At 50.0% G+C, this 115,343-nt stretch carries 110 protein-coding genes, 1 tRNA gene and 1 pseudogene (1 of these 112 running past the window's edge); 50 read left to right on the forward strand and 62 right to left on the reverse strand.

Going from position 1 to position 115,343, the window contains the following annotated elements:
• From GC128_RS06560 to fkpA, 9 genes are all read right to left on the reverse strand, one after another.
• Positions 1–128 (reverse strand): GTP-binding protein (locus GC128_RS06560; protein ID WP_016197641.1); only part of this gene is annotated, 128 nt, incomplete at its 3' end.
• Between the two features lie 73 nt (positions 129–201).
• Entirely contained in the window at positions 202–2,316 is a 2,115-nt protein-coding gene (fusA, locus tag GC128_RS06565; protein ID WP_034499038.1) for an elongation factor G, read from the reverse strand.
• Positions 2,317–2,409: 93 nt separating this feature from the next.
• Positions 2,410–2,880 carry a 30S ribosomal protein S7 gene (rpsG, locus tag GC128_RS06570; RefSeq protein WP_034499040.1) on the reverse strand — a complete coding sequence of 157 codons (471 nt, stop codon included), beginning with the start codon at positions 2,878–2,880 and terminating at the stop codon, positions 2,410–2,412.
• Between the two features lie 90 nt (positions 2,881–2,970).
• The gene (rpsL, locus tag GC128_RS06575) at positions 2,971–3,345 is read right to left on the reverse strand and encodes a 30S ribosomal protein S12 (RefSeq protein ID WP_003023654.1); all 375 of its coding nucleotides are present in this window, start codon (positions 3,343–3,345) and stop codon (positions 2,971–2,973) included.
• A gap of 126 nt (positions 3,346–3,471) precedes the next feature.
• Entirely contained in the window at positions 3,472–3,759 is a 288-nt protein-coding gene (tusB, locus tag GC128_RS06580) for a sulfurtransferase complex subunit TusB (RefSeq protein ID WP_151993636.1), read from the reverse strand.
• 6 nt (positions 3,760–3,765) lie between these two features.
• Entirely contained in the window at positions 3,766–4,125 is a 360-nt protein-coding gene (tusC, locus tag GC128_RS06585) for a sulfurtransferase complex subunit TusC (protein WP_151993637.1), read from the reverse strand.
• Positions 4,125–4,511: a sulfurtransferase complex subunit TusD gene (gene tusD, locus GC128_RS06590; RefSeq protein WP_064514263.1), complete on the reverse strand. Its 387-nt coding sequence runs from the start codon at positions 4,509–4,511 to the stop codon at positions 4,125–4,127. The genes tusC and tusD overlap by 1 nt, the downstream gene beginning before the upstream one ends.
• On the reverse strand, positions 4,511–5,233 hold the full coding sequence (locus GC128_RS06595; protein WP_034460202.1) for a helix-turn-helix transcriptional regulator: 723 nt from the start codon (positions 5,231–5,233) through the stop codon (positions 4,511–4,513). The genes tusD and GC128_RS06595 overlap by 1 nt, the downstream gene beginning before the upstream one ends.
• A 177-nt stretch (positions 5,234–5,410) precedes the next feature.
• Positions 5,411–6,226, reverse strand: a complete 816-nt coding sequence (gene fkpA, locus GC128_RS06600; protein WP_151993638.1) for an FKBP-type peptidyl-prolyl cis-trans isomerase — start codon at positions 6,224–6,226, stop codon at positions 5,411–5,413.
• 226 nt (positions 6,227–6,452) lie between these two features.
• Between fkpA and GC128_RS06605 the strand changes: the two genes are divergently transcribed.
• On the forward strand, positions 6,453–6,671 hold the full coding sequence (locus GC128_RS06605) for a protein SlyX (RefSeq protein ID WP_034460204.1): 219 nt from the start codon (positions 6,453–6,455) through the stop codon (positions 6,669–6,671).
• A 51-nt stretch (positions 6,672–6,722) separates the two neighbouring features.
• On the opposite strand, the gene slyD is transcribed toward GC128_RS06605, so the two are convergent.
• The 4 genes from slyD to kefG all read right to left on the reverse strand — a co-directional run bounded on the left by slyD (position 6,723) and on the right by kefG (position 9,981).
• Positions 6,723–7,307: a peptidylprolyl isomerase gene (gene slyD / locus GC128_RS06610; RefSeq protein WP_151993639.1), complete on the reverse strand. Its 585-nt coding sequence runs from the start codon at positions 7,305–7,307 to the stop codon at positions 6,723–6,725.
• A gap of 99 nt (positions 7,308–7,406) precedes the next feature.
• The gene (locus GC128_RS06615) at positions 7,407–7,607 is read right to left on the reverse strand and encodes a YheV family putative zinc ribbon protein (RefSeq protein WP_034460208.1); all 201 of its coding nucleotides are present in this window, start codon (positions 7,605–7,607) and stop codon (positions 7,407–7,409) included.
• Positions 7,608–7,621: 14 nt separating this feature from the next.
• Positions 7,622–9,430 (reverse strand): glutathione-regulated potassium-efflux system protein KefB, encoded by a 1,809-nt coding sequence (kefB, locus tag GC128_RS06620; protein ID WP_151993640.1) that lies wholly within the window; start codon positions 9,428–9,430, stop codon positions 7,622–7,624.
• A complete protein-coding gene (kefG, locus tag GC128_RS06625) occupies positions 9,430–9,981 on the reverse strand; it encodes a glutathione-regulated potassium-efflux system ancillary protein KefG (protein WP_193216231.1) in 552 nt (183 codons plus the stop codon). Before kefG ends, kefB begins: the two co-directional genes overlap by 1 nt.
• A 125-nt stretch (positions 9,982–10,106) precedes the next feature.
• Here kefG and GC128_RS06630 point away from each other — a divergent pair, with 125 nt between their 5' ends.
• Positions 10,107–12,011, forward strand: coding sequence for an ABC transporter ATP-binding protein (locus tag GC128_RS06630; RefSeq protein WP_151993642.1), 1,905 nt, complete (start codon positions 10,107–10,109; stop codon positions 12,009–12,011).
• A gap of 250 nt (positions 12,012–12,261) precedes the next feature.
• Positions 12,262–13,193: pseudogene (locus GC128_RS06635) on the forward strand (omptin family outer membrane protease).
• Positions 13,194–13,258: 65 nt separating this feature from the next.
• Here GC128_RS06635 and GC128_RS06640 read toward each other — a convergent pair.
• Positions 13,259–13,858, reverse strand: coding sequence for a LysE family translocator (locus GC128_RS06640; protein WP_151993643.1), 600 nt, complete (start codon positions 13,856–13,858; stop codon positions 13,259–13,261).
• A gap of 62 nt (positions 13,859–13,920) precedes the next feature.
• Here GC128_RS06640 and GC128_RS06645 point away from each other — a divergent pair, with 62 nt between their 5' ends.
• The 3 genes from GC128_RS06645 to GC128_RS06655 all read left to right on the forward strand — a co-directional run bounded on the left by GC128_RS06645 (position 13,921) and on the right by GC128_RS06655 (position 16,152).
• The gene (locus GC128_RS06645) at positions 13,921–14,937 is read left to right on the forward strand and encodes a hydrolase (protein WP_151993644.1); all 1,017 of its coding nucleotides are present in this window, start codon (positions 13,921–13,923) and stop codon (positions 14,935–14,937) included.
• 1 nt (position 14,938) lies between these two features.
• A complete protein-coding gene (locus GC128_RS06650; protein ID WP_034460225.1) occupies positions 14,939–15,157 on the forward strand; it encodes a YheU family protein in 219 nt (72 codons plus the stop codon).
• 113 nt (positions 15,158–15,270) lie between these two features.
• On the forward strand, positions 15,271–16,152 hold the full coding sequence (locus GC128_RS06655) for a phosphoribulokinase (protein WP_151993645.1): 882 nt from the start codon (positions 15,271–15,273) through the stop codon (positions 16,150–16,152).
• 19 nt (positions 16,153–16,171) lie between these two features.
• Here GC128_RS06655 and GC128_RS06660 read toward each other — a convergent pair whose 3' ends face one another.
• Entirely contained in the window at positions 16,172–16,576 is a 405-nt protein-coding gene (locus GC128_RS06660; protein ID WP_034460229.1) for an OsmC family protein, read from the reverse strand.
• 315 nt (positions 16,577–16,891) lie between these two features.
• Here GC128_RS06660 and crp point away from each other — a divergent pair, with 315 nt between their 5' ends.
• Positions 16,892–17,524, forward strand: coding sequence for a cAMP-activated global transcriptional regulator CRP (gene crp / locus GC128_RS06665; RefSeq protein WP_151993646.1), 633 nt, complete (start codon positions 16,892–16,894; stop codon positions 17,522–17,524).
• Positions 17,525–17,713: 189 nt separating this feature from the next.
• Complete coding sequence (locus GC128_RS06670; protein ID WP_151993647.1) at positions 17,714–19,798, forward strand: YccS/YhfK family putative transporter; 2,085 nt, start codon at positions 17,714–17,716, stop codon at positions 19,796–19,798.
• 3 nt (positions 19,799–19,801) lie between these two features.
• On the opposite strand, the gene argD is transcribed toward GC128_RS06670, so the two are convergent.
• The 4 genes from argD to ppiA form a co-directional block, all read right to left on the reverse strand.
• Positions 19,802–21,022 (reverse strand): bifunctional acetylornithine/succinyldiaminopimelate transaminase, encoded by a 1,221-nt coding sequence (gene argD / locus GC128_RS06675; RefSeq protein WP_151993648.1) that lies wholly within the window; start codon positions 21,020–21,022, stop codon positions 19,802–19,804.
• Between the two features lie 87 nt (positions 21,023–21,109).
• The gene (gene pabA / locus GC128_RS06680) at positions 21,110–21,673 is read right to left on the reverse strand and encodes an aminodeoxychorismate synthase component 2 (RefSeq protein ID WP_151993649.1); all 564 of its coding nucleotides are present in this window, start codon (positions 21,671–21,673) and stop codon (positions 21,110–21,112) included.
• Between the two features lie 33 nt (positions 21,674–21,706).
• Entirely contained in the window at positions 21,707–22,309 is a 603-nt protein-coding gene (locus tag GC128_RS06685; RefSeq protein WP_151993650.1) for a putative adenosine monophosphate-protein transferase Fic, read from the reverse strand.
• Positions 22,310–22,418: 109 nt separating this feature from the next.
• Positions 22,419–22,991, reverse strand: a complete 573-nt coding sequence (gene ppiA, locus GC128_RS06690) for a peptidylprolyl isomerase A (protein ID WP_064514292.1) — start codon at positions 22,989–22,991, stop codon at positions 22,419–22,421.
• A gap of 280 nt (positions 22,992–23,271) precedes the next feature.
• Here ppiA and tsgA point away from each other — a divergent pair, with 280 nt between their 5' ends.
• Complete coding sequence (gene tsgA, locus GC128_RS06695) at positions 23,272–24,453, forward strand: MFS transporter TsgA (protein ID WP_151993651.1); 1,182 nt, start codon at positions 23,272–23,274, stop codon at positions 24,451–24,453.
• Between the two features lie 78 nt (positions 24,454–24,531).
• Here the strand turns inward: tsgA and GC128_RS06700 are convergent, their stop codons facing one another.
• Positions 24,532–25,815, reverse strand: a complete 1,284-nt coding sequence (locus tag GC128_RS06700) for a cytosine deaminase (protein WP_151993652.1) — start codon at positions 25,813–25,815, stop codon at positions 24,532–24,534.
• A 227-nt stretch (positions 25,816–26,042) separates the two neighbouring features.
• Between GC128_RS06700 and nirB the strand changes: the two genes are divergently transcribed.
• From nirB to GC128_RS06730, 5 genes are all read left to right on the forward strand, one after another.
• Positions 26,043–28,595 carry a nitrite reductase large subunit NirB gene (nirB, locus tag GC128_RS06710; protein WP_151993653.1) on the forward strand — a complete coding sequence of 851 codons (2,553 nt, stop codon included), beginning with the start codon at positions 26,043–26,045 and terminating at the stop codon, positions 28,593–28,595.
• Positions 28,592–28,918, forward strand: a complete 327-nt coding sequence (gene nirD / locus GC128_RS06715; protein WP_151993654.1) for a nitrite reductase small subunit NirD — start codon at positions 28,592–28,594, stop codon at positions 28,916–28,918. Before nirB ends, nirD begins: the two co-directional genes overlap by 4 nt.
• 102 nt (positions 28,919–29,020) lie before the next feature.
• Complete coding sequence (gene nirC, locus GC128_RS06720; protein WP_151993655.1) at positions 29,021–29,827, forward strand: nitrite transporter NirC; 807 nt, start codon at positions 29,021–29,023, stop codon at positions 29,825–29,827.
• Between the two features lie 19 nt (positions 29,828–29,846).
• Positions 29,847–31,220: a siroheme synthase CysG gene (cysG, locus tag GC128_RS06725; RefSeq protein ID WP_151993656.1), complete on the forward strand. Its 1,374-nt coding sequence runs from the start codon at positions 29,847–29,849 to the stop codon at positions 31,218–31,220.
• Between the two features lie 338 nt (positions 31,221–31,558).
• A complete protein-coding gene (locus GC128_RS06730) occupies positions 31,559–31,729 on the forward strand; it encodes a DUF4223 family protein (protein WP_151993657.1) in 171 nt (56 codons plus the stop codon).
• Between the two features lie 110 nt (positions 31,730–31,839).
• Here the strand turns inward: GC128_RS06730 and trpS are convergent, their stop codons facing one another.
• From trpS to pilM, 12 genes are all read right to left on the reverse strand, one after another.
• Complete coding sequence (gene trpS, locus GC128_RS06735; RefSeq protein WP_151993658.1) at positions 31,840–32,844, reverse strand: tryptophan--tRNA ligase; 1,005 nt, start codon at positions 32,842–32,844, stop codon at positions 31,840–31,842.
• Between the two features lie 4 nt (positions 32,845–32,848).
• On the reverse strand, positions 32,849–33,550 hold the full coding sequence (locus tag GC128_RS06740) for a phosphoglycolate phosphatase (RefSeq protein WP_151993659.1): 702 nt from the start codon (positions 33,548–33,550) through the stop codon (positions 32,849–32,851).
• A complete protein-coding gene (gene rpe, locus GC128_RS06745) occupies positions 33,543–34,220 on the reverse strand; it encodes a ribulose-phosphate 3-epimerase (RefSeq protein WP_151993660.1) in 678 nt (225 codons plus the stop codon). The genes GC128_RS06740 and rpe overlap by 8 nt, the downstream gene beginning before the upstream one ends.
• 45 nt (positions 34,221–34,265) lie before the next feature.
• Positions 34,266–35,084 (reverse strand): adenine-specific DNA-methyltransferase, encoded by an 819-nt coding sequence (dam, locus tag GC128_RS06750; RefSeq protein WP_151993661.1) that lies wholly within the window; start codon positions 35,082–35,084, stop codon positions 34,266–34,268.
• A 64-nt stretch (positions 35,085–35,148) separates the two neighbouring features.
• The gene (gene damX / locus GC128_RS06755; RefSeq protein ID WP_151993662.1) at positions 35,149–36,447 is read right to left on the reverse strand and encodes a cell division protein DamX; all 1,299 of its coding nucleotides are present in this window, start codon (positions 36,445–36,447) and stop codon (positions 35,149–35,151) included.
• 97 nt (positions 36,448–36,544) lie between these two features.
• Entirely contained in the window at positions 36,545–37,633 is a 1,089-nt protein-coding gene (gene aroB / locus GC128_RS06760) for a 3-dehydroquinate synthase (protein WP_034460277.1), read from the reverse strand.
• Positions 37,634–37,693: 60 nt separating this feature from the next.
• Positions 37,694–38,215: a shikimate kinase AroK gene (gene aroK / locus GC128_RS06765; protein ID WP_034460280.1), complete on the reverse strand. Its 522-nt coding sequence runs from the start codon at positions 38,213–38,215 to the stop codon at positions 37,694–37,696.
• 319 nt (positions 38,216–38,534) lie between these two features.
• Positions 38,535–39,782 (reverse strand): DNA uptake porin HofQ, encoded by a 1,248-nt coding sequence (hofQ, locus tag GC128_RS06770; RefSeq protein WP_151993663.1) that lies wholly within the window; start codon positions 39,780–39,782, stop codon positions 38,535–38,537.
• Entirely contained in the window at positions 39,721–40,107 is a 387-nt protein-coding gene (locus GC128_RS06775; protein ID WP_151993664.1) for a hypothetical protein, read from the reverse strand. Before GC128_RS06775 ends, hofQ begins: the two co-directional genes overlap by 62 nt.
• Complete coding sequence (locus tag GC128_RS06780; RefSeq protein WP_151993665.1) at positions 40,097–40,510, reverse strand: HofO family protein; 414 nt, start codon at positions 40,508–40,510, stop codon at positions 40,097–40,099. Before GC128_RS06780 ends, GC128_RS06775 begins: the two co-directional genes overlap by 11 nt.
• Before the next feature lie 37 nt (positions 40,511–40,547).
• On the reverse strand, positions 40,548–41,099 hold the full coding sequence (locus GC128_RS06785; RefSeq protein ID WP_151993666.1) for a PilN domain-containing protein: 552 nt from the start codon (positions 41,097–41,099) through the stop codon (positions 40,548–40,550).
• Positions 41,099–41,962, reverse strand: coding sequence for a type IV pilus biogenesis protein PilM (gene pilM / locus GC128_RS06790; protein ID WP_226812013.1), 864 nt, complete (start codon positions 41,960–41,962; stop codon positions 41,099–41,101). Before pilM ends, GC128_RS06785 begins: the two co-directional genes overlap by 1 nt.
• A gap of 80 nt (positions 41,963–42,042) precedes the next feature.
• Between pilM and mrcA the strand changes: the two genes are divergently transcribed.
• Positions 42,043–44,595 carry a peptidoglycan glycosyltransferase/peptidoglycan DD-transpeptidase MrcA gene (mrcA, locus tag GC128_RS06795; protein WP_151993668.1) on the forward strand — a complete coding sequence of 851 codons (2,553 nt, stop codon included), beginning with the start codon at positions 42,043–42,045 and terminating at the stop codon, positions 44,593–44,595.
• Positions 44,596–44,642: 47 nt separating this feature from the next.
• On the opposite strand, the gene nudE is transcribed toward mrcA, so the two are convergent.
• Positions 44,643–45,203 carry an ADP compounds hydrolase NudE gene (gene nudE, locus GC128_RS06800; protein WP_134185664.1) on the reverse strand — a complete coding sequence of 187 codons (561 nt, stop codon included), beginning with the start codon at positions 45,201–45,203 and terminating at the stop codon, positions 44,643–44,645.
• Positions 45,204–45,532: 329 nt separating this feature from the next.
• Here nudE and GC128_RS06805 point away from each other — a divergent pair, with 329 nt between their 5' ends.
• The 5 genes from GC128_RS06805 to pckA all read left to right on the forward strand — a co-directional run bounded on the left by GC128_RS06805 (position 45,533) and on the right by pckA (position 51,751).
• On the forward strand, positions 45,533–47,674 hold the full coding sequence (locus GC128_RS06805; RefSeq protein ID WP_151993669.1) for an intracellular growth attenuator family protein: 2,142 nt from the start codon (positions 45,533–45,535) through the stop codon (positions 47,672–47,674).
• Positions 47,675–47,734: 60 nt separating this feature from the next.
• Positions 47,735–48,415 carry a GMP/IMP nucleotidase gene (gene yrfG / locus GC128_RS06810; RefSeq protein WP_151993670.1) on the forward strand — a complete coding sequence of 227 codons (681 nt, stop codon included), beginning with the start codon at positions 47,735–47,737 and terminating at the stop codon, positions 48,413–48,415.
• Positions 48,415–48,816 (forward strand): ribosome-associated heat shock protein Hsp15, encoded by a 402-nt coding sequence (gene hslR / locus GC128_RS06815; protein ID WP_151993671.1) that lies wholly within the window; start codon positions 48,415–48,417, stop codon positions 48,814–48,816. The genes yrfG and hslR overlap by 1 nt, the downstream gene beginning before the upstream one ends.
• 27 nt (positions 48,817–48,843) lie before the next feature.
• Entirely contained in the window at positions 48,844–49,722 is an 879-nt protein-coding gene (gene hslO / locus GC128_RS06820; RefSeq protein ID WP_151993672.1) for an Hsp33 family molecular chaperone HslO, read from the forward strand.
• Between the two features lie 409 nt (positions 49,723–50,131).
• Positions 50,132–51,751, forward strand: coding sequence for a phosphoenolpyruvate carboxykinase (ATP) (gene pckA / locus GC128_RS06825; protein WP_151993673.1), 1,620 nt, complete (start codon positions 50,132–50,134; stop codon positions 51,749–51,751).
• A 114-nt stretch (positions 51,752–51,865) separates the two neighbouring features.
• Here pckA and envZ read toward each other — a convergent pair whose 3' ends face one another.
• The gene (gene envZ, locus GC128_RS06830) at positions 51,866–53,218 is read right to left on the reverse strand and encodes a two-component system sensor histidine kinase EnvZ (protein WP_151993674.1); all 1,353 of its coding nucleotides are present in this window, start codon (positions 53,216–53,218) and stop codon (positions 51,866–51,868) included.
• Entirely contained in the window at positions 53,215–53,934 is a 720-nt protein-coding gene (gene ompR / locus GC128_RS06835; RefSeq protein WP_001157751.1) for an osmolarity response regulator transcription factor OmpR, read from the reverse strand. Before ompR ends, envZ begins: the two co-directional genes overlap by 4 nt.
• Positions 53,935–54,171: 237 nt before the next feature.
• Here ompR and greB point away from each other — a divergent pair, with 237 nt between their 5' ends.
• From greB to feoC, 5 genes are all read left to right on the forward strand, one after another.
• Positions 54,172–54,645, forward strand: coding sequence for a transcription elongation factor GreB (gene greB / locus GC128_RS06840; RefSeq protein ID WP_064514344.1), 474 nt, complete (start codon positions 54,172–54,174; stop codon positions 54,643–54,645).
• A 121-nt stretch (positions 54,646–54,766) separates the two neighbouring features.
• On the forward strand, positions 54,767–57,100 hold the full coding sequence (locus tag GC128_RS06845; RefSeq protein ID WP_151993675.1) for a Tex family protein: 2,334 nt from the start codon (positions 54,767–54,769) through the stop codon (positions 57,098–57,100).
• A 510-nt stretch (positions 57,101–57,610) separates the two neighbouring features.
• On the forward strand, positions 57,611–57,835 hold the full coding sequence (gene feoA, locus GC128_RS06850; RefSeq protein WP_064514348.1) for a ferrous iron transporter A: 225 nt from the start codon (positions 57,611–57,613) through the stop codon (positions 57,833–57,835).
• Positions 57,836–57,889: 54 nt separating this feature from the next.
• Positions 57,890–60,211: a Fe(2+) transporter permease subunit FeoB gene (gene feoB / locus GC128_RS06855; RefSeq protein ID WP_151993676.1), complete on the forward strand. Its 2,322-nt coding sequence runs from the start codon at positions 57,890–57,892 to the stop codon at positions 60,209–60,211.
• 9 nt (positions 60,212–60,220) lie between these two features.
• Positions 60,221–60,460 (forward strand): [Fe-S]-dependent transcriptional repressor FeoC, encoded by a 240-nt coding sequence (feoC, locus tag GC128_RS06860; protein WP_151993677.1) that lies wholly within the window; start codon positions 60,221–60,223, stop codon positions 60,458–60,460.
• 36 nt (positions 60,461–60,496) lie between these two features.
• Here the strand turns inward: feoC and bioH are convergent, their stop codons facing one another.
• Positions 60,497–61,267, reverse strand: a complete 771-nt coding sequence (gene bioH / locus GC128_RS06865; protein WP_151993678.1) for a pimeloyl-ACP methyl ester esterase BioH — start codon at positions 61,265–61,267, stop codon at positions 60,497–60,499.
• 38 nt (positions 61,268–61,305) lie between these two features.
• Here bioH and gntX point away from each other — a divergent pair, with 38 nt between their 5' ends.
• Both gntX and nfuA read left to right on the forward strand, forming a co-directional pair.
• Positions 61,306–61,977, forward strand: a complete 672-nt coding sequence (gene gntX / locus GC128_RS06870) for a DNA utilization protein GntX (RefSeq protein ID WP_151993679.1) — start codon at positions 61,306–61,308, stop codon at positions 61,975–61,977.
• Positions 61,978–62,035: 58 nt separating this feature from the next.
• Complete coding sequence (gene nfuA / locus GC128_RS06875; RefSeq protein WP_064542768.1) at positions 62,036–62,611, forward strand: Fe-S biogenesis protein NfuA; 576 nt, start codon at positions 62,036–62,038, stop codon at positions 62,609–62,611.
• 271 nt (positions 62,612–62,882) lie between these two features.
• On the opposite strand, the gene malQ is transcribed toward nfuA, so the two are convergent.
• Both malQ and malP read right to left on the reverse strand, forming a co-directional pair.
• A complete protein-coding gene (gene malQ / locus GC128_RS06880; RefSeq protein ID WP_151993680.1) occupies positions 62,883–64,964 on the reverse strand; it encodes a 4-alpha-glucanotransferase in 2,082 nt (693 codons plus the stop codon).
• A gap of 8 nt (positions 64,965–64,972) precedes the next feature.
• Positions 64,973–67,375, reverse strand: a complete 2,403-nt coding sequence (malP, locus tag GC128_RS06885) for a maltodextrin phosphorylase (protein ID WP_151993681.1) — start codon at positions 67,373–67,375, stop codon at positions 64,973–64,975.
• Between the two features lie 376 nt (positions 67,376–67,751).
• On the opposite strand from malP, the gene malT reads away from it, so the two are divergent.
• Positions 67,752–70,460: an HTH-type transcriptional regulator MalT gene (malT, locus tag GC128_RS06890; protein ID WP_151993682.1), complete on the forward strand. Its 2,709-nt coding sequence runs from the start codon at positions 67,752–67,754 to the stop codon at positions 70,458–70,460.
• 41 nt (positions 70,461–70,501) lie between these two features.
• Here the strand turns inward: malT and glpD are convergent, their stop codons facing one another.
• Positions 70,502–72,010 (reverse strand): glycerol-3-phosphate dehydrogenase, encoded by a 1,509-nt coding sequence (glpD, locus tag GC128_RS06895; RefSeq protein WP_151993683.1) that lies wholly within the window; start codon positions 72,008–72,010, stop codon positions 70,502–70,504.
• Positions 72,011–72,205: 195 nt separating this feature from the next.
• On the opposite strand from glpD, the gene glpE reads away from it, so the two are divergent.
• The 3 genes from glpE (at position 72,206) to GC128_RS06910 (ending at position 74,213) form a co-directional block, all read left to right on the forward strand.
• Positions 72,206–72,535 carry a thiosulfate sulfurtransferase GlpE gene (gene glpE, locus GC128_RS06900; protein WP_134186019.1) on the forward strand — a complete coding sequence of 110 codons (330 nt, stop codon included), beginning with the start codon at positions 72,206–72,208 and terminating at the stop codon, positions 72,533–72,535.
• 66 nt (positions 72,536–72,601) lie between these two features.
• The gene (glpG, locus tag GC128_RS06905; protein WP_151993684.1) at positions 72,602–73,432 is read left to right on the forward strand and encodes a rhomboid family intramembrane serine protease GlpG; all 831 of its coding nucleotides are present in this window, start codon (positions 72,602–72,604) and stop codon (positions 73,430–73,432) included.
• A 22-nt stretch (positions 73,433–73,454) separates the two neighbouring features.
• Entirely contained in the window at positions 73,455–74,213 is a 759-nt protein-coding gene (locus GC128_RS06910) for a DeoR/GlpR family transcriptional regulator (RefSeq protein WP_151993685.1), read from the forward strand.
• 65 nt (positions 74,214–74,278) lie between these two features.
• Here the strand turns inward: GC128_RS06910 and glgP are convergent, their stop codons facing one another.
• From glgP to asd, 6 genes are all read right to left on the reverse strand, one after another.
• Positions 74,279–76,726 (reverse strand): glycogen phosphorylase, encoded by a 2,448-nt coding sequence (glgP, locus tag GC128_RS06915; RefSeq protein WP_151993686.1) that lies wholly within the window; start codon positions 76,724–76,726, stop codon positions 74,279–74,281.
• Between the two features lie 22 nt (positions 76,727–76,748).
• Positions 76,749–78,182 (reverse strand): glycogen synthase GlgA, encoded by a 1,434-nt coding sequence (gene glgA / locus GC128_RS06920; protein ID WP_151993687.1) that lies wholly within the window; start codon positions 78,180–78,182, stop codon positions 76,749–76,751.
• Between the two features lie 112 nt (positions 78,183–78,294).
• Positions 78,295–79,578 (reverse strand): glucose-1-phosphate adenylyltransferase, encoded by a 1,284-nt coding sequence (gene glgC, locus GC128_RS06925; RefSeq protein ID WP_151993688.1) that lies wholly within the window; start codon positions 79,576–79,578, stop codon positions 78,295–78,297.
• Positions 79,579–79,592: 14 nt separating this feature from the next.
• Positions 79,593–81,575, reverse strand: coding sequence for a glycogen debranching protein GlgX (gene glgX, locus GC128_RS06930; RefSeq protein ID WP_151993689.1), 1,983 nt, complete (start codon positions 81,573–81,575; stop codon positions 79,593–79,595).
• Positions 81,572–83,758, reverse strand: a complete 2,187-nt coding sequence (gene glgB, locus GC128_RS06935) for a 1,4-alpha-glucan branching enzyme (protein ID WP_151993690.1) — start codon at positions 83,756–83,758, stop codon at positions 81,572–81,574. Before glgB ends, glgX begins: the two co-directional genes overlap by 4 nt.
• 348 nt (positions 83,759–84,106) lie before the next feature.
• Complete coding sequence (gene asd, locus GC128_RS06940) at positions 84,107–85,213, reverse strand: aspartate-semialdehyde dehydrogenase (protein WP_034460329.1); 1,107 nt, start codon at positions 85,211–85,213, stop codon at positions 84,107–84,109.
• Between the two features lie 143 nt (positions 85,214–85,356).
• Here asd and GC128_RS06945 point away from each other — a divergent pair, with 143 nt between their 5' ends.
• Complete coding sequence (locus GC128_RS06945) at positions 85,357–85,950, forward strand: YhgN family NAAT transporter (protein WP_034460330.1); 594 nt, start codon at positions 85,357–85,359, stop codon at positions 85,948–85,950.
• A gap of 96 nt (positions 85,951–86,046) precedes the next feature.
• On the opposite strand, the gene GC128_RS06950 is transcribed toward GC128_RS06945, so the two are convergent.
• Positions 86,047–87,486: an MFS transporter gene (locus GC128_RS06950; RefSeq protein WP_151993691.1), complete on the reverse strand. Its 1,440-nt coding sequence runs from the start codon at positions 87,484–87,486 to the stop codon at positions 86,047–86,049.
• A gap of 166 nt (positions 87,487–87,652) precedes the next feature.
• Here GC128_RS06950 and GC128_RS06955 point away from each other — a divergent pair, with 166 nt between their 5' ends.
• Complete coding sequence (locus GC128_RS06955) at positions 87,653–88,468, forward strand: helix-turn-helix transcriptional regulator (RefSeq protein WP_226812026.1); 816 nt, start codon at positions 87,653–87,655, stop codon at positions 88,466–88,468.
• A 239-nt stretch (positions 88,469–88,707) separates the two neighbouring features.
• Positions 88,708–88,802: transfer RNA gene (locus tag GC128_RS06960), tRNA-Sec, on the forward strand.
• Between the two features lie 51 nt (positions 88,803–88,853).
• On the opposite strand, the gene GC128_RS06965 is transcribed toward GC128_RS06960, so the two are convergent.
• Both GC128_RS06965 and GC128_RS06970 read right to left on the reverse strand, forming a co-directional pair.
• Positions 88,854–90,194, reverse strand: a complete 1,341-nt coding sequence (locus GC128_RS06965) for an ImmA/IrrE family metallo-endopeptidase (protein ID WP_151993693.1) — start codon at positions 90,192–90,194, stop codon at positions 88,854–88,856.
• Between the two features lie 73 nt (positions 90,195–90,267).
• Entirely contained in the window at positions 90,268–90,435 is a 168-nt protein-coding gene (locus tag GC128_RS06970; protein WP_151993694.1) for a YlcI/YnfO family protein, read from the reverse strand.
• A 133-nt stretch (positions 90,436–90,568) separates the two neighbouring features.
• Between GC128_RS06970 and GC128_RS06975 the strand changes: the two genes are divergently transcribed.
• The 8 genes from GC128_RS06975 (at position 90,569) to GC128_RS07010 (ending at position 94,593) form a co-directional block, all read left to right on the forward strand.
• The gene (locus GC128_RS06975; RefSeq protein WP_151993695.1) at positions 90,569–91,099 is read left to right on the forward strand and encodes a hypothetical protein; all 531 of its coding nucleotides are present in this window, start codon (positions 90,569–90,571) and stop codon (positions 91,097–91,099) included.
• Between the two features lie 89 nt (positions 91,100–91,188).
• Positions 91,189–91,533, forward strand: a complete 345-nt coding sequence (locus GC128_RS06980) for a type II toxin-antitoxin system HicB family antitoxin (protein WP_151993696.1) — start codon at positions 91,189–91,191, stop codon at positions 91,531–91,533.
• A gap of 274 nt (positions 91,534–91,807) precedes the next feature.
• The gene (locus tag GC128_RS06985; protein ID WP_151993697.1) at positions 91,808–92,167 is read left to right on the forward strand and encodes a hypothetical protein; all 360 of its coding nucleotides are present in this window, start codon (positions 91,808–91,810) and stop codon (positions 92,165–92,167) included.
• 172 nt (positions 92,168–92,339) lie between these two features.
• The gene (locus GC128_RS06990; RefSeq protein WP_064561179.1) at positions 92,340–92,561 is read left to right on the forward strand and encodes a YgdI/YgdR family lipoprotein; all 222 of its coding nucleotides are present in this window, start codon (positions 92,340–92,342) and stop codon (positions 92,559–92,561) included.
• Between the two features lie 219 nt (positions 92,562–92,780).
• On the forward strand, positions 92,781–93,023 hold the full coding sequence (locus tag GC128_RS06995) for a ribbon-helix-helix domain-containing protein (RefSeq protein ID WP_151993698.1): 243 nt from the start codon (positions 92,781–92,783) through the stop codon (positions 93,021–93,023).
• A 2-nt stretch (positions 93,024–93,025) separates the two neighbouring features.
• Positions 93,026–93,400, forward strand: a complete 375-nt coding sequence (locus GC128_RS07000) for a type II toxin-antitoxin system VapC family toxin (protein ID WP_407643463.1) — start codon at positions 93,026–93,028, stop codon at positions 93,398–93,400.
• Positions 93,401–93,550: 150 nt separating this feature from the next.
• Positions 93,551–94,027 (forward strand): hypothetical protein, encoded by a 477-nt coding sequence (locus GC128_RS07005; RefSeq protein WP_151993700.1) that lies wholly within the window; start codon positions 93,551–93,553, stop codon positions 94,025–94,027.
• Between the two features lie 5 nt (positions 94,028–94,032).
• Positions 94,033–94,593, forward strand: coding sequence for an RNA polymerase sigma factor (locus GC128_RS07010; protein ID WP_151993932.1), 561 nt, complete (start codon positions 94,033–94,035; stop codon positions 94,591–94,593).
• A 79-nt stretch (positions 94,594–94,672) separates the two neighbouring features.
• On the opposite strand, the gene GC128_RS07015 is transcribed toward GC128_RS07010, so the two are convergent.
• Entirely contained in the window at positions 94,673–95,581 is a 909-nt protein-coding gene (locus GC128_RS07015; protein WP_151993701.1) for an alpha/beta hydrolase, read from the reverse strand.
• 282 nt (positions 95,582–95,863) lie between these two features.
• Between GC128_RS07015 and GC128_RS07020 the strand changes: the two genes are divergently transcribed.
• Both GC128_RS07020 and GC128_RS07025 read left to right on the forward strand, forming a co-directional pair.
• Positions 95,864–96,118, forward strand: a complete 255-nt coding sequence (locus GC128_RS07020; protein WP_083963253.1) for an AbrB/MazE/SpoVT family DNA-binding domain-containing protein — start codon at positions 95,864–95,866, stop codon at positions 96,116–96,118.
• Positions 96,119–96,451: a type II toxin-antitoxin system PemK/MazF family toxin gene (locus GC128_RS07025; protein WP_226812014.1), complete on the forward strand. Its 333-nt coding sequence runs from the start codon at positions 96,119–96,121 to the stop codon at positions 96,449–96,451.
• Positions 96,452–96,483: 32 nt separating this feature from the next.
• Here GC128_RS07025 and fdhE read toward each other — a convergent pair whose 3' ends face one another.
• From fdhE to fdnG, 4 genes are read right to left on the reverse strand one after another with little or no spacing between them, the layout of a single operon-like run.
• Complete coding sequence (gene fdhE, locus GC128_RS07030; protein WP_151993702.1) at positions 96,484–97,413, reverse strand: formate dehydrogenase accessory protein FdhE; 930 nt, start codon at positions 97,411–97,413, stop codon at positions 96,484–96,486.
• Positions 97,410–98,045: a formate dehydrogenase cytochrome b556 subunit gene (gene fdoI, locus GC128_RS07035; RefSeq protein WP_151993703.1), complete on the reverse strand. Its 636-nt coding sequence runs from the start codon at positions 98,043–98,045 to the stop codon at positions 97,410–97,412. Before fdoI ends, fdhE begins: the two co-directional genes overlap by 4 nt.
• Positions 98,042–98,947: a formate dehydrogenase subunit beta gene (gene fdxH, locus GC128_RS07040; RefSeq protein WP_151993704.1), complete on the reverse strand. Its 906-nt coding sequence runs from the start codon at positions 98,945–98,947 to the stop codon at positions 98,042–98,044. The genes fdoI and fdxH overlap by 4 nt, the downstream gene beginning before the upstream one ends.
• 12 nt (positions 98,948–98,959) lie before the next feature.
• A complete protein-coding gene (fdnG, locus tag GC128_RS07045; protein ID WP_151993705.1) occupies positions 98,960–102,010 on the reverse strand; it encodes a formate dehydrogenase-N subunit alpha in 3,051 nt (1,016 codons plus the stop codon).
• 172 nt (positions 102,011–102,182) lie between these two features.
• On the opposite strand from fdnG, the gene fdhD reads away from it, so the two are divergent.
• The 3 genes from fdhD (at position 102,183) to ydgU (ending at position 103,579) form a co-directional block, all read left to right on the forward strand.
• Positions 102,183–103,007, forward strand: coding sequence for a formate dehydrogenase accessory sulfurtransferase FdhD (gene fdhD / locus GC128_RS07050; protein ID WP_151993706.1), 825 nt, complete (start codon positions 102,183–102,185; stop codon positions 103,005–103,007).
• Between the two features lie 119 nt (positions 103,008–103,126).
• Positions 103,127–103,429 (forward strand): acid resistance repetitive basic protein Asr, encoded by a 303-nt coding sequence (gene asr, locus GC128_RS07055; RefSeq protein WP_151993934.1) that lies wholly within the window; start codon positions 103,127–103,129, stop codon positions 103,427–103,429.
• Positions 103,430–103,435: 6 nt separating this feature from the next.
• Positions 103,436–103,579, forward strand: a complete 144-nt coding sequence (gene ydgU / locus GC128_RS23360) for a small membrane protein YdgU (protein ID WP_456061804.1) — start codon at positions 103,436–103,438, stop codon at positions 103,577–103,579.
• Positions 103,580–103,683: 104 nt separating this feature from the next.
• Here ydgU and GC128_RS07060 read toward each other — a convergent pair whose 3' ends face one another.
• Positions 103,684–104,220, reverse strand: coding sequence for a serine acetyltransferase (locus GC128_RS07060; RefSeq protein WP_151993707.1), 537 nt, complete (start codon positions 104,218–104,220; stop codon positions 103,684–103,686).
• A 128-nt stretch (positions 104,221–104,348) separates the two neighbouring features.
• Here GC128_RS07060 and GC128_RS07065 point away from each other — a divergent pair, with 128 nt between their 5' ends.
• Positions 104,349–104,930 (forward strand): maltose acetyltransferase domain-containing protein, encoded by a 582-nt coding sequence (locus GC128_RS07065; RefSeq protein WP_151993708.1) that lies wholly within the window; start codon positions 104,349–104,351, stop codon positions 104,928–104,930.
• A gap of 44 nt (positions 104,931–104,974) precedes the next feature.
• On the opposite strand, the gene GC128_RS07070 is transcribed toward GC128_RS07065, so the two are convergent.
• The 3 genes from GC128_RS07070 to GC128_RS07080 all read right to left on the reverse strand — a co-directional run bounded on the left by GC128_RS07070 (position 104,975) and on the right by GC128_RS07080 (position 108,705).
• Entirely contained in the window at positions 104,975–106,336 is a 1,362-nt protein-coding gene (locus GC128_RS07070; RefSeq protein ID WP_151993709.1) for a PTS transporter subunit EIIC, read from the reverse strand.
• 83 nt (positions 106,337–106,419) lie between these two features.
• The gene (locus GC128_RS07075) at positions 106,420–107,490 is read right to left on the reverse strand and encodes an SIS domain-containing protein (protein ID WP_151993710.1); all 1,071 of its coding nucleotides are present in this window, start codon (positions 107,488–107,490) and stop codon (positions 106,420–106,422) included.
• Positions 107,491–107,658: 168 nt separating this feature from the next.
• A complete protein-coding gene (locus GC128_RS07080) occupies positions 107,659–108,705 on the reverse strand; it encodes a LacI family DNA-binding transcriptional regulator (RefSeq protein WP_151993711.1) in 1,047 nt (348 codons plus the stop codon).
• A 165-nt stretch (positions 108,706–108,870) separates the two neighbouring features.
• On the opposite strand from GC128_RS07080, the gene GC128_RS07085 reads away from it, so the two are divergent.
• Both GC128_RS07085 and rhuM read left to right on the forward strand, forming a co-directional pair.
• A complete protein-coding gene (locus GC128_RS07085; RefSeq protein WP_151993712.1) occupies positions 108,871–109,836 on the forward strand; it encodes a chemotaxis protein in 966 nt (321 codons plus the stop codon).
• Positions 109,837–110,014: 178 nt separating this feature from the next.
• The gene (rhuM, locus tag GC128_RS07090) at positions 110,015–111,046 is read left to right on the forward strand and encodes a RhuM family protein (protein ID WP_151993713.1); all 1,032 of its coding nucleotides are present in this window, start codon (positions 110,015–110,017) and stop codon (positions 111,044–111,046) included.
• A gap of 47 nt (positions 111,047–111,093) precedes the next feature.
• On the opposite strand, the gene rhaM is transcribed toward rhuM, so the two are convergent.
• The 5 genes from rhaM to rhaB all read right to left on the reverse strand — a co-directional run.
• Positions 111,094–111,408 carry an L-rhamnose mutarotase gene (rhaM, locus tag GC128_RS07095; RefSeq protein ID WP_151993714.1) on the reverse strand — a complete coding sequence of 105 codons (315 nt, stop codon included), beginning with the start codon at positions 111,406–111,408 and terminating at the stop codon, positions 111,094–111,096.
• On the reverse strand, positions 111,405–112,553 hold the full coding sequence (gene fucO, locus GC128_RS07100) for a lactaldehyde reductase (protein ID WP_151993715.1): 1,149 nt from the start codon (positions 112,551–112,553) through the stop codon (positions 111,405–111,407). The genes rhaM and fucO overlap by 4 nt, the downstream gene beginning before the upstream one ends.
• A gap of 11 nt (positions 112,554–112,564) precedes the next feature.
• The gene (rhaD, locus tag GC128_RS07105; RefSeq protein ID WP_151993716.1) at positions 112,565–113,389 is read right to left on the reverse strand and encodes a rhamnulose-1-phosphate aldolase; all 825 of its coding nucleotides are present in this window, start codon (positions 113,387–113,389) and stop codon (positions 112,565–112,567) included.
• A gap of 99 nt (positions 113,390–113,488) precedes the next feature.
• Positions 113,489–114,748 (reverse strand): L-rhamnose isomerase, encoded by a 1,260-nt coding sequence (rhaA, locus tag GC128_RS07110; protein ID WP_151993717.1) that lies wholly within the window; start codon positions 114,746–114,748, stop codon positions 113,489–113,491.
• Positions 114,745–115,343, reverse strand: partial view of a rhamnulokinase gene (gene rhaB, locus GC128_RS07115; RefSeq protein WP_151993718.1) — the 3' portion only. It continues 874 nt past the right edge of the window; only the last 599 of its 1,473 coding nucleotides appear in the window; its start codon lies beyond the right edge, outside the window — the gene reads right to left on this strand; it ends in the stop codon at positions 114,745–114,747. The genes rhaA and rhaB overlap by 4 nt, the downstream gene beginning before the upstream one ends.

The raw sequence follows: 115,343 nt of genomic DNA on the forward strand, positions 1-115,343 counted from the left end.
GAACCACCGTAGGTTTTAGCCAGAACGGTAGTGATTGCTGCAGTCAGAGTGGTTTTACCATGGTCAACGTGGCCGATAGTACCGACGTTGACGTGCGGTTTTGTACGTTCAAATTTTTCTTTAGACACGGCTATATTCCTTACTGTTGCGCTCTCCCCTCAAGGAGAGAGCACGGGATCAATGTTTTTTAAAACTCTGGGCTTATTTGCCGCGAGCTTCGATTACGGCCTGAGCAACGTTGTTTGGTGCGTCATCATACTTCAGGAATTCCATGGAGTAAGATGCACGACCTTTGGTCAGTGAACGCAGTTGAGTTGCGTAACCGAACATTTCAGACAACGGAACTTCAGCGTGAATCTGAACGCCAGTAGCGTTAGATTCTTGACCTTTCAGCTGACCACGACGACGGCTAAGGTCACCGATAACGTCACCGGTGTTCTCTTCCGGAGTTTCAACTTCAACCTTCATGATAGGCTCAAGCAGAACTGGTTTCGCTTTCTTAAAGCCATCTTTGAAGGCAATAGAAGCGGCCAGTTTAAACGCCAGTTCAGAGGAGTCAACGTCGTGGTAAGAACCGAAGTGCAGACGCACGCCGAGATCCACTACTGGGTAACCCGCCAGAGGACCAGACTTCAGCTGCTCCTGGATGCCTTTATCAACAGCAGGGATGTATTCCGTTGGGATTACACCACCTTTGATGTCGTTGACGAACTCGTAACCTTTCGGATTCGAACCCGGCTCCAGTGGGTACATGTCGATAACAACATGACCGTACTGACCACGACCACCAGACTGCTTAGCGTGTTTACCTTCAACATCGGTAACTTTCGCGCGAATCGCTTCACGGTAAGCAACCTGAGGTTTACCAACGTTAGCTTCAACGTTGAATTCACGTTTCATACGGTCAACGATGATGTCGAGGTGAAGTTCACCCATACCAGCGATGATGGTCTGGTTGGTTTCTTCATCAGTCCATACGCGGAATGATGGATCTTCTTTAGCCAGACGACCCAGAGCCAGACCCATTTTTTCTTGGTCAGCTTTGGTTTTTGGTTCAACAGCGATAGAAATTACCGGTTCAGGGAATTCCATGCGCTCCAGAATGATCACATTGTCCTGATCACACAGGGTATCACCAGTAGTCACTTCTTTCAGACCAATAGCTGCAGCGATATCGCCCGCGCGAACTTCTTTGATCTCTTCACGTTTGTTAGCGTGCATCTGTACGATACGGCCCAGACGCTCACGTGCTGATTTCACCGGGTTGAACACGGTGTCACCAGAGTTAACCACGCCAGAGTAAACGCGGAAGAAGGTCAGGTTACCAACAAACGGGTCAGTTGCGATTTTGAACGCCAGAGCAGCAAACGGCTCGTTGTCGTCTGAGTGACGAACAGCCGGAGTGTCTTTACCGTCGTCCAGCATACCGTTAATCGCGGTAACGTCAGTTGGAGCTGGCAGGTATTCAACAACCGCATCCAGCATCGCCTGAACACCTTTGTTCTTAAATGCAGAACCACAGGTAACCAAGATAATTTCGTTGTTCAGTACGCGCTTACGCAGAGAAGTTTTGATCTCTTCTTCAGTCAGCTCTTCGCCACCAAAGAATTTCTCCATCAGTTCGTCAGAACCTTCAGCGGCGGCTTCAACCAGTTTCTGGCGCCATTCTTCGGCCAGTTCCTGCATATCAGCTGGGATCTCTTCGTATTCGAAGGTCACGCCCTGATCAGCTTCGTTCCAGTTGATGGCTTTCATTTTCACCAGGTCAACAACACCGGTGAATTTCTCTTCCGCGCCGATAGCCAGTTGCAGAGGCACCGGAGTTGCGCCCAGACGTTTTTCAATCTGGTCAACAACTTTCAGGAAGTTAGCACCCATACGGTCCATTTTGTTAACGAACGCGATACGTGGAACTTTATATTTGTTTGCCTGACGCCATACGGTTTCAGACTGTGGCTGAACACCACCAACAGCACAGTAAACCATTACCGCACCATCAAGAACACGCATGGAACGTTCAACTTCGATGGTGAAGTCAACGTGCCCTGGGGTGTCAATGATGTTGATGTGGTGTGGTTCGAACTGTTTAGCCATACCTGACCAGAAACAGGTGGTCGCAGCGGACGTGATGGTAATACCACGTTCCTGCTCCTGCTCCATCCAGTCCATAGTGGCTGCGCCATCATGAACTTCACCGATTTTGTGGTTTACACCGGTGTAGAACAGAACACGTTCGGTAGTAGTTGTCTTACCGGCGTCGATGTGAGCACTGATACCAATGTTACGGTAACGCTCAATGGGTGTTTTACGAGCCATTTGATTCCTCTATATCCTAGGACGTTCATTTAAGTAACCCAAAGCGGGCAGCTCACATGAAGCGCCCGCTTGGTGACTAACACTCCGAAGGGATTACCAACGGTAGTGAGCGAACGCCTTGTTGGCTTCAGCCATACGGTGAACGTCTTCACGTTTCTTAACTGCAGTACCTTTGTTCTCTGCAGCATCAGAAAGTTCGTTCGCCAGGCGAAGAGCCATGGATTTATCACCGCGTTTACGAGCAGCTTCTACGATCCAACGCATTGCCAGAGCATTACGACGAACCGGACGTACTTCTACTGGAACCTGATAAGTAGAACCACCAACACGGCGGGACTTAACTTCGACAGTCGGACGAACGTTGTCCAGAGCGACTTCGAAAGCTTCCAGTGCTTGTTTACCAGAACGCTGAGCCAGGGTCTCCAGCGCGGTATACACGATAGATTCAGCAGTAGATTTCTTACCATCTACCATCAGAATGTTTACAAATTTGGCCAGCAACTCTGATCCGAACTTAGGATCTGGAAGAATTTTACGTTGACCAATGACGCGACGACGTGGCATGGGAATACTCCGTTGTTAATTCAGGGTTGTCCAAAACTCTATTGAGTTTGACATTTATTTAAAACGTTTGGCCTTACTTAACGGAAACCATTAAGCCTTAGGACGTTTCACGCCATACTTGGAACGAGATTGCTTACGGTCTTTAACGCCGGAGCAGTCAAGTGCACCACGAACGGTGTGGTAACGAACACCTGGCAAGTCTTTTACACGACCGCCACGGATCAGGATCACGGAGTGTTCCTGCAGGTTGTGACCTTCACCGCCGATGTAGGAGGTAACTTCAAAACCGTTAGTCAAACGCACACGGCATACTTTACGCAGTGCGGAGTTTGGTTTCTTAGGAGTGGTAGTATATACACGAGTACATACGCCACGTTTCTGCGGGCAGGCTTCCAGCGCAGGCACGTTGCTTTTTGCAACTTTGCGAGCGCGTGGTTTGCGTACCAGCTGGTTAACTGTTGCCATTAAATAGCTCCTGGTTTTAGCTTTTGCTTCGTAAACACGTAATAAAACGGCCTCATATAATATGAGGACGCAGAATTTTAGGGCTGAGCCGAAAAGGTGTCAAGAAATATACAACAATCCTGGATTTTACCAGGAAATATGTTGTTCGTGTTTAACCGTCAATGCAACGAAGTCAGTATAGCTGACCTTGCCTACACCGGTTGAAATTTGAGCAGTTAAGCCGCGAGCCTCGATATCTTCCTGCAGAGCATACACAGAAATGGGGGCTGAGAGCAGTAAATCAAGGGCTTTGGTCCCTGAGATGGCTGCAATGACCGCATCTTGCCGTAATAAAAGTTCATCACCGCATTTCAAACAGCGCAGCAACGATTCAAAATCGGCCTGAAAAGGTGAGTGTTGTAAAATATGCAGCATGTTGCCTCAGAAGGTTAGCACCACATCAAATTGGTGCAGCATTTCGCACAATGCATCAGGCTCAAGCGGTTTAGCATCGAGAACCCAGGTTCTTTCTGGCGATAATCCTCGTTCACGAATCGACGCCGCGCAGAGATAACACTGCTCGATATCGTACAATGGCAGCACGCGGAATGTCGCGATGTAGTCTCTGGAGAGGATAAGGCCTGGTTGCTGATCTGGTATCAGTTGCAAAACCCCATCGCCAATGAAAAACACGCCGATATCTTCGGTTAGTGCTGATGTGGCAAGTAAGGCATCAAGCCCTTCACGCCCGCTGACGCTTCCATGAGGTGCTGATTTAAATACGAATGCTACACGCTTCATCAGAATTGTACCGTCCGATCACAGCTCAACGAAGCCTGAGCCAGTGCCCCTAACCCACTAAGGGTGAAGCCAGGCTGCATATTATGACAAGGTAAACCAAGCTGCTTAGCTTGCTCTGCGTCAGTAACACCGCGACGCAGAGCCGCTGCAACACAGATATGCAATTCAACGCCATGCTGTTCATTGAGCTGCTGCCATGCTCGAACAATATCAAATTCATCATTTGCAGGGGATGTAAGAAGGTTTGCGTTATAAACACCTTCGCGGTAGAAGAACACGCTTTCTAATGTGTGCCCTTGAGCAATAACGGCCTGAGAAAACTGCAATGCACTACTCGCCTGCTGCGTACCATAAGCCGGGCCTGTCACCAGGATGGCAAAACGCATTACTTATCCTGCCCCTGGAAATCACCGTTTTTGAATTGACGGATGTAGAGATAAACCGTGTGCTTAGAAATATTCAAACGATCGGCAACCTGGTTAATCGCATCTTTGATATCAAAGATACCTTTCTCGTAAAGGTTCAGCACAATCTGCCGATTCTTGGCATTGTTGGACACATTGCGATCGGCATTCACTTCTTCAATCGTGAATTCCAGAGCCTGCATAACCAAATCTTCGACTGAGGACGCAAAGTTGACCGATGAAGCCACTTCAGGCGTTTCTGGCGGAATGAACGTCGACATAATTTGCGAGAATGGAACATCAAGATTGATGTTGATACACAACAGGCCGATAACACGTTCATCACGGTTACGAATGGCGATAGTCTCTGACTTCATCAGGACACCGCTTTTTGCACGGGTGAAATAGCATTTGGAAACGCTACTATCCGCACCGGTCATATCATGCAGCATGCGTAAGGCAAGATCGGTAATCGGCGAGCCAATTTTTCGCCCAGTGTGTTCACCATTTGCGATGCGAATAGCGGAACACTTCAGATCTTGCAGCGAGTGCAACACAATTTCACAGTGAGAACCAATCAGCATCGCTAACCCGTCCACCACCGCTTCGTAGGATTTTAATATTTCAAAGTCGGTTTGTTCGAAAGGACGCTGGTCCAGTAAATCAAGCTCACTGGTTTCATTGGTTAAAAGCGAATTGGACATTTAAAGATACCACCCTCTACAGAGAGCCTGTCGCGCTTAAATGGTGTCAGGGCAGACTCATACTCGTTGTTGCGCAGCCTGCTAAGGTAATACAGCGTAAGAGGCGCTTTCCAGCTTTTATTATATCCTGCCTCAAATAAAAAACCGCCGCCCCTGAGGACGGCGGTTAATAATGCCTTATTTGCTCTTAGCTGCATCAGCTTCTGGAGCGGCTTCTGGTTTCGCGTCAGCTTTAGGTGCTGGCTTGATATCCAGCAACTCTACGTCAAATACCAGAGTTGAGTTAGCAGGGATCCCCGGAACGCCAGTTTTGCCATAAGCTAGTTCTGGTGGAATAACCAGTTGGATTTTACCGCCCTTCTTCAAGTTCTTCAGGCCTTCAGTCCAACCAGGGATTACACCATCAAGACGGAAAGAGAGTGGTTCGCCACGGGTGTAAGAGTTATCGAACTCTTTACCGTCGATCAGCGTACCTTTGTAGTTAACGACAACAGTATCGCTGTCAGTTGGTGCTTCACCTGTACCCGCTTTGTTGATTTTATACATCAGACCAGTTGGAGAAGTTTTAACACCTTTCTCTTTTGCGAAAGTATCACGGAAGGTTTTGCCTTTATCCGCGTTTTCTTTAGCATCTTTTTCCATTTTCGCTTGAGCGGAAGACTTCACGCGAGCTTCGAAAGCTTGCAGCGTCTGCTCAATTTCCTGATCGGATAATTTGCTCTTATCAGCAAATGCATCCTGAACACCAGCGATAAGCTGGTTCTTATCCAGCGTGATCCCCAGCTTTTCTTGTTCTTTCAGAGAGTTTTCCATATAACGGCCCAGCGAAGCACCCAATGCATACGCAGATTTCTGATCGTCATTTTTGAATGCCGCATTGCTTGCAGCTGGGGCATCTTTAGCGGCAGCAGTTGCCGGGGCAGCGAACGCCGGAGCGCTCAGGGCAACGGCCATCGTGGTCGCCAGTAGCGTTACTTTAAACAGTGATTTCATCCATTTCTCCAGGGCCGGGGCCTCTAACCCCAAGGTTATTATCAACTAAGAGACGTACTATAACGTCGTGGAAGAAATCTACACAATCTCTCCGCGCCTTATCGAGACAAATTCAGACTCTTTTTGTATAAAGAAGTTTCTTCCTAAGTAAAACAGCGCTGTAACGTGCTGGATTTTTCAGTAGAATCGCCCGAAATTGTCCATCCGCAGGCCAGGAGTATTAGCCATGCAACAGAAATCGACCGAACAACGGCTAGAAGAACTTGAGAGTCGTCTCGCTTTCCAGGAGATTACTATAGAAGAGTTAAATCAGACGGTAACGGCTCATGAATTGGAGATGGTCAAACTGCGCGAGCATTTCCGCTTGCTGGTTGAAAAACTAAAAGCAAGCCAGCCGTCGATGGTGGCATCAGAAGCCGAAGAGACTCCACCTCCGCATTACTAGTTCCCAAAAGAAAAGGCGTGTCACTGACACGCCTTTTTTATCTTTCGCAGATTAGTGGCAACCGCAACCGCCATTACCGCCACAACCGCCTTTACCATGTTCATGGTCGTCGCCGTGACCGTGATCACCACAGCAACCACCTTCATGGTCGTGATCGTGGTGATGATCGTGCTCACCGTGAACGTGGCCATGAGCCAGTTCTTCAGCAGTTGCTTCACGAATAGCGATAACTTCTACGTTGAAGCTAAGATTCTGGCCGGCCAGCATGTGGTTGCCATCAACAACAACGTGCTCATCTTCAACGCCAGTAATTTCAACTGGTACTGGACCTTGGTCGGTATCAGCCATAAAGCGCATACCAACTTCCAGCTCATCAACGCCCATAAACACGTCTTTAGGAACGCGTTGCACCAGGTTTTCGTCATACTGGCCGTAAGCGTCATTTGCGCCAACATTCACGTCGAAACGATCACCAACAACGTGACCTTCCAGCGCAGTTTCCAGACCTGAAATCAGGGAGCCGTGACCATGCAGATAGTCCAGCGGCGCACTCACCGGAGACTCATCAACCAACACACCGTCTTCTGTACGTACCTGGTAAGCCAGGCTGACCACCAGGTCTTTTGCTACTTTCATGATATCTCCTGAGCGAGCGTGAGAAAAAAAACTGGCGCCGATTGTAGCGGAATTTAGCGCCGGTGTACCCCTAAGCTTAAAAAAAGCTGGGGCATCTCGCTAGTCCGGATGAAAAATCCCAATGACTTGCTCTTGTTCGCGAACATGCTCACGAACTTGCTTATCGGCTTCACGCATTTGGTGGCCGCACTTAACACACTCAACAATATCGACATTATTCTCACGCCACATCGCGAGGGAATCTCGCGCCTGACATTCGGGGCAAACAGCCCCGGCAATAAAACGTTTACGCACCGGCATTCGCTTCACCTTATTTATTCAAATTCATCCCAACCATCGAACTGCCGACGCTCTTGCTGCATCTCGCGTTCGAAAATCTCTTCTAATTCACGACGCGCTTCACGCACCCTGGAAATTTGTGCGTTATCAGTATGAATTGGCATTAACTCACGCAGCATACTCATATCCAGACGGCGGAAATGGAGCTGTGCGCGGTGCGCCTGATGAGGATGCATCCCCAATGTCATCAGCGCCTTGCGCCCTAATTCCAGCGCACTGGAGAAGGTTTCACGTGAGAACTGTGTCACTCCAGCTTGCAACAATTCATGCGCTTCGACACGCCCTCTGGCTCGCGCCAGTATCGCCAGATGTGGAAAGTGTTGTTGACACAAATGGACGACTTTCATTGTGTCTTCCGGCTCATTACAGGTGATAACGATAGATTTTGCGGTCTCCGCTCCTGCCGAACGCAGCAACTCAAGCTCGGTGGCATCGCCGTAATAGACTTTGTAGCCATATTTGCGCATCAGACTAACGGAGCTAATGTCTCTCTCAAGAACTGTAATGCGCATTTTGTTCGCCATCAGCAAGCGGCCAATCACCTGCCCAAAACGCCCAAAGCCCACAATAATCACTTGCGGCTGATCGTCTTCCACATAAGGCTTTTCATCGTTTTCGTCATCACCGACATTAAATCGCCGCGCCAGAATGGCATCAACACCTTTCATCAATAGCGGCGTAGTCATCATTGAAAGTGTGACCGTCACCAGTAACAGTGGCATCTGGTCACCGCTGAACAGCTTTTGCGATGAAGCCGTCGAGAAAAGTACGAATGCGAACTCCCCGCCCTGGCTTAGTACACCTGAAAACTGTAGGCGCTCGGAGCTACGCAACCCGAAAAACCACGACAGGCCATACAGCACGCCGGCTTTAACTGCCACCAACACCACAACACCTAAAACAACCCAGAAGATATGGGTGTAAAGCACCCCGAGGTTTAATGCCATGCCAACGGAGATAAAGAACAAGCCGAGCAATAATCCTTTAAAAGGATCAATCGCGGTTTCCAGTTCGTGCCGGTATTCACTTTCCGCCAATAGCACGCCTGCGATAAATGTTCCAAGCGCCATTGAAAAGCCCAGCGCATCCATAAATAGCGCCGAACCCAAAACCAGCAACAATGCCGCCGCCGTAAACACTTCCCGCACCCCGGAACCCGCAATAAAGCGGAACACAGGTTTCAGCAGATAACGCCCGCCAACCAACATCCCCGCAAAAGCCAGCACTTTAAAGCCGATCTTGATCCAGTCGGTATGGCCGCCGTCATTGCCGGCTAACAACGGTACCAGCGCAATAGCCGGAATTACCGCCAAGTCCTGAAACAGCAGCACTGAAAAGCCCAGTTGTCCGGACTCATTGCGATTCATGCCCTTATCACGCATCAGCTGTAGCGCCATCGCCGTTGACGACATCGCCAGGCCAATCCCGCCAATCACCGCGGCTTGCCAGGAAAACTGCGTCAACATCAGTAATCCAGCCAGGATCGTGGCACTAAATAAAACTTGTGCCGCACCGACACCAAATATCGAACGCCGAAGCTGCCAAAGCTTGGAAGGGTTCAGTTCCAGCCCGATGATAAACATCAGGAATACAACGCCCAATTCCGAGAAGTGAAGGATTTCATCTACATCGCTGATAAATCCTAATCCCCACGGCCCAATTACAATACCTGCCAGCAAATAGCCCAGCACCGCGCCAATCCCTAAACGGGCGGCAATAGGTACGGCAACTACCGCAGCAAACAAAAACAGCACTCCCGCCAGTAATACATCTGAACCTTCCATCAACGGCCTCCCGGTAATGTAGGTGAAACCAACCATTCGCCATAAGCTTTCGCATGGCTGGCCAGCTCCTGGGGAGATTGCCGACGAGCCCAGTAAACAATCATCGGGTTCATCCAGTGCATACGGCACATGGCAGCAGTGAGTTCAAAAGGACGCAAAATATCGGTCAGCGGAAAACGGTTAAACCCATCGTGCCGATAAGCACCTTCCGGCTCGCCGGTGGTTATGACACTACGCCAGTACTTTCCCGCCAGAGCAGTACCTCCCACACCACTTGCGAAACCACGGCTCAACACGCGATCCAGCCACTCTTTGAGCAATGCGGGGCAGCTATAGGTATAAAGAGGGTGTTGAAAGACGATAACATCATGCTCTTGCAGCAATGCCTGCTCGCGATAGATATCAATAAAAAAGTCAGGATAGTGCGCATAAAGGTCATGCACAGTGACATTGGCAAGCTGCTGCGCCGGCTGGAGTAAGACGCGGTTTGCGACCGAGTCTTGTGACTCCGGATGGGCATATAGCAGCAAAACTTTCGGCGGCTGCGACATCATTACCCTCCAGGGCGTCGTCATAGTGATTTTTTTGGGCTACCATGCAGCCCGACGCGGTGCCGTTGGCATCACGTTACCTTTATATAATGACAATTTAACATACTCTGAACATACGGCGCTTTATGATTGTTTTCTCCTCGTTACAAATTCGTCGCGGTACCCGCGTTCTGCTGGATAACGCCACCGCTACCATCAATCCGGGCCAGAAAGTGGGTCTGGTGGGTAAAAACGGCTGCGGTAAATCCACGCTGCTGGCGCTGCTGAAGAACGAGATCAGCGCCGATGGCGGAAGTATGACCTATCCTGGTAACTGGGCGCTGGCCTGGGTAAACCAGGAAACCCCTGCACTGGCGATGCCAGCCATTGAATATGTTATTGATGGCGATCGTGAATTCCGCCAGCTTGAAGCGGAACTGGCAAAAGCCAATGAGCGCAACGATGGCCACGCGATTGCACTGGTGCACGGTAAGCTTGACGCGGTTGATGCCTGGACGATTCGCTCACGCGCGTCGAGCCTGCTGCACGGTTTAGGCTTCAGCAATGAACAACTTGAACGCCCGGTCAGTGATTTTTCCGGTGGCTGGCGTATGCGCCTGAACCTGGCACAAGCGCTGATCTGCCGCTCAGATTTACTTCTGCTTGATGAACCAACCAACCACCTGGATTTAGACGCCGTTATCTGGCTTGAGCGCTGGTTGAAAAGTTATCAGGGCACATTGATTCTGATTTCTCACGACCGTGACTTCCTTGACCCGGTGGTGGGCAAAATTATTCATATCGAACAAGAGTCGATGTTTGAATACACCGGCAACTACTCTTCGTTTGAAGGCCAGCGCGCGACGCGCCTTGCTCAGCAGCAGTCGATGTATGAAAGCCAGCAGGAGCGTGTTGCTCACTTGCAAAGCTTTATCGATCGTTTCAAAGCCAAAGCCAGCAAAGCAAAACAAGCGCAGAGCCGCGTGAAGATGCTCGAGCGCATGGAATTGATTGCCCCGGCACACGTCGACAACCCGTTCCAATTCAGTTTCCGCGAGCCAGAAAGCTTGCCGAATCCGCTATTGCGAATGGAAAAAGTCAGTGCTGGTTATGGCGAGCGCGTGATCCTTGATTCAATCAAACTGAATCTGGTGCCTGGCTCGCGCATTGGTTTACTCGGCCGCAACGGTGCTGGTAAATCAACGCTTATCAAACTGCTGGCGGAAGAAATCAAACCGTTGCAGGGCGATATCGGCCTGGCAAAAGGCATCAAGCTCGGCTACTTCGCTCAGCATCAGTTGGAATATTTACGCGCTGACGAATCCCCGCTTCAACATCTTGCACGTATCGCACCGAAAGAGTCTGAACAGCAACTGCGTGATTATCTCGGCGGTTTCGGCTTCCGGGGCGATAAAGTCACCGAGCAAACAGCTCGCTTCTCTGGTGGTGAAAAAGCTCGTCTGGTTCTGGCGTTGGTTGTTTGGCAGCGCCCTAACCTGCTGCTGCTCGACGAACCGACCAACCACCTTGATCTCGACATGCGTCAGGCGCTAACCGAAGCGTTAATTGATTTCGAAGGCGCGCTGGTTGTGGTATCGCACGACCGTCACCTGCTACGTTCAACCACAGACGATCTCTACCTGGTTCACGATGGCAAAGTGGAAGCGTTTGATGGCGATCTGGAAGATTATCAGCAATGGCTTATTGATCTGCAAAAGCAGGAAAACCAGCCTGATGATTCCGCGAAAGATAACACCAATAGCGCCCAGGCACGTAAAGACCAGAAACGCCGTGAAGCTGAATTACGCACACAAACTCAGCCGTTGCGTAAGCAAATCACCACGCTTGAAAAACAAATGGAAAAGTTAAATGCGCAGCTTGCTGAAGTCGAAGAAAAACTGGCTGACAGTGCCATTTACGACCAAAGTCGCAAAGCAGAAATGACCGAATGTCTACAAACTCAGGTGAAAGTGAAGTCAGCTCTGGAAGAATGCGAGATGGAATGGCTTGATGCGCATGATCAGTTAGAACAGATGATGCAAAGCGAATAAATAAACTCGCGAAAATTATCACTTACCCCGGGAGAACTCTATAAGATAACATCCCGGGAAACCTCCTATTCCTTCGCATATATGAATCTTATCGCAATGATTAATTTGACACATTGCTTATACGTTAATCAATAGAGTACAACTGTGCCAGCTAAAATGTTTATTCGTTATCGCGCACACTATATTTTTACAGCCATCAAAACAATGACGGTCATAAAATATAAAAACTCACTTCAATGGAATGAATATAATGAGACAACTAATTACATCCATCATTATGCTTTCTGCATTTGACCAACTGGCCTATGCAAATGACTTTAATAATTTTGCACCCTCACTAGAACCCGAAAGTTTATCTATAGGAACATCGCCAGGTATTCTGGGCGGAAAATCTACAGAACGAGTATATGATGACAAAAGCGGTAAAAAATAAGTCAACTTGAGTGGAAAATAAAAAACACTCCCGTTCTTAAAGGTGAAATAAACTGGGATGCCTGGCAAAGACTCACACTTAATGCCAGAGGGTGGACATCTCTGGCCTCGCGCGGCAACACGATGGACGACCATGACTGACTTGATGATAAAAAATCTTGCTGGAGTGACTGGTTACATCATCCCAATACCCCTCTCAATTACGCTAATGAATTTGATCTCAGTCTCAGGGGTTGGTTATTAAAAGCTGACAACTACAAATTAGCAGCAGTGGCTGGTTATCAACAAACTCGATTTAGCTGGAGTGCATATGGTGGTAACTACAATTACGATAATGGGACTGATATCGGTAACTAACCCGATGGCAAGCGCACTATTGATTACCAACAGAAATTTTCATTACCCTATATCGGCTTTGCCGGTCAATACCTATATCAATGTATAGAGGTTAATACATTATTGAAATTCAGCGATTGGGTTACCGCAAAAGATAATGATGAGCACTATTTACGAGATACCACATTTCGTGAAAAAACAACGAACTCTCGTTATTATTCGACCGCAATCGAAGTCGGATATTACATTACACCGAATGCGAAAGTCTCGACTGAGTTTGCTTATAATTATTATTCAGAAGGTAAGGACGGGAGTGAAATGATCAACCGCGCGACAGGCAAAACTGAATACTCAGGTGGTGATTCTGCAGGAATTAAAAACGAAAATTACATCATTTCCGCCGGAGTCCAATAACGCTTTTAATCAAACAAATTGGCCCACTTGTGGGCCAATTACTCGTCTGAACATTGACTTCATTCTTAGTGCCAAATCAGCAACACACACGCCGCTGTCAGTAATCCCATAAAGACGTTAAACAGAGTCCAGGCGCGGCGACTACGCAGAAGCGTACCTATCAAGCTACCAAACGCAATCCAAATCATCCCCGCAACAATGTTAACCAGTGCAATACCGATGCTGATTAACGCCACAGAATACAGGTACTGAGAACCCGCCAGACTAAAACTTGCGACAGCACCTAGCGCCATCAACCAAGCTTTTGGATTAATGACTTGCAGCAAACCGCCCTGCCAGAATGGAATTGGCTCGGGTGGTGGCGCATCTGTTTCCAGGCGTTCGTAGGTCGCTGTACCAATTTTCCATGCCAACCATAAAAGATAAGCACTACCGGCAACCTTCAGAATCAGGTGTAAAGCGGGGTACAATAGAATTAAGCTACCCACACCAAAAGCTACCAATAATAAAATGCACTGCATACCAAGCATGATACCTATCATCAATGGTATGGTGCGCAGGAATCCGTAATTCGCGCCGGATGAAGTGAGTAGCATGTTGTTTGGGCCTGGTGTGATAGCAGCAACCCAGAGAAAGCCCAGCATTGAGAAAAAAAGCGTTTCCATGAAATGGGTGTTCCACACCCCGTAAAGTTAATTAGCAAACTAAATGAAACTAACAGTGTGATATGGCTACGACAAGTCCCGCAGTATTGAATTTTAATCACGAAGAAGATGAACAATTCCATCCGTTGAAGGGTGTCAGTAATCCACACCTGCAAACCATGCTTCCGCGTTTGATTCGCCGTCGCCTCAATTTCAAACCTCACTGGCAGCGTCTTGACATGCCGGACGGGGATTTTGTCGATCTTGCCTGGAGCGAGGACCCGCGCCAGGCAATGCATAAACCACGGTTAGTCGTTTTTCATGGACTCGAAGGTAGCCTGCACAGCCCATACGCCCATGGTTTAATCGAGGCCGCCAGCAAGCAAGGCTGGTTAGGCGTGGTAATGCATTTCCGCGGATGTAGCGGTGTGCCAAACCGCATGAAGCGCATTTATCACTCGGGTGAAACTGAAGACGGAAGCTACTTCTTAAACTGGCTGTCTGAGCGTTATGGCAAAGTACCGACGGCGGCGGTCGGTTTTTCTCTCGGCGGCAACATGCTCGCCTGCCTGATGGCAAAACAGGGTGCCGATTGTACGCTTCAGGCTGGTGTAGTGGTTTCAGCCCCACTGATGCTTGAACATTGCAGCGCACATATCGAAAAAGGTTTCTCCCGCGTTTATCAGCACTATCTTTTGAATCTGCTGAAGAAGAATGCCGCACGTAAGCTAAGAAGCTATCCGGGCACACTCCCGGTAGATATGCGTCAGCTTAAAGGAATGCGTCGTCTACGCGAGTTTGACGATTTGATTACTTCAAAAATTCACGGCTTTGCTGACGCTATCGATTATTACCGCCAGTGCAGCGCGATGCCGCTGCTGCCACAAATCAAAACGCCGACGCTCATCATCCACGCAAAAGATGACCCGTTTATGGATCACCATGTGATCCCAGATAAAGCTATCTTACCTGCCAATATCGAGTATCAACTGACACGCTACGGCGGGCACGTTGGATTTGTTGGTGGTACGCTGCGTCGCCCGGAAATGTGGCTTGAGCAACGTATCCCACAGTGGCTGAATAAATTCCTGGACCAGTAATATGATGATTCCCTGGCAAGATCTTCCTCCCGAAACGCTTGATAATCTGATTGAATCCTTTGTATTACGCGAAGGCACCGATTATGGTGAACAAGAGCGTTCACTGGAGCAGAAAGTGGCCGATGTTAAGCGCCAGCTGCAAAGTGGTGAGGCTGTGCTGGTATGGTCGGAACTCCATGAAACGGTAAATATTATGGCTCGCGGGCAGTTTCGCGGCTAAGCGTTTAACTTCTATACTGCATAATAAAACCACCCTCACCCAGCTATCTCCCTGAGAGTGAGGGCCAGCCCTTACTTACACACACTTGCGATCACCCATGGAGTTGTTGCCTTATGTCAGCCAAACATCCGGTTATTGCCGTAACAGGTTCCAGCGGCGCGGGAACGACAACCACCAGCCTTGCCTTCCGTAAAATCTTCCAGCAACTCAATTTACGTGCAGCGGAAGTCGAAGGTGACAGTTTCCATCGTTTCACTCGTCCTGAAATGGATATGGCTATTCGTAAAGCACGCGACCTGGGGCGCCATATCAGCTATTTCGGCCCAGAAGCCAATGACTTTGGTTTGCTTGAACAGACGTTCATTGAATACGGTAGAACCGGGCAAGGTAAGTCACGCAAGTATCTACATACTTACGATGAAGCCGTACCCTGGAACCAAATCCCCGGAACCTTTACGCCATGGCAGCCATTGCCAGAACCCACTGATGTTTTGTTTTATGAAGGTTTGCACGGCGGGGTAGTTACGCCACAACACGATGTGGCTAAAGCCGTCGATTTGCTGGTTGGTGTGGTACCGATTGTGAACCTGGAGTGGATACAAAAGTTAGTGCGGGATACCAGTGAGCGCGGGCATTCCCGAGAAGCGGTAATGGACTCTGTGGTTCGTTCTATGGACGACTATATCAATTACATCACACCGCAATTCTCCCGCACCCACATCAACTTCCAGCGCGTCCCAACTGTTGATACGTCTAACCCATTTGCAGCTCGCGGCATCCCGTCTCTGGATGAAAGTTTTGTGGTGATTCATTTTCGCGGGCTGGATGACATCGATTTCCCGTATTTGCTCGCCATGCTACAAGGCTCATTTATTTCGCATATCAATACATTGGTGGTTCCGGGCGGCAAGATGGGGCTGGCGATGGAATTGATTATGACACCGCTGGTTAAGCGTCTGGCAGAAGGTCGGAATATCAATAATCAGGGCGGTTAAACCCGCCCGTTTTCACTCTTTAGCCTTCAATCACTTCATAGCTATGAGTAACGTTGACCGCTTTTTCAAGCATCAGTGCAACAGAGCAGTACTTCTCAGCAGAGAGGTCTACTGCGCGGGAAACTGCAGCATCTTTTAGCTCTTTGCCTGTCACGATGAAATGCAGATTGATATGCGTAAACAAACGCGGAGCCTCTTCACGGCGCTCAGAGGTCAGTTTCACTTCACAGTCGGTCACGGTGTAGCGGCCTTTTTGCAAAATAGAAACTACGTCAATTGCACTGCAACCGCCAACGGACATCAGCACCATTTCCATTGGGCTTGGTGCTTTATCACCAGAATTGCCATCCATAAGAATCTGATGCCCTGAAGCGGACTCGCCCAGGAAGGTAAACCCTTCAACCCATTTCACTCGTGCCTGCATGCTACTTACTCCTGTAGAAAAATTACCTTTCAGAGTACGCAGATTCAGCAAATCTGGCAACGGAAGGCGACATGCGTCAAGCTGAAACGAGACAACAGGAGACACTTGTCAAAAGCTATGCTAAAACAATCCAGATGCTACATCGATACATTGACGTAATGCATGTATGCAGAGGACATCACTAATTACAGGCAGCAAGAATGACTTGCATGCCATCTCCCCAAGGTGGGGAATATTCTAATTACTTGCAACGCCAGACAGGATGTTTAGCGTCCTGTCGTTGGTAGCCAGTTATAAAACAGAGGATAACCGCGCATGGTGCTTGGCAAACCGCAAACAGACCCGACTCTCGAATGGTTCTTGTCCCATTGCCACATTCATAAGTATCCATCGAAGAGCACACTCATTCACCAAGGTGAGAAAGCAGAGACGCTGTATTACATCGTCAAGGGCTCTGTGGCTGTTCTGATTAAAGATGAAGAGGGCAAGGAAATGATCCTCTCCTATCTAAATCAGGGCGATTTCATTGGTGAGTTAGGGCTGTTCGAAGAAGGTCAGGAACGTAGTGCCTGGGTTCGTGCTAAAAGTGCCTGTGAAGTGGCTGAAATTTCTTATAAAAAATTCCGCCAGCTGATCCAGGTCAACCCAGACATTCTGATGCGCCTGTCTTCACAGATGGCTAACCGTCTGCAAGTCACTTCTGAGAAAGTAGGCAACCTGGCATTCCTGGACGTTACCGGTCGTATCGCGCAGACGCTGCTGAACCTGGCTAAACAACCTGATGCAATGACCCACCCGGACGGTATGCAGATTAAAATTACCCGTCAGGAAATCGGTCAGATCGTGGGTTGCTCTCGCGAAACTGTTGGTCGTATCTTGAAAATGCTGGAAGATCAAAATCTGATCTCCGCTCACGGTAAAACGATCGTCGTATACGGCACTCGTTAATCTCCGTCTAAAAATGGCGTGTTGCTTCATAACACGCCTTTTTTGTCTCTAAAAAACTAAATCCGAAACCCGATTAATTGAAGTTGCAGCAAGGCAGCAAGTGAGTTCATCCCGATGAGCTTACTCAAGTAAGTGATTCGGGTGAATGAACGCAGCTAACGCCGCTGCAGCTTTAAGTAAGAAGGGTTTATGTGGCGAAGACTGATCTACCATCCCGAAGTTAACTACGCACTGCGGCAAACGCTGGTGCTGTGCCTTCCGGTGGCAGTAGGTTTGCTCGTCGGCGATCTCCAGTCTGGCCTGCTTTTCTCTTTAGTCCCTGCCTGTTGCAACATTGCCGGTCTTGATACTCCGCACAAACGCTTCTTCAAACGCCTGATCGTCGGTGGCTGTCTGTTTGCTGCCAGCAGTTTGATCATGCAGCTTTTGCTGCTTTACACCACTGTGCCGCTGCCCGTCATTCTTTTTGTGATGGCGCTCTTGCTGGGTGTCACGGCAGAAATCAGTTCCCTGCACGCTCGTCTGCTTCCCGCATCACTCATTGCTGCCATATTTACGCTCAGCATGGCCGGGAATATGCCGATCTGGAAACCGATGCTGCTGTATGTCTGCGGTACGATTTGGTACGGCGTATTTAACTGGTTTTGGTTCTGGATGTGGCGCGAGCAGCCACTGCGGGAATCATTGAGTCTGCTCTATCGGCAGTTGGCAGATTACTGTGAAGCAAAATACGGCATGCTGACTCAACATACCGATCCGGAAAAAGCGCTCCCACCGCTGCTGGCTCGTCAGCAAAAAGCGGTGGATCTCATTACCCAGTGCTACCAACAGCTTCATATGCTGGCGGCAAACCAGCAAAACGGCTACAAGCGCTTGCTGCGTGCATTCCAGGTAGCATTGGATTTGCAAGAGCACATCTCGGTAAGCCTTCACCAACCAGCTGAAGTTCAGAAGCTCGTCGAGCAAAGCCATGCAGAAGCAGTTATTCGATGGAATGCACAGACCATCGCGGCGCGGTTACGTGTACTGGCTGACGACATTCTTTACCATCGTTATCCACAGCGTTTTACGATGGAAAAACAGATCGATGCCCTTGAGAAAATCGCCCGTCAAAATCCAGATAACCCGGTTGGGCAATTTTGCCATTACCACTTCAGCCGTGTCGCTCGCGTGCTACGCACCCAACGCCCACTGTATGTCCGTGATTTAATGGAAGACCGGCAACGCCGTTTACCGTTGTGGGCGGCATTGAAAAGTTATTTATCATTGAAGTCAGCGGCGCTTCGCAACGCAGCAAGATTGGGTGTGATGCTCACGATAGCCAGTCTGCTGGGTGCATTTTTACATCTGCCCAAGCCCTACTGGATTTTAATGACGGTAATGTTCGTGACGCAAAACGGCTACGGTGCCACACGAGTTCGTATTCTCCACCGTTCGGCTGGCACCATTGCAGGCCTTGGCATCGCAGGTATTGCGCTTCACTTCCACTTCCCGCAAAGCATTGCTCTGGGCGCGATGCTGGTCATTACGTTGGTGAGCTATCTGTTTATTCGCAAAAGCTACGGCTGGGCGACGATAGGCTTTACGGTGACCGCCGTTTATACCCTGCAATTGATAACATTAAGTGCCGAGCAGTACATCGTCCCTCGCCTGATAGATACCTTGCTAGGCTGCTTGATAGCCTTTGGCGGCATGGTGTGGCTGTGGCCACAATGGCAGAGTGGCTTGTTACGCCAGAATGCCCACGATGCGCTGGAAAGAGATCAAAATGCAATTCGCCTGATTCTGAGTAATGACCCCGAACCAACGCCGCTCGCTTATGAACGTATGAAGGTTAACCAGGCACATAACGCCCTGTTTAACTCCCTGAACCAGGCGATGCAGGAACCTGGGTTTAACTCGCATTATCTGGCGGATATGAAATTGTGGGTGACGCATAGCCAGTTTATCGTCGAGCACATCAATGCGATGACGACTCTCGCCCGCGAGCATAATATGCTGACGCCGGATCTCGCCCAGCGTTATCTGCAGTCATGTGAAATTGCGCTGCAACGATGCCAGCAGCGGCTTCAGTATGATGGGCCGGGGGAAACCAATGATGCGAATATTCTCGACCCGCTAGAAGGGCTTCCAAACGGGCCATTAAGTACGATGGAACAACATTTACAGCGGATACTGGGCCATCTGAGCACCATGCATACCATATCTTCGGTTGCCTGGCGTCAACGACCACATCATGGCATCTGGCTAAGCCGCCTACGACGGCCTGGCTAAGTATTACGCTTTAATCACCTTCGCAACTGCTTTAGCAAAACGCTTCATACCTTCTTCAATATCGGTATCTTCAACAATCAACGCAGGCGCGAAACGCATTACGTCCGGCCCGGCATTCAGCACCATCACGCCCTCTTCCGCTGCCGCGTAAAGGAACTCACGTGCGCGGCCTTTGTATTGCGGTTTGAGCTCAGCACCGATCAATAACCCCATCCCACGGATATCGCTAAACAGATCAAACTGCTCATCGATCTGTTGTAAATGGCTGACGAACTGTTGCCGCTTCGCCGTCACACCACTTAGCACTTCAGGTGTGTTGATGATATCAAACGCCGCGCCCGCGACTGCGCAGGCCAGAGGGTTACCGCCGTAAGTTGAACCGTGTGTACCGACATGAAACGCCGATGCAATTTCCTGAGTCGTCAGCATCACGCTGACCGGGAAGCCACCGCCGAGTGCTTTTGCGCTGGTCAAAATATCTGGCGTCACGCCGTAGTGCATATAGGCAAACAGCTCACCGATACGCCCCATGCCACACTGCACTTCATCGAATACCAGTAACGCTTTATGCTCATCGCACAACTCACGCAAGCCTTGCAGGAATTCTGGGGTTGCCGCCGTTACGCCGCCCTCGCCCTGAATCGGCTCCACCACTACCGCACAAGTATGGTCATCCATCACCGCTTTCACTGCGTGCAAATCGTTAAACGGCACATGAATAATATCGGCAGGTTTCGGGCCAAAACCGTCGGAATACTTCGGCTGACCGCCAACAGAAACGGTAAACAGCGAACGACCGTGGAAGGCATTATGGAAGGCGATAATTTTGGTTTTATACGGACTGTGGCGAGTAGAAGCGTAGTAACGCGCCAGTTTGAAGGCGGTTTCGTTGGCTTCGGTGCCAGAGTTCATAAACAGGACGCGTTCAGCAAAAGTAGCATCAATCAGCTTGCGGCCCAGGCGCAACGCGGGTTCATTGGTGAAAACGTTGCTGGTATGCCATAGCGTTTCGCCCTGGCTTTTTAACGCTTCCACCAACGCCGGGTGGCAGTGACCTAACGCTGTGACAGCAATCCCACCGGCGAAATCAACGTACTCTTTACCTTGCTGATCCCAAACACGACTGCCTTTGCCTTTCACCGGGATAAACTCCGCTGGTGCATAAATCGGCAAAATCACTTCATCAAAAGTAGCGCGGGTAATTGCTGATTGTTCGGTTGCCATTAATTGCCATCCCATTTTTACGCAAGAACAGACATGAAAATATAATCATGAAATATGCATAAAAAATCATTATCTGGCAATAAAAAATCAACGTTTGAGGAAATTGGCTAACAGCTGATGACCCTGCTCGCTGAGAATGCTTTCCGGGTGAAACTGCACACCTTCCAGGTCAAGTTCGCGATGGCGAATCCCCATAATTTCCTGCTTATCCGTCCAGGCGGTCACTTCAAAACAGTCGGGTAAGGTGGCGGGGTCGATCACTAAGGAGTGATAACGCGTTACGGTTAAAGGGTTGTTCAGGCTGTGGAAAACACCGTGATTGCTATGCGAGATAACCGAGGTTTTACCGTGCATCACTTTTTGCGCGCGAACAATGGTCGCGCCGAATGCCTGCGCAATCGCCTGGTGTCCAAGGCAAACGCCGAGAATCGGTAACTGCCCGGCGAAATGCGTAATCGCCGCAAGAGAAATCCCTGCTTCGGTGGGCGTGCAAGGGCCAGGAGAGATGACCAGTTTTTCTGGTGCCAGGGCAGTGATATCAGAAAGAGTCAGCTCATCGTTACGTTTCACCACCACTTCTGCGCCTAATTCACAAAAGTATTGATAGAGGTTCCAGGTAAATGAGTCGTAATTGTCGATAAGCAGTAGCATCGCGGCTCCAGGGTAAATAAGAACCGCGCTATTCTATTCGCTTTCGCGCGCTTCACTCACGACTTTAGTGAAAATCTCGTTGAGCATTTTCAAATCACCCAACGCCCCGGTTTGATTCGCCGTTGCCCATGCTTCAGGCGATACGTCTTTCCAATCGAGGATGTAACCGGCATGAATCGCTAACTGCTCGAAGAACACACGCTGTGCCCGACCACTGCCAACAAAGAACGGATGAAGGACGTTAATTTCACAATAGTAATGTGACAGGCGCAGAACGAACTCAGTTCTGGAAAGTCCGACGAGATAATGCTCGTCCTCCATTTCTTGCATCAGATCGTTGCCTTCATTTTCGATGTACTCGAAATGGCAGAACTGTATCTCCCCTTTGGAAATATCAACATCTCGTAGCTCGCCTGCCCAGTCGAAAACATCCTGAAAAAGCTGCTGATGGATGGCACACAACCAGGGTAAGCCGCGATGCAACGGGCCAAGTTCAATCGTATCTACACGCTGCGCGATAATCTCATCTTGCGCATGAGGCTCAAGGATATCCAGCCGGCTGCTGGCATGAAATGAACGGCTGCGCAATTGCTGCCAAAGGCGGGACTTTTGTTTGTCGGTCAGTTTCTTTGCCATGATGCCTCCCTAAATGACGACCCGTTGTTGCCACAAGTATAAGCAGCAATCGGTGGAAGTGCAGGAAGCGATAGATTGCGCGAGTAGGGAATACTCGCGCAGGAATTTTTTACGGCAGGACTTTAGCGGAGAGGATAACTACAGGTTTTGACGGAACATTTTGGTATGGGCCGACATCATGAGTCTGGACCTGGGAGATCTTATCGGCAACGTCCATCCCTTTCACAACTTTACCAAATACTGCATAACCGAAGTCGCGCTGGCCGTGATCGAGGAAGGCGTTATCTGCCACATTGAGGAAGAACTGGCTGGTCGCGCTGTCTTTATCGGCAGTACGCGCCATGGAAATAGTACCGCGAGTGTTACGCAAGCCGTTATCGGCTTCATTTTTAATCGGTGGGTTAGGCTGCTTCTGATTCATATCTGCAGTGAAGCCGCCGCCCTGAAGCATGAAGCCCGGGATCACGCGATGGAAAATGGTGTTGTTGTAGAAGCCGCTGTTAACGTAATCCACAAAGTTTTTCACAGAGACTGGGGCTTTCTGGCTATTTAACTCAAGCTCAATTTCACCCGCTGATGTGGTCAACAGGACGTGTGGGTCACCTTTAGCAGCAAGTGCCGCAGGAGAGAGAGCGGTTAGAGCAAACACAGTTGCTACAGCCGCCAGAGTCGATTTGAGCATGAATAATTCCTTACGAATGCAGTGAATGAGGCAAGTTGCTAGATTGTAAAGACGCACTCAAGTATGCGCCAGCCATTTACGGTTTTTTACTTTCACACAAATCAATAAGTTAAATGAATCAATAATCAAATAACACGATTAATCGTGACGCTGGTCACCTTAAATTCAAGTCGTTGCAGCAAATGAATTATAAATTGTATGAATGAGTCACGTTTTTGACTAAAATCCATTCTTCTTGAGTGCTGTCAAAGCACTTTACATTTCTATTCACAGGCTTGTCATGACTAACAGCAACCGCATTAAGCTCACATGGATCAGCTTCTTCTCCTACGCACTCACTGGTGCGTTGGTAATCGTCACCGGGATGGTGATGGGCAATATCGCCGAATACTTCCACGTCCCCGTTTCCAGCATGAGTAACACCTTTACTTTCCTGAACGCCGGCATTTTGATTTCTATCTTCCTTAATGCCTGGTTAATGGAAATCGTACCGCTCAAAACTCAACTGCGTTTTGGTTTCATCCTGATGGTGCTGGCCGTTGCTGGGCTTATCTTTGGCGATAACCTGACTATCTTCTCAGTCGCGATGTTTGTTCTGGGGCTGGTCAGCGGTATCACGATGTCCATTGGTACGTTCCTGATTACGCACATGTATGAAGGCCGTGAGCGTGGTTCACGCCTACTATTTACCGACTCCTTCTTCAGTATGGCAGGGATGATCTTCCCAATGGTGGCCGCGATTCTGCTGGCTCGTAGCATCAACTGGTATTGGGTTTATGTCTGCATCGGTCTGGTTTATGTCGCTATCTTCATCCTGACCATCGGTTGTGACTTCCCGGCATTGGGTAAACACGCACCGCAACCGGAAAAAGTCGCCGAGAAAGAAAAATGGGGAGTGGGCGTACTGTTCCTGTCCATCGCAGCTTTGTGCTACATCCTCGGCCAACTGGGATTTATCTCCTGGGTTCCGGAATATGCCAAAAGCCTGGGTATGAATCTGAATGATGCAGGCCAACTGGTCAGTGATTTCTGGATGTCTTACATGTTCGGGATGTGGGCGTTCAGCTTTATTCTGCGTTTCTTCGATTTGCAACGTATTCTGACTGTTCTGGCGGGTGCGGCGACTGTTCTGATGTACCTGTTTAACAAAAGCGAACCGGCACATCTGGCATGGTTTATTTTGGCACTTGGCTTCTTCTCCAGTGCGATTTACACCTCTGTAATCACCCTGGGTTCATTGCAGACCAAAATCGCTTCGCCAAAACTGGTTAACTTCGTACTGACCTGCGGCACCATCGGCACCATGCTGACCTTCGTGGTCACTGGCCCGATTGTGGCTCACAGCGGCCCGCACGCGGCTCTGCAAACTTCAAACGCCTTGTACGCAGTGGTATTTATCATGTGCCTGATTCTCGGCCTGGTAACGAAACACCGCCAGCATAACGCTGCTGCTGCGCACTAAAAGCGTCGGCTTACGCTACGTTTATCCGCCCTACGCGGTTTTGTAGGGTGGATAAGCTCAAGCGTCATCCACTACTTCTCACCCACGAAACGTTATCTCTTCAGCTCCATCCAACATCACCCAGGTTTGTGACAATTGCGTGGTTGCAATCACCTTCCCGGCTCGCACTGACCAACGCACCGGCACCTGCCTGCGCACCGCGTCAAAACCGTTTTCAGCAGGAAGAATAATCAGGTTCGCCGCCTTCCCCTCGGCAATCCCGTACTCCTGCACGCCAAAGGTACGGGCACTGTTATCGGTAATCAGCTTCAAACCTTCGTCGATTTGCTGGTAGCCCATCATCTGGCAAACATGCAGCCCCATATGCAGTACCTGCAACATATTGGCTGTACCCAGCGGGTACCAAGGGTCAAACACATCATCATGTCCAAAGCAGACGTTAATTCCCGCTTCGAGTAACTCTTTCACCCGCGTAATACCACGGCGTTTTGGGTAATCATCAAAGCGACCTTGCAGATGAATATTCACCAGCGGGTTGGCGACAAAGTTAATGCCGGACATTTTCAACAAGCGGAACAAGCGCGAAGTATAAGCGCCGTTGTAAGAGTGCATCGCGGTAGTATGGCTGGCGGTTACGCGCTGCCCAATACCATCTCGCAACGCCAGTGCCGCGACGGTTTCGACAAACCGCGACTGTTCATCGTCAATTTCATCGCAGTGAATATCTAACGGGCGATCGTACTTTTTCGCCAGTGCGAATGCTTTATGCAGCGACTCGACGCCGTACTCACGGGTAAATTCAAAGTGCGGGATTGCCCCGACCACATCCGCCCCCAGGCGCAATGCTTCTTCAAGCAGCGCTTCCCCGTTGGGGTACGACATAATCCCTTCTTGTGGGAAGGCGACAATCTGCACTTCAATCCAGGGAGCGGCTTCTTGCTTCACTTCCAGCATCGCTTTTAATGCGGTCAGTGTGGGGTCTGAAACATCAACGTGCGTGCGGACATATTGAATGCCGTTGGCAATCTGCCATTTCAACGTCTGCCAGGCGCGTTGTTTCACATCTTCGTGGGTCAGGAGTGCTTTGCGTTCAGCCCATCGCTCGATGCCTTCAAACAAGGTGCCCGACTGGTTCCAGTTGGGTTGGCCTGCGGTCTGCGTCGTATCAAGGTGAATATGAGGCTCAATAAAGGGCGGGATCGCCAGACCGCCACGCCCGTTAAGAATCTGCTCGCTTTCAGGCTGGGTATCATCCATTGGTTTTATGGCGTTGATGCGCCCATTTTCGATGGCTATTTGCCATAAGCCTTCGCGCCCGACCAGACGCACATTTTGAATTAACTCCAACGCCAGATTACTCATACCCACTCCTTGTTAATTAGCCGCCCCTATTTCATAGCACACAAGGCAAAATGGGGACATTTATTGTCTTCCCGCGAATAGCTAAACATTTCCGCAACTTAGAAAAACCCACTAAAATCAGCAATATACCCATTAAGAGGTATATAAAGGTGTATTTGATTTGTATCAATAATCGCCATTGCTGAATCGTTAAGGTAGGCAGTAATAGAAAAGAAATTGAGGCAATTATGAGCAAAGTCAAAATCGCAATCATCGGTAATGGCATGGTCGGCCATCGCTTTATCGAGGACTTACTTGATAAAGCCCAGCCAGGCCAATTCGACATTACTGTTTTCTGTGAAGAGCCGCGCAAAGCCTACGATCGCGTGCACCTGTCTTCCTATTTTTCCCATCATACTGCTGAAGAATTATCCCTGGTACGTGACGGCTTCTATGAGAAGCACGGTGTAAAAGTGCTGGTCGGCGAGCGCGCCATCACCATTAACCGCCAGGAAAAAGTGATCCACTCGAATACCGGTCGTACCGTGTATTACGACAAACTGGTCATGGCGACCGGTTCTTATCCTTGGATCCCACCGATTAAAGGTTCTGAAACACAAGACTGTTTCGTCTACCGCACTATCGAAGATTTGAACGCTATCGAAGCATGTGCCCGCCGCAGCAAGCGCGGTGCAGTGGTCGGTGGTGGTCTGCTCGGCCTTGAAGCCGCAGGCGCGCTGAAAAACCTCGGCGTTGAAACACACGTTATCGAATTCGCACCAATGTTAATGGCCGAACAGCTTGACCGCATGGGCGGCGAGCAGCTGCGCAATAAAATCGAAAGCATGGGCGTGCGGGTTCATACCAGCAAAAACACCCGGGAAATCGTGCAGGAAGGTACGCAAGCGCGTAAGACCATGCGTTTTGCGGACGGCACAGACCTGGAAGTGGACTTTATCGTCTTCTCCACGGGTATCCGTCCACGCGATAAGCTGGCAACACAATGCGGCCTGGCAACAGGGCAACGCGGCGGTATCGCGGTCAATGATAGCTGCCAGACTTCTGATCCGGACATCTACGCTATCGGCGAATGCGCGAGCTGGAACAACCGCACATTCGGCCTGGTCGCCCCTGGCTACAAAATGGCCCAGGTCACGGCTGACCACCTGCTCGGGACAGAAAACGCCTTCGAAGGCGCAGATATGAGCGCCAAGCTGAAATTGCTCGGCGTGGATGTGGGTGGGATTGGTGATGCGCATGGTCGCACCCCAGATTGCCGCAGCTATGTTTATCTCGACGAAAGCAAAGAAGTTTATAAGCGCCTGATTGTTAGCGCCGACAACAAAACTCTGCTCGGCGCTGTTCTGGTGGGCGACACCAGCGATTACGGCAACCTGCTGCAACTGGTGCTCAATAACATCGAGCTGCCAGAAAACCCGGACGCGCTGATTCTGCCTGCGCACGCCAGCTCCGGTAAGCCAGCGATTGGTGTTGATAAACTCCCGGACAGCGCGCAAATCTGCTCATGCTTTGATGTCACTAAAGGCCATCTGGTTAAAGCCATCAACAACGGCTGCCATACTGTCGCTGCATTGAAAGCAGAAACCAAAGCCGGTACCGGCTGTGGCGGCTGTATTCCTTTGATCACTCAAGTTTTGAATGCCGAACTGAGCAAGCAAGGTATCGAAGTTAACCATAATCTGTGCGAGCACTTTGCGTTCTCTCGCCAGGAGCTGTATCACCTGATTCGTGTGGAAGGCATTAAATCCTTCGACGAGCTACTGCAAAAATACGGCAAAGGCTACGGCTGTGAAGTGTGTAAACCGACCGTCGGTTCTTTGCTGGCCTCTTGCTGGAACGACTATGTGCTGGCACCACAGCACACGCCGCTTCAGGACACTAACGACAACTTCCTTGGCAACATTCAGAAAGACGGGACTTACTCTGTCATTCCACGTTCCGCAGGCGGAGAAATCACACCGGAAGGTTTGATGGAAGTCGGGCGTATCGCACGCGAATACAATCTCTATACCAAAATCACCGGTTCCCAGCGTATCGGCCTGTTTGGTGCGCAAAAAGATGATTTACCAGAGATCTGGCGTCAGCTGATTGAAGCCGGTTTTGAAACTGGCCACGCGTATGCGAAAGCACTGCGTATGGCTAAAACCTGTGTTGGTAGCACCTGGTGCCGTTACGGCGTTGGCGATAGCGTTGGTTTCGGCGTTGAGCTGGAAAATCGCTACAAAGGTATTCGTACCCCGCACAAAATGAAGTTTGGCGTGTCCGGTTGTACCCGTGAGTGTGCGGAAGCACAGGGTAAAGACGTCGGGATTATCGCCACCGAGAAAGGCTGGAACCTGTATGTCTGCGGTAACGGTGGTATGAAACCACGTCACGCCGATTTGCTGGCTGCTGACTTAGACAGTGAAACGCTGATCAAGTACCTCGATCGTTTCATGATGTTCTACATCCGCACCGCCGACAAACTGACCCGTACCGCGCCGTGGCTCGATAGCCTTGAAGGCGGAATCGAGTACCTGAAACAAGTCATCATCAAAGACAAACTGGGCCTGAACGATCAGCTTGAAGCGGAACTGGAACGCCTGCGCGAGAAAGTGATTTGCGAGTGGACTGAAACGGTGAATACCCCGGAAGCTCAGGTTCGCTTCAAGCACTTCATCAACAGCCCGGTGCGCGACCCGAACGTGCAAATCGTGCCTGAACGTGAGCAACATCGCCCGGCGACACCTTACGAGCGTATCCCGGTTACCCTGGTAGAAGAAGTGGAGGAAAATGTATGAGCCAGTGGACTACTGTTTGCCAGTTAAACGACATCCTGCCTGCTACCGGTGTTTGCGCGTTGGTAGGTAATGAGCAAATTGCAATTTTCCGCCCACGTAATGACGACCAGGTTTTCGCCATCAACAACATTGACCCGTTCTTCGAAGCGAGCGTGTTATCTCGTGGCCTTATCGCCGAACACCAGGGTGAACTTTGGGTCGCCAGTCCGTTGAAAAAGCAGCATTTCAGACTGCGAGACGGACTGTGCATGGAAGACGAGAGCCGCTCAATTGCGTACTACCCAGCGCGCGTTCAGGACGGACAGGTTCAGATTAAAGCTTAAAACAAGCCCTTGAGGCTTCATCGTAGAGCGGAAGACGTAAAACGCTTCTCTCTGCGATTTTTTTAGATTCTCTTTTTCTTTCAATTTGTTGGGATAACAAAAATGTTCACCGATACCATTAATAAATGTGCGGCGAATGCCGCTCGCATTGCCCGATTGTCGCAAAACAACCCGCTTGGTTTCTGGATCAGCTCCGCAATGGCTGGTGCATATGTGGGCCTTGGGATCATTCTAATATTCACCCTCGGTAACCTGGTCGAGCCATCTTTGCGCCCACTAGTGATGGGAGCGACCTTCGGTATCGCCCTGACACTGGTTATCATCGCCGGTTCTGAATTATTCACCGGTCATACCATGTTCCTAACTTTTGGTGTTAAAGCAGGCACCATTTCCCACGGTCAAATGTGGGGCATTTTGCCGCAAACCTGGCTGGGTAACCTGATTGGCTCCGTGTTTGTTGCCCTGCTGTACAAATGGGGCGGCGGTAGTCTGCTGCCGTTAGACACAAGCCTGGTTCACACCGCGGCGCTGGCAAAAACTTCGGCTCCAGCCATGGTGCTGTTCTTTAAAGGTGCATTGTGTAACTGGCTGGTTTGCCTGGCAATCTGGATGGCGGTCCGTACTGAAGGTGCAGCGAAATTTATCGCTATCTGGTGGTGCCTGCTGGCATTTATCGCTTCCGGCTATGAACACTCCATCGCCAACATGACGCTGTTTGCTCTGTCCTGGTTTGGTCATCACAGCGATGCATACACTATGGCGGGAATCGGCCACAACCTGCTGTGGGTAACGCTTGGGAATACCCTTTCTGGCGTAGTATTCATGGGTCTGGGTTATTGGTATGCTACTCCGAAAGCCGAGCGTCCCCAGCCTGCGCAACTCACCGCGTCGGAGACTGCCCGCAACTAATTTCTTTTGAGGATTGAACGTGGATCACCTGCCTATATTTTGTCAATTGCAAGGTCGTGCCTGCCTACTCGTCGGTGGTGGCGATGTTGCAGAACGTAAAGCGCGTTTGTTGATGGAGGCAGGTGCACGAGTCACTGTAAATGCCCTGGATTTCTCCCCGCAATTTCATGTGTGGGCGGAACAGGGCATGATTACCCTTGTTCAGGGTGAGTTCGACACCGCACTGCTCGATGTTTGTTGGCTGGCCATCGCCGCGACAGACAACGATGTGGTGAATCAGCAAGTCAGCGATTCGTGCGAATCCCGCCGTATTTTCTGTAACGTGGTTGATGCGCCAAAACAGGCCAGCTTCATCATGCCATCGATTATCGACCGCTCACCGTTGATGGTTGCCGTTTCTTCCGGTGGCACCTCTCCCGTTCTTGCTCGTCTGCTGCGTGAAAAACTCGAAGCCATTCTGCCGCTACATTTGGGGAAAATTGCCTCTTATGCCGGGACGCTGCGTGGCCGGGTGAAAGCGAATTTCAAAACCATGGGCGAGCGCCGTCGCTTCTGGGAAAAATTCTTCACTAACGATCGCCTGGCACAATATCTGGCAAACGAAGACAAGCAAGCCGTCGATAAAGAGACTGAGTCGATGTTTGCCACGCCTTTAGATCATCGTGGTGAAGTTGTTTTAGTTGGCGCAGGCCCAGGAGATGCGGGTCTGTTGACACTCAAAGGGCTACAGCAAATCCAGCAGGCCGATGTGGTGGTTTATGACCGCCTGGTTTCCGACGACATCATGAACTTGGTGCGCCGTGATGCCGACCGCATATTCGTTGGCAAACGCGCGGGTTATCACTGTGTCCCGCAAGAAGAGATTAACCAGATCCTGTTGCGTGAAGCGCAAAGCGGTAAACGTGTGGTACGCCTGAAAGGTGGCGATCCGTTTATCTTTGGACGCGGTGGCGAAGAGTTAGAAACTCTGTGCGATGGGGGCATTCCATTCTCCGTCGTACCAGGAATTACTGCAGCATCCGGCTGTTCAGCATATTCCGGCATTCCGCTAACTCACCGCGATTATGCGCAAAGCGTGCGTCTCATTACCGGGCACCTGAAAACTGGGGGTGAGTTGGACTGGGAAAACCTGGCCGCAGAAAAACAAACGCTGGTGTTCTATATGGGCTTAAACCAGGCTCCTGCTATCCAGGAGAAACTGATTCAATACGGTATGTCCGCAGAAATGCCTGTCGCGTTAATTGAAAATGGCACTGCGGTTAAACAACGCGTGGTCAGCGGAATATTAAGTGAGCTTGGTGAATTATCGACGCAGGTCGAAAGCCCGGCATTAATTATTGTCGGCCGAGTCGTTGCATTACGCGATAAGTTGAACTGGTTCTCGAATCATTAATTTTTTTTAAGATAACAAAAAGGCTTGCACGAGTATTCTGGCAAGCCTTTTTGTTTATAAGCAGTTAATTAATCTACTAATCTTCATAAGCAATATTTATTTCAAGCAATAACGTGTCTGATTCCAGACTTAGTAATACCATTAGTAAACCCTATAATTAACCACCTTTTTGAAAGGTCATTACATATACCCAAAATAATTCGAGTTGCACAAAGGCAGCAAGTGCGCGAATCCTGATGAGCCTACTCTGGTAAGTGATTCGGGTGAGTAAACGCAGCCAACGCATATGCAGCTTGAAGTATGACGAGTATACAAATAATTAATGATAGGGAATATCAATGAACAAGTTCGTAAAAGCTGCTTCTGCACTGGCTGTCCTGGCTCTGTTGTCTGGTTGTACAGGCCACATTGAGAACAAAGATAAATCTTGTGGTTATGATTATTTGCTGCACCCAGCAATTTCTATTTCTAAAATTATTGGTGGCTGCGGCCCTGCATCTCCACAATAATAGTTCAGAAGTAAAAATTAAAAAAACCGCCCAAATATAAGAGGGCGGTTTTTTATTATTAGACAGCTACGATATTCTCCCCATTAAGAGAGTATACGAGCCATAAGTCATTAAGGCTGAGCGACAAACCCAATCACTTCATAGACTTTCTTCAGTGTAACGCTGGCATGTGAACGCGCTTTTTCGGCACCGTCTTTCATCACCTGCTGCAGATAAGCTTCATCATTACGGAAATTGTGATAACGCTCCTGCAATTCAGTCAACATACCGGATACGGCGTCAGCAACTTCACCTTTCAGGTGGCCATACATTTTGCCGTCGAACTGCTGCTCAAGCTCAGGGATAGGCTTACCAGTAACAGCAGAAAGAATATCCAACATATTGGAAACGCCTGCTTTATTCACCGGATCGTAACGCACAACAGGTGGCTCGTCTGAGTCAGTTACCGCGCGTTTGATTTTCTTCACGACCGATTTCGGGTCTTCCAACAGGCCGATAACGTTATTACGGTTATCGTCTGATTTAGACATTTTCTTGGTCGGCTCAAGCAAAGACATTACGCGCGCGCCTGATTTAGGAATAAACGGCTCAGGCACTTTAAACACGTCGCCATACAGCGCATTGAAACGTGCTGCGATATCGCGGCTCAGTTCCAGGTGTTGTTTCTGATCGTCACCGACCGGCACCAGATTGGTCTGGTAAAGCAAAATATCGGCTGCCATCAATACCGGGTAGTCAAACAGGCCGGCATTGATGTTCTCAGAATAACGAGAAGACTTGTCTTTAAACTGAGTCATACGGCTCAGCTCACCAAAATAGGTGTAGCAGTTCAGAGCCCAGCCGAGCTGTGCATGTTCTGGCACGTGAGACTGTACAAAGATGGTGCTTTTAGCAGGGTCGATACCACAAGCCAAGTACAGAGCTAACGTATCGAGTGTCCGGCTACGCAATTGCGTTGCATCCTGACGCGCAGTGATCGCGTGTAGGTCAACGATGCAGTAAATGCAGTGGTAATCATCTTGCATGTTGACCCACTGACGCAGCGCACCCATGTAGTTACCAATGGTCAATTCACCTGATGGCTGCGCGCCACTAAAGACGATGGGCTTACTCATGTTCTTATTCCTGATGTTCTTTGTTAGAGAGCCCTAATGCGGGCAGTAAATCGTTGAAATGGTCAAACACGTAATCGGGTTTGCTCAACTCGATGGACTCACCATAGTTATAACCGTAAGTCAGGCCAATGGAACAGCATCCAGCCGCTTGAGCCGCATGAATATCGTTGCGGGAGTCACCAACAAAAAGCAGTTCTTCCGCGCTAAGATTCAACTCTTCCATCACTTTATGCAGCGCTTCGGGATGCGGTTTTTTATTTTCCACATCATCGCCACCAATAATGACTTTGAAGTATTGCGCGATGCCCAATCTTTCCAGGATCGGTAATACAAACGGTGTCGGCTTGTTAGTTACCAGCCCCATCGGCAAACCTTTTTCGGCCAAAACAGCCAACGTATTAGCGACTTCCGGGAACAGGAAGCTGCCCTCTTCTGCTGTTTGCGCATAGTAGGCGTCAAACAGTTTACGAGCGATGCTGCATCGGTCGGCTTCAGGCTCTTCGCCTTTCAGCGCCCAGGTCAATGCGCGCTTGACCAGCACATCGGCACCGTTGCCGATCCACTTTTCAACGTTGTCTTCACCCGCGGTAGGCAACTCCAGCGCATAAAGCGCCTGATCCATTGCCTGCGTCAGACCCAATGCTGTGTCGACCAGTGTACCGTCTAAATCAAAGGCGATACCGCGAATTTTACTTAACTTATCCATGACTTACCTTTGCTAACTCACTACGCATACGATCAATAACGGCTTTGTAATCTGGCTGATTGAAAATCGCCGAACCGGCAACAAACATATCAGCACCTGCCGCAGCAATTTCAGCAATATTGTCTACTTTCACGCCACCATCTACTTCCAGGCGAATGTCATAGCCAGAAGCATCAATGCGCTCACGCACCTGGCGCAGTTTTTCCAGAGTATGTGGAATAAATGATTGGCCGCCAAAACCTGGGTTAACAGACATCAGCAAAATCACATCGAGTTTGTCCATGACGTTATCAAGCCAACTCAGCGACGTTGCTGGGTTAAGCACCAGACCTGCTTTACAGCCGTGCTCTTTGATCAGTTGCAGGGAACGGTCAACATGCTCTGACGCTTCCGGGTGGAAGGTAATGATGTTGGCGCCAGCCGCAGCGAAATCCGGAATGATACGGTCAACGGGCTTCACCATCAGATGCACATCAATAGGGGCAGTAATACCGTAGTCACGCAGGGCTTTTAACACCATCGGACCAATAGTGAGGTTAGGAACGTAATGGTTATCCATAACATCGAAATGGACGACATCCGCACCAGCAGCCAGCACCGCAGCCGTGTCTTCACCCAGACGGGCGAAATCGGCTGAGAGGATTGAGGGGGCAATCAAAAACTGTTTCATCCGCTTCTCCAATAGCAAATCAAAAAAGACCGCGGACGAAACGTCTTAGGCACTGACTTTATACAGCGCCAGCAGTTCGTCCACCTTGTTACGTGTTCCACCATTCCGGCTAATGCTGCGACGCACCTGCACGACATGCAGTTTTGCCTGGTGATACCACAACCGGGTGAGTTCCGTATCATGGTTAGAAATCAGCACCGGAATTCGATTTCCTTGCAAGTTTTCAGCTAACTGCGCGAGATGTTGCTGCTGCACAGCGTTAAAGCTATCGGTGTGATACGCCGTAAAATTAGCCGTTGCCGACAAAGGCGCATAGGGAGGATCGCAATAGACAACAGACCCTGCACTGACATCCGCCATGCTGATATCATACGACTGACACAAGAATGTGGCGTTCTGCGCTCGTTCGGCAAAATGATACAACTCTTCTTCAGGGAAGTAGGGTTTGATATAGCGGCCAAACGGGACATTGAATTCACCACGTAGGTTATAACGACAAAGGCCGTTGTAACAATGGCGGTTCAGATATAAAAACAGCAATGCACGACGAAACTCATCTTTGCACTGGTTAAATTCGGTACGATTGAGATAGAACGCCTGCTCATCGTTTTGCTCGGCAGTAAAGAGTTTACGGGACTCCTGAACGTACTCATCCGTGCGTGTTTTGACGATGTTATAGAGGTTAATCAGATCGCTATTAATATCTGCGAGGATATAACGAGAGTAATCAGTATTCAGAAAGACTGAGCCGGCACCAACAAACGGCTCAATCAGACAATCACCTTTCGGCAGATACTTTTTAATGTCTTCGAGCAGGGGGTATTTCCCCCCCGCCCATTTCAGAAAAGCGCGATTTTTTTTCATGCTGCCTAACTATTTACACCTTTTCCTGCTGTGGAAAGGTTCCAACAGCGGCTGCGCTTGTTCATCACTTCAGATCAGACTGAACCTGATGGATAGGTTTTGCCCATGGGTTCTTGGCCTGCACATCGGCTGGCAATGTTGCAACGGCACGTTTTGCCTCATCTTTGTTGGCATAAATACCGCTAACCAACACATACCACGGCTGACCATTTCGCACAGTCTGGTAAACCATATAATGCTGCAGGTTCTCTTTCTTCGCCCAGGCATTCAGGTTTGCTGAGTTAGAAGAGGAGCTGAGCTGCAAGGTATAATGGCTTCCCGGAGCACCTTTGATTGCACCTGCATCACCCGCGACAGCGCCAGTGGCGGCCGTTGTAGGAGCAGCTTCTGCGGCTTTCGTTACCGGGGCTGCTGCAGTTTGAGTAGCAGAAGCTTTAGGTGTCGCGGCACTGACTGGTGCTTTCGCTGGTGCAGTCGCTGTTGGCGCAGGAGCTGTAACAGGCTCACTACGTTTTGCCGTAGCTACCGGTTTTGGTTCCGCTTTCACCGCTGGTTGTTTTACAGGCTGAGCCTTGTGCTGGGACTCAATTACGACAGTTTTACGTTCCTGACGCGGAGCTGCTTGTTTCTCTGGCTCCGATTTCACTACTGCACGTGGAGCTGTAGTTGCACCCGCAACTGCCGCAACAGTAGCCGGTGCTGTGGGCAATGTTGAGCTATTCACTGCATTGTCAATCTGGCCGGACTGTTGAGTCAGTGCAGTATTCAGGTCGCCCGGAACTTCAACACGCTGTTGTCCCTGTGGCGCAGGTTGAGTTTGCGCATCAGACGGCGTTGAAGAAATTGCAGGAAGAGTCACTTCTTGCGGGTTACCTGCGGTTTCGGTCTGATTTGCAGCAGAGGTGTTGCCTGGCTGCGGTTGTGCGCCATTAGCCTGGTCAGCAGCAGCGCCGGACAAGTCGATATTCTTTTCAGCGTTCGGATTGCTATTTGCTGTTTCAGTATCAGTCGAAGGGGCCTTCAGGGCCGAACCAATTCCGATGATTAGCAGCAACAGTACAAGAATACCAATGCCCATCATCAGGTGCTGGCGGGAGACCGGAACTTTCTGTTTAGCGGATTTTTTGCGGGTACGTGCCGGGCGACGTTCTTCTGCGTCAACTTGCAGATCATCGTCGTTTTCATACTCTTCTTCATCACGAGCACGACGGGTACGCGCTGGACGAGGCTCATCAGAGTCTAATTCAACATCATCGACATTGATTTGCGGCTCATTATCGCGCTCATCAGATTTACGGTTACGGCCTGAACGACGATCGCTGGGATCGGGTTTCAGCTCGTCTTCCGGTTTAAATTCATCCATTTAACACCCCACTCAAAGGCTAGTGCCAGCAATTTAAAGTCAGCACATCGCCCGAAGTTAAAAATCGCCTGACTTCAGCGACCGAAATTTCTAATAATTAAGCCTGCTGACAATCAGCAATGGCGGACAAAACGATATCGTGTGGAACTCCGCCACGCATTTCACTCTTCCCGATTGCCAGCGGCAGCACTAAGCGCAGCTCACCAGCCAAAACTTTTTTGTCACGCATCATGTGGGGCATATACGCGGCAGCAGACATCTCTTTCGGCCCAGTAACTGGCAGCCCGGCACGTTGCAGCAATTTAATAACGCGCTGCACATCTGCCTCACTGAAGTTCCCTAAACGCTGAGCTGTTCGTGCCGCCATAACCATACCTGCGGAAACAGCTTCACCGTGTAGCCAATTGCCATAGCCCATTTCTGCTTCTATAGCGTGACCAAAGGTGTGGCCCAAATTCAGTAAAGCACGTAAGCCACTTTCGCGCTCGTCGGCGGCAACAACTTCTGCTTTCAGCTCACAACAACGACGAATACACCAGGCCATTGCTTTACCATCCAGCGCAAGCAATGCATCCAGGTTTTCTTCAAGCCAGTTAAAGAAATCGCCGTCGAGAATAATTCCGTACTTAATGACTTCTGCCAGACCAGATGCCAACTCCCGAGCAGGTAAAGTATTTAGACAGTCGAGATCCACCACTACCGAAGCAGGTTGGTAGAACGCGCCAATCATATTTTTACCGAGGGGGTGGTTAACGGCTGTTTTACCGCCAACAGAAGAGTCCACTTGCGAAAGCAAAGTGGTTGGAACTTGAATAAAGCGCACACCGCGTTGATAACTCGCCGCGGCAAAGCCAGTCAGGTCACCGACGACACCACCGCCCAGGGCAATGAGTGTCGTATCACGACCATGTGGCTTTTCAAGCAACGCAGTAAAGACAGTGTCTAATACAGCGAGACTCTTAAATTGTTCGCCATCCGGAAGGATGACGGAATCGACTTTAACGCCCGCTTGCTCCAGCACGCCACGCACCTTATCCAGGTAGAGCGGCGCCAGGGTTTCATTGGTCACCAGCATCGTCTGGTCGCCAGCCTTCAGCGGCCCAAAAGATGCCGAGTCACTAAATAACCCAGCAGCAATGGTGATAGGGTAACTACGTTCCCCGAGAGTGACTGTTAACCTCTCCATAACGCGAAGTCCACCTTGATGTTGCTTAGCCCGCAGGCGTTTTTTTCGATTAAGCCAGAATCAGTTGCTTTCCAACATATTAATAATCTGGTTAGCAACCACTTTGGCACTTTGGTCGTCAGTGCGAATCGTCACATCAGCAATCTCTTCATAAAGAGGATTGCGTTCCTGAGCTAAGGCTTCAAGAACTTCGCGCGGTGGAGTCTCAACTTGCAGTAGTGGGCGTTTTTTATCACGCTGCGTACGAGCGAGCTGTTTTTCAATTGTGGTTTCAAGATACACCACAACTCCACGGGCTGAGAGACGGTTACGGGTCTCACGAGATTTTACAGAACCGCCGCCAGTTGCCAGCACAATGCCCTGTTTTTCAGTGAGTTCGTTGATGATTTTTTCTTCGCGATCGCGGAAGCCGTCTTCGCCTTCAACGTCGAATACCCAGCCCACATCAGCTCCGGTACGTTTCTCAATCTCTTGATCAGAATCGAAAAATTCCATATTGAGTTGCTGAGCTAACTGACGCCCAATAGTGCTTTTGCCGGCACCCATAGGCCCAACCAGAAAGATATTGCGTTTCTCTGCCATTTTTTCGGTACTACTAAGACAATTCGTTGATGATAAACCCGCCCTGTTACAACCAGGTGCAGCGGGACATGAACTGAAACCTCATAAGCGATAGTGCGAGAGTCAGACTGAAAATTATCTCAATACTCAAGGTGGTTTGGCAACCGATTATATTCCCCAGCCTTCTTAAGAAGAAGAAAATGCATAAATCGGGGTTATCTGTCACAAGACTTGAGCAACCAGCCTCTCGAAACGGTACACCTTGTAAGCTAATTCCTCTCTGCCGTCAAACACCTGGGCAACGTTTCAAAGAAAAACTGCACGATGAGGAAAGAAAACGCTACGAAACAGGGATAAGTCGAGGGGTAATAAATACCACTAATTCACGGCGTTGATGATTTTTTGCATCATGGCGAAACAGGCTACCCACAATAGGTATTGAGCCAAGCAAAGGGACGCTGTCGCTACTGTCAGTGTTGTGTTGCTGGAAGATCCCGCCAAGGGCAAGCGTTTCGCCATTTTTCACCGCAACAACAGTTTCAATTTCTTGCTTGTCAATCGCCAGAACTTCGCCATCAGATTGCTGAATGCTACGGCCAGGCATGTTCTGGCTGATGCGCAATTTTAGACGAATATTGCCATCTGACTGAATAGTGGGCGTCACTTCCATTCCCAGAACAGCTTCTTTAAACTCGATTGCGGTTGCCCCGCTCTCGCCACTGGATACCTGATAAGGGATCTCCGTACCTTGCTTGATGCTGGCAGGCTGTTGATGTGCCGCCATCAGGCGCGGGCTGGCAATGATTTCAAGCTGTTGCTGTTGTTCAAGAGCAGACAATTCAAGCTCCAGCAGTCGGCCGTCTATTCGAGCGATATTAAAACCGACCTTTGTTGTAGCGTTGTTGACGGAAAGATCGGCTGAAAAACCTGTGGTCTGATGAAGCTTACTTTCCCCTTTTTGCTCGGCAGTAGACCACTTCACGCCAAGTTCACGTAACTTATCCTGGTTAATAGTGACGATATGAGCTGAAATTTCCACTTGCCCGATTGGCAAATCCATTTCTTTCACCCAGTCAGCAATCTGTTTGAGCACTGTCTTATTATCACGCACAATCAGCCGATTAGTGCGTTTGTCAGCCGTGATATTACCCTGAGCACTCAATAACTTATTTCCACCAGATTTTAGTGATGTCGATAAATCTTCAACATCGGCATGATGAGGAGTGAAGACCTGGTAGAACATCGGTTGATCAAGTGCCTGCTGTTTTCGTTGCTCCATCGCTTGCGCTTGTTGCTCACGTAAGCGAGCCTTCGGAAAAATCAGTATTACATTACCTTCACGCTGCTGGCTAAGCTCCGCACTATTCAAAACCAATTCAAATGCTTGCTTCCACGGTACATCAATCAAGTTAAGCGAAAGTACTCCATCCACGCCAGGAGCAACCATAAGGTTAACGTTTTGGTTTTCAGCTAATGCCTGCAAAACCTGGGTTACCGGCGCGTTATCGAGGACCAGAGAAATACCTTTACCAGCCTGGCTGGAGAGGGGCAGAGCCAACACCAGAAGAAATACCCGCATCCATGGCATATGTTTTTCCTTTTATTTCCCAACGATAAGAAGAGGGTTTGCAGGCAGGATTAACCCTCGCCACCACATACCCCATCCCGACATTTTCAATGTGAACATCGGGAAATAGCTCTTTATCAACTTTGATTCGCTGCACGAGACCTTGTGGACTGAGCATCAGCGCAGTACTCGCAGTGGGCGAGCTGATTACTCCCTGTAATCCCCAGGCCGCCAGTTGCACGGTCAATTTTTCACAAGGAGAAATATGCTGCTGAAAGGGGCTTGGAGGCATAGCACTCACGGTTGAAATGACCATGAACCCTACCCAAAAAATGTTACGTTCCATCGGAAAACTCCATTTTTATCAAAAACTTGAGTAAGTCACCTTGTTCAGTAATGGTGAAAGAGTGCCCCGACACCACTCGATACTCTGCAAGCCTGGTAAATAAACCCGGTAGTTCTTCCCATGGCAGAAGAATTTCCAGTACTCCCTCCTTATTTTCAGGCTGCCACTTCAGCAACTTCCCCTTTGATTCCTCAACGAACTCCGCCACGGAAAATGCCCGTGAATTAGATGGACGCACGTGCAGTTCAGAGGGTAAAACTTGAAGGACTTTGCGTTGCAACTCAGCAATGCGTTGAGCTGCCTGCTTGTTGTCAGCTTCCAACTGAGAAAAATGAGAATGATGGGGCTGTATCAAACTCATCCAGGCAACAACTGTGACTAAGCCCGTTACGACGGTAATCATCGCCACACGCCTCCAGCCTGGCCCACTCAGCCATCGTTCAATTAACCAGGGCATTTGCCACCTCAGATATCGTTAAGGTGAAAACAAAACCAAAGCCGCCCTGTGCTTCGCGCTGGACCGCACCTGTCCGAACTGTAGAAACACCTTCAAGATGACCAAGCTCCTTCTCCAGCCCCTGTAAATCCTCAAGAAGGTTGCTGCGTCCCTTTACTACCAATTGCCCTTTTTGCAATGTTAGAGAAGACAGCCAGGCCCCACCGGGCATAAAGCTCGCGATACGAATCAAGCGTTTTTCCCAAATCCGAATAGCTTTTTTCTGCTCTTCACGAATGCGCTGCAAACGCAGTATTTCTTGATTCTGCTTTTGTAAAACCAGCCGCTGCTGATAGAGATACTGCAATGCTGATTGCATACTTGTCAGGTGGTCGTTTCGTGCCTGTTGTTGGCGAATTTCCCATACGGTGAACTGCCGCGCGCCCATTACAAGCAACGGCACAAGCACCAAAATCAGGCTGAATAAAAGGCTCCAGCGGCGTATACGTTGTTGGCGCTGTATCTGACGCCACGGTAGTAAATTAATCAGGCGCATCAGCTGAATACTCTACCTATCGCCAGCGCTATCGCGACCGTAAACTCAGCGCCATTACGCGGTAATGGTGGCTGTAAACGGGAAAATGCTCGCCAGGCATCCAAAGATAAAATCTTCGCCGGTACTGGTGACGATTGCGCAAGGCTCAATGCAACAAACTCAGGCTCGGTTTTTAATTGCTGACACAAGTCGAAAATTGTTGGCACCGCGTTGGTATCACTCCATCCCCAACGTGGCACAGGCTCGGTAGAAGCCCATAACCAATGGCCCTGTTCTTGATGAACCAGGTACTGACATTCCTCCAGACGACACGGAGAAATAAGTGCCGGCAATGCGCTGGCTCCGGGGGTGAGTGTCGTGGGATATAGCCTTATCGCGGCCAGACTTTTGAGCAACGCAGCAACATCTGTCTGGCGCGCAGCTACTATCAAATGTGGATCAGCAACATCTTGTGACGGTAAATAATCCCAACACAATTGAGCCGATGTCATTTGCAACTGACGGGCAGTTGCTGAGGCGATATAAGCTTCTCTTGCGGGTTCAGACAAACGTTTATCGGGTGCCGGGACCGGGCGTTGTAATGTCCGTGACACAGGAAAAGAGATGCGTATCTGGTGACGTAGAGGTAACTCTTTTCGCCACTCCACCAATGCTTTAGTCAGCGCTTCAGTATTCATTATTAGCCCATCGCTAAAGGTGCCTTCAGGTAATGGCAATTGCCACCAATGCCGAAGTTGCCACCCTTGCCGTTGGCGCTGAACAGCCACAACACGAATGCTTTCGCGTTGAATATCCATGCCAATTTGCCAGGTTGTGAATACCATGTTTACGATCTCCTTATCGCCGGTTACGGAAAATGCCATACCAATGCCACTGGCTTGCCTTTATACTACCGCGCGGTTGTTTATAAACTGCCCAATGGAAACGTAATGGGAAATTTAAGGTGAAGTTCGTAAAGTATTTATTCATCCTTGCAGTATGTTGCATTCTGCTGGGAGCAGGCTCGATCTTCGGGCTCTACAAATTTATTGAGCCGCAGTTGCCTGATGTCGCCACGCTGAAAGATGTGCGACTGCAAATTCCAATGCAGGTTTATACGGCTGATGGCGAGTTAATCGCGCAATACGGTGAAAAGCGCCGTATTCCGGTTACGCTCGATCAAATTCCGCCAGTGATGGTGAAAGCATTTATTGCGACTGAAGACAGCCGTTTTTACGAACACCACGGTGTCGATCCGGTTGGGATCTTCCGTGCCGCCAGCGTGGCACTGTTTTCTGGTCATGCATCGCAGGGCGCAAGTACTATCACCCAACAGTTGGCACGTAACTTCTTCTTAAGTCCTGAACGCACGCTGACGCGTAAGATAAAAGAAGTGTTCCTGGCAATTCGTATTGAGCAGTTGCTGACCAAAGACGAAATCCTCGAACTGTACCTCAACAAGATTTATCTCGGTTACCGCGCTTATGGCGTGGGTGCTGCAGCACAAGTCTATTTTGGTAAGTCAGTTGATGAATTGAGCCTGAGTGAAATAGCGGTTATTGCCGGTTTGCCAAAGGCACCGTCAACCTTTAACCCTCTTTACTCGCTTGATCGTGCAACTTCCCGCCGTAATGTGGTGTTATCGCGTATGTTGAGTGAGAACTACATTACTCAGGCGCAATACGATGAAGCGCGAAATCAGCCAATCGATGCGAACTACCACGCACCGGAAATCGCGTTCTCCTCGCCTTACCTGTCTGAGCTAGTCCGCCAGGACATGGTTGCTAAGTATGGTGAGAAGGCCTATGAAGATGGTTATAAGGTTTACACCACCATCACTCGCAAAACTCAGGAAGCCGCGCAACAAGCCGTACGTAACAACGTAATGGCCTATGACATGCGCCACGGCTATCGCGGCCCATCAAACGTGTTGTGGAAAGTAGGTGAAACACCGTGGGACAAAAAGAAGATTGTCGATTCGCTAAAGAATCTACCGGTCTACGGCCCGCTTTTCCCTGCTGTGATTACAGAAGCATCACCGAATGAAGCTACCGCATTGTTGGCGGATGGCAGCGCCGTTTCCATCAATATGGACGGTATGCGCTGGGCGCGCCCTTATCGTTCAGATACTGCTCAGGGCCCAACGCCACGAAAAGTGACCGATGTGGTGCAATCCGGGCAGCAAATATGGGTGCGTAAAGTCGATGATAATTGGTGGCTTGGACAAGTCCCGGATGTGAACTCCGCCCTGGTTTCCATCAACCCACATGATGGTGCTGTAGTCGCACTCGTCGGTGGCTTTGATTTCAACCAGAGCAAGTTCAACCGCGCAACGCAGGCATTACGTCAGGTTGGCTCCAACATCAAACCATTCCTCTACACAGCGGCAATGGATAAAGGTTTGACGCTGGCGAGCGTGCTCAACGATGTGCCAATTTCCCGCTGGGATGCTGGTGCGGGTTCCGACTGGCGCCCGAAAAACTCCCCGCCAGAATATGCCGGACCAATAAGATTGCGTCAGGGTCTTGGTCAGTCGAAAAACGTGGTAATGGTGCGTGCGATGCGTGCTATGGGCGTGGATTATGCGGCTGAATACCTGCAACGCTTTGGCTTCCCTGCACAAAACATCGTGCATACCGAATCGCTGGCATTAGGCTCGGCATCCTTCACACCAATGCAAGTCGCGCGTGGTTACTCGGTGATGGCTAACGGTGGCTTCCTGGTTGACCCGTATTACATCTCTAAAATTGAGAATGAAATCGGTGGCACAATCTTTGAAGCGAAGCCGAAAGTAGCTTGCCCGGATTGTGATATCCCGGTGATTTATGGTGAAACGCAGAAGTCTAACGTGCTGGAAAATCAGAATGTAGAAGACGTCGCGCAGTCTGAGGAAAAACAGAATGTTAGCGTTCCGATGCCGAAGCTTGAACAAGCGAATAACGAGTTGGTTGCGCAGAGCAGCCCCCCTGAATACGCGCCACATGTTATCAACACCCCACTGGCTTTCCTGATTAAGAGTGCGTTGAACTCAAACATCTATGGCGAACCAGGTTGGCAAGGTACTGGCTGGCGTGCAGGGCGTGATTTGAAACGCAATGATATCGGCGGCAAAACCGGTACGACAAACAGTTCGAAAGATGCATGGTTCTCAGGCTACGGACCGGGCGTGGTGACTTCTGTCTGGATTGGCTTTGATGATCATCGTCGCGATCTTGGACGTACATCAGCATCAGGTGCGATTAAAGATCAAATCTCAGGTTATGAAGGTGGGGCGAAGAGTGCTCAACCAGCCTGGGATGAGTTTATGAAAGCCGCACTGGAAGGTGTTCCGGAAGAGCCGTTAACGCCGCCACCAGGCATTGTTACGGTCAATATCGATCGCAGCACCGGGCAACTTGCCAATGGCGGGAATAGCCGTCCTGAATTCTTTATTGAAGGTACCCAACCGACGCAACAGGCTGTGCATGAAGTCGGGACTACGATAATTGATAACGGCGAGACCCACGAGCTGTTCTAGGTAGTGATAAAGCCCGTTTCACCTTGAAACGGGCTTTAAGAGAAAAGTTACAAACGCCCCTGCTCTTTCAACCATTCACGCACGAGGAAAAGCGCACTCACATTCCGCGCTTCGCTAAAATCTTCCTCGTTAAGCAGATCAAGCATTGATTCTATCGGCCAAAGCACTTGCGGTAGTTCTTCTGGCTCATCACCTTCCAGAGATTCTGGATAGAGATTTTCAGCAATCACGATGTTCATTTTGCTGGAGAAATAGGACGGTGCCATCGTCAATTTTTTCAAGAATGTCAGCTGATTAGCTCCGAAGCCAACCTCTTCTTTCAACTCGCGATTCGCTGCTTCAAAGACAGTCTCGCCCGGGTCAATTAACCCTTTAGAGAAGCCAAGTTCATACGATTCCGTGCCAACCGCGTATTCGCGGATCAAAATCAAATGGTTATCAACGATAGGGACTATCATTACAGCTTCGCGGGCAGATGGGCGCATGCGCTCATAGACTCGGCGCACACCGTTGCTGAACTCCAGGTCCACCGTTTCGACATTAAACAGCCGTGAACGAGCCACTGTTTCAACATGTAAAATGGTCGGTTTTTGTAATGGTTTGCTCATCGTTGCAGGGCTGACAGTAAATACAGGTGCTCCATTGTGCGTTATGCCACATATCTCACGCAACGGACATTAGTTATTATTTACATTTTTGCAACTTTAGGTGATTTTTCAAGACCTCCGTCACATGTCAATAGACGACAAATGAAATAGGAATTTGCTGATATTTCTCGTAAAGTCGCTTTGCTAACATTATGTTACAGCAGGCTATACATACAAAAACGCCTCAAGATTGAGGCCGTACCTGCCGATAACGTTTTTTACACCCAGATGCTGTAAAGGGTGCAACTTGCTGCGTTTTAATAAGAAAACGAGTGTTTGATGGGGAAGGCATGAGCACCTTATTACTTCTTTTAGCTGCTATGCTGGCCTGCATCTTAATTGCGGGGTGGCTTATCTGGCGCAGCCTGCGTTTACGCGCTCGTGCTTCACAAGCCCAATCGTTTAGCGGTGCAACTTCGCGCAAGTTGACCACAGACGAACGCAGCGCCGTTGAAAACTATATTGAATCATTAGACCGCACGCAGGATATCGTGGGGCCTTCAGGTGCCAGTGCTGCACCGACAAAACTAGTATTAAATTCCCTGAGCAACACAGCACTTGCTCTCACACGCTCCATCACCCGCTATGGCTTATCAACTGACGACCCGAATAAGTGGCGCTATTACCTTGATTCAGTAGAGGTACATCTTCCGCCATTCTGGGAACAGTACATTACTAACGATAACTACGTTGAGTTGATTCGTACTGAAACCATGCCGTTGGTTATCTCCCTTAACGGGCACACGCTTATCGACTACAGCAGCGAAAATCGTGGTTTTGCACTGGAACAAAATCCTCATAGTCAGGCCTCTATTCGTGGCGAAGAAAGCGAACAGATAGAGCTGCTCAATATCCGCCAGGAATCGCCCGAAGAGTATGCACTGAGCCGCCCCGATGGGTTACGCGAAGCCATCCTTATTTGCGTCGCCTTTATAATGCTGTTTTTGTGCCTGGTTACACCTGCAGTTGTGTTGCCGTGGTTAGTCGGTGGTGCATTTATGCTACTGGCTGCGAGCCTTTGGGGCCTATTTGCGCCTCCGGCAAAGAATGCGCTGCGTGAGGTCCACTGTTTACGTGGGACACCTAAGCGCTGGGGGCTTTTTGGGGAATCGAATCAGGATCAGGTTAACAATATCTCTTTGGGGATAATTGATCTGATCTACCCTGCGCACTGGCAACCTTATGTTGCTCAGGACCTGGGGCAAAAAACCGATATTGATATTTACCTCGACAGGCATGTTATTCGCCAGGGGCGATTCCTGTCACTGCATGACGAAGTACGCAACTTCCCTATTCAGCATTGGGTTCGCAATCTGGTGATTGCCATTGGAAGCCTGGCCGTTTTAATCATGCTGACAATTTGGGTGCCGCTGGAGATGCCTTTAAAACTGAGTATCTCCAAGCTAAAAGGCGCGCAAACTATAGAAGCGACCACCGTAGCTGACCTCGATAAAACGACGCTTCGTGTTGGTGATACGCTGAAAGTAAACGGTACTGGCATGTGCAATATCCACACGCCTAGTAATTATACCAATCGACAATCTTATCCGTTTACCCCCTTCGACTGTTCGCAAATCATCTGGAATAACGCACAGGCGTTGCCGTTGCCTGAATCCGATATTATGGATAAAGCCATAGCACTGACTCAGGCGGTGAGTGGGCAAATTCATCCGCAAACCAGCGACGATTCAAAAGTAAACCCGCAGCTACGTAGCGCTATTCAGAAATCAGGCATGGTGTTGTTGGATGATTTCGCCGGTATTGTGCTGAAAACGCAGGCGCTATGTACCGCAGAAGATGAATGTGTGCGCCTGAAAAATGCGCTGGTCAATCTGGGTAATACCAAGGATTGGGATACGCTGACTAAGAAGGCAGATTCAGGAAAACTCACAGGCGTAAATGTTCTGCTGCGACCGGTCAGTGCCGAGTCACTAGATAACCTGGTCACCACCTCGACAGCGCCGTTCTTTATTCGTGAAACAGCACGCGCAGCACAGTCTCTGAACAGTCCTGCTCCTGCTGGATATGTGATTATTAGCGATGAAGGGAGTGATCTCGTAGACCAGCCTTTGCCACCGGTTCCGTTGTATGACATTCCAGCCCAGGAGCAGTGGAGTGAATTCCAACGCCTGGCAGATATGCTGCTTAAAACACCGTTTAGCGCCGAGGGCATTATTACCGGCATCTACCAGGATGCTAACGGTACGCAGCACATCACCCTGCATAAAATCCCGGATAGCAGCAGCATGTGGCGCTACATCAGTACTACACTGTTGCTTATCGGCATGATTGCCTGTCTGCTCATTAACGGCGTGCTGGCGATTCGCCGCTATCGCCGCAGCCGCAATCGCCTGGCACAAATCCAGCAGTACTACGATAACTGTATAAATCCATCGTTAACCACGATCTCCGCTGTACGCCCGCTGTTCTAAACGTCACGCGGCAGGTTGTGCTAACCTGTCGCGCAGTTTCCTCTAATCAGGTCCGAACCTATGCATATTGATATTGCCTGGCAGGATGTCGATACCGTATTGCTCGATATGGACGGCACATTGCTGGATCTCGCGTTCGATAGCCACTTCTGGCAAAAATTGGTGCCAGAAACAGTCAGTGAGCAAAGAAATATTCCACTGGATGAAGCCCATCAGTTGATCGCCCGCGAATATCACGCCGTACAACATACGCTAAACTGGTACTGCCTGGATTTTTGGAGTGAGCGTCTGGGCCTGGACATTTGTGCCATGACTACAGCTCAGGGACCAAACGCGGTGATACGTGAAGATACGGTCCCGTTCCTTGATGCCCTTAAATCCTGTGGCAAACGTCGTATTTTACTGACGAATGCTCACCCACATAATCTGGCTGTCAAACTTGAGCACACTGGTTTAGCTCAGCACCTTGATTTATTGCTTTCCACCCACACATTTGGTTATCCGAAAGAAGATCAGCGGTTGTGGCAAGCCGTTGCCGAGCATACCGGGCTGGAACCCGCCAGAACGCTATTTATTGACGATAGCGAAGCTATTCTGGATTCCGCCGCGAAGTTTGGTATTCGTTATTGCCTGGGCGTGACCAATCCCGATTCTGGCCAGGCTGACAAAACTTATCAGCACCATCCGGCATTGAACGACTATCGCCGACTACTCCCGAAATTGATATCTAAGGAGTCGTGATGAAAGAAAAATCGTCTGAAGGTGTGCGTCTCGACAAATGGCTGTGGGCTGCACGTTTTTATAAAACGCGTGCCATTGCCCGGGAAATGGTAGAAGGCGGTAAAGTGCATTACAACGGGCAGCGCAGCAAGCCAAGTAAACTCGTTGAGCTGAATGCCATGCTGACGCTACGCCAGGGCAATGACGAGAAAACCGTTAAAGTGCTGGCGCTAACTGAACAGCGCCGCCCGGCCACCGATGCCTCGCAGCTTTATGAAGAGACAGCAGAAAGTATCACTAAGCGGGAAAAAGTAGCGCTGGCACGCAAAATGAACGCGCTGACCATGCCCCACCCCGACCGACGCCCGGATAAAAAAGAGCGTCGTGATTTGATGAAATTTAAACACGGTGGCAACGAATAAAAGATGTCATCCGAATGAGAGAAAATTATGACCCAACACGACCAACTACATCGTTACCTGTTTGAAAACTTTGCCGTTCGCGGTGAACTGGTAACGGTTTCCGACACCTGGCAGCAAATCATGCAAAACCATGATTACCCAGCCCCGGTAAAAAACATTCTCGGTGAATTGCTGGTCGCAACCAGTCTACTGACTGCAACACTGAAGTTTGATGGTGATATTACTGTGCAATTGCAGGGTGATGGCCCAATGACCCTCGCAGTGATTAACGGCAACAATAACCAGCAAATGCGTGGTGTTGCGCGTTTTAAAGGTGATATCCCTGCCGATGCGGATCTGAAAACGTTGGTTGGCAATGGCTATCTGGTCATTACTATCACCCCGGCTCAAGGAGAGCGTTATCAGGGTGTTGTTGGGCTTGAAGGCGATACTCTGGCGGCATGTCTGGAAGATTACTTCTTACGTTCCGAGCAGTTACCAACGCGTCTGTTTATCCGTACTGGTGATGTTGAAGGCAAACCAGCTGCGGGCGGCATGTTGCTGCAAGTTCTGCCAGCGCAAGATGCGCAGGCTGACGATTTCAACCACCTGGCGGCACTGACTGAAACCATCAAGGCTGAAGAGTTGTTGACCCTGCCAGCTAATGACGTGCTGTGGCGTTTGTACCACGAAGAAGAAGTGACACTTTACGATCCGCAAGACGTTGAATTTAAGTGTACTTGTTCACGCGAACGCTGTGCCGATGCACTAAGAACTCTGCCGGATGAAGAAGTGAACAGCATCATTGCTGAAGAAGGCGAAATCGACATGAACTGTGACTACTGCGGCAATCACTACGTGTTCAACGCCATGGACATTGCAGAGATCCGCAACAACGCATCCCCAGCCGATCCGCAAGTGCATTAATGCCTTCTGCCCTTCCATTTGTGGAAGGGCAAATCTGCGTTTCATAGAATTGAGTGCTTAATCACACCTCGTCCGTTAATCGCACTATTTTTTAACATATTCAGAATATTTTCCCTGCCGCATTAGCATTTCCTGCCATACTCTCACCCCGTTGTGACTCGCTTCACAGCGTTTTCCGCTATACCCAAGCTATTCAAAATGCAGGTTGGCGGCAATCGAATGAATCCCGATGAGCTTACTCAAGTAAGTGATTCGGGTAAATGAGAGCAGCCAACACCCCCGAATTTTGAAGGGCGAAGGGTATATATGGATTCGAGTGGATGCTCAAATCTATGATAGGTGTCGCGGTTAACAACCAATAAACAACCCTACAATCTCAGGCAGTACAAATTGGCTAAGGAGCAGTGAAATGCGAGTTAAAGGCATAACCCCGCAAGATCTCAAGGCTTATGGAATTCATGACGCAAGTGAAGTGGTTTACAACCCCGATTACGACACTCTGTATCACGAAGAACTCAACCCCAATCTGGAAGGTTTTGAGCGCGGCATAGAAACCAATCTTGGTGCAATAGCTGTAGATACCGGCATATTTACCGGCCGCTCCCCAAAAGATAAATACATCGTCCGTGACGACACCACCCGCGACACTCTGTGGTGGGCAGATAACGGCAAAGGTAAAAACGACAATAAACCGCTAAGTGAAGAAACCTGGCTGCATCTGAGAGGTCTGGTTACTACCCAACTCTCTGGCAAACGCCTCTTTATTATTGATGCTTACTGCGGTGCGAATGCAGACACCCGTCTGTCGGTGCGTTTTATTACCGAAGTGGCCTGGCAGGCTCACTTCGTTAAGAACATGTTCATCCGTCCAACCGAAGCAGAGCTTGAAACATTCGAAGCAGATTTTGTGGTAATGAATGGCGCCAAGTGCACCAACCCACAATGGAAAGAGCAGGGTTTGAACTCTGAAAACTTCATCGCGTTTAACCTCACCGAGCGCGTGCAGCTGATTGGCGGCACTTGGTACGGTGGCGAAATGAAGAAAGGGATGTTCTCGATCATGAACTACCTGCTGCCGCTAAAAGGCATCGCTTCAATGCACTGTTCGGCAAACGTCGGCGAAAAAGGCGATGTTGCTGTGTTCTTTGGCCTTTCTGGCACAGGCAAAACAACGCTTTCTACCGATCCGAAACGCCGCCTGATTGGTGATGACGAACACGGATGGGACGATGACGGCGTGTTCAACTTCGAAGGCGGTTGCTACGCAAAAACGATTCGTTTATCCCAGGAAGCAGAGCCAGAAATTTATAATGCGATTCGTCGTGATGCGCTGCTGGAAAACGTAACGGTACGTGCCGATGGTTCAATTGATTTTGACGATGGTTCGAAAACCGAGAACACCCGAGTTTCTTACCCGATTTACCATATTGAAAACATCGTTCAGCCGGTTTCGAAAGCCGGGCATGCCAAGAAAGTTATCTTCCTGACGGCTGATGCTTTTGGTGTATTGCCACCTGTTTCGCGCCTGACTGCCAACCAAACCCAGTATCACTTCCTGTCTGGCTTTACCGCCAAACTTGCGGGTACTGAGCGTGGCATTACTGAACCAACTCCTACTTTCTCTTCCTGTTTTGGCGCTGCATTCTTATCGCTGCACCCGACACAATACGCAGAAGTGCTGGTGAAACGCATGCAAGCGGCAGGTGCACAGGCCTATCTGGTTAACACTGGCTGGAATGGCACAGGTAAGCGTATCTCCATTAAAGACACGCGCGCGATTATCGACGCTATTCTCAATGGTTCTCTGGACGATACCGAAACCTTCACGCTGCCAATCTTTGGTCTTGCTGTTCCAACAGCACTGGCAGGTGTGGAAGCCAATATTCTGGATCCGCGTAAAACGTACGCATCACCAGAACAGTGGCAGGAAAAATCGGAGCAGCTGGCTAAGTTGTTTATCGAGAACTTCGAGAAATATACCGACACTCCAGCGGGTGCAGCCCTTGTAAGCGCAGGGCCGAAGCTTTAATTTTCGAATAGCGAATGAGTTCGTAAGGTGGATTAGCGCAAGTGACATCCACCATCTACGCTAACCCGACCTACAAAAAAGCGAACCTTAAAGGTTCGCTTTTTTGTTTATCACTCAGCTTTCTTTTAGCTGGCTGACCGTTTTGTTCATCGGTAACGGTAAATAAGCCCGTATCCGCAAACCGCCCCGCTCGCTAACGCCGATATCCAACAGGCCGTTATGGTTGTCGATAATACGCTGCACAATCGCCAACCCCAAACCGGTGCCGCTGGTGCTCCGCGCACTATCGCCACGCACAAAAGGCTGGAACAGATGCTTGAGCTGGTCAGGTTTAATCCCTGGGCCGTCATCTTCCACCTGGAACCAGGCGCGGTTCAACTCACCGCCACTGCTGACTTTAATCCAGCCATTTCCGTAACGCGCAGCATTCACCACCATATTGGCCACGGCACGTTTAATAGATAACGGGTGGATATTGACCAGCAATTCTCCTGCTTGCAGATCGGTGTCGATTTCGCGCTCGTATCCACTTTCCGCAGCCACCACTTCGCCCAACACTGTATTGAGATCGGCAGTTTCCAGCGGCATCTCTTGCCCTGTACGCAGGTAATCGATGAACTGCTCGATTATCGCATTACACTCTTCGATATCTTTGTTAATCGATTCAGAGAGATAGCCATCTTCTTCACTCATCATTTCTGTTGCCAGACGAATACGAGTGAGTGGTGTACGCAAATCGTGGCTAACACCCGCCATTAACAGCGTGCGGTCATCAGCAAGTTGCTTAACACCAGCAGCCATATGGTTGAATGCGCGGGTCACAGAGCGCACCTCAGACGCGCCATATTCACGAAGCGGTGGTGGAATGATCCCCTTACCTACTTGCAAAGCAGCATGTTCAAGGTCAACCAAGGGTCGGTTCTGAATACGAATAAACAGCCATGCGCCACCTATCGCCAGCAGCATTATTGCAAGCGTATAGCGGAACAGTGGTGAGAAGTCGCCCTGATGAATTTCAGTCAGAGGAACGCGAACCCAGATATTCGGTGACAGCCACGTTTTCAGCCAGACAACTGGCGAGCTTTTGTTAACCTCAACACGAACTTCGGTTGGGCCACCCAACTGCTGCGCCATTTGATGGCTGAGGAATTCGTAATGCTGAGCCCAGCGTAAACCCGCGTCTTCCGCCGCTTCATTGGAATAAAGAGAGATACCCAATTCACGGTAGATTTCACGCCGAAATGCAGGCGGAACCACCAGTTGCGTGCCATCTTCCAGTTGCAGCTTATCGGTCATCAGCATACGGACTTCGTAAGCCAGTACCTTATTAAACTGTTGCAAACTCGGCAGAATGGCGAAGTTCAACACCACAAGATATGTCGTCACCAGGCTGACGAACAGCAAGGTGACGATCAGTAACAGCGTGCGTGCAAACGAGCTTCTGGGGGAGAAGCGGACTCGCCTCATGCCTTAGAACCGTCCGGCACGAATACGTAGCCCAGGCCCCATACGGTCTGGATGTAGCGTGGATGCGCAGGGTCTTCTTCAACCATGCGGCGCAGGCGGGAGATCTGCACGTCAATAGAACGTTCCATCGCACTGTATTCACGGCCACGGGCCAGGTTCATCAGCTTATCGCGTGATAATGGCTCACGAGGGTGGCTCACCAGTGCTTTCAGCACCGCGAACTCGCCGCTGGTTAATGGCATAGGCTCGTCTTCACGGAACATCTCACGGGTGCCGAGGTTCAGCTTAAACTTACCAAACGCAATAACCGCCTCTTCCTGAGAAGGAGCGCCCGGCAGTTCATTGGCCTGGCGGCGCAGAACAGCACGGATACGCGCAAGCAGTTCACGCGGGTTAAATGGTTTTGGAATGTAGTCATCGGCACCAATTTCCAGACCAACAATACGGTCAACTTCTTCGCCTTTGGCGGTGACCATAATGATTGGCATTGGATTGCTTTGACTGCGCAGACGGCGACAAATAGACAAGCCATCTTCACCTGGTAGCATCAGATCAAGCACCATCAGGTGGAAGGACTCACGGGTTAGCAGGCGATCCATCTGTTCTGCGTTAGCAACGCTACGGACCTGGAAGCCTTGTTCGGTGAGATAACGTTCTAACAGCGCGCGCAGGCGCATGTCGTCATCCACGACCAGAATCTTATAATTCTCTTGCATTCTTATACTCCCAAAGGCACGAACAGTGAGTGCGTATTCTTAAAAAACTGGAGCGTTACGACCAGTCAAATCTGGTATATATTCTAGTCGAAATTGTTACAAAGCATATTAAACAGATGGTTATAGGCACTTTTTAACACAGAATAATGACTTACTTCGCAAATCTCCGGGATTGCCATCACCCTGATATTTCGGTTTAAATCACCTTTAATTGTTTCACCCATGCAAGGCTTGCTGATGAAAACGCCATTAATTACCCGCGAAGGCTATGAAAAGCTCAAACAAGAAAAGGACTACTTGTGGCGTGAAGAGCGTCCAGAGGTGACAAAAAAGGTCACCTGGGCGGCAAGCCTTGGCGATCGCAGTGAAAATGCCGACTACCAGTACAACAAAAAACGTCTGCGAGAAATAGATCGTAGAGTGCGTTATCTCACGAAATGCCTCGAACAGTTGAAGATTGTCGACTATTCGCCGCAACAGGAAGGAAAAGTGTTCTTCGGCGCGTGGGTTGAGATTGAAAACGATGCAGGGAACCAGATGCGTTTTCGCATTGTGGGCTACGACGAAATTTTTGGGCGCAGAGACTACATCTCTATCGATTCGCCAATGGCTCGCGCCCTACTGAAAAAAGAAGTCGGCGACTTGGCCATCGTGCAAACACCTGCCGGTGAAGCGCAATGGTACGTTAACGAAATCGAGTATGTGAAATAGCCCGCAGGCCAGCAACAGAACCGTCCGATTCATCACCTCTCGGGCGCTGTAGCTGGCATTTTTGCCCTCCAATCCGTATAACTACACCCCTGATATGTCAGTCTACACAGATGAAAAAACCATGATGAATGATTCACTCTGCCGCATTATTGCCAGCGAGCTTAAGGCCAGAAATGAACAGGTTGACGCCGCCGTTCGCCTGCTGGATGAAGGGAATACCGTGCCGTTTATTGCACGTTATCGTAAGGAAGTCACCGGCGGTCTGGACGACACGCAACTGCGTCAACTGGAAACTCGTCTGGGCTATCTGCGCGAATTAGAAGACCGTCGCCAGACGATCCTCAAGTCCATTACCGAACAAGGCAAACTGACCGACGAGCTCGCCGCAGCCATCAACGGCACGCTGAGCAAAACCGAGCTCGAAGACCTCTATTTGCCGTATAAACAAAAGCGTCGCACACGTGGCCAGATTGCTATCGAAGCAGGTCTGGAGCCGCTGGCTGAGTTGCTGTGGAATGACCCTTCCCACACGCCGGAAGAAGCCGCTGCAAGTTATGTTGACGCCGATAAAGGCGTTGCCGACACCAAAGCAGCACTCGATGGCGCACGTTACATTCTGATGGAGCGCTTTGCTGAAGATGCGGCGTTGCTTGCAAAAGTGCGTAACTACTTGTGGAAGAACGCGCACCTTGTCGCAAACGTGGTTGCAGGCAAAGAGGAAGAAGGCGCGAAATTCCGCGACTATTTCGACCATCACGAACCGATTGCCACCGCTCCTTCTCACCGCGCCCTCGCCATGTTCCGTGGCCGTAACGAAGGCATTTTACAGCTCGCGCTGAATGCCGATCCGCAACACGATGAACCACCGCGTGAAAGCTATTGTGAACAAATCATTATCGACCATCTCGGTTTGCGCCTGAATAATGCTCCGGCAGATGCGTGGCGTCGTGCAGTCGTGAGCTGGACATGGCGCATTAAAGTGCTGATGCACCTTGAGACGGAGCTGATGGGTACAGTACGTGAACGCGCCGAAGACGAAGCGATCAACGTTTTTGCCCGTAACCTGCATGATTTATTGATGGCAGCCCCTGCTGGACTGCGTGCGACTATGGGCCTCGACCCAGGTTTGCGTACCGGCGTGAAAGTGGCAGTAGTTGATGCAACTGGCAAACTTGTTGCCATCGACACCATTTACCCACACACCGGGCAGGCCGCGAAAGCTGCTGTTGCAGTTGCTGCACTGTGCGAAAAACACAACGTTGAGCTGGTTGCTATTGGCAACGGCACAGCATCGCGTGAAACCGAGCGCTTCTTCCTCGATGTGCAGGAGCAATTCCCGAAAGTCACCGCACAAAAAGTGATTGTCAGCGAAGCGGGCGCATCGGTGTATTCCGCATCCGAGCTTGCAGCGCTGGAATTCCCTGATTTAGACGTATCTATTCGTGGCGCAGTTTCAATTGCTCGCCGCCTGCAAGACCCACTGGCTGAGCTGGTGAAAATCGATCCTAAATCTATCGGTGTCGGCCAGTATCAACACGATGTCAGTCAGTCTCAACTGGCGAAGAAACTGGATGCGGTAGTCGAAGACTGCGTAAACGCCGTTGGCGTGGACTTGAATACCGCCTCTGTGCCGTTACTGACTCGCGTGGCAGGTTTAACGCGCATGATGGCGCAGAACATCGTTAACTGGCGTGATGAAAATGGCCGTTTCCAGAACCGCCAGCAGTTGCTGAAAGTGAGCCGTCTGGGGCCAAAAGCGTTCGAGCAGTGTGCAGGCTTCTTGCGTATTAACCACGGTGATAACCCGCTGGATGCCTCCACCGTTCACCCGGAAGCGTACCCGATTGTTGAGCGTATCCTGGCTGCGACCGAGCAAGCACTACAGGATTTGATGGGCAACGGCGAAGCGTTACGTGGCCTGAGCCCACGTGATTTCACCGATGAGCGTTTTGGTGTGCCAACGGTGACCGACATCATCAAAGAGCTGGAAAAACCGGGCCGCGACCCGCGTCCGGAATTCAAAACCGCGAAGTTTGCCGATGGTGTTGAAACCATGAATGACCTGACGCCTGGCATGGTGCTGGAAGGTGCCGTCACTAACGTGACCAACTTCGGCGCGTTTGTCGATATTGGCGTGCATCAGGATGGTTTGGTCCACATCTCCTCACTTTCCGACAAGTTCATCGACGACCCGCACAAAGTGGTGAAAGCCGGTGATATCGTCAAAGTGAAAGTCATGGAAGTGGATCTGGCGCGTAAACGTATTGCGCTCACCATGCGTCTGGATGAGCAGCCAGGTGAAACCACGCGTCGTAGCAGCGCACCGCGTGAGCAAAACGAGCGCCGCCCGGTACAACAGCAGAAACCTCGTGGGCGTGACAACGCCAACAGCAGTAGCGCAGGCAACAGCGCGATGAGTGATGCACTGGCAGCAGCATTGGGTAAGAAACGTTAACTCTTAATGCTGATTTCCCCCTCTCCTTTCATCAGGAGGGGGCGGAATAAACCAGCATCTATTCCCCAGCGTTAAATTCAGCACAATTTGTCTCTTTCATGCCCGGCAGCTAATGAATAACATTTCTTTAGCATCCGCGATAATTCTTCAGAAAATAGAGTGAGTTTGCGATAGATCAATTTTCGCAAAAATATAAAAACAGCACTAATATTTATCAAACATGTAACACCTGAAATATCATGACAACATTACCAAAGATAAAATAATAAAATTAGCATTTTAAAATAAACATAACATATTGTTATTAATCAATTTTATATAAAAACAGCATATACACCCAACATTTCTAATAAATAAAATCTCCCTGAAAAATAAATTCAAACGAGTCATTCGCCACAAAAATAATTATTGAAGAGAGAAACCATTCTCATTATCATTGATTTGTTCGTTATTTCTCCTCAATGCCCAACGATATTTTTAAATACCCGAGCCCAACTCTAAGTAGGTCCTATGCGTTTCTTACCAAGTAGTGCGTGGAAGATTACCGGCTTTTCCAGCGAAATTAGTCCGTCATACCGCCAAAAATTATTATCACTCGGTATGTTGCCTGGTTCTTCATTCAACGTTGTACGTGTTGCGCCGTTAGGCGATCCGATTCATATCGAAACACGTCGCGTCAGTTTGGTACTACGTAAAAAAGATCTCGAATTACTGCACGTTGAAGCCATTGCCTGATTGGCGGGGTGAGCGCTCGCGCTCGTTGCTATTTTCTTTAAGTTCACGAAAAAAATGAAAAAATTAACTATCGGCTTAATCGGTAACCCTAACTCCGGGAAAACCACGTTATTCAACCAGCTCACCGGTTCACGCCAGCGAGTGGGTAACTGGGCGGGCGTTACCGTAGAACGTAAAGAAGGTCAGTTTTCAACGCTTGCGCATCAGGTCACACTTGTTGATCTGCCGGGTACCTACTCGCTGACCACCATTTCATCGCAAACTTCTCTGGATGAACAAATTGCCTGCCACTACATCCTGAGTGGTGATGCAGACTTACTGATAAATGTCGTCGATGCATCCAACCTTGAGCGCAATTTGTATCTGACGCTGCAATTGCTCGAACTCGGCATTCCGTGTGTCGTCGCGCTTAACATGCTCGACATCGCCGAGAAGCAAGATATTCGCATTGATATCGACGCGCTGGCCGCCCGCCTGGGTTGTCCGGTTGTACCGCTGGTTTCCACTCGTGGCCGTGGCATGGAAGGCCTGAAACTGGCAATCGACCGCCGCCAGCTAAACACGCATAGCGATTTAGTGCTTTACCCGCCAAAATTAATTGAAGAAGCCGACAAACTGGCCACTGAAATGCCTTCCGATATGCCCGCACAGCAGCGCCGTTGGTTAGCACTGCAAATGCTTGAGGGCGATATCTACAGCCGTGAATATGCCGGTCATGCCGCTGACAAACTGGACGCGGTGCGTGCACAGCTCGCCGAAGAGAACGAAGATCCAGCACTGCTGATTGCCGATGCACGTTATCAAACCATCGCCGCTATCTGTGATTCCATCAGCAACAGTCTGACCGCCGAACCGCATCGTTTAACGGCAATGATGGATAAAATCATCCTTAACCGTTTCCTCGGTTTGCCTGTGTTCCTGCTGGTGATGTACCTGATGTTCCTACTGGCGATTAACATCGGTGGCGCATTGCAGCCCATTTTTGACGGCGGTTCGGCGGCCATCTTTATCCACGGTATTCAGTGGATTGGTGCCACACTTCACTTCCCAAGCTGGCTGACGATTTTCTTAGCGCAAGGTATCGGTGGTGGTATCAACACCGTGCTGCCACTGGTGCCGCAAATCGGCATGATGTACCTGTTCCTTTCATTCCTTGAAGACTCCGGTTACATGGCGCGTGCGGCATTCGTTATGGACCGCCTGATGCAATCCCTCGGCTTGCCGGGTAAATCATTTGTCCCGTTGATCGTCGGCTTTGGCTGTAACGTGCCTTCGGTGATGGGTGCGCGTACGCTCGATGCCCCGCGTGAACGCCTGATGACCATCATGATGGCGCCGTTTATGTCATGCGGTGCACGTCTTGCCATCTTTGCAGTATTTGCCGCCGCGTTCTTCGGGCAGCAAGGCGCGCTGGTTGTCTTCTCGCTCTATATTCTGGGCATCGTGATGGCGATTCTGACCGGCCTGATGCTCAAGCACACCATCATGCGCGGTGAAGCAACACCGTTTGTGATGGAGCTGCCGGTGTATCACGTTCCGCACCTGAAAAGCCTGCTGCTGCAAACCTGGCAACGCCTGAAAGGTTTCGTGCTGCGTGCCGGTAAAGTTATCGTCATCGTCAGTATTTTCATTGGTGCGCTCAATAGCTTCTCGTTTAGCGGTAAAGAAGTGGACAACATCAATGATTCGGCGCTGGCATCGGTTAGCCGAGTGCTGACCCCGTTGCTCAAACCGATTGGCGTCCACGAAGATAATTGGCAGGCGACCGTTGGCCTGTTTACTGGCGCAATGGCGAAAGAAGTGGTTGTCGGTACATTGAACACGCTTTACACCGCTGAAGACATGCACGAAGAACCGTTTGATGCTGCAAGCTTCAATTTGCTCGACGAGTTAGGTGGGGCTGCCGGTGAAACCTGGCAAAGCCTGAAAGACACCTTTAGCCTGAGCGTGCTGCTCAACCCAATCGAAGCCAGCAAAGGCGACGGTGAAATGGCAAGCGGCGCAATGGGCGTGATGAGCAGCAAATTTGGCAGCCCGGCTGCGGCCTATAGCTACCTGATTTTCGTTCTGCTCTACATCCCATGTATTTCGGTGATGGGCGCAGTGGCCCGTGAATCAAGCCGTGGCTGGATGATGTTCTCGGTACTGTGGGGGCTGAATATCGCCTATTCACTTTCCACGCTTTACTACCAGACAGTGACATTTAGTGCCCATCCGCAATTCAGCCTGGTCTGTATTCTTGCGGTAGTGTTGTTCAACGTGCTGTTGATTGGCGGCCTGCGCCGGGCGCGTAGCCGTGTGGATGTCAGCATCATGTCGACCCGTAAAACAGTCACCGCGCCCTGCTGTAAAAGCAGCGCTGGCGATTGCCACTAAGGAGAAGGTATGGCGAGTTTAATTGAGATTCGTGATGCGCTGGCGCTGCAAGGCCGCCTGGATGCGACGCAAATTAGCCAACAGCTCGCCACACCTTTGCCGTTGGTGAACGCCATGCTAGGTCGTCTTGAAGCAATGGGCAAAGCGATGCGCATCACCGAAGACCCAAGCGATTGTCTGACAGGCAGCTGTAAAAGCTGCCCGGAAGGTAAGAAATGTGTTCGGGAAGTGTGGTCGCTTAAGGCATGAAACTAAAAACGGCGGGCCAATCCCCGCCGTTTTCTATTAAATCTGTTTCTGAAATTCCACCACCACCCGGCAAAATTCCTGCGGATGCGAAATAAACGGCGCGTGTGCTGCTTTCGGGAAAATCACCGCTTTGCTTTGCGGCCAACGCTCATCCAGTAATCCCGCAATTTTGCGCGGCACCAGCCCATCTAAATGCCCATACAGCCGCAAAAACGGCACAGCAAGCTGACTCAACGGCTCGCGCAAATCTGCCGTTTTCAGGATTTCCAGGCCGCCGTTTAGCACTTCTACAGTCGGCATAGGCTGCTCAAGCACAACCGCTTTCAGACGGCGAGCATCTTGCCGCGCGGTTTCTGTACCCAGCGTTTGCAGCGCCAGAAAACGCTCAACAGTACGCTGGAAATCTTCGCTTAGTTGGTGCTGGAAGTTCGCCAGCACTTCCGGTTTGATTCCCGGCCATTCGTCATTTGCTGCAAAACAGGGGGACGATGCAACCGTGATTAACCCTTTCACACGTTCGGGATTACCCAGCGCAATCTGACTCGCCACCAGCGCGCCCAAACTCCAGCCCATCCAGATTGCGCGTTCCGGCGCTTGCGCCAGGACAACTTCAGCCATCTTTTCAAGCGTCAGCGCGCCGAAATCCTGGCTGCGACCATAGCCCGGCAAATCGACCAGATGAAGGTGAAAATGCGAGCTGAGTTCCTCGGAAATGCAATGCCATACTTCCGCGTTCAGTCCCCATCCGTGCAGCAGCACAAGATCGACTTTTCCCTCACCTTTTGTCTGCCACCAAAGCTTGCTCATCAGTTACTGTTCTCATTTTTCTACGCAAGGAAGCGAATATGCTAACAATCCCAGGGTTGTGTTGGCTATGCCGGATGCCACTCGCGTGCGCACATTGGGGAATTTGTTCATGCTGCGCCAAAGCATTACCCTCTCCACCGCCCTGTTGCCCGTGTTGTGGTTTGCCCAGCGCCAATACGCGTGTGGCCTGTGGTCGCTGCCTACAAAAACCGCCCGCGTGGGATTCACTGGTGTTTGTCACCGATTATTGTTCGCCGTTAAAGCAGCTCGTTCAGCATTTTAAATTTAACGCCACCGTGGCGCTGGCTCCGGCTTTAGCGCGTTTACTGCTGCTGAAAGTGCTGGCGACCAGAAACCAGAAAGCGGATTGCATCGTTACTGTTCCGCTGCATTCACGCCGCGTCTGGCGCCGTGGCTTTAATCAAAGTGACCTGCTGGCAAGACGCCTCTCAAACTGGCTGCAATGCGAATATTTCCCACAGGGCATCAAACGAACCCGAGCCACGCAAACACAGCATCAGCTTAACGCCCGAATGCGACGCAACAATCTTAAAGGAGCTTTCAGGGTTGATTTTCCGGTGGCAGGCCGCCATATAATTATTGTGGATGATGTCGTCACGACGGGCAGTACGGTGGCGGAAATTGCGCGAATGCTGAAAAAGCAGGGCGCGGCGACTATCCAGGTGTGGTGCCTTTGTCGAACCTTGTAGACCCTCGATGATGGGCGTATTATAACCGACTAAAATAGTCAACTATTGAGCAATCGTTATGATCCGTATTTCCGATACAGCACAATCCCACTTTGCCAAACTGCTGGCAGGTCAGGAAGAAGGGACGCAAATTCGCGTATTCGTCATCAATCCTGGTACTCCAAATGCGGAGTGCGGGGTTTCTTACTGTCCGCCGGATGCGGTAGAAGCATCAGATACTGCCCTCAAATTCGAGCAGTTGACCGCATATGTCGATGAATTGAGCAAACCTTATCTTGAAGATGCTGAAATTGATTTCGTCACCGACCAGCTTGGCTCACAGCTGACGCTGAAAGCGCCAAACGCCAAAATGCGTAAAGTTTCCGATGATGCGCCTTTGATGGAGCGTGTTGAATATATGCTGCAAGCGACGGTAAACCCGCAGCTGGCAGGCCACGGTGGTCGTGTTACGCTGATGGAAATCACTGATGAAGGTTTTGCGATTCTGCAATTTGGCGGCGGTTGTAACGGCTGTTCAATGGTCGACGTGACCCTGAAAGAAGGCATCGAAAAACAACTTTTGGCCGAGTTCCCTGAACTGAAAGGCGTTCGTGATTTGACCGAACACCAGCGTGGTGAGCACTCTTACTACTGATTTTCACCCTCACCTCGGCCCTCTCCCGCAGGAGAGGGCGCAAAGCAAGTTCGCTCTTCTGGGCTGTCTCTTATACGCAACTTTGAAGGGCAATTCCTGCCAATTCGGAGAAGGTTCCGTTCACCAGGCGAAAGTGTATTTATGTCGCCTCGGAACAGGTGAACGGAAAACCTGCGGGGCTTACAGATCTCGCCCCGACAAGATTGCCAGGGCGAGTTGTGTATAAGAGACTGGCCTCGGGAGAAAGTTAGAGTGAGAGCGTATTACACCTTCACCTTTTCTTACGTCGCTTATCCAAATCCTTCAGCAACTTATTCACAGTTTCGTCTGCGAACATTGCTTCAAGCGATGTCGACAACTTGCGCCGCCAGTTTTTGTACTGGTAGCTGGTGCCTGGAATATTCACCGGCTCCGCCATACCTAACCAATCTTCCGGTTGCAGACCCAACAACGCACTGTTGCTGTCGGCGATGTAGCGCTGCATTGCGCGATTAAGCGTTGAAGTCATCGCCATCAGCGAGGCTTTGTGCCCTGCTCGTTTCGCCAAACAACCATATTCGTGCAGGCTATCCAGCAAACCTTGTTTCGCACGCTCACGATCCTGATACAGCTCCGTCAGCATCTCTTCATCAGGATAAAGCCCAAGCGTTTTACCCAGCGTCAAATCACCGCTTTCCCAGTAACCACGCAGCGTCGGTAAATCGTGGGTGGTGGCAACCGCCATCGACTGCTTCGGCCACGCTTTTGGCGAGCGGAACTGCTTTTCGTCGTCATGCTCGAAATAGAGCACTTTATAAGAGTAAACCCCGCTATCGCGCAGTTTACCGACGATCTCAACCGGTACAGTACCCAGATCTTCACCGATCACCATGCAATTATGGCGTTTGCTTTCCAGCGCCAGGATCGACAGGAGATCGTCGACCGGGTAATGCACGTATGCGCCTTTGTCAGCGGTTTCGCCATACGGTATCCACCACAAACGCAGCATCGACATCACATGGTCAATACGCAATGCACCGCAGCTGGTCATATTGGCGCGTAGCAGCTCGATAAACGGCTGATAGGCGCGCGCAGTAATCACATGCGGGTCCATTGGCGGTAAACCCCAGTTCTGGCCTAGCGGGCCAAGAATATCCGGCGGTGCACCAACTGAGGCTTTCAGGCAGTAAAGCTCACGGTCACACCAGGTTTCAGAACCGCCTTCAGCAACACCTACCGCTAAGTCGCGATACAGGCCGATTGGCATTTTAAAGCCCTGACTGGTTTGCCAGCATGCATCGAACTGAACGTAGGCAAGGTATTGCAGCCACAGATAGAAATTCACTTCGTCACTGTGTTCGGTACAGAACTCTTTTACTTCAGGATTGTGCGCGTCGCGGAAACCTTCCGGCCACACCGGCCAGCCCCAGCGCATTTCATCTTCTTTGACCTGATAGGCATGCAGCGCATCGAACGCCGCCTGGTAATACAGGCTGTCGCCGCCTTCCTGCACAAACTTCTGGAAGGTAACAACTTGCTCATCACGCGCACCGCGCCGCGAGAATTGCTTCCACGCCATCCGCAGCGCAGCCATCTTCAGCACGGTAACGGTGGAATAATCTACCCACTGCGCATCACGAACTTCTTTCAGCATTTGCTGCGTGACCGGCATTTTCCACCAGTCTTGCGCTTCATCACTGAGCAAGAAATCATCAACCGCGTTCACATCGATATAAATCACGTTTAACCAACGACGAGACGACGGGCTGTACGGGCTGGCGCTTTCCGGATTTGCAGGATACAACGCGTGGATTGGGTTCAGGCCGATAAACGAACCGCCCCGCTTTGCCACATCCACCAGCATGCGCTGTAAATCACCGAAATCGCCAATTCCCCAGTTATGCGCGGAACGTATGGTGTAGAGCTGCACGCAAGCGCCCCACAGTTTTTCATCCTGCATCAGAGCCGCAGGTTCATAACAGCGCTTTGGCGCAACAATCACGCGGCACTGCCAGTGGTGTTCGTTCTGGCTGACCGTCAGGTCGTGATAGCCTTCCGCCAGAGCAGAAGGGAGGGTTAGTTTTTTGCCCGCCAGCACATGACCTTTGTGCTGCTTACCGTCTTCGGTAGTCAGTTGCCAGGTGTAATCACCGTTGCCTTCCAGCACCGTCGCCATGCGAGTGCCGGAGGTAAACACCAGCACATTTGCGACCGGCGTAACCGCCACCTTTTTCAAGGTGGTGGTACGGCTCATGGCTTCCAGCAAACGCTGCTTGGTGTCCGCAGGAATAGCCTGCGGTTTGCCATGGGCGTTAATGTAGTTTGGGCTAATTCCCGCCTCAAGAGCGGCGTTATCAAGACGTTTGCTGTCCATGCGTTCCCTTAGCGTTTTGCCTGCCAGATGCGTTGCTGATAATCACGGATAGAGCGATCGGAGCTGAACATACCGCAACGTGCCGTGTTCAGAATCGCAGCGCGAGTCCATGCCTCCTGGTCGAGATACAACGCATCAGCTAATTTCTGAGCTTCTGCGTACGCGGTGAAATCTGCCATCACCAGATACGGGTCGCCGCCTTGTTTACCGATGCTGTGCAGCATCTGGTCGAACGCATGTTTATCGCCATCGGCATAAATGCCCTTCTCCAGCTCTTTGAGCACCGCATCCAGCGTTTTATCTTTCTTACGCCATTTCACCGGGTCGTAACCTTTGGCTTTCAGCGCTTTCACTTCTTCGACGGTGTGGCCGAAGATAAAGATGTTTTCCTCACCCACTTTCTCGGCGATTTCGACGTTCGCACCATCCAGCGTGCCAACGGTCAACGCGCCGTTAAGTGCCAGTTTCATGTTGCCGGTGCCGGATGCTTCTTTACCTGCGGTAGAGATTTGTTCAGAAATGTCCGCCGCCGGGATCATCACTTCCGCCGCAGACACGCAATAGTCAGGCATGAATACCACTTTCAACTGATCACCCACGATCGGATCGTTATTGATGGCGTGGGCGACTTTGTTGATCGCAAAGATAATATTTTTGGCGAGGTAGTAACCCGGTGCCGCTTTCGCGCCGAACAGATACACACGCGGCACGCGGGCGGCTGTTGGGTTCTCACGAATTTCTTTGTACTGAGCCAGGATATGCAGCAGGTTCAGGTGCTGGCGTTTGTATTCGTGCAGGCGTTTAATTTGTACGTCGAACAACGCATCCGGGCTTATCACAATGCCAGTACGCGCTTTCACAAACGCCGCCAGCTTCACTTTGTTCTGGTATTTGATGTCGCGGTATTCTTTGTGGAATTTCGCGTCGTCGGCGTATTTTTCCAGCCCTTCCAGCACGTCCAGATCGTTGGCCCACTCTTTCTTGAGTTTCTTATCAAGCAGAGCTGCCAGCGCCGGGTTGCATTGTTTGATCCAGCGGCGCGGTGTAATGCCGTTGGTGACGTTATGGAATTTGTTCGGCCACAGCTGGTGATATTCCGGGAACAGATCTTTGACCACTAAATCTGAGTGCAGCGCCGCCACACCGTTTACCGCAAAACCACTGACTACACACATGTTCGCCATGCGAACTTGTTTGTCATGCACCACCGCCAGTTTCGCCCAAACGGCATCATCGCCCGGCCAGGTTTTAGTAACCAGCTTCTTAAAGCGGGCATTGATTTCGTTGATAATCTGCATATGGCGCGGCAGCAGCGCTTTGACCAGCTTCTCGTCCCAGCACTCCAGCGCTTCAGGCATCAAAGTGTGGTTGGTGTAAGCGAAGGTTTTGCTGGTGATGGCCCATGCGTCATCCCAGCTCATCTGGTGCTCGTCGATAAGCACACGCAGCAGCTCTGGAATCGCAATAGTCGGGTGGGTATCGTTAAGCTGAATGACTTCGTAATCAGCCAGTTCTGCAAGCTTGCGGCCAGCCAGATGGTGACGGCGTAAAATATCGCCCACTGAACATGCGCACTGGAAGTACTGCTGCATCAGGCGCAGTTTCTTGCCGTTCAGGTGGTTGTCGTTCGGGTACAGTACTTTCGTCAGTTTTTCAGCGTCGATACCCTGTTGTTCTGCTTTCAAGAAATCGCCGTCGTTGAACTTGGTGAGGTCAAAAGGATGCGCGTGTTTTGCCTGCCACAAACGCAGTGGTTGCGCCACACCGTTACGATAACCAATAACTGGCAGATCCCAGGCTTCGCCATGGAAGATAAACGCCGGTTCCCAACGCACGGTTTTGCCGTCTTTAATCACTTTACCGCCAACGCCCACTTGCACATCGAGGGCTGCGTTATGCTGGAACCAAGGGTAGCTGCCGCGCTTCCAGTCGTCAGGCGCTTCCATCTGATGTCCATCCTGGAAGGATTGACGGAACAGTCCGTACTGGTAATTCAGGCCGTAACCAATCGCAGACTGGCCAACCGTTGCCATAGAGTCCAGGAAGCACGCAGCAAGACGCCCCAGGCCACCATTGCCTAGCGCTGGGTCAGTTTCCTCTTCCAGCAAATCGGTCAGGTTGATATCGAACGCTTTCAGTTCATCCGCCACTTCCTGATACCAGCCAAGGTTCAGCAAGTTGTTGCCCGTCAGACGACCAATCAAAAACTCCATCGAGATGTAGTTTACGTGGCGCTGCTGCTTCTCAGGTTTCGCAACAGGCTGCGCTGCCAGCAGTTCGGCCAGCGCACCACTCACCGCATGCCACCATTGTTGCTGGGTCATTTCGGAAGCAGAGTGAAGTCCGTAACGCTGCCACTGACGTGTCAGTGCAGCCTGAAATTGTGCTTTATTGAAGGTCGTCTGTGACATAGGGGCTCGGGTCCTGTGATGTTCTAATTTCATTACCCGTTAGTGTGCCGGGTGGCCTGGGCTTATTCCTCCTCCTGAGGGGGATTAGGGAGGGAGGAGTAGCGGGGAGTAGCTAAAAATGTGATCGCCGCCACTTAACGGTAGGTGCTTGCTGGCAGAATGCCCACCAGCACTGAATTTTTGCTTCGACCAACTCTACGCCTCGATTGGATTCATCTAATCAATAGATTTGTGACAAAGTGCAACTTACAACGTCTGAAACCCTTAACAATCTTGCAATAAGCCTTAATCTGGTCGACCTTGTAGTTAGTATTAATTACGAAGCGTGAAAAAAATCGCATTCGTGCATATCTCATACACAGTGAAGTGATTGACCATGCTGATCCCCTCCAAATTAAGTCGTCCAGTTCGTCTGGAAAATACAGTGGTCCGCGACCGGCTGTTGATGAAATTATCGACAGCTAATAACTATCGGCTGGCGCTAATAACCAGCCCGGCGGGTTATGGGAAAACCACACTGATTTCTCAGTGGGCGGCAGGGAAAAATGAGCTAGGTTGGTACTCTCTGGATGAGGGTGATAACCAACAAGAACGATTCGCCAGCTATTTGATAGCGGCTATTCAACAAGCTACATCTGGTCATTGTGTGACTAGCGAAGTGATGGTGCAAAAACGCCAATACTCAAGCCTGACAGCTTTATTCGCACAGCTATTTATTGAAATGGTGGAATGGCATCACCCACTATTTTTAGTGATTGATGATTACCATCTAATTACTAACCCTGTAATTCATGAAGCTATGCGCTTTTTCATTCGCCACCAGCCAGAAAATATGACGCTAGTCGTGTTGTCGCGCAATTTGCCACAGCTGGGTATCGCCAATTTACGCGTGCGCGATCAGCTGCTAGAAATTGGTAGCCAGCAACTCGCGTTTACCCATCCGGAAGCGAAGCAGTTCTTTGACCATCGGCTCAATTCCCCACTCGAACATACCGATAGCAACAGCCTGTGTGATGATGTTGCGGGCTGGGCAACCGCGCTGCAATTAATCGCGCTTTCCGCACGCCAAAACAGCAACTCATCGGCGCATCACTCTGCGCGTCGTCTTTCGGGCATTAATGCCAGCCACTTATCCGACTATCTGGCCGATGAAGTGCTGGATAATGTCGATGCGCAAACGCGTAACTTCCTGCTACGTAGCTCAGTCCTGCGTTCGATGAACGATGCATTGATTGTGCGCGTCACGGGCGAAGAAAACGGCCAGATGCGCCTTGAAGAGACTGAGCGGCAAGGACTGTTTATCCAGCGCATGGATGACAGCGGCGAATGGTTCCGTTTCCATCCGCTGTTTGGCAATTTCCTGCGCCAGCGTTGCCAGTGGGAACTGGCGACAGAACTTCCGGATATTCATCGCGCCGCCGCAGAAAGCTGGATGGCGCAGGGTTTCCCAAGCGAAGCGATTCACCATGCCCTTGCCGCAGGCGACGCCACCCTGCTGCGCGACATCTTGCTGCATCATGCCTGGGCACTGTTTAATCATAGCGAACTCACATTACTGGAAGAGTCGTTAAAAGCACTACCATGGGAAAGCCTGCTGGAAAACCCAAAACTTGTTTTGCTTCAGGCGTGGCTGATGCAAAGCCAACATCGCTACAGCGAAGTGAACACTCTTCTGGCGCGTGCTGAACAAGAAATGAATGTCGTGATGGATGATGTCATGCACGGCGAGTTTAATGCCTTGCGCGCCCAGGTTGCCATTAATGACGGCAACCCTGATGAAGCAGAACGCCTCGCAATGATTGCTCTCGACATGCTGCCGCTGGCTAGTTTCTACAGCCGCATTGTCGCAACTTCAGTTCACGGCGAAGTGCTGCACTGCAAAGGTGAGCTCACCAAATCGTTATCTGTTATGCAGCAAACTGAGCAGATGGCGCGCCGCCACGATATGTGGCACTACGCGTTATGGGGCTTATGTCAGCAGAGCGAAATCTTACTGGCACAAGGCTTCCTTCAGTCTGCCTGGGAATCGCAAGAGAAAGCCTTCGCGCTTATTGAAGAGCAGCACCTGGAACAGCTCCCGCTGCATGAGTTTTTACTGCGTATTCGCGCGCAATTGCTTTGGGCGTGGTCGCGCCTGGATGAAGCTGAAGCAACCACACGCATGGGTTTGGAAGTGCTTTCAGGCTATCAGCCACAACAGCAATTACAGTGCATGGCGTTGTTAGTGCAATGTTCACTGGCGCGAGGCGACCTGGACAATGCGCGTAATCACCTGAACCGACTTGAAAACTTGCTGGGCAATGGTGCGTTCCATAGCGACTGGGTTTCCAACGCCGACAAAGTGCGGGTGATTTACTGGCAAATGACGGGAGATAAAAAATCTGCTGCTAACTGGCTACGCCTGACGCCGAAACCAGAATTCGCCAACAATCATTTCCTGCAAAGCCAGTGGCGTAACATCGCTCGCGCGCAAATTTTGCTGAGTGAATTCGAACCCGCCGAAATGGTGCTCGAAGAGTTAAACGAAAATGCGCGCAGCCTGCGCCTGATGAGTGACCTTAACCGCAACCTGTTACTGCTAAACCAGCTTTACTGGCAGGCCGGGCGTAAAAGCGATGCACAACGTGTGTTGCTCGAAGCGCTGGCGCTGGCTAACCGCACAGGGTTTATCAGCCACTTTGTCATTGAAGGTGAGGCGATGGCACAGCAGTTGCGCCAGTTAATTCAACTCAACACACTGCCTGAGCTGGATCAACACCGCGCACAGCGCATTTTGCGTGAAATTAACCAACACCATCGCCATAAGTTCGCACATTTTGATGAGAACTTTGTTAACCGCTTACTGACGCACCCTGAAGTGCCGGAGCTTATTCGCACCAGTCCACTGACTCAGCGCGAATGGCAGGTTTTAGGGCTGATTTATTCAGGCTACAGCAATGAGCAAATCGCCGGAGAGCTGGATGTTGCGGCCACGACGATTAAAACGCACATTCGTAATTTGTATCAGAAGCTGGGTGTCGCGCATCGTCAGGATGCGGTGCAGCATGCGCAGAAATTGCTGAAGATGATGGGTTACGGTGTTTAAGAAATAATCCTCTCCCTAAGGGAGAGGACTGTTTAAGAGTTTTAAGACGCCAGCGATAACTTCGCCTTAACGCCCCGCTTTACTAGCCACTGCGCCACCCTTGCCTGCTGTTCTTCGGTCAACCACATCCCTAATTTGGTACGACGCCAGATGGCATCATCAACGCCACGCACCCACTCATGCTCAACCAGGTAGCGCAATTCGGCCTCGTAAAACTCATGTCCGAAATCTTCACCTAAATCACTGATGCTGGTGGCTCTGCCCAGAATCAAATCACTGTTGCTACCGTAAGTACGTGAGAAACGGCGCGCCAGGCTTTCTGTCAGGAACGTGTAACGGCGGCGCAACTGCGCGGCGTAATCATCACGGTCGCCATTGATATCGCCACCCGGCAACGTACTGCCTTTGGTCCAGGCCGGGCCCATTTTTGGGTAGTAGCCTTTCAGCTTATCCAGAGCATGCTCCGCGAGTTTGCGATAGGTTGTTAGCTTGCCGCCAAACACAGACAGCAGCGGTGCTTTGCCCTGCTCGTCATGGATATCAAGCGTGTAGTCACGCGTGATAGCTTGCGGTGAATCAGACTCATCGTCGCAAAGTGGGCGCACGCCCGAATATGTCCAGACGATATCTTCGCGGCTTAGTGTCTTTTTGAAGTGTGCGTTATAAGCATTCAGCAGGTAATTAATTTCATTGTCGTCGATGTGAACATCTTTCGGATCGCCCTTATATTCCACATCGGTGGTGCCAATAATAGAAAACTCATCCATCCACGGAATCACGAACACAATACGCTTATCTTCGTTTTGTAGAATGTAAGCCTGCTTCTGGTTGTGCACACGTGGCACCACGATATGGCTGCCTTTGATCAATCGGATACCGTATGGCGAAGGCAGTTGCAGACCATCATCAAAGAAGTTCTTCACCCACGGACCGGTGGCATTTACCAGGCCACGAGCGCGCCAGGTAAAGGTTTCGCCGGTATCGATATCCTGGGCTTCAACAATCCAGTGACCATTTTCACGGCGAGCGCTGGTTGCGCGGGTACGTGTTTTCACTTCCCCACCTTCACGCGTCACCATTTGTGCGTTCGCCAGAACCAGGCGAGCATCGTCTACCCAACAGTCAGAATATTCGAAACCGCGCACAATATTTGATTTTAGAACGGAATCTGAGCCAAAACGCAAACTGGTAGATGCAGGCAAGCTGGTGCGCTTACCGAGATGGTCGTACATAAACAGGCCAATTCTAATCATCCACGCCGGGCGCAGATGTGGGCGATGTGGCAAACGAAAGCGCATTGGGAAGGCGATATGTGGCGCCATATTGAGCAGCACTTCGCGCTCGGCTAATGCTTCGCTCACTAAACGAAACTCGTAATGTTCCAGGTAGCGTAGGCCACCGTGAATCAATTTCGAGCTATTAGATGATGTAGCACTGGCCAGATCCTGCGCTTCGAGCATCAACACGGATAAACCACGGCCTGCGGCGTCAGCGGCGATACCTGCCCCGTTAATTCCTCCGCCAATCACAATCAGATCTTTAGTTTCCATGTTGCCCTCACGCGCTTTCGTTAAAGTTCAAATATGTTCGTTATCGCTCATACTAGCAAGAGTACGCGCGCTTTGTAACGAAAAAAAAACATTACTGCGTGATATGGATAACATAATGACGTTAATATCAGCGGGCAGAGGGGGAGATTCCCTTAATATAGCGCTAGGCAATTCAATAAAATGACGAGCAAAACCATGGAAACTTTTGAGTGTATTGGTGTGGAAGAAGCGCACCAGAAATTGCAGCAAAAACACGCTGTGTTAGTGGATATCCGCGATCCACAAAGCTTTGCGATGGGCCACACGCCGGGCGCGTTTCATCTGACAAATGACCGTTTAGTTGCCTTTATGCAGCAAACTGATTTTGAAACGCCGGTGATGGTGATGTGTTATCACGGCAATAGCAGCAAAGGTGCGGCGCAGTATTTGCTGCAACAAGGATACGATCAGGTGTACAGCGTCGATGGTGGTTTTGACGCATGGCACCGTCATTTCCCGGCTGAAGTCGAACATGGCGCATCTTAAATCGTCAGGAAATAGAGACGTTGCGGGTATAATCATTTTTTTCTGTACGGATTTAGTAGAAAACCTATGATCATGATTACCTCGTTTGCCAACCCGCGAGTCGCGCAGGCATTTGTCGACTATATGGCGACGCAGGGGATTATCCTCACAATTCAAACCCATGAACAAACGGATATCTGGCTGGCAAACGACAGCCAGGAATCGCGCGTTCGTGCCGAGCTTGAACAATTCCTCGCAAACCCTGGTGACTCACGCTATCTGGCAGCAAGCTGGAATACAGGTCATACAGGTGGTGGTTTGCGTTATCAGCGCTACCCTTTCCTGGCCACAATTTCGCAAAAAGCGGGCCCCTTCACGATGGTCATTATGGCCGCCTGTGTGTTGGTCTACCTGCTGATGCAAATCGTAGGCGATCGTGCGGTCATGACCTGGTTAGCCTGGCCATACAAAGACAGTTTGCACTATGAATTGTGGCGCTATTTCAGCCATGCTTTGATGCACTTTTCTATTATGCATATCGCGTTTAACTTACTGTGGTGGTGGTATCTCGGCGGCCCGGTGGAAAAGCGCCTCGGCAGCGGTAAACTCATCACATTAACGCTGGTTTCTGCACTGTTGAGCGGTTTCGTGCAGGCGAAATTCGGCGGCCCGTTGTTTGGTGGCTTATCCGGCGTGGTTTATGCGCTGATGGGTTATGTCTGGCTACGTGGCGAACGCGATCCAGAAAGCGGCATCTATATGCAGCGCGGCCTGATGGGCTTTGCGTTATTGTGGATTGTGATAGGATTTTTCGATGTTTTAGGAATGTCGATCGCCAACGCTGCACACATCACCGGCCTGGTTGTTGGGCTCGCGATGGCGCTGGTTGATACAATGCATGCGCGAAAACGAACATAGCATTTCAGGAGAATAAAACAGCGTGAAGCAAACACAACGTCATGATGCGATTGTCGAATTGGTTAAAAAACAAGGCTATGTCAGTACCGAAGAGCTCGTCGAACAGTTTGCAGTCAGCCCGCAAACTATTCGTCGCGATCTAAACGATCTGGCAGACCAGAATCTGATCATGCGCCATCACGGTGGCGCCGCTCTGCCTTCAAGTTCTGTGAATACGCCGTGGCACGATCGTAAGGCGACCCAGACGGCGGAAAAAGAGCGTATCGCGCAAAAAGTTGCCAGCCAGATCCCTAACGGTGCCACGCTGTTTATTGATATCGGCACCACACCGGAAGCCGTCGCTCATGCGTTGTTGAATCACAGCAATTTACGCGTGGTAACCAATAACTTGAACGTGGCTAACACGCTCAAGGTTAAAGAAGACTTCCGCATTATTCTGGCCGGCGGCGAATTACGCAGCCGCGACGGTGGCATTATCGGCGAGGCGACACTCGATTTTATCTCTCAGTTCAGGTTGGATTTCGGCATTCTGGGGATTAGCGGCATCGACGGTGACGGTTCGCTGCTGGAGTTTGATTACCACGAAGTTCGCACCAAACGCGCCATCATTGAAAACTCACGCTGCGTGATGTTGGTTGTCGATCACTCGAAGTTTGGCCGTAATGCGATGGTGAATCTGGGCAGCATTGCTTTGGTGGATGCGGTATATACCGATGCCATTCCACCAGCAGGCGTGATGCAGGTGATTGCTGAGAATAATGTGCAACTGGAGTTGTGCTGAGATTTTCCGACTCATTTCGCAGGCAACAAAAAAACCGCCAATTACGGCGGTTTTTTTATTGTGGATTACAATCTCACCGGTTTGATATGCCAAATCTCATCGGCGTATTCCTGAATCGTCCTGTCAGACGAGAAATACCCCATGTTGGCAATATTGTGCATGGTTCGAATGGTCCACTCTTCTGGCTGCCGATAAAGCTCATCCACCCTGTCCTGGCAATCCACATAGCTGCGGTAATCTGCCAATACCTGATAGTGGTCACCAAAGTTAATCAGTGAATCCAGCAGGTCACGGTAGCGTGTCGGTTCGCCAGGACAGAACGTGCCCGTACCGATTTGCGTCAGCACCTGGTGCAACTCTTCATCTTTCTCGTAATACTCACGCGGCTTATAGCCTTCGCGCCGTAGCGTTTCGACCTCTTCCGCCGTATTACCAAAGATAAAGATATTATCCGCCCCCACATGCTCCAGCATTTCGACGTTTGCACCATCCAGCGTGCCGATGGTCAGCGCTCCGTTCAGGCCAAACTTCATATTACTGGTGCCGGATGCTTCAGTTCCCGCCAGAGAGATCTGCTCGGAGAGATCAGCCGCAGGGATAATGATCTGCGCAAGGCTAACGCTGTAGTTCGGGATAAACACCACTTTCAAACGATCTTTGACTACCGGATCGTTGTTGATCACCGCCGCCACATCATTGATGAGATGAATAATGTGTTTTGCCATGTAATACGCTGACGCCGCTTTACCAGCGAAGATATTCACGCGCGGCACCCAATCGGCTGTCGGATCAGCCTTAATGCGGTTGTAGCGCGTGATCACATGCAGCACGTTCATTAACTGACGTTTGTACTCGTGAATACGTTTGATCTGCACATCAAACAGCGCATTTGGGTTAACTACCACATTGAGTTGCTGGCCGATGTAACTTGCCAGACGCTTCTTGTTGGCAAGCTTCGCCTTGCGTACATCCTGGTGCACAGTCGGGTAATCAATATGCTGCTTAAGATCGTTCAACTGGCTAAGATCGGTACGCCAGGTGCGGCCAATATTTTCATCCAACACTTCTGAAAGCGGTGGGTTAGCCAAAGCCAGCCAGCGACGTGGTGTCACGCCGTTGGTTTTATTACAAAAACGCATCGGGAAGATGGCAGCAAAATCAGCAAATAACGACTGAACCATCAGGTTGGAGTGCAGTTCAGAAACGCCATTCACTTTGTGGCTGACTACCACTGCAAGCCACGCCATACGAACTTTACGGCCATTGGATTCATCAATAATCGAAGTGCGCCCCAGTAGAGCGGTATCGTTTGGATGCTGCTCCTGAAGGGTTTTCAGGAAGTAGTCGTTAATCTCGAAGATTATCTGCAAATGGCGCGGCAGAATTTTGCCCAGCATATCTACCGGCCAGGTTTCCAGCGCCTCGCTCATCAAGGTGTGGTTGGTGTACGAGAATGCCTGGCAGCAAACCTCAAAGGCATCTTCCCAGCTGAACTTATGCTCATCGATTAACAAACGCATCAGCTCAGGAATCGCTAATACCGGATGTGTGTCGTTGAGGTGGATGGCGATTTTATCCGCCAGATTGTCATAGGTTTTATGTAGTTGGAAATGGCGGCTAAGAATATCCTGCACGGTGGAGGACACCAGGAAATATTCCTGACGCAGACGCAACTCGCGGCCTGAATAGGTCGAGTCATCCGGGTAGAGCACGCGTGATACGTTTTCCGAATGGTTCTTATCTTCCACCGCCGCGAAGTAATCGCCCTGATTAAATTTACCGAGGTTGATTTCGCTACTCGCCTGCGCATTCCACAAACGCAGCGTGTTGGTGGCATCGGTATCGTAGCCAGGGATTATCTGGTCATACGCTACCGCTAAAATTTCTTCCGTTTCTACCCAGCGGAATTTTTTGGCTTCCATCTGCACACGCCCGCCGAAGCGCACTTTGTAGCGCGTGTTGTGGCGCTTAAATTCCCACGGATTTCCGTATTCCAGCCAGTAGTCAGGCGACTCTTTCTGACGACCATCAACGATGTTTTGTTTAAACATGCCGTAGTCATAGCGAATACCGTAACCACGGCCAGGCAAGCCGAGTGTTGCGAGGGAATCGAGGAAACAGGCGGCGAGACGACCAAGCCCGCCATTGCCGAGGCCGGGGTCGTTCTCTTCGTCAATCAACTCTTCAAGATCCAGCCCCATCTCTTCCAGTGCGTTTTTGACATCCTCATAAATACCTAATGAAAGCAGCGCATTAGAGAGCGTACGGCCAATCAAAAACTCCATCGACAGATAGTAAACCTGGCGAACTTCCTGGGATAGCTGAGCACGGTTAGAACGCAGCCAGCGCTCTACCAACCTGTCACGAACCGCAAACAACGTGGCGTTTAGCCACTCATGTTTGTTCGCAATGGCAGGGTCTTTGCCAACCGTAAACATCAGTTTATAGGCGATTGAGTGCTTTAGAGCCTCAATACTGAGCGTCGGTGAAGCATAGGAAAAGGGTGCGTTCATATCAGTGATTCCTGGTGGATGGCTACAGCAAACGTTGGTACAGATCGCGGTAGGAATGCGCCGCTACCTGCCAGCTAAAATCCATGCCCATTGCCTGACGTTGAACAAATCGCCACAGCGAAGGGCGAGACCACAACACGAAGGCACGTCTAATCGCTCTTAACAGCGACCAGGCATTACTGTCTTCAAACACGAATCCACTGGCGATACCGTCAGCCAGGTTTTCCAGCGAGCTATCAGACACTGTATCTGCAAGCCCACCTGTGCGCCGCACCAATGGCAATGTGCCGTACTTAAGGCCATACAATTGCGTTAAGCCGCAAGGTTCAAAACGACTCGGCACCAGAATGACATCTGCCCCGCCTATAATGCGGTGCGAGAAAGCTTCGTGATAACCAATTTGAACACCCACCTGTCCGGGATGCTCTGCCGCCGCCGCAAGGAATCCTTCCTGCATCACCGAATCACCCGCGCCGAGTAACGCCAGTTGCCCACCTTGCTCGAGTAACCCCGGCAACGCTTCCAGCACCAAGTCCAGGCCTTTCTGGCTGGTTAAACGGCTGACGACTGCAAACAGCGGCGCTTTATCGTTAACCTTCAGTCCCATCGCCACCTGCAGTTGGCGTTTGTTCTCAGCCTTTTCCTCCAGCGTGTCGCGGGTATAGCGAGCAGCCAGAAGCAAGTCATGAGCCGGGTCCCAAATTTTCTCATCCACACCGTTAAGAATGCCTGACAGCCGTCCCTCACGGTGGCGCTGGCGCAACAGCCCTTCCATGCCGTAAGCAAATTGCGGTTCGGTTATCTCACGGGCATAAGTCGGGCTGACCGCCGTAATATGATCAGCATAGTAAAGGCCAGCTTTCAAGTACGAAATTTGACCATTGAACTCCAGACCGTTCATGTCATAGAACGACCAGGGCAGATCAATTTCATTCATATGATGGGCGTAAAACAGCCCCTGATACGCCAGGTTATGGACAGTAAATACCGATTTTGCCGGGCGACCACGCGCTTCCAGGTACGCAGGTACCAGGCCCGCATGCCAGTCATGCGCATGCACAATATCCGGGCGCCAGAAGGGGTCCAGACCACATGCCATCTCAGCGCCGACCCAACCCAACAATGCAAAACGGTGCACGTTGTCGGTGTAAGCGAACTGATTGGTGTCGTGATATGGGCTACCGGGACGATCGTATAAATGTGGGGCGTCAATCAGGTAAATTCCCACGCCGTTGAAGTGGCCATATAACAAAGTCATATGACCCGCGAAGGTGTCGCGATGTGCCACAACCTGCGCATCAACAATGCCACGACGAATGTCAGGGAAAGCAGGCAGCAAGACTCGCGTTTCAACACCGCCTGCAATTTGTGCCGCCGGTAACGCGCCAAGCACATCCGCAAGACCACCCGTTTTCAGCAGTGGAAACATTTCAGAACATACATGTAAGACCTGCATTATCGCTCCCGTATGGAAAGTCGCAGCGCTCTCATCAAGTAAACTTCAGGAGCGCCAAACGATAAAACTTCACCGTGCAACCCTTGCTGCACGGTGATCAATCCTTTAAAACTTAACCAGGCAGCTTGGCCAGCATTTCACGGGTGACAAGCACAATGCCTTCCTCGGAACGGTAGAAACGGCGTGCATCTTCTTCGGCGTTTTCCCCTACTACCATGCCCTCTGGAATGACGCAGGCGCGGTCGATAATGCAACGGCGTAAACGGCACGAACGCCCGACGATGACGTCTGGCAACAATACTGAGGAATCAATATTGCAAAACGAGTTAACGCGTACCCGGGGGAACAACACTGACTGAACCACTACCGAGCCGGAAATAATGCAGCCGCCAGACACCAGCGAGTTCAGTGTCATACCGTGGCTGCCGGAGCGGTCTTGCACAAATTTCGCCGGTGGCAACGGTTCCATGTGGGTGCGAATCGGCCAGTCGCGGTCGTACATATCCAGTTCCGGCGTCACCGAGGCGAGGTCGAGGTTGGCTTTCCAGTAAGCTTCCAGGGTACCAACATCGCGCCAGTACGGTTCGGCATCCGGGTCTGATTGCACACAAGAAAGCGGGAATGGGTGGGCAAACGCCGAACCTGATTTCATGACGTACGGGATAATATCTTTCCCGAAGTCGTGGCTTGAGTTTTCGTCTTTGTCGTCAGTTTCCAGCAATTCGTACAAGTAATCGGCATCGAAAACGTAGATACCCATGCTGGCGAGCGCTTTCGTGTCATCGCCCGGCATAGACGGCGGATTTGCCGGTTTCTCAACGAATTCGATAATTTTCTCTTCGCTATCAACCGCCATTACGCCAAATGCAGAAGCTTCATGGAGTGGAACAGGCATACATGCCACGGTACAGCGCGCACCTTTCTCCACATGGTCTATCAACATGCGTGAGTAATCTTGCTTGTAGATATGATCACCCGCGAGGATAACCACGTACTCGGCTTTGTAGCGGCGGATAATATCGAGGTTTTGCGTAACGGCATCAGCCGTGCCGCGATACCAGTTTTCACCATGTACACGTTGCTGTGCCGGGAGCAAATCGACAAACTCGTTCATCTCTTCGCTAAAAAATGACCAGCCACGTTGGATATGTTGAACCAACGTATGCGACTGATATTGCGTAATCACGCCGATACGGCGAATACCCGAGTTAATGCAATTGGACAGCGCAAAATCAATAATGCGGAACTTGCCACCAAAGTGGACAGCAGGCTTGGCGCGCGTTGAGGTTAAATCTTTCAATCGGGTACCGCGCCCACCAGCCAGAATCAGGGCTACAGATTTATTTGGCAGTTGTCTTGCCAACATCAGAGGATCGTTCTTATCAAGCCTAACCATGACTGACTCCTTTTTTATGATTTCTGGAAAACGCATACTCCGTGCGCGGGACCATGCCATACAGCCATTACCACCGGGTTGTCTTCGCCGGCAAACGGAGGAATAGCACGCCATTCCCCTTCGGGTAGAACGATGTCAGCCACTTCTTCGGTAGCGTTAATCGTAATAAGCCAACGATCTGAGAGTTGGATTTGTAACCGATGAACCCCGTTCTCCCACTCGTCAGCATTCAGAGGTTGAGCCTCTTTATTCCACCAGCGAACACTGCCATCGCCATCCTCCCACCAGGCGTTCCGGGTTAATGCCGGGATCGTCTTGCGTAGATGAATCAATGCCGCGGTAAATGTGGTTAAGCCATCGTTACAGTGTTCCCAGTCAAGCCATGTCAGTTGGTTGTCCTGGCAGTAAGCGTTGTTATTGCCATGCTGGCTGTGACCATGCTCATCACCGGCCAAAAGCATCGGCGTACCCTGAGAAAGCAGTAACAATGTGAGCAAGGCGTGAACACTGTCGCGCCGCCTTTCTTTGATATAAAGCGAGGCTTCCAGCCCTTCGAAGCCGTAGTTATTACTGTAGTTATTGTTGGTGCCATCACGGTTGTCTTCGCCGTTCGCTTCATTGTGTTTTTGATTGAAGCTGACGCAGTCACGCAGCGTGAAACCGTCATGTGCCGTGATTAAATTAATGCTGGTTGATGGAAGTCGTTCACCACGGCGATAGACATCGCTTGAACCGGCAAAGCGGCAGGCGAATCCCCCCAACGATAGATCTTGTCGCAGCCAGAAACGCCGCATGCCATCACGAAAATGGTCATTCCATTCCGCAAATAGCGGTGGATAGTTGCCAACCTGATAGCCACCCGCGCCAATATCCCAGGGCTCAGCAATCAGCTTTATCTGCGATAAAACTGGATCGTTTTTGATCGCCTCAAACAACGGTGCATCCTGGCGAAACTCCGGCGTACGCCCCATGATCGAGGCCAGATCGAAGCGGAATCCGTCAATATGACAGCTGTCGACCCAATAACGCAGGCAATCCACCACCTGTACCACCACGCCTGGCGTGCTCAAATTCAAGGTGTTACCGCAACCAGTCCAGTTCTGGTAATCACCATTGTCCATTAACCAATAATAGCTACGGTTATCGATTCCGCTCAGCGAGAGGGTTGGACCGTCACGATCAAGTTCTGCGCTGTGGTTAAGAACAATGTCGAGAATCACCTCAATGCCCGCTTCGTGCAGCGCTTTCACCGAACCACGCAGCTCGTTGGCGGCCGCCAGCGGATCATGATTCACTGCGTAATAGCCTTCGACGGCGTAAAACGAACGCGGGTTATAGCCCCAATAGTTGCTTAACCCTAAGTGGGCGACGCGCGGCTCAGTGATAAAATGCGCCACCGGCATCAGTTCAAGCGCCGTGATCCCGAGGCGTTTGAAATAGTTAATCATCACTGGATGGCCGAGTGCGGCATAAGTGCCACGCAGCTCTTCGGGTATTTCAGGGTGTAGAAGCGTCAACCCACGAACATGCGCTTCGTAAATAACGGTGTCGCCCCAAGGGGTACGCGGGTGTTCGTCGCCTTCCCAGTCAAACTTATCGCGCACCACCACGCATTTCGCCATGTGTGGGCCGCTGTCTTCCAGATTCGGCTCGTCATAGCCACCGTGAAGATGCGGGTGGTTATCGACACCGCCAACAACCACTCGAGCGCAAGGGTCTAGCAGCAGTTTTGCCGGGTTAAAACGATGCCCGTTTTGTGGATCCCACGGGCCATGGACGCGATAGCCATATTTCAGGCCAGGCTTAGCATCGGGCAAATAACCATGCCAGATGTCGCCTGTGCGCACCGGCAAGTCATAACGACGCTCGTGACCGTGTTCGTCAAACACGCAGAGTTCGACTTTTTCTGCATGAGCCGAAAACAGCGTGAAATTGACGCCTTTGCCATCAAAAAACGAACCATACGGAGCCGGGTTCCCGGCAGTGAGTTGCGTCATTCAGCCTCCCGTACCAACCAGATAGTCGAAAGCGGAGGCAGTGTCAGACTCAGGGAGTGCTCGCGACCGTGGCTTGGAATAGCATCGCTCTGCACGGCACCGCTGTTCCCGGCATTACTGCCGTGATAATGCATTGAGTCTGTATTCAGCTCCTCGCGCCAGCGACCTGGCTGATTAATGCCAAAGCGATAGTTGTAGCGCGGCACCGGCGTGAAGTTACTGGCGACAATGATTTCATTGCCTTTTGAATCACGGCGCACAAAGATAAAGACGGAATTAATGTTGTCTTCAACCACCAGCCATTCAAAACCATAGCTGTCAAAATCCAGTTCATGCATCGCGGCGTGGTGGCGATATGTGTGGTTTAAATCGCGTACCAGGCGTTTCACGCCGTGGTGCCAGTTGTCGCCGCCTTCCAGCAAATGCCAGTCGAGACTACTGTCGTGGTTCCACTCTCGCCCTTGGGCAAATTCATTGCCCATGAACAGCAATTTCTTGCCGGGGAACGCCCACATCCAGCCGTAATAGGCGCGCAGGTTGGCGAACTTCTGCCAGGCATCGCCCGGCATACGGTCGAGAATCGATTTTTTGCCATGTACCACTTCATCGTGCGACAAAGGCAGTACGAAGTTTTCGGTGCTGTTGTACAACATGCCAAAAGTCATCTTGTCGTGATGATACTGGCGATGCACCGGGTCGAGTTTCATGTAATCGAGCGTGTCGTGCATCCAGCCGAGGTTCCATTTAAACCAGAAACCTAAACCCCCCATGGAAGGTGGCCGCGACACGCCAGTAAAATCGGTAGACTCTTCAGCCATGGTCACCGCACCCGGCGTTTGCTCGCCAATAATACGGTTGGTATTGCGCAGGAATTCAATCGCTTCGAGGTTTTCACGCCCGCCTTTATCGTTAGGTATCCACTCGCCAGGCTGGCGGCTGTAATCGCGGTAAATCATCGATGCCACCGCATCCACGCGTAAGCCGTCGATGCCAAAGCGCTCAATCCAGTACAGTGCGTTGCCCACCAGATAGTTGCTGACTTCACGCCGCCCATAGTTGTAAATCAGCGTGTTCCAGTCCTGGTGATATCCTTCGCGCGGATCGCCGTGTTCATACAGCGAGGTGCCGTCGAACTTCGCAAGCCCAGCATCGTCAGTCGGGAAATGCCCTGGAACCCAGTCCAGCAAAACGTTTAAGCCCGCAGCATGCGCGGCATTAATAAAGTAGCGGAAGTCTTCACGCGTACCGAAGCGGCGTGTTGGCGCGTATAAACCTTGTGGTTGATACCCCCAACTGCCATCGAACGGGTGCTCGTTAATCGGCAACAGCTCGAGGTGAGTAAAGCCCATCTCTTTGACGTACGGCACCAGTTGATCTGCCAATTCGCGGTAACTGAGCCAGAAATTATTGTCGGCATGGCGACGCCACGAACCAAGATGTACTTCATAAATTGAAATTGGCTGATCAAAGCCATTCGCATGCTGGCGCGCAGGGCTAAGGGTAGTTTTGTCAGGCAAGCCACAAATCAGCGACGCGGTTTCCGGGCGCATTTGCGACTCAAACGCATACGGGTCAGCCTTCAGGCGCAGATGCCCTTCGGTATCAATCAGTTCGAATTTGTAGAGTTGCCCAGGATGAGCACCAGGAATAAAGAGTTCCCAGATACCGCTTTCACGGCGCAAACGCATCGGGTGGCGACGGCCATCCCAATAGTTAAATTGCCCAACAACTGAGACACGGCGGGCATTAGGTGCCCAAACAGAGAAACGCGTTCCGGTCACGCCGTCCATGGTGTCGGCATGCGCGCCGAGCGTTTCATAGGGGCGTAAGTGCGTGCCTTCGGACAACAGCCAACTATCCATCTCCTGAATTAGCGGGCCAAAGCGATAGGGATCATCAATAAGATTTTCATGGCCATGCCAGACAACAGCAAGTTGATAACGGAAAAGATTTTTACGTCGCGGGATCACCCCGCAAAAGAAACCACGTGAATCAATACACTCTAACTTACCGACCTTCCCGCCGGTCTTCGGGTCGATAATCCACACTTCTGTCGCGTTCGGTAACAGGGCACGAACTTCCAGCCCAGCTTCAGTTTTATGCATTCCCAGCAGAGAAAAAGGATCCGCAAAATGACCCGCAATTAGCGCATTTATCACGTCTTTTTCTGGATGAACAGACATGGTTTCGTCCTGTTTTTTGTCATTCATTGACCCTAACGGACGGCAATAACATTGTTTTCCTGCAAGCCGTTCCGCCCAACTAATCTTCATGGCGGTTTATCGCCCTGAATAAAGCATAGCCAACGCTCTGTTTTGCTCCCGAAAATTAATCAACTAAAGTCATATGCTTCATGTATACCCAAATAATTCGAGTTATGGGAAGGCGGTAAACTCAGGAATCCCAGTCACTTACTTAAGTAAGTGACTGGGGTGACGGAGTGCAACCAACACACCCATAACTTGAAGTATGAAGGGTATATGACGTGATAAAAAAAGGGGCTGCAATGCCCCTTTAGTGAGTAAGTGTAATTATGCGAGCAAGCGCAACATTCTACGTAACGGTTCGGCAGCGCCCCATAGCAGCTGGTCGCCAACAGTGAAGGCAGACAAGTACTCAGGACCCATATTCAGTTTACGCAAACGTCCGACTGGAGTAGTGAGCGTGCCAGTTACCGCAGCAGGCGTCAGCTCACGCATAGTGATATCACGGTCGTTTGGCACGACTTTGACCCAATCGTTATGCCCGGCCAGCATCGCTTCGATGGTTGGCAAAGAGACATCTTTTTTCAGTTTGAGGGTGAATGCCTGGCTGTGGCAGCGCAGCGCGCCAACACGGACACAAAGGCCATCAACCGGAATGATAGTGCCGGTATTAAGGATTTTGTTGGTTTCAGCCTGGCCTTTCCACTCTTCGCGGGTCTGGCCATTATCAAGCTGCTTGTCGATCCATGGGATCAGGCTGCCAGCCAATGGCACACCGAAGTTATCCGTTGGCAGACTGCCGCTACGAGCCAGATCAGTCACTTTACGTTCGATGTTCAAAATGGCAGATGCAGGATCAGCAAGCTCGCTGGCAACGTGGCTATGCAACTGGCCCATCTGGGTCAACAGTTCACGCATATGGCGCGCGCCACCGCCGGATGCCGCCTGGTAAGTCGCAACAGAAACCCAGTCAACCAGGTCGTTTGCAAACAGGCCGCCAAGGGACATCAGCATCAGGCTAACGGTGCAGTTACCGCCAACAAAGGTTTTCACGCCATTATTCAGACCTTCCTGAATAACGTGCTGGTTAACCGGGTCGAGGATGATAATCGCGTCATCTTTCATACGCAGTGAAGATGCAGCATCAATCCAGTAACCTTGCCAGCCGCTTTCACGAAGCTTTGGATAGATTTCGTTGGTATAATCGCCGCCCTGGCAGGTAATGATAATGTCCAGTGCCTTCAGCGCTTCCAGGTCGTAGGCATCTTGCAGTGTGCCGTTGTTCTGGCCTGCAAAAGATGGGGCCGGGAGGCCTAACTGAGAAGTGGAGAAGAAAACTGGGCGAATGGCGTCAAAATCGCGTTCTTCAACCATGCGTTGCATGAGAACGGAACCGACCATGCCGCGCCAACCGATAAAACCAACATTTTTCATAGCGACTAATCCTGCAGAGGTATTTGCGTTGAGTGCATTCAAGGGAATATGTCCCACATTACAAAATGCTACCAAAGTCGCAAGTGAAATTAATCAATGATCTGCAAGCTATTAGAAATACAACTTATTAGAGACAACTATTCATGACCGAAATCATTTCTGCGGCAGTATTGTTAATCCTGATTATGGACCCGTTGGGGAACCTGCCGATTTTTATGTCAGTGCTCAAGCATACTGAGCCGAAGCGCCGCCGGGCCATCATGATCCGCGAGCTGCTTATTGCACTGATCATCATGCTGATCTTCCTGTTTGCCGGGGAAAAAATCCTTGCGTTTCTTAACCTGCGTGCGGAAAGCGTGTCGATTTCCGGCGGGATTATCCTGTTCCTGATTGCCATCCGAATGATCTTCCCAAGCCATGAAGGCAACGCCTCTGGCCTGCCTGCTGGCGAAGAGCCATTTATTGTGCCGCTGGCTATTCCGCTGGTTGCCGGGCCAACGTTACTGGCAACATTAATGCTGTTATCACACCAGTATCCAAACCAGATGGGGCATCTGGTTGCTGCGTTGATGCTGGCCTGGGGCGGCACCGTGGTGATTTTGCTGCAATCATCGCTGTTCTTACGCTTACTCGGGGAAAAAGGTGTTAACGCGCTGGAGCGCCTGATGGGCCTGGTATTGGTTATGCTGGCAACTCAAATGTTCCTCGATGGGCTTAGAATTTGGATGAAGGGATAAGGTGTAGACATTCCGCTAACTCCCTTTCAGTACCAGCACAAACAAGAAGCCGCCTTCATAAAAGGCGGCTTTCTTATTATTGTAACTTCCTGCGTATCACTTCTCTGAAATCACAGGCTTGCAAAGCACAGGAGAATGAAGCTGGCGACGGCTCATCAGCGTCACCCCCGCCAATACCAGCATAACCAACGCTTCGACCAGCAAGAAGCCCATCATCGCCTCCACATAGTCACCATTGCTCAGTACACGGAAATGCAGGAACAACGCACCGAGGATTGCCGGGCCAAGTCCAAGCGTTGATTGTTGCAGCGTACTTAAAATCGCACTCCCCGCGCCGGCATCATTAGGGGCGATGTCACGCATCCCGAGGCGATAAAAACTGTTAACGATCAGCGCCTGCCCGTAGCCAATCAACAATGTTGCAGGGGCGACAGCTAACGCTCCAGCACTGTGACCAAAGTGTTGTAACGTAGCAATGAGCGCCAATAGCCCAGCCACCTGCACCACAATGCCAGCCAGCAAAATCGTGCTCATTGAATGGCGTGCAATCAGTTTTGGGGCATAACAAGCTGAAATAAAATAGGCTACACCAAGGGCAATAAAGCTGTTACCCGACTGCCACGGAGCCATTCCCAGCCCAGCCTGTAGCGTTAAAGCCATGCAAAACATAAAGCCCGACCAGCAGGTATAGAACATAACGGCTATCAAAATGCCAAAACGAATGCTGGTAAGTTTAAGCAATCGCGGTGGAAGCAAAGGCTGTAGACCACGTTGTTGCTGGCTTAATGCTCCGGAACGCATCCACCAACCAAGTGGAATAATCGCTATCAACGCAGCTTGCATCTGCCATGGCCAGTGCAGTTCTGGGCCAAGTGCCATAGGAAAGAGCAGGCAGCAGAGTATTAACGCCAGGCAAAAAGTCCCCTGCCAATCGATACGTGAAACGCTTTCACTACGGGTTTCCGGCAAATAACGCTTTCCTACCATCAATACAAAGATGCAAATCGGGACATTAATAAAAAAGGCGTTACGCCAGCCAAGCCCGGCGATATCTGCTGATACCAACCATCCCCCACCCATTTGCCCAATAATAAAAGCAATACCTCCGATGCCTCCATAAAGGCTAATGGCTTTGGTATGAGCGGTGCCTTTTAACGTGACGTGAAGTGTTGCCAAAATCTGCGGCACAATTAATGCGGCCCCCATGCCCTGCAACGTGCGTGCAGCAAGCAGCGTTCCAACAGAGCCGGCAATGCCACACAGCAAAGAGGCAATACCAAACAACGCTACACCCCACATCAGAACACGCCTGCGGCCCAGGTTATCTCCAAGCTTGCTGCCTACAGCCAGACAAACGGCGAAGGCCACCCCATAGAGCGCCACAATAAGTTCCAACTCTGTATGGCTGGTACCCAATGACTGGGTGATCGAGTCCAGGGCCACGTTGGTAATCGACGTATCAATAAGCGGCAACATCTGGCTTGTCAGAAGCAAAATCAAACCTGCTCGTCCAAGGGAAAAAGGGGGAATTCTCATCATGTGCTCCATTGCACGGTTCAGGATACCGGCGTAGCATCCCCCAATGTTTAAACGGGTACCAGTTCTTGCTTATACTGGTATTGGCACTACCCTTCTGGAGTTTTCCGTGACAACCATCACAAAACTTGACCAGCGCACTACCACCCTGGAAGACAATCGAAAAATGTTGGCGGCTTTTTTACGCACCCGGCGTGAAAGTCTTGACCCTCAACGTCTCGGTTTACCCCGCAGTGGCCGCCGCCGCACGCCAGGGCTGCGCCGTGAAGAAGTCGCGCTGTTGGCAGACGTTGGTGTGACCTGGTACACCTGGCTTGAGCAAGGACGGGATGTGAACCCCTCCGTCAGCGTGATGACGGCTATCACTAGCGCGTTGCAATGCTCTCCCGTTGAGACACGTCATTTATTTATTCTCGCGGGCTTATCACCGGCAGAGATTCCCGCCGCTGCGCTGTGTGAAAATCTCAGCCCCGCATCTCGCCGCTTACTTGATGCACTGATGCCAAACCCGGCCAGCATGCAAAAGCCCAACTTCGATCTTATTGGTTACAACCGCAATTTTTGTCTGCTAATGGGAGTGGATCTGGATGCCGTTCCGGTTGATGAACGCAACTGCATTTACCAGTATCTGACTAACGATAACTGGAGCCGCCGCCTTGGTGACAAAGATTACATTTTGCCGTTATTTGTCGGCTACTTCCGGGCTGGGATGGCAGAACACCGAGGCGAGCCACGCTGGGAGGCATTACTGGAGTGCTTTTTCTCTGTCTCGGCAGAATTTAAAGCCCTGTGGCAGCAGCGTTATGAAGTACGCGCGATTGAAAACCATCGGAAGCAATTTATTCACCCACAAATAGGCACCATCCAGATGCAGCAAACGAACTGGTATTCAGCCCCGCGTGATGGCGCGCGCCTACTGGTGTATTTACCGGTGGATGAAGAAGGGGAACGGCAGTTGGAACAGCTATCGAGATTCTGCTGAATATTCCTGCTTCAAACTATTTTTATGATCGCGAAAACCGGCTTTTTAAGGTTGTGAGAAATAAAGGGCGGGTAGGTCATTCAAAGAGGCTAAGAAGTGCTAAACGCGTGGTAAGTGAACGATTTAATTGATCGTGCTAATAGTATTGAAGGATTCATTGGGGAAAGGGGAAAGCATTGTTTGGTACAAGCGAAAAACCAGGTATACTGCGCACCGCCTCCATGTAGCAATCGAGGCTAGGAAGATCGTCGTCTCCGGTGAGGCGGCTGGACTTCAAATCCAGTTGGTGCCGCCAGCGGTGCCGGGCAGGTTCAACTCCTGTGATCTTCCGCCATTTTTCTTGATGATTTATTACTTTAGATATTTTATTTGAAAATTGGCACATCTATTTCACATTTAAAAGATTAAAGCTAAATCCCTCTGGAGTAATTCTTTTATCGTTCAATATCCTTAATTGCTTCAATCTTATTTCGACAATAGTGGCAGACACATTAAATTTCTTTTTAAGCTTAGATACAATATACTTGTAATTGTGAATATTACATTGTTGGTCATCAACATAGACAATCCCACTATTAAAACTCCTAATATCAAGCTCGGCAACAAGAGAAATTATAGAATCAAAAACCTCCTTCCGTGGCATTAATAAACTATTTGCAAACATATTAGCTTGCCATTCGAGCCTTCTAAATAAATTAGATTTCATACTAAATTCAACAATTGAATAATTATCATCTATATCAACATGCTCATCTATTTTATTTTTTAGCATGAAATCATGGTGGAATATATAATGACCAATTTCATGCGCAAGCGTAAACCTCCAACGATGAGAATTAAATTCTAATGAATCCGATATCTTTATAATGTTATTTTTGGCATCCATAGAACCAAGGACTGATGTATAAACCTCGTCAGTACCTAATTCATAAGAAAGATCAAAATTTAAACCGTCACTTTCTTGCAAATAAGATACTATTTTCAATAAATCAATTTCTCCTTTAGTACTTACTTCCGAAGCCAAAGCTAACTGCAATCCTCTAGAATCAATTTCATCAAGGCTTAAATACGATAAGTTTTTAGATCTTATTATTTTGTATTTATTTGGGATGGTTTTGTGAAATGGCTTCTTATCACCAAATAAAAGTTCATTTAATATATCTATTATAAATGATGTATAATTATTGTAATAACAAAATATATTTTGCGATTTTGCAGTAAAATTTTCATTATTGAGAGCATACTCTGATGTAGCCCTATCTTCCTTAATTCGTTCGGCTGGTTTTGATGATATTGGATTCCGTTGAAGCACCCAGTCTATCTTGTCTTCAGGAAGGACCCTGATCAATGCCATTCCAATATTCTTTGCAACTTTAAATGCGCCTGATTGAAAAGGTGTTCTTGATGCAAAAATACCCTTAATATTTACGCCAGATATTTGATGTAGTTTTGACTCAAACTCTTCAATATCATCTACAGGAATCTTTGATTTATAGTCCTTACACTCAATAACTATCAATTGTGAATAGTCATCCCTACCATCCAAGAAACACTCGATTGATATATCAACAATAATATATCCTTCTCTCTTTTTAGAAAAATATTTTTTCTTCCTATAAAATTTACAAAATTTCGGGTTTAGCCAAAAATTACCACTATTTATATAATCTCTCAAAAGATTGTAAACTTCTTCTTCGAAATCATCTCCCTTTTTTACAGTGTTCATTTCAGGCACCCTTAATTAATTCTAAACCTCAACATTAGAGCTTATTTCAAATATATTTCAACAGGAATTATGTTTACTTAGCGGCACTCAAACGCAACCTACATGCCTCTTTCACCCAGGCACTAAAATTCCCCTTTCCAGCAGCTTTCTCAATCTGTTCCAAAAGCTCATCCTCGAAGCGAATGTTCTTCATCGTACTTTTTGATCGATCAAAGGCGAGTTTAGATTTTTTCTCTTGCATGGTAGGTACCAAGGGGTTTATGTTATTTCAACGATGGTAACTACCATCGGAAACAGAAGCAACAAATAGCAACGCCCCGGAGTGCGCTAACACTACCGAGGCGTTTAACCACTAACGTTAAGGACATAACGCAATGGCTAACACCAATACTACCACAACCGCTCGCCCTGAAATCCTGTGCACTCAACCAGTAATTGAATCAGCTATCACAACGCTTTTAAAAACCCCGCTCGGCGCCACGCACGATCTCTTCCAGGTGCTCGACGCCTGCCAGCATTATGTTGATGCGCTGATTGAAAACGATGACAACACCGAACGTATGGCATTGTGTGGGCGCTTGCTTGCCGCTCTTGAAGTATTGAAAGTTGCGCTAAAAACACCGTTACCCGCGCATTTAATCGAGCGCCTGACGGTGGATGTGGCAGAACCCAATAATTATCGCGGCCCGCTTTCAACTGATTCCGAAACTCTGCGCGAGTACTGTTCCGCACTCACCATCTTGCTGCTGCAACGCCAGCAGTCGCCTGAGCAGGAAGAACACATCACCGGTTTATTGTTCGAGTTGATTAACCTTCTGGTCGAGGATTTGAAAACGCCGCGTTTTGTTCGCACCGATGGTGGGCTGACTATGATTAGCGGTGAAGCGGTGCCGGGGATTCACTAGGTTTTGTAGGGCGGTAAGTACAGCGTCAATCGCCAAAAACGGTGGATGACGCGTATCCACCCAACGAATACAGGTCTGGGAATCAAACCATGAATAACATTATTAAAATTGACGGACACACCGCCATTGTTAGCTTCGACCCAGACATTGAAATGTTTCGCGGCGAGTTCGTGGGCTTAAACTGCGGTGCAGATTTTTACGCCTATAGTGTGCAGGAATTGAAAACAGAGGGAGCCGAATCACTGAAATTCTTTCTTGATACATGTCGTGCAAAAAACATTGAGCCTTATAAATCATACAGCGGGAAGATTTCTGCTCGTCTAACGCCTGAAGACCATGCAGCACTTGAACGTATCGCGCTGGCATGCGGCGAGAGTATTAATCAGTTACTCAATCAGGGCGCAAAATTAATCATTAAGCAACATGATGCGTGATTAGCGGTGCCAGCAATTAATCAGGTTTTGTAGGGCGGATTAGCTCGCGACATCCGCCATTTTTTTAAAGCAACGCCTTCATCCACACGCCCCCTGTACGCTCTTCTTTGTCACTCCAGCATGTGAGATACTGCGCCAATATTATTTCCGCCACATAAGCAAAAGAATCAGTCCGTTAAACTTACCTGGCGTAAACGAAATAAAACAAGGGGTTACGTGATGCGTAACCCTTTTTTAATGCCTGATAAAGCAGGCAGCAATTGAAGAGGTTTTTATGAATTGGGATGTGTTGAAGTGGTTGATTGGCATCTACTTTGGCTGTTTTTTTGGACTTCTCAAAGTCGCCTACTCAGACCCGAAATTTTATCTGGAATACATAGATAAAAAGCTCACCTGGTTCTGTTACACCTGCATGATTGCCTTCAGCGCTTTCTGGTACGGGTTATATGCCTGTAAGAGCTACACCATTGATAACATCGACCTGATATCAGAACAGCTAGCCCATTTAGACAAAGAATATAACTACGTTACTTCTTACCTTCTTGTCCTAATTATTGCGTCCTGTTTGTCTTTTGCTGCCAGCATTTTGTATATCGACGTCGCGCGTAGAAAACAAGCTCATTTAAGCTCTTAAAAAGTGCTAACACCTTGAACAGGTTGAAAAACCGTATGGCAAAACCATGCGGTTTTTTTATTTTGTAGCAAAGCAGCGCCATAGCTCCAAAAACCCTTCGTCATACACCTTAACAATCTGTCTTGAGCGCAACAGGTAGAATCCCCTTCTTATTTAAAAGGGATATTTCAGCATGAAAAAATTGATGGCAGTGCTGCTGTTAAGCGGTGTGGCGCTTTCGATCACGGCGTGTTCGAGCGATTACGTTATGTCGACCAAAACAGGCGATATGATTGTGACGCAGGGAAAACCGCAAGTGGATTCAGATACTGGCCTGATTAGTTACACCGATCAGCAAGGTAACGAGCACCAGATTAATGACGACCAAATCGTGCAGATGATTAAGAAGGACTGATTTTGCCATTTATACCAGTCAGTACATGCTGGCTGGTATTTTCATCCCCCATTACTTCCCTTTCCTGGCAGACAAACTCCGAAAGCAAACGTTCTGGAATGCGGCTCGTAAAAACTAAAACTCGCCAAATCAATGTGTTAATAACCCCTATTGATCTGTGTATTATTTACGCACAAGAAAGGTGAAAAATTAAACAGGGATGATATATTGAGGTGATATATGGCTACGATTTTTGGAGAGATGATGGGACGAATTCTTCTGGATCTGTCTGATGAGGCAATCAGCCGCCTTGATAGCCTTAAACAGAAACGCAATTTACCGCGAGCAGAGCTTTTACGAGAAGCGGTCGAGGAGTATCTGGAAAGGCAGGCTCAAACCAGTATCAAAGAAGCATTTGGTCTTTGGGGCGAAGATGCACCTGATGGTTTGGAATATGAACGCAAACTTCGCGAGGAATGGTGAAGATGATGCAATCTGCTGTTTTTGATACCAATATTTTAATCGATTATCTGAAAGGGATTCCACAAGCGCGTGCAACCATTGAAAGCTACGGTAATTCCCCGTCAATTAGCATTGTGACCTGGATGGAAATCATGGTGGGGGCAAAACACCACGATCAGGAGCAGCAGACCCGGCACTTCCTGAGTGGATTTGAAATTTTGCCGGTCAATCAGGCGGTGGCAGAACACTCTGTAGCGCTACGTCAGCAATATGGAATGAAATTACCTGATGCTATTATTTTGGCCAGTACGCAAATCAGTGCCAGGAAACTCATCACTCGAAATTCAAAAGACTTTAAGGATCTGCCTGGCGTTATTTTGCCTTATTCCCTGGGATAAATAACTCCTTACATTGCAAAACATCTGCTGCCGATAACGCACCTTCACTCCGAACAGAAAAATTTTTCATTTTCCTGACAATATTTCTGCTTCTCATTCGTCTACCTCATCAGAAGCAATAATTAACTAATCTGATGAGGAGTAAAAACGATGAGAGATTTTGATATGCGTGGACATGGCCGTGAGCGCGGCCACGGGTTTGGTGGTCACCCGATGGCTAAACCACTGCTTATGGGCATTGTGTTTATTGCAGCGTTGAGCCTGCTGGTAATGTCGCTGTGGAATGCACTGCTGCCTGCGATTATCGGCGTGAAAAGCATTGGTTTCTGGCAGGCACTTGGCTTGCTGGTGCTGTGCCGTATTCTGTTCGGCGGTCTTGGGCTGCGTCCTGGGATGTTCGGTATGGGCCGGGATCGCCGCCGTATGCATGAACGCTGGATGCAAATGACACCAGAACAGCGCGAACAGTTTGTTCAGCAGCGCCGCGGTGGATTCTGGCGTCATGGTCACGGGCATTGCCATCATCGCGATGCGCATCATGGTGATAGCCATGAGCGGCACGGTGAGAATGAGCATTGCCGTCAGAAACCGGAAGATAGCGCCCAGAAACCGACGCAAGCTGAGTGACGGTAATGAAAGCCGGGACGGCAGGACATTCTCGAGTCATGTTGGCGCTCAATGCGTGTCGCTCGAAGCTAAAAGCTTTTATCGTTGGCCGCACGCCGGTACGTGATGACGCAGACGATATCCTGCAAGAAGTGACATGGCAGTTGATGAAAGTGGAGCAACCGGTGGAGAACGTCGCCGCCTGGTTATTTCGCGCCGCGCGTAATGAAATGACCGACAGGGCACGTAAAAAGCGCGAGCTTCCGCTTTCTGATTATTATTCTGACGACGATGAGGGTTTTCTTCCTGAAGACGAACTGGCGGAAACGTTGTTTGGCGTGCCGCAGTCACCGGAAGACGAATATTTGAGTCAACTGCTCTGGGATGAGCTGGAAGATGCGATGTCGGAGCTTCCTGTGGCGCAGCGTGAAGCGTTCGAAAAAACCGAACTACACGGCTACAGCTTTAAAGAGTTAGCAGAAGAAACCGGCATTAGCGTTCAGGCACTGTTATCCCGCAAGCACAAGGCCGTGCTTTATCTACGAACCCGTCTTCGCAATCTTTATGATGAGCTAACGCAGGGCTGAGTTGGGAGAGTCGAGTTTCTCTGAGCAATAGCCCCGGCCAGCATAACCTGGCCGGAGTGGTGCGAGAACTTGATTGAGCTTATTGACCGACCCGCCACGCAACATCACGCATGGCATCGCGGGCCGCCTGGCTGATTCCACCCAGTTGGAAAAAGCCGTGGATCACACCGAGATAGCGTTGACAGGTGGACGCAACGCCCTGGTCCATCAGGCACTCATGCAGCACCTCACCTTCATTGCGAAGAGGGTCGTATTCAGCGGTGATGATATGTACCGGTGGCAAGCCTGCAAAATCTTCGCGAAATAATGGGCTGGCTTCATCATCCATTGCGTCCAGATCGGGCATATAGGCTTCGTAGCCGGAAAGCAGCGTATCGCGGGTAATAATGTAGTCGTAGCCATTTTCCTGATAGCTGACAGATTCCGCCGTCGCGTCCAGCATCGGGTAAATCAGCATGAGCCGCGCAGGCAGCCAGTTTCCCGCACTTTTCAGGCGCAGGGCCGTCACCAGGGCAATGTGCCCACCAGCGCTGTCGCCTGCGAGCGTGATTCGTTCACGATCCACTTCCAGCTGATCAGCCGCTTGCCAGATAGTGTCCGCCGCACGCTCCGCATCATCATGCGCTGCCGGATAAGTGTGCTCTGGTGCCACGCGATACTGAACGGCAACCACCCGGCAGCCACTGTGATAGCAAAGCTGGCGTAACTGATTGTCATGAGTTTCAAACCCACCGCTAACAAAGCAACCGCCGTGGTAGTAGATCACGGCAGGAAGCGATCCGGTGGCATGTAGCGGGGAAAATATGCGTAACGTGCATCCATTCAGACAGATGTCTTTCACGTGGACTCGAGTTTCAGTTTCACCCGCTAAAACAGTGCTGGCGATATACCCGGCTCGGCGTTCGGCAAAGGTTTGTTGGCGTGAAGAAGGACGGCCAGAGTCGATGAACTCATCAACCAGCCCGGCTATTGCGGGTTCGAGGGACATAGAGGAATTCCTTTTATGCTGTATGGATGAACAGTTATATCGTATTTATGGGATCGCGTGAACCGAGTTTTTTTACTATTTCAGCATTCTGGAAGGCGCCTCGAACAAATGAAAACCACCAGAAAAATGCAGATAACAGTACGCTTTTTGCGGTTTATATTACCCGACAAGCTCATTCACAAAACAACATTAGATACCGTAAATAATGTAGATGGTTAAACATTGTGCGATTTACCCATCGTGTTAAAATGAGTTTAAACATTGTTTAATTTGGTAGTCATTGTGAAAACGCTGATTCGTAAATGGGGTAATTCCGCAGGGGCCATTATTCCTGCTGCTGTTCTGGAGAAAGCTGGGATGAGAATAGGTGACAAAGTGGACATTGAAGCCGTTGAGGGAGGAATTATGTTGCGAGTCGCAAAGCCGATATACACGCTAAGTGAGTTACTGGCCCAATCACCTGAAGGAAGTTTCGAGCTTGATGATGAAGACCGTGAGTGGCTGAATTCTCCTCCTGTTGGCAAGGAGATCGATTAGGTGAGTCTTTATATGCCTGATAGAGGCGATTTAGTTTGGCTCGATTTTGATCCTGCCGCAGGTAACGAACAAGCCAAAACTCGGCCTGCGCTAGTATTGTCACCAGTCGAATTTAGCCGCAAGGCTGGCATGGCGATTGTGGCACCAATAACATCTCGTGTTCGTGGCAATGCATTTGAAGTACATCTGACAGAAACTCACACCCGGGGAGTTGTCATTTGCCATCATGTTAAATCAATCGATTTCCGGGCCAGACAAATGCGTTTCATTGAAAAAGCACCGGATGAAGTGACAGAAGAAGCGCTGTCCAGAGTGAAGGTATTATTTGAATAGTTCAGCGGGATGCAAAGCACCCCGCCTATTTGTTACTCCCCTTCCCCTGGGAACAGGAAAGGATTAATGCTGCTGCGGGCAAAGCCTTCTTGCTCCATGCGTGCATCCAGCACCAGCGAGGCTAAATCGTCGGCCACGGCTTCCACTTTGGCATCTTTTTCCTGATAGAGGATCTTCAGGTAAGTGCCGCAGTCACCACAGCTTTCCGCTTTAATCGCTGACTGTTCGCTTTCCAGCGACCAGTAGTTCAAATCGCGGGTTTGCTCGCAGTTGCTGCATTTGATACGCACCACATGCCACTCGGTTTCGCACAGATTGCAGTGCAAATAACGCAGGCCGCTGGTGCCGCCAATCTGCACGACGCTGGAAACCGGCATCGAACCGCAAACTGGGCAGAACTGGCGTTGCTCGCCGTATTCCGCTTTCGCACGGCCCGGAATCAAGCTCGCCATTTGCGCCCAATAGAGCGACAACGCAGCCCAAATAAATGGCGCTTTGTCGCTCGAAACTAGCGCAAAGTCTGAATTAAACAGCGCGGTGGCCATCTCTTCCAGCTCTTGCGAAGAGGCTTTTTCCAGGTTTTCGATAACCGCTAAAGCCTGGCCGTCCATTTCTGGTTTCAGCTCGGCAATCAGTGAATTCAGCAGGCGCTGCCAGTGTGGGTCACGCGGCAGCACATGAATATCCAACGGTGGTTTGCCTGTCTCAGAAGACTTCTGAATCAGCGCCGTTAAGTCCATTTGCAGCGGGTGGTCGTAAAGCACCACTTCCTGCGCGTGGGCGATCAGCGCGGCAAAGCGCAGGAAATCGCCCAGCGGATTATCCGTCGCTAGTTCGAGCAGGCGTTCTGCACGGCGGTTATAGAGATTTTTCAGCCGAGGGAACAGTAACGGCGGGATCATCTCCGCCGTACGTTTGTCGCTCTTCTCCAGCTGATCTTGCGGGATTATGCGAATACTCATTCCGATCGTTTTTCCTGTTTCTGGCGAACTTCACGGTACCATTTCGGATGGTGTTTCTTCGCCCAGGACGTCGTGACCCAGCCTTCCACCATCGCGGTAATCGTGCCTTTCACCCAAAGGGCGGCGTAGATGTGGACCATAATAACCACAATCAAGGCCACTGCGGCAAATGAATGCACCATCAGGGCTACGCGAATCACCGGGATTGAGAAAGCAGGAGCAAAGTACGGACGCCAGATAATCACGCCACTCACCAGCAACAGCACCAGGAAGATAATCGCCGCCCAGAACACGCATTTCTGGCCGAAGTTATAACGCCCGGTGTCACCCACTTCCTCGTTGACGATGATCTTACGAATATTCTTCGCCCAAAAGATATCATCCCGATTGATTAGATTGTGGTGCCAGTAACGGAAAAACATGATGATAAACGAGGCAAACATCACCACACCGACGAACGGATGGAGGATGCGCGCCAATTGCGGCGTACCCAGAATGTGCATCAGCCAGTTAAAGGAGGGGAAGAAGAACCCCAACCCGCTCACCGCCGCCAGAATGAAGCAGAAGGCGGTCACCCAATGGTTGATACGTTCAGGCGCGCTATAACGTTGAATGGTCACTTGTTTCTTCATGGTTTGCGCACCTCGTCATCGTCATGATGCAGGTTATCGTCATCTTCTTCGGCACGGTTCGGGCCGACCCCCACATAGTGGAACACGCTGGCGGCAAAGGTCGCAGCAAAGCCGATAGCGGCGAGCGGCTTCCAGACACCTTTCCAGAATTTCACCGTTGGGCTGATGGACGGATTTTCCGGCAGGCCGTGATACAACGTCGGCTTGTCCGCATGATGCAGCACATACATAACATGTGTGCCACCAACGCCTTCCGGGTCGTACAGTCCGGCGTTGTCGAAACCACGCGTTTTCAGCTCCGCCACACGCTCACCCGCCAGGTTTTTCATCGACTCTTTCGAGCCAAAATGAATCGCCCCGGTTGGGCAGGTTTTCACGCAAGCAGGCTCCTGGCCGACGGTCACACGGTCTACACACAGGGTGCATTTGTAGACACGGTTGTCCTCCGGGTTCAGGCGCGGCACGTCGAACGGGCAACCGGCGATGCAATAACCGCAGCCGATGCACTGCTCAGACTGGAAATCGACAATGCCGTTGGCGTACTGAATGATCGCGCCTTCAGCCGGGCAGGCTTTCAGGCAACCCGGGTCCGCGCAGTGCATACAGCCATCTTTGCGGATTAACCATTCCAGTTTGTCGTTTTGCTCCACTTCCGAGAAACGCATAACCGTCCACGATTTCGCGGTTAAATCCGCCGGGTTGTCGTAAACGCCGACGTTGCTGCCGATCTCATCACGCAGGTCGTTCCACTCCGAACAGGCCACCTGGCAGGCTTTACAGCCAATGCAGGTGGTGACGTCGATAAGTTTCGCAACCTCTTGCTGATGATCCCGCGCCTGAGGCGCGGGCGTGAGGCCATTAGTGGCGGAACGACGGATAATGTCCTGAGATTGATAAGCCATAATTCGTCTCCGTTACACCTTTTCCACATTGACCAGGAACGCCTTAAATTCAGGCGTTTGCGTGTTGGCATCCCCAACAAATGGCGTCAGGGTGTTAGCGATAAAGCCTTTCTTCGCCACGCCCTCATAACCCCAGTGAATCGGAATACCGATGGTGTCCACTTTCTGGCCGTTCACGTCGAGCTGGCGAATACGCTTGGTCACCACCGCCTTGGCTTTGATAAAACCACGGTTGGAGGAGACTTTCACCGTGTCGCCGTGGGCAATACCGAGGGAATTCGCGAGCTTCTCGCCAATCTCGATAAACTGCTCTGGCTGCGCGATGGCGTTCAGTACCGCGTGTTTGGTCCAGTAGTGGAAATGCTCGGTCAGGCGATACGTGGTGCCGACATATGGGAATTTGTCGTGCTTGCCCATCGCTTCCAGGTCACCTTTAAACACGCGCGCCGCCGGGTTAGAAACCACGTTCGGGTGCAGAGGGTTGGTGCCGAGCGGCGTTTCAAACGGCTCGTAGTGCTCCGGGAACGGCCCTTCTGCCATCTTGTCGATAGCAAACAAGCGCCCTAAACCTTCCGGCTGCATGATGAATGGCCCAACGTCGGTGCCTGGTGCAGCAGTGCTGTAGTCGGCAATATCCGCACCGCTCCACTTCGCGCCATCCCAGGAGATCAGGCGGCGTTTTTCATCCCACGGTTTACCCGCTGGATCAGCAGAGGCACGGTTATACAGAATGCGGCGGTTGAGCGGCCATGCCCAGGCCCAGCCCAGCGTGTTACCCAAACCTGACGGATCGGCGTTATCACGACGTGCCATCTGGTTGCCGTCTGGCGTCCAGGAACCGGCAAAAATCCAGCAACCGCTGGAAGTGGTGCCGTCGTCGCGCAGTTGTGCAAACGAGCTAAGTTGCTGGCCTTTTTTCACCAGAACCGCGCCAGTTGCCGGGTCGACGACGTCCTGCAACGCTTTACCGTTGCTTTCCATCGCCACTTCTTCCGGTGCCGGGTTATCTGGCGTCAGGTAGTTCCAGCTCATGTTCAGCACTTGCTCAGGCAGCGCACCGCCTTCGCTCTGATACATATGGCGCATACGGCTAAAGATACCCGCAAGGATTTCGCCGTCGTTCAGCGCTTCCCCTGGGGCGTCCGCACCTTTCCAGTGCCACTGCAACCAGCGGCCGGAGTTAACGATAGAACCGTTTTCTTCGGCAAAGCAGGTGGATGGCAAGCGGAACACTTCGGTCTGGATTTTCGACGGGTCGACATCATTAAACTCGCCGTGGTTTTGCCAGAAGTTCGATGTTTCGGTGTTCAGCGGGTCGATGGTCACGAGGAATTTCAGCTTCGACAGTGACGCAATGACCTTGTTTTTGTTCGGGAACGACGCCACCGGGTTAAAGCCCTGGCAAATGTAACCGTTCACTTTTCCCTGGTTCATCATCTCGAAATATTGCAGGACGTCGTAGCCCTTGTCCCACTTCGGCAACCAGTCATAACCCCAGCTGTTTTCCGCTGTGGCTTTGTCACCAAAGAAGGCTTTCATCATCGAAACGAAGAATTTCGGGTAGTTGCCCCAGTAGTTGACCTGGCCTTCCAGCAGCGGTTTTGGCGTGTTGGCGGCAAGATAAGTCTGGAGGTCGGCTTGTTTCTCGTTCGGCAGCGTCATGTAGCCCGGCAGGCTTTGTGACAGCAGGCCGAGGTCCGTCAGACCCTGAATATTGGAGTGACCGCGCAGGGCGTTGACGCCACCGCCTGCCATTCCCATGTTGCCAAGCAGCAACTGAATCATCGCCATGGTGCGAATGTTCTGCGCGCCCACGGAGTGTTGCGTCCAGCCCAGCGCATACAAGAACGATGCGGTTTTGTTTTTGGCGCTGGTTTCTGCGATGTATTCACAAACTTTCAGGAAATCATCTTTCGGAGTGCCGCAAATATTGGAAACCACTTCCGGCGTGTAGCGAGAAACGTGCTCTTTGAGCAGGTTCCATACGCAACGCGGATGGCTGAGCGTCAGGTCGCGTTTGGCGAAGCCTTTTTCGTCCAGCTCATAGTTCCAGGTGGTTTTGTCGTATTTACGATTTGCCGCGTCGTAGCCTGAGAACAGGCCGTCATCGAAACTGTAATCCTCACGCACAATCAAGTTGGCGTTGGTGTAAGCCTCGACATACTCGCGGTTAAATTTATTGTTGTTTATCAGGTACAGCAGTACGCCAGACAGGAAAGCAATGTCTGAGCCAGAGCGAATTGGGGTGTAGAAATCCGCCACCGAAGCGGTTCGCGTAAAGCGCGGATCGATTACAATCAGCTTCGCGCCGTTGTGGATTTTGGCTTCCATTGCCCAGCGGAAACCGACTGGATGCGCTTCTGCCGCGTTGCCACCCATCACAATAACGAGATCGGCGTTCTTGATATCAACCCAGTGGTTGGTCATCGCACCGCGACCAAATGTTGGAGCAAGACTTGCTACCGTTGGTCCGTGTCAGACACGCGCTTGGTTATCCACGGCTAACATGCCGAGGGCGCGGGAAAATTTCTGGGTTAAATAGCCTGTTTCATTACTGGAAGCGGATGCGCACAACATGCCGGTGGAGAGCCAACGGTTGACCGTTGTTCCCTGGTCGTTCTGGGCAATAAAGTTGGCATCGCGGTCAGCTTTCATCAGTTTGGCGATACGGTCAAATGCCGTTTCCCAACTGATCTGCTCCCACTTATCCGAGCCAGGTGCGCGGTAAGACGGGAATTTGAGACGGCTTTCGCTGTGGATGAAATCCACAAGTCCTGCACCTTTAGGGCAAAGTGCACCACGGTTTACCGGATGGTCCGGGTCACCTTCAATATGGAAGATAGATGCTTTGGCATTTTTCGCGCCGTCGCCGAGGCTGTACATCAATAGCCCACAACCAACGGAACAGTATGTGCAGGTATTACGCGTTTCACGGGTGCGCAGCAATTTATATTGCCGTGTTTCCGCAAGTGCAACGCCCGGGGCAAAGCCCAGTGCCGCTGCTGTAGTCCCTGCCATACCGCCAGCACAGATCTTAAAGAACTGTCTTCTGCTGACTTGCATGGATGCTCCTTGTTTCGACATTTTCACATTATTTATAGGTGTATTTTTTTTGCGGTCTGCGCCGCAAAAGTCCACAATCAAACCGAACTGGAAATATCCCCTACTCCAGAAGGGTTAGTGTTTCCAGAATACCACATTAGGATTAAGGCTGTTCCAATCAGGTTAAGACAAAGTGAACAATTCCAACTCAAATCAGAACAAAATTGTGAACGCCGTCACTGGCGCACGGACCATAGAGCTGTGGCAGCGCCAGGATTTAGATCGGGCAAAAGGTGACTGGCTGGCAGAAGAAGTGCCGGTAGCGCTGGTCTACAACGGTATTTCGCATGTGGTTATGATGGCATCGCCCAAAGATCTGGAACTATTTGCGCTCGGTTTCTCTTTATCGGAAGGGGTTATTGAATCGCCAGCAGACATTTACGGGATTGATGTTTCAAAGGTTTGTAATGGTCTTGAAGTGCAAATTGAGCTTTCAAGTCGCCGCTTTATGGGGCTGAAAGAACGCCGCCGTACACTTGCCGGGCGCACTGGCTGTGGCGTTTGTGGCGTTGAGCAACTCAACGATATTGGCCGCCCGATTACCCCTCTGCCGTTCACGCAAACTTTCGATTTGAATAATCTTGATGCCGCCTTAAACCAGATGCGCGACTACCAGCCGGTGGGGCAACTCACAGGGTGTACGCACGCAGCATTGTGGCTTAACGAAAATGGCCAGATTCTGGAAGGTAAAGAAGATATAGGCCGCCATGTGGCGCTGGATAAACTGCTCGGCGCACGTGGGCGTGAGGGCTGGCACAACGGTGCGGTTTTAGTCTCAAGCCGCGCAAGCTATGAGATGGTGCAAAAGTCAGCCCAGTGTGGCGTAGAAATTCTGTTTGCCGTTTCTGCCGCGACCACGCTTGCCGTAGAAGTGGCAAGCCGCTGCAACCTCACGCTGGTCGGCTTTAGCAAACCGGGTCGAGCAACGGTTTACACCCATCCGCAGCGGTTGTGTTAACAGGCTGTACATTCCGTTACGTACCGACACCAATCACTCACTGAACGTATTTGTTTGTTGGCATAAAGTTATTTCAACGGGCCAACAACCCACACATAAACAAATACGAGACTATCAAAATGAAAAAAGTATTAACTCTGATTGCTGTTGCTGTAATGGGTATGTCCTCTGTTGCTTTCGCTGCTGAAACTACTGCAGCACCTGCTCCAGCAAAACACACCACTACTGTGCACCACAAGAAACACCATAAAGCAGCTCCTGTAGCTCAGAAAGCCCAGGCTGCTAAAAAGCACCACAAAAAAGCAGCTACTACTGCAACTCCAGTAGCGCCACAGAAAGCTCAGGCTGCTAAAAAGCATCACAAAAAAGCCGCTGCACCAGTAGCGCCAGCAGCAAAACCAGCGGTTAAACCTGCTGCATAAGTTGCAATGAAATCCCTCATTACTAGAAACACCCGGCTTGCCGGGTGTTTTTTTATCAAGCCTGAGCAACTGCTAAAACGCTTTCGGTTTGAAATCATCCTGATGATGGTCATTCTTTATGGCGTGGTGGCAGCAGGGTTTTTTCTTTAATTCTCACGCCAGCAGTCTCCTAAAATCCTCGTAACTTTTAATCCCGCTCATTGCGTGGTTCACCCAACTTCGGGGGATCGCCAGCAAGTATCGATTTATCAGGCTCACGCCTCTTTTGAGATCAGCTCCATTTCTTTGCGCGTATAGACAGTATGGTTGTCAGGTATATTTTTGTTAACAAAAGACATAGCGCCAATTGTGACATTCGAACCGATAGTAATATCACCAATAATGCTACTGTTAGCCCCCACGTTCACATTATCACCAATCACTGTTTTTCCCTTGTCGCCACGCGTTTTCTGCCCGATGGTAATGCTCTGGCGTAGAACAATATTTTTACCAATCTCACAATCAGGGCGAATAACCAGCCCTGGGAAATGCCTGATATCCAACCCTTCGGCAATAGTCGCCAGTGGGGAAATATCTATCGCATATTCACGGTTTAACTTGATCAGTTTTTTCTTCGCATAACGGGAGATAAAACCTTTTTTGGCTTTAAAAAAATATCCCCAAAGGCGAAACCAAAAATAGAAACGGCGATCGGGGCATTTCCAGGCTCGATGAATGACTCGCATCCATGAAAAAGCGCGGTTGCTTTTAAGAACTTCTTTTTGCAAGCATTTCTTTAGATGTGAGTACATAAAAAAACCGTAATTCTAAACAGGATATGAATATCCTATCGCAGATTGTTTATCGACCCTAGCGCTTGAATGGCAGGAATTTTTTATCCCCAAGCTCGAATGAAGGTTGGTAATTTAAGGATACGTACATGTCAGTACGAAGAAAAATGGAAATTGGCGAACTGTACACGGACCACTGTGAAGGGTTGCCGGAAGAGCGCCTGGCGGGGAAAGAGTTGGCGTATAACTACAACCTGACGCGCCCGTCAGAAGAAGCGCGCCGTGCGGAATTACTCACGCAATTATTCGGCAGCGTTGGCGAAAATTGCTGGATTGAGCCGCCAATCCGCGTAGCCTACGGTAACCATATCCACATTGGTAAAAACTTCTACGCCAACTTCAATATGGTAGTGGTGGACGACGCGACAGTGAAAATCGGCGATAATGTCATGCTCGCACCCAACGTCACGATTTCTACCGCTGGCCATCCGATAGACCCTAAAATCCGCATTACTGGACAACAGTTTTCTTTGCCGGTGACTATCGAAGACAACGTCTGGCTGGGTACAGGCGTCATCATTAATCCAGGCGTGGTGATTGGCCGTAATAGCGTGATTGGCGCGGGAAGTGTAGTGACAAAATCTATTCCGCCAAACGTGGTTGCCGCAGGGATCCCTTATCGTGTGATACGAGAAATTACCGCAGAAGATAAGGTGGCGTTTGCAAGGTAAGTTTGGGTAACGCCCTCCCGGTCTGAGAGGGCGGTTGTTAATCATCAAGAAGCAGGTGAAGCCACGAGTTTGCGCGTCTTACCATAAATAATGGTCAGAACCGCAGGGACAGTAAATGCGACGATTATCGCAAACACTTCATAAATCATTTTTGAATCTGGGCCGCTGAATAGACCTAATTCGAACACATTGAGCACTGGCAGGAAGCTGTAAGTTTTAACGCCCAGCAAACCGGTAATACCACCGCCCAACGCGGCACCAATACAACCGAAGACAAACAACATTCTGTATTTCAGATTCACGCCATACAGCGCCGGTTCAGTAATACCGAAGAAGGCAGAAATTGAGGCAGAAATCGCAATCTGTTTGTCCTTGAGGTTGCGGGCAATAAAGATTGCGCCGAATGCCGCACCAAACTGCCCCATCACCGCCGACATAAACATCGCCATAATGGTGTCGTAGCCGTTGACCTGAATATTTATCAGCGCGAGTGGGATGATGCCCCAGTGCACACCGAACACTACAAACAGCTGGCCAATACCGGCAAGCAGTGCACCAGAAATGACCGGGCTGAGGTTATAAAGCCATGCATATCCGTTAGCAATACCGACCCCGACGTAATCCGCAATCGGGCCAATTAAGGTGAATACTACAAACCCGCAGATGATGAGCGATAAACAAGGCACAAATACAAACGCAGCCAGCTCCGGGATTATTTTTTTCAGCCAGCGTTCCACATAACTCAGGAACAACACGGCAAATACAGCAGGGATAACCGCACCACCATAAATCTTAACGTTCAGAGCAAGTCCCATAATATGGAATGCACCGGGAACACTTGGGTCGGTTAACGGGATAATCATCGCCGCAGTCAGTGCCAGCGCAGTAAATTTATTAGTTTTAAAACGTTCTGATGCCGTAACTGCGATAAACAATGGCAACATCACAAACACGCCGCTCGACAGCGCATTAAACACGGTGAACACATAAGAATGCGTATCCACCAGGTTCATTGTTTGCAGCAATACCACAATCCCTTTTACAACACCGACACCCGCCAGCACACCGATGTAAGGCGTGAAAATAGCGGAAAGTGTAGCCAGCAAGCGGCTTACCCATGAGCCTTGCGCAGTTGTTTCTTCAGCTATAGGCGTTTGTTCACCGAGCAGCTCTTTAATCGCTGAACATACCTGATCGACTTTCGGGCCAATCACTATCTGGAATTGACTCGGGCTATCCACTAATTTCACAACTTCAGGAAGACCATAGAGCGCTTCCGGATTCACTTTATTTTTATCTTTTAATGTAAAACGTAAACGTGTTGCGCAATGAGTAATATGCTCAATATTCTCGGACTCACCAACATGTTTAATTATTTGTTGGGCAAGCTGACTATATGTCGTCATGGTATTTCCTTAGTTTCAAGGTTTGCGCTGTATTTATTGCCCGATAAAATTATCGGACAACGTTGTAGGGTCAGACGGGTATATTAGGCGTAATCGCCAGGCCTTGTTTTACTCTTAACGGAAATACCAAAATCGGTAAAAATACGTTGTGGCAAGTTATTACCTTTCGCTTCAGCGATATGGTGCGCCAGAATCTGGAAAGGAATAACCATCAGTAACGGGGCGATAAATATATCTATATCAGCATTAATGGCGAGAGTTCGCTCATCACTGCTTACACCTAATTTAACGGTGTAAATATATTCGGTATATTTTTTCTCATAGTCTTTCAGCAGTAACAAACGCTCACGCGCTTCTCCAGGTGTGTCGAGGAAAAACATCCGGTGATTGCCATTCACTTCAAAATAAGGGCCATGCATAAAGGCTTCCAATTCTACCCCTTGCGATGGCACGCGAATAGTTTCTGCAAACTTGGTTTCCATTTCTTTAATCACACCCACGCTCGGGCCATAGCCAATTGCCGTAAATCTTGGAGAGGCAGTTAGCTCGTCTTTCCACTTTTCGAAAAAGACTTCAGTTGTATCAATAATCTGTGGGATAGATTTTACTGCTACGGATAATTTCGCTAACTCTTCGGCTTCCTGCGTTTCAGTGATTAAACCGTTGCAACGCGCAGTATAAAGACCGAGCAACATGAATTTAAAAATCGTCGCCACGTAACCTTTAGTAACGTAACCCACGCGCTCTTCACCAATTTCAATATCGATGGCGTGATCAACGGTTTTCGCCAGTTCGCTAGACAGTTTGCTGGTTAAACCATAGGTCACTAACGGGAAACTTTTGCGGATGTGTTTTATCGCATTGATGGTGGATGTGCTTTCACCGCTTTGCGATACACCAAGCACCAGATCGGTCGTGACATCTATTTTTTCGTAGTGCTGGAAGTGGAACGGCTCCTCCACGGTAACGCGCACGTTCGCCAGGTTTTCAACATAGTATTTCGCGCTTTTGATGGCGTTAATACTTGAACCAGTAGCTAAAACCAACCACGTGCTCTTTCCATTAATCTCTGGTAGATCATGTGGATAACGATCAAGCATTGCTGAAAGTGTCGCTTGCTCTTCGTGAATGTAAGTCATCATTGTCGGCTTCATTGGCCCTCCTGAAATCAAAACCTGAAAACGTTTTCAGGTTTTAGGTTTTAGGCTAGAGGAGCTTGAGTGAGGTTGTCAATCCACTTTTCAGCAATTGTGGTGGGGATCAAAAAATATCGTATGCGGAGGTTTTGGAGCCTTCAGAAATACTGAAATGCTAAAAGGGAGCTAGCAGGACTCACCTGGTATCAGGCTCAGTTGGATTTTTTCAGGCACTACAGATTCAGTCGTATCTTTCAGCAATGTCATTAAAACTTTCATCACTGTTTTACCGATGAGTTCATTGTGATGGTTCACAGTAGTAATTCGTGGAATGAAATATTCGCTACCAGGGAAATATTCACAGCTGACAATAGCAATATCTTCAGGCACAGAAATATTTCTATCTTTTAATGCCCTAATTGCTCCTTTTGCAACATGATCATTAATCGCCACAATAGCTTCGGGCAATTTTTCACTCTGCGAGAGCAACTTATCTACCGCTTCATAGCCATGCTGTAAGTAGAAGTTATTTAATACAATGTGATTATCGTCAACCATTATATTAGCTTGCTGAAGCGTGTTTTTAAACGAATCTATACGTTGCTGGGTAATATAAACACTTTTCGAGCCACCAATAAATCCGATTTTTTTATAGCCCTTACTTATCAGATGATTAGTTGCAAGTGCAACACACCCAGACTGATCGCGCTCTACACAAGAATAATCTACACCAACTAATTGTCGTCCAACCACGATTACCGGAATGGCCGCACAAAGTTTCTTCAACTCATGAAAATAAGAGTCTGGCACATTATTATAATCAATATTCCCACCAAGAATAATAACTCCATCAATCTGACTATCAGTAATCGAGTTGAAAATATTTTCTTCAGGAATAATTTCACCCTGCGAAGATGATTTATTTGCAGATTGTGTATCGTAGAGTGTGACTTTATATCCGGCTCGCAAACTCTCATTTTCGATTTGAGCAACCAGCATCACAAAATAGGGGTTACTGATATCGGAAACGACAATCGCCAGCGTCTGTGTCTTTTTGGAAATCATACCGCGTGCCAACAAATTGGGGCTGAACTGCTGCTCCTGAATAACTTTTTCAACCCTGGCGCGAGTTTTATCCGCCACCCAGCTGTTGTTATTCAGAACACGGGAAACTGTCGCAATAGATACATTGGCCAGTTCAGCAATATCCTTGATTGTTAGCGGCTTTTTCATTTTTTTGTCCCGACCCTACAAGGTGTTAATAGTAGGGCAACGCGCCGGGTGAAGCAAAGGGGGATTTTCTTCATCCAAACAGACTGCACTTTTTATTCCATCTGCCGATAACTTAAACAGGAAACGGGGCAACGATGACCCGCCGGGTTACAACCAGAGGTTAAAATGGATAGTTTTCAAAAAGATATTGATGAAAGGGCTAACCTGGCGTTATCCAACAAATTTGAGCTGTTGTTGTTCCGCTTAGGGGAAGGCCAGCACGGCGGCAAATCAGAGTTGTATGGCATCAACGTATTTAAGCTGCGCGAAATTGTGCCAATGCAGAAGATCAATCGCGCTGCTGGGATGATGTCACCGCTGTTGGGTATGGCAAATATTCGTGACCAATTTATCCCGGTTATCGACCTGCCCGCCGTTACCGGCTGCACGCCAAAAACGGGCCTGAATCTTCTTTTGATTACCGAATACGCACGCAGCACGCAGGCATTTGCAGTGGAGTCGGTGGAAAATATTATCCGCCTCGACTGGAGCCAGGTTCACGCTGCCGAATCCGGTGTGAGTAGCCGCAATATCACCAGTATCGCTTCACTCAATAGCGACGAATACAAAGGCGAACTGGCACTGGTACTCGATGTTGAACAGATTCTTTACGACATTATTCCTTCAGGCCGCAAAGTCGATATGGCGGCCATCGAAGGGAACACAAACCCTCTGAAACCGGGTGCTGTCGCGATTGTTGCCGAAGATTCAAAAGTCGCCCGCCAGATGCTTGAACAAGGCCTGAAAGGCATGGGTATTCCGGTGATGATGCATTCCACGGGTTTAGAAGCGTGGGAAAAAATAAAGCTGATTGCGGCAGAAGCCAAAGCCGCAGGCCAGCCGATCACCGACCGCATCGGCATGGTGTTGACCGATATCGAAATGCCAGAAATGGATGGCTTCACCCTAACCCGTAATATCAAATCGGATATCGTGTTAAAGCAGATTCCGGTGGTGATTCACTCGTCTCTATCAGGTAGCGCCAACGAAGATCACGTCCGCAAGGTGGGCGCGAACGGCTATGTGGCGAAGTTCGATGTGAAAGAACTCTCGCAGGTGATTAATAAAGCGCTGGAAGGTGCAGTGGTTTAGTTTGCGAGCCAAGGGTGGGTTAGTCCTGCCCTATTTGGAAATTTTCAGTCTGTTTGCATCTCTTTTCGGCTCTGCACGCAATTCTTAAATAAACACTGCATGAAACTTGTCAGGTATTGCGCAACAACAAAAAATAGCCGTAATCTTATCTTCTAGCGGCAAATCAAGGATGGCCAATATGTCTGACAATGATCTAATCCTCTACACAACGGAGGATGGCAAAGCACAGTTTGTGATGCGTAAATTTGGCGGGCAAATTTGGTTAACTCAATTAGAAATTGCCGAGCTTTATCAAACGACTAAGCAGAATATCAGTCTTCATGTGAAGAATATTTTTTCCGAAGGCGAGTTGACGAGGGAAGCAACCGTCAAGGATTACTTGACAGTTCAAAGTGAGGGTAGGCGTGACGTACAACGCCAGATCGCTCATTACTCATTACTCATTACTCATTACTCATTACCACTGATTATCGCTGTCGGTTATCGTGTTCGTTCTTCGCGAGCCACTCAGTTTCGTCAATGGGCGACTCACATTCTTAACGAATATATGTCCAAAGGCTTCGCTATGGATGACGAACGCCTTAAAAACCCCAAATGGGATTATTTTGATGAGTTGCTCGAACGCATACGCGATATACGCTCTTCAGAACTTCGCTTTTATCAAAAAATCCGTGAGCTTTTTATTCTTTCAGAAGACTATCGCTCCAATGAAAAAGACACTGGCCTTCTGTTTGCCGAAGTACAGAACAAATTGTTCTTTGCGGTTACGGGTTATACGGCTGCCGAACTAGTAGTACAACGTTCTAATGTCAACAAAGCCAATATGAACCTACTGAGCTTTAAAGGTTCACGGGTACGTAAAGCGGACGTGGTTATTGCTAAAAATGACCTCAATGCAGACGAACTCGATAGCCTGAATCGCCTGACCTCAATGTTTTTAGAATTTGCAGAGTTCCGGGCGAAGCAAAAGCAACACCTGAAACTAGTAGATTGGCGGCAGTACATCGATAACTTTATGGCGTTCAATGAGCAGCCGCTGCTGAATCATCGCGGTACCGTTAGCCATGAACAGATGAAATCCGTGGTGTATGAACGTTATGACTCGTTTGACAAAAAGAGAAAAACGGCTGATGCGCATGAAGCCGACCGTATTGAACTGGAACAGTTAGAGCAGCTTGAAAAACGTTTGACCCAGAAAAAGAACCACTAATTTTTTTCAGGAGATGGGCATCCCCATCCCCTGCGAGGCCTCTCACCCTACTCCAGATAAAACACTTCTTTCAGCTCCGCACTTACCGGGCTGTTATCCGGGTTGCTCGGCATAATCTCGCTCATATGCTTCCACCAGCGCTGGCAAACTTCCGTTTGTGCGACAGCATTCCAGCGGGTTTCAGACTCAATCTCTACCGTGGCAAAAAGTAGGTGGCGTTGTGCATCAAGATAAATAGCGTAGTGATGAGCACCGTGCCCTTTAAGTACCGCTTCCAGCTCTGGCCAAATCGGCGTATGGCGACGTTGATATTCTTCATGAGCATCCGGGTTTACCTGCATCACAAAAGCTTTGCGGATCATAACGCCTCCAGATACAGCTCGCGCACTTCCTCACGGGTTGCCACGCGTGGATTACATGGCGCACATGGGTCAGCCAAAGCGTTATCCAGCCAACCTTCGATATCTGTGGTTTGAATTCCAAGCTGGCTAAAGCCAGATGGAATACCGACGCGAGTAGAAAGCGCACGAATCGCCAGAATTGCCTCAAAGCTGGCTTCTTCTTCGTTCATATCCTGAGTATTGACTCCCATCGCTGCGGCAACTTTTGCAAAACGTGCAACGGCTTTCGGGCGGTTAAAAGCTTCAATAATTGGCAGTAAAATCGCGTTGCAAACACCGTGTGGCAGGTTGTGCGTGGCACCCGGTTGATGGGCCAGCGCATGTACCAATCCAAGGCCTGCGCTGTTAAACGCCATACCTGCCAGGTATTGCCCGTAAGCCATCATTTCACGCGCTTCAAGGTTATGACCATCGTCGACTGCTTTCGGCAACCACTGGCTAATCAGGCGGATAGATTCCAATGCGTTAGCATCAGTTAACGGATGCGCGGCAACGGAAACATAAGCTTCAATGGCGTGAGTTAACGCATCCATACCTGTTGCAGCGGTGACACTTGCCGGAATATCGAGCATTACGCTTGCATCATCCACAGCAATATCCGGGATGAGGTTAGTGTCGATAATCACTTCTTTTACATGGCGCACAGAATCGGTGATGACGGCGTTACTGGTCATCTCTGCCGCCGTTCCCGCAGTGGTGTTAATCGCCACCAGCGGAACACCCGGGTTAGTGACTTTGCCAACGCCCGAATAAGCGGTTGATGGACCTGGGTTTGCAGTCAGGATCTTGACCGCTTTGGCAGTATCGATTGGACTGCCGCCACCGAAGGCAATCAGGTAGTTACAGTTGGCAGCCTGATAAGCGGCAAAGCCTTTTTGCACCAGTTCTTCGGTCGGGTTCGGGAACACTTCATCAAACAGTTCATAAGAAAGCTGGTGCTCATCAAGCGCGCTAAACAGGCTGTCTAGCAAGCCCATTTTCACCAGTTGCCCGTCAGTAATGATTAACGCTTTTCCCCAGGGTTTGGCGGCAATCAATTTCACCATATCGCCGATGGCACCTGCGCCGTGAAGGCTGATTTTTGGTAAGGCCAACATAAAGCTCATCGTCATGTTCCTTATAGTTCTAAAGCGCTTGCTAATGGGGTGACGCCAAAACGTTTACCAAGAGCGATAAGCTCGTCACGACTGATGGTTTGTTTCATGCCGCCCATGGAAATGACTTTTACCAACACTTCGGCAGACTTCTCGGCGGTGTCGATAAGACCGAATGCCTCATCAAGCGTTGGGCCACTACCGAATACCCCGTGGAACGGCCACAGCACCAGCGAGTGTTTTGCCATTTCACCTGCGGTCGCGTTGCCAATTTCATCGGTACCCGGCACCATCCACGGCAGAATGCCGACGCCGTCCGGGAATACGACTAAGCACTCAGTGCTGCCTTCCCACAGTTTGCGGGTGATGACGTCGGTTCTGTTTTCCAGCACGTAGGTCAAGGCAATCAGGTTGGTGGCGTGGCAGTGCATGATCACGCGGTCTTTCCCGCCGGTAGTTTTGATACGCACACTGTGTGACTGGAAATGCGCCGCCAGCTCAGATGTTGGCACAGCTTCGTTTTCCAGGCCCCATAAGATGTGGTAGCCGGTACCCCGGTTGTCGACTTTCACCACGCCGATATTTGCCGCCGGATCAAGTTGCACATTGCGGAAGAATTTGCCTGAACCAGTGACGATAAATGGCGTGTTAGCCAGTTCAGGCATTGGCTGGCTTAATGAGATGTAACGCGGTGCGGCGTGGAAATCAGCCTGGAATGGCGCGATATCGGCTTCATCCAGGCGCATGGTAATGTTGCCGCCATTGCGCTCGTCCCAACCTTTCAGCCAGGCATCGCTGGTTGCTTTGATCATGCCTTCTACAAACCAGGCGTTGAGGATGTTCTGCATAGTTTTGTGTTCCTGTTATTCGTCTGGCAGATGGCTCTGCCCTACGTTCGATAATAAGTAGTAGGGTGGATAAGCGAAGTGTCATCCACCGTTGAGTCGTTAAGCGCGTTTGCTCAACACGTCTTTTTCATAGCTGCGTACCGTTTTCAGCCACTGGGCATCAACCGGTGTGTCGTTGCGCTGGCAGTACATTTCCCACACCGCCGCCCACGGCAGCGATTTTTGCTCTTCGAGTAACGCCAGGCGCGCGGTGTAATCACCTTCAAGTTCCAGCTGGCGCAGCGTCTCGGTTGGCTCGAGCAGCGCGCGTAACATGGCTTTCTTCATGTTGCGCGTACCGATAACCCAGGCGGCGATACGGTTGATTGAGGCATCGAAGAAATCCAGGCCAATATGAACGCGGTCGAACAGGTCATTGCGGATAATCTCGCTGGCGATCGCCTGGGTTTCATCATCCAGCAGCACCACGTGATCGCTGTCCCAACGCACCGGACGGCTTACGTGTAGCAGCAGACGCGGCACATACAACATGGCGCTGGAGATTTTGTCGGAGATGACTTCGGTTGGGTGGAAGTGACCGGCATCCAGACACAGTGCGGTCTGGCGGCTGGTGGCGTAACCAAAATAAAACTCGTTAGAGCCGACGGTGTAGCTTTCCGCGCCGATGCCGAACAGCTTGCTTTCTACCGCGTCGATATGGTGTGCCGGGTTGAGTTTTTCGCTCATCGCTTCATCAAGCGCGGCGACTAAACGCTGGCGCGGGGCCAGACGGTCAACGGTGATATCTTTCATGCCATCCGGGATCCAGATGTTCATCACTGACGGTGTGCCGAGTTGTTCGCCGAAATACGCAGAAACTTTGCGGCTGGCTTTCACATGGTCAATCCAGAACTGGCGGATCTCATCGTTAGCGTGCGACAGCGTAAAACCGTCGGCGCTGAGCGGGTGCGAGAAGCAAGACGGGTTAAAATCCAGACCCAGTTTGTTGGCTTTCGCCCATTCCACCCAGTTTTTAAAATGCTCTGGTTTGATTTTGTCGCGGGAAACCGGTTGTTCGGATTCCAGATAAATCGCGTGCAGGTTCAGGCGTTTTGGCCCAGGAATCAGGCTTAATGCGCGTTCCAAATCCGAGCGTAATTCGGTGGCACTGCGTGCTTTACCTGGGTAGTTCCCCGTGGCCTGAATCCCACCGCTCAGCGCACCTTCCGGGTTTTCAAATCCGGCAACGTCATCGCCCTGCCAGCAGTGCATAGAAACCGGTAAACGATCGAGCTGTTGCAGTGCGGTTTCAACATCAACACCGACAGCAGCAAAGCGCTGTTTTGCCAGTTCCCAGGCTTGATCAAGAGGTGTGGTCATGCGCAAAACTCCTTACTTGTTTGAATGTTGAGCTGAAACTGCGCGATGTGGCGAGCAATTTCGCTATCTAATTGAGGGGTAAAAGATTTCAGTTCGTAGCTGGCGGCGACAATTTTGCGGAAGTCGTCGACATCAGTAATTTCGTCCAGCGCCATTAACTGGCAGCCAATATTGCCAAGCGTTGAGGCTTCAATCGGTCCGGCGAAAACAGGAATACCGCAGGCATCGGCACAAAGTTGGTTAAGCAAGGCGTTCTGGCTACCGCCGCCAACAATGTGCAGGCAGCTAAACGGGCGGCCACGGACGGCGGCCAGTTCTTGCAGCGTTTTGGCATACAGCAGCGCCAGGCTATCGAAAATACAGCGCGCCAGTTCGTTGTCGGTAAATGGCACCGGCTGGTTGCTTTCGCGGCATGCAGCCTGAATTTCGCGGCTCATGCTTTCCGGGTTAATAAAACGATCGTCGTTCGGGTTGATCACAAAACGGCAGGCAGCGGTTTTTTGAGTGCGATCGATAAGATCGGGTAGATCGGTGATCCCCAATTCTTTGGTCACGCGCTGCAAAAGCCACAGCCCCATAATATTTTTCAGTACCC

Origin of the sequence: Buttiauxella massiliensis, assembly GCF_902500225.1 — a bacterium.
In the GTDB taxonomy this organism is placed as follows: domain Bacteria; phylum Pseudomonadota; class Gammaproteobacteria; order Enterobacterales; family Enterobacteriaceae; genus Buttiauxella; species Buttiauxella massiliensis.

Bases quoted from the DNA above. Each gene is read 5' to 3' on its own strand.
- rhaD (WP_151993716.1), bottom strand. From the start codon at position 113,389: ATGCAGAACATCCTCAACGCCTGGTTTGTAGAAGGCATGATCAAAGCA.
- GC128_RS07065 (WP_151993708.1), top strand. From the start codon at position 104,349: ATGTCAGTACGAAGAAAAATGGAAATTGGCGAACTGTACACGGACCAC.
- GC128_RS07010 (WP_151993932.1), top strand. From the start codon at position 94,033: ATGAAAGCCGGGACGGCAGGACATTCTCGAGTCATGTTGGCGCTCAAT.
- nirC (WP_151993655.1), top strand. From the start codon at position 29,021: ATGTTCACCGATACCATTAATAAATGTGCGGCGAATGCCGCTCGCATT.
- GC128_RS06655 (WP_151993645.1), top strand. From the start codon at position 15,271: ATGTCAGCCAAACATCCGGTTATTGCCGTAACAGGTTCCAGCGGCGCG.
- GC128_RS06685 (WP_151993650.1), bottom strand. From the start codon at position 22,309: ATGGCAAAGAAACTGACCGACAAACAAAAGTCCCGCCTTTGGCAGCAA.
- trpS (WP_151993658.1), bottom strand. From the start codon at position 32,844: ATGAGTAAGCCCATCGTCTTTAGTGGCGCGCAGCCATCAGGTGAATTG.
- yrfG (WP_151993670.1), top strand. From the start codon at position 47,735: ATGCATATTGATATTGCCTGGCAGGATGTCGATACCGTATTGCTCGAT.
- nirB (WP_151993653.1), top strand. From the start codon at position 26,043: ATGAGCAAAGTCAAAATCGCAATCATCGGTAATGGCATGGTCGGCCAT.
- kefB (WP_151993640.1), bottom strand. From the start codon at position 9,430: ATGGAAGGTTCAGATGTATTACTGGCGGGAGTGCTGTTTTTGTTTGCT.
- nudE (WP_134185664.1), bottom strand. From the start codon at position 45,203: ATGAGCAAACCATTACAAAAACCGACCATTTTACATGTTGAAACAGTG.
- dam (WP_151993661.1), bottom strand. From the start codon at position 35,084: ATGAAAAAAAATCGCGCTTTTCTGAAATGGGCGGGGGGGAAATACCCC.
- GC128_RS06605 (WP_034460204.1), top strand. From the start codon at position 6,453: ATGCAACAGAAATCGACCGAACAACGGCTAGAAGAACTTGAGAGTCGT.
- fucO (WP_151993715.1), bottom strand. From the start codon at position 112,553: ATGAGCTTTATGTTGGCCTTACCAAAAATCAGCCTTCACGGCGCAGGT.
- GC128_RS06670 (WP_151993647.1), top strand. From the start codon at position 17,714: ATGTGGCGAAGACTGATCTACCATCCCGAAGTTAACTACGCACTGCGG.
- GC128_RS06650 (WP_034460225.1), top strand. From the start codon at position 14,939: ATGATGATTCCCTGGCAAGATCTTCCTCCCGAAACGCTTGATAATCTG.
- GC128_RS06945 (WP_034460330.1), top strand. From the start codon at position 85,357: ATGACCGAAATCATTTCTGCGGCAGTATTGTTAATCCTGATTATGGAC.
- GC128_RS07005 (WP_151993700.1), top strand. From the start codon at position 93,551: ATGAGAGATTTTGATATGCGTGGACATGGCCGTGAGCGCGGCCACGGG.
- rhaM (WP_151993714.1), bottom strand. From the start codon at position 111,408: ATGATCCGCAAAGCTTTTGTGATGCAGGTAAACCCGGATGCTCATGAA.
- bioH (WP_151993678.1), bottom strand. From the start codon at position 61,267: ATGAGCAAGCTTTGGTGGCAGACAAAAGGTGAGGGAAAAGTCGATCTT.
- feoA (WP_064514348.1), top strand. From the start codon at position 57,611: ATGCGTTTCTTACCAAGTAGTGCGTGGAAGATTACCGGCTTTTCCAGC.
- glpG (WP_151993684.1), top strand. From the start codon at position 72,602: ATGATCATGATTACCTCGTTTGCCAACCCGCGAGTCGCGCAGGCATTT.
- ydgU (WP_456061804.1), top strand. From the start codon at position 103,436: ATGAAATCCCTCATTACTAGAAACACCCGGCTTGCCGGGTGTTTTTTT.
- rhaA (WP_151993717.1), bottom strand. From the start codon at position 114,748: ATGACCACACCTCTTGATCAAGCCTGGGAACTGGCAAAACAGCGCTTT.
- GC128_RS06980 (WP_151993696.1), top strand. From the start codon at position 91,189: ATGAATAACATTATTAAAATTGACGGACACACCGCCATTGTTAGCTTC.
- GC128_RS06965 (WP_151993693.1), bottom strand. From the start codon at position 90,194: ATGAACACTGTAAAAAAGGGAGATGATTTCGAAGAAGAAGTTTACAAT.
- GC128_RS06985 (WP_151993697.1), top strand. From the start codon at position 91,808: ATGAATTGGGATGTGTTGAAGTGGTTGATTGGCATCTACTTTGGCTGT.
- rpsL (WP_003023654.1), bottom strand. From the start codon at position 3,345: ATGGCAACAGTTAACCAGCTGGTACGCAAACCACGCGCTCGCAAAGTT.
- fdoI (WP_151993703.1), bottom strand. From the start codon at position 98,045: ATGAAGAAACAAGTGACCATTCAACGTTATAGCGCGCCTGAACGTATC.
- GC128_RS07075 (WP_151993710.1), bottom strand. From the start codon at position 107,490: ATGAAGCCGACAATGATGACTTACATTCACGAAGAGCAAGCGACACTT.
- GC128_RS06740 (WP_151993659.1), bottom strand. From the start codon at position 33,550: ATGGATAAGTTAAGTAAAATTCGCGGTATCGCCTTTGATTTAGACGGT.
- GC128_RS06975 (WP_151993695.1), top strand. From the start codon at position 90,569: ATGGCTAACACCAATACTACCACAACCGCTCGCCCTGAAATCCTGTGC.
- feoC (WP_151993677.1), top strand. From the start codon at position 60,221: ATGGCGAGTTTAATTGAGATTCGTGATGCGCTGGCGCTGCAAGGCCGC.
- aroK (WP_034460280.1), bottom strand. From the start codon at position 38,215: ATGGCAGAGAAACGCAATATCTTTCTGGTTGGGCCTATGGGTGCCGGC.
- GC128_RS06640 (WP_151993643.1), bottom strand. From the start codon at position 13,858: ATGGAAACGCTTTTTTTCTCAATGCTGGGCTTTCTCTGGGTTGCTGCT.
- glgP (WP_151993686.1), bottom strand. From the start codon at position 76,726: ATGAACGCACCCTTTTCCTATGCTTCACCGACGCTCAGTATTGAGGCT.
- slyD (WP_151993639.1), bottom strand. From the start codon at position 7,307: ATGAAAGTAGCAAAAGACCTGGTGGTCAGCCTGGCTTACCAGGTACGT.
- malT (WP_151993682.1), top strand. From the start codon at position 67,752: ATGCTGATCCCCTCCAAATTAAGTCGTCCAGTTCGTCTGGAAAATACA.
- glgA (WP_151993687.1), bottom strand. From the start codon at position 78,182: ATGCAGGTCTTACATGTATGTTCTGAAATGTTTCCACTGCTGAAAACG.
- fusA (WP_034499038.1), bottom strand. From the start codon at position 2,316: ATGGCTCGTAAAACACCCATTGAGCGTTACCGTAACATTGGTATCAGT.
- fkpA (WP_151993638.1), bottom strand. From the start codon at position 6,226: ATGAAATCACTGTTTAAAGTAACGCTACTGGCGACCACGATGGCCGTT.
- GC128_RS07015 (WP_151993701.1), bottom strand. From the start codon at position 95,581: ATGTCCCTCGAACCCGCAATAGCCGGGCTGGTTGATGAGTTCATCGAC.
- GC128_RS07060 (WP_151993707.1), bottom strand. From the start codon at position 104,220: ATGTACTCACATCTAAAGAAATGCTTGCAAAAAGAAGTTCTTAAAAGC.
- tsgA (WP_151993651.1), top strand. From the start codon at position 23,272: ATGACTAACAGCAACCGCATTAAGCTCACATGGATCAGCTTCTTCTCC.
- GC128_RS06995 (WP_151993698.1), top strand. From the start codon at position 92,781: ATGGCTACGATTTTTGGAGAGATGATGGGACGAATTCTTCTGGATCTG.
- GC128_RS07080 (WP_151993711.1), bottom strand. From the start codon at position 108,705: ATGAAAAAGCCGCTAACAATCAAGGATATTGCTGAACTGGCCAATGTA.
- GC128_RS06990 (WP_064561179.1), top strand. From the start codon at position 92,340: ATGAAAAAATTGATGGCAGTGCTGCTGTTAAGCGGTGTGGCGCTTTCG.
- kefG (WP_193216231.1), bottom strand. From the start codon at position 9,981: ATGTCGCAGCCGCCGAAAGTTTTGCTGCTATATGCCCATCCGGAGTCA.
- damX (WP_151993662.1), bottom strand. From the start codon at position 36,447: ATGGATGAATTTAAACCGGAAGACGAGCTGAAACCCGATCCCAGCGAT.
- ppiA (WP_064514292.1), bottom strand. From the start codon at position 22,991: ATGCTCAAATCGACTCTGGCGGCTGTAGCAACTGTGTTTGCTCTAACC.
- GC128_RS06785 (WP_151993666.1), bottom strand. From the start codon at position 41,099: ATGCGCCTGATTAATTTACTACCGTGGCGTCAGATACAGCGCCAACAA.
- hofQ (WP_151993663.1), bottom strand. From the start codon at position 39,782: ATGCCATGGATGCGGGTATTTCTTCTGGTGTTGGCTCTGCCCCTCTCC.
- asr (WP_151993934.1), top strand. From the start codon at position 103,127: ATGAAAAAAGTATTAACTCTGATTGCTGTTGCTGTAATGGGTATGTCC.
- greB (WP_064514344.1), top strand. From the start codon at position 54,172: ATGAAAACGCCATTAATTACCCGCGAAGGCTATGAAAAGCTCAAACAA.
- feoB (WP_151993676.1), top strand. From the start codon at position 57,890: ATGAAAAAATTAACTATCGGCTTAATCGGTAACCCTAACTCCGGGAAA.
- tusB (WP_151993636.1), bottom strand. From the start codon at position 3,759: ATGCTGCATATTTTACAACACTCACCTTTTCAGGCCGATTTTGAATCG.
- GC128_RS06595 (WP_034460202.1), bottom strand. From the start codon at position 5,233: ATGTCCAATTCGCTTTTAACCAATGAAACCAGTGAGCTTGATTTACTG.
- GC128_RS06645 (WP_151993644.1), top strand. From the start codon at position 13,921: ATGGCTACGACAAGTCCCGCAGTATTGAATTTTAATCACGAAGAAGAT.
- glgX (WP_151993689.1), bottom strand. From the start codon at position 81,575: ATGACGCAACTCACTGCCGGGAACCCGGCTCCGTATGGTTCGTTTTTT.
- GC128_RS06955 (WP_226812026.1), top strand. From the start codon at position 87,653: ATGTTGGCGGCTTTTTTACGCACCCGGCGTGAAAGTCTTGACCCTCAA.
- GC128_RS06630 (WP_151993642.1), top strand. From the start codon at position 10,107: ATGATTGTTTTCTCCTCGTTACAAATTCGTCGCGGTACCCGCGTTCTG.
- asd (WP_034460329.1), bottom strand. From the start codon at position 85,213: ATGAAAAATGTTGGTTTTATCGGTTGGCGCGGCATGGTCGGTTCCGTT.
- rpsG (WP_034499040.1), bottom strand. From the start codon at position 2,880: ATGCCACGTCGTCGCGTCATTGGTCAACGTAAAATTCTTCCAGATCCT.
- glgC (WP_151993688.1), bottom strand. From the start codon at position 79,578: ATGGTTAGGCTTGATAAGAACGATCCTCTGATGTTGGCAAGACAACTG.
- malQ (WP_151993680.1), bottom strand. From the start codon at position 64,964: ATGGACAGCAAACGTCTTGATAACGCCGCTCTTGAGGCGGGAATTAGC.
- nirD (WP_151993654.1), top strand. From the start codon at position 28,592: ATGAGCCAGTGGACTACTGTTTGCCAGTTAAACGACATCCTGCCTGCT.
- GC128_RS06660 (WP_034460229.1), bottom strand. From the start codon at position 16,576: ATGCAGGCACGAGTGAAATGGGTTGAAGGGTTTACCTTCCTGGGCGAG.
- GC128_RS06775 (WP_151993664.1), bottom strand. From the start codon at position 40,107: ATGGAACGTAACATTTTTTGGGTAGGGTTCATGGTCATTTCAACCGTG.
- GC128_RS06970 (WP_151993694.1), bottom strand. From the start codon at position 90,435: ATGCAAGAGAAAAAATCTAAACTCGCCTTTGATCGATCAAAAAGTACG.
- pilM (WP_226812013.1), bottom strand. From the start codon at position 41,962: ATGGCATTTTCCGTAACCGGCGATAAGGAGATCGTAAACATGGTATTC.
- glpD (WP_151993683.1), bottom strand. From the start codon at position 72,010: ATGGAAACTAAAGATCTGATTGTGATTGGCGGAGGAATTAACGGGGCA.
- argD (WP_151993648.1), bottom strand. From the start codon at position 21,022: ATGGCAACCGAACAATCAGCAATTACCCGCGCTACTTTTGATGAAGTG.
- gntX (WP_151993679.1), top strand. From the start codon at position 61,306: ATGCTAACAATCCCAGGGTTGTGTTGGCTATGCCGGATGCCACTCGCG.
- hslR (WP_151993671.1), top strand. From the start codon at position 48,415: ATGAAAGAAAAATCGTCTGAAGGTGTGCGTCTCGACAAATGGCTGTGG.
- tusC (WP_151993637.1), bottom strand. From the start codon at position 4,125: ATGAAGCGTGTAGCATTCGTATTTAAATCAGCACCTCATGGAAGCGTC.
- rpe (WP_151993660.1), bottom strand. From the start codon at position 34,220: ATGAAACAGTTTTTGATTGCCCCCTCAATCCTCTCAGCCGATTTCGCC.
- GC128_RS06805 (WP_151993669.1), top strand. From the start codon at position 45,533: ATGAGCACCTTATTACTTCTTTTAGCTGCTATGCTGGCCTGCATCTTA.
- GC128_RS06845 (WP_151993675.1), top strand. From the start codon at position 54,767: ATGATGAATGATTCACTCTGCCGCATTATTGCCAGCGAGCTTAAGGCC.
- hslO (WP_151993672.1), top strand. From the start codon at position 48,844: ATGACCCAACACGACCAACTACATCGTTACCTGTTTGAAAACTTTGCC.
- glpE (WP_134186019.1), top strand. From the start codon at position 72,206: ATGGAAACTTTTGAGTGTATTGGTGTGGAAGAAGCGCACCAGAAATTG.
- fdxH (WP_151993704.1), bottom strand. From the start codon at position 98,947: ATGGCTTATCAATCTCAGGACATTATCCGTCGTTCCGCCACTAATGGC.
- ompR (WP_001157751.1), bottom strand. From the start codon at position 53,934: ATGCAAGAGAATTATAAGATTCTGGTCGTGGATGACGACATGCGCCTG.
- GC128_RS06615 (WP_034460208.1), bottom strand. From the start codon at position 7,607: ATGCCGGTGCGTAAACGTTTTATTGCCGGGGCTGTTTGCCCCGAATGT.
- GC128_RS06950 (WP_151993691.1), bottom strand. From the start codon at position 87,486: ATGAGAATTCCCCCTTTTTCCCTTGGACGAGCAGGTTTGATTTTGCTT.
- GC128_RS06780 (WP_151993665.1), bottom strand. From the start codon at position 40,510: ATGATTACCGTCGTAACGGGCTTAGTCACAGTTGTTGCCTGGATGAGT.
- GC128_RS07085 (WP_151993712.1), top strand. From the start codon at position 108,871: ATGGATAGTTTTCAAAAAGATATTGATGAAAGGGCTAACCTGGCGTTA.
- fdhE (WP_151993702.1), bottom strand. From the start codon at position 97,413: ATGAGTATTCGCATAATCCCGCAAGATCAGCTGGAGAAGAGCGACAAA.
- GC128_RS06730 (WP_151993657.1), top strand. From the start codon at position 31,559: ATGAACAAGTTCGTAAAAGCTGCTTCTGCACTGGCTGTCCTGGCTCTG.
- glgB (WP_151993690.1), bottom strand. From the start codon at position 83,758: ATGTCTGTTCATCCAGAAAAAGACGTGATAAATGCGCTAATTGCGGGT.
- tusD (WP_064514263.1), bottom strand. From the start codon at position 4,511: ATGCGTTTTGCCATCCTGGTGACAGGCCCGGCTTATGGTACGCAGCAG.
- GC128_RS07070 (WP_151993709.1), bottom strand. From the start codon at position 106,336: ATGACGACATATAGTCAGCTTGCCCAACAAATAATTAAACATGTTGGT.
- nfuA (WP_064542768.1), top strand. From the start codon at position 62,036: ATGATCCGTATTTCCGATACAGCACAATCCCACTTTGCCAAACTGCTG.
- pabA (WP_151993649.1), bottom strand. From the start codon at position 21,673: ATGCTACTGCTTATCGACAATTACGACTCATTTACCTGGAACCTCTAT.
- pckA (WP_151993673.1), top strand. From the start codon at position 50,132: ATGCGAGTTAAAGGCATAACCCCGCAAGATCTCAAGGCTTATGGAATT.
- aroB (WP_034460277.1), bottom strand. From the start codon at position 37,633: ATGGAGAGGTTAACAGTCACTCTCGGGGAACGTAGTTACCCTATCACC.
- crp (WP_151993646.1), top strand. From the start codon at position 16,892: ATGGTGCTTGGCAAACCGCAAACAGACCCGACTCTCGAATGGTTCTTG.
- malP (WP_151993681.1), bottom strand. From the start codon at position 67,375: ATGTCACAGACGACCTTCAATAAAGCACAATTTCAGGCTGCACTGACA.
- GC128_RS07000 (WP_407643463.1), top strand. From the start codon at position 93,026: ATGATGCAATCTGCTGTTTTTGATACCAATATTTTAATCGATTATCTG.
- GC128_RS06700 (WP_151993652.1), bottom strand. From the start codon at position 25,815: ATGAGTAATCTGGCGTTGGAGTTAATTCAAAATGTGCGTCTGGTCGGG.
- envZ (WP_151993674.1), bottom strand. From the start codon at position 53,218: ATGAGGCGAGTCCGCTTCTCCCCCAGAAGCTCGTTTGCACGCACGCTG.
- rhuM (WP_151993713.1), top strand. From the start codon at position 110,015: ATGTCTGACAATGATCTAATCCTCTACACAACGGAGGATGGCAAAGCA.